Below are 81,694 nucleotides of genomic sequence, written 5' to 3'. Positions count from 1 at the left end.
AGCAACTATGACGGCACCCTCAGCGAACCGGGAGTGCTGCCGGCTCGCATCCCGAACTTGCTCATAAATGGGGCCAGCGGCATTGCAGTGGGCATGGCCACCAATATCCCGCCGCACAACCTTACCGAAGTATGCCAGGCGCTCATCCATCTCATTGACAACGACGAAGCAGACACTGCCGAGATCATGTCTCATATTAAGGGACCTGATTTTCCCACTGGCGGTCAGATCATTCTGGCAGCGGATGAACTGGTGGAGATCTATCGGCGCGGCAAAGGGGGCATAAAAGTACGTGGTCAATTCGAGGTAGAGACTCTGAAGCGGGGCAGAAAACAGCTGATAATAACTTCCATCCCCTACTCGGTGAACAAGGCCAAACTGGTAGAGAAAATTGCGGCTCTCATCGCCAGCCGACGCCTGCCCATGGTGGTGGATGTCAAAGATGAGAGTACTGAGAATGTTCGCATTGTCCTGGAATTGAAAAACGGCAGGGCAGATCCTGCCAAAGTGATGGCATATCTTTTCAAGCACACTGAAATGGAAATCAATTACCCCCTGAACTTCACCTGCCTCACTCCTGGGGCTGTGCCGGAGCGCTTGTCGATCAAAGAAATCCTCAATCACTACCTTGATTTTCGCAAAGAGGTGGTGGTCAGAAAGCTGCGATTCGAACAGGCCAATCTGGAGAAGCGCATCCACATTCTTCATGGGTTCAGCCGCATATTCGTTGACCTGGATGCAGCCATTGCCATCATCCGGGTGGCAAGAGACCGCGCCGAGGCCCATGAGAATCTCAAGGCGCGCTTTGACCTGGATGACGAGCAGGCAAAGGCCATCTTGGAACTGCGTCTCCATTCTCTGGTGCGGCTGGAGATCAGCAAGATCGAGGAGGAACTGCGACAACGAGAAAAGAGGCTGCGCCAGATCAAAGCTATTCTGGGCAGCGGCGTAAAGATCTGGCAGGCGGTGCGCCGGGAGATAACAGCAATCAAGAAAATCTATGGCGATGCGCGCCGCACTGCGGTCATAGCCTCTGCAGCCGAATACACTTACGACAAAGAAGATTTTGTGGTGCACGAAGATGTCTTTGTGGTGGTGACCCGCAACGGTTGGCTCAAGCGAGTAAAGACCTTCGATGTGCGAACGCAACTCCTCAAGGAAGGGGACGAGATCCTGGCAGTAATAGGCACCAATACCAGCAACACGGTGGCCTTTTTTTCCAATTTTGGCCAGGTATATGTGAGCCGGGTCTATGATCTGCACGTCTCAGGGAAGGGCTATGGGGATCCCATCCAGACTGTCTTCACTTTTCAAGACCAGGAAAGACTGGTGGCTGCTCTTCCTGGAGAGGTGAACGGCCCTGCAGCCGCAGCAACAGCACTGCAGGAAAAGAGACCTGTGACTGCAGACCAGTACGGTCAGCTCACCTTTCTTGCCGACAACCTGGAGAATAAAGCGGCCGCCAGGGAACAGAGCGCCCATCAATGCCTGGTGGTCACCCGACAGGGCAGAGGCTTCAGATTCGACCGCAGCAGTCTGAAGGAAACAACCACTCGAAAAGGACGCTCTTATGCCCGGCTGGCTCCAGGAGATGAGGTCCTGGGGGTGTGCCCGCTGAATGGCTCCCTACTGGCTCTGGCCACCAGCCGCAGGCTTCTCATCATCCGGATGGCAGAGGTTAAGGCACTGGCCGGGGTGGGAAGAGGAGTGCGCTTGATGCAGCCGGAGCCTCCCGGGATACTCTTTTTTTGTCCAATGAATGCAGATGACGTCTTGCTGGTGGAAAATTCCAAGGGCACAGTAAGGGAACTGCAGGCGGCCCAACTGCCTATCCACAAGAGAGGCGCCAAAGGAAAGCTTGTTCGGGGAGGCATCGTCCGAATCAGTCTCAAGTCAGAGGAAGCAACTGGCAACCACTAGCCGGTGCCACAGCGGACAACAGCAGCCCGTGTTCTGGCAGTCAGGCGACAAGCCGTCTGCGGAGACGAAATGGCAGACAGTTATACAGGCAGGGACATTCAGGTTCTCAAAGGATTGGCGCCGGTACGCCTCCGACCAGGGATGTTCATCGGCAACACCTCCAGCACCGGCCTGCATCATCTGTTTACCGAGGCCCTGGACAATGCGGTGGATGAAGCCTTGAACGGCTATTGCACCAGAATCCACATCACCATAGGTACAGACAACACTATCACGGTAACCGACAACGGTCGTGGCATTCCAGTAGACAAACACCCTCAATCCCGCAAGAATACTCTAGAGACTATCATGACTTCCCTCCACTCCGGAGGCAAGTTCTCCACCAAGAGCTACAAGGTTTCTGGAGGTCTCCATGGCGTTGGCATATCGGTGGTCAACGCCCTCAGTGAGTTCATGCGGGTGATTTCCCGAAGAGATGGCACCATATGGCAGCAGGAATTCTCAAGAGGAAAACGCAAGAGCAAGCTGTTGAATCTGGGGCCCACCAAAGAGCGGGGCACCACCATCATGTTTCGCCCGGATCCTGATATCTTCAAAGACATCAGGTTTGACCCGCATATCATAAAAGAACAGGCTAAAGCCAAGGCCTTTCTCACCCGAGGGCTGGCCGTAATCGTGGAGGACCAGGTCGGAGACAGCACCGAACGCTTCTTCTTCGAAGAGGGCATCAAAAACTACCTCAGTGACCTGGTGGCCAACAAAGAAATCATTACAGAGGAGCCATTTTATATCAACTACGAAAATGATCTGCGCTTGGAGCTGGCCCTGTGGTGGACCATGTCCTCAGAGCGAACCATCTATTCCTATGCCAATTCTGTCTATACCAGTGGCGGAGGCTCCCACGAAAACGGCTTTCGCCATGGCATCGTCCGGGCGCTGCGAGAGTACATGGCCCGCAAGAACAGTCTGGCCAGAAAAGTAAAGACAGTAACTGCCGAAGATGTGCGCGAGGGGCTGGTGGCGGTATTGTCCGTGTTCGTTTCTGGGAATCTAGAGTTTCAGGGGCAGACCAAGGAACGCCTCAACTCGGATATTCAACCCCAGGTAGAATCTGTGGTAAAGGATGCCTTCGAGAACTATCTTTTTCACAATGGTTCGGCGGCTGAAGCCATAGTGGACAGGGTGCTGCTGGCAGCCCAGGCCCGGGAAGCCTCCCGACAGGCCCGCAAGAGCGTCCGACGAAAGCGCAGCAGCAAACGTCTCACCCTTCCTGGCAAGCTGGCAGACTGCACCTCCAATCGCCTGGAGGAAAACGAGCTCTTCATTGTCGAGGGAGATTCAGCAGGAGGTTCGAGCAAGCAGGCCAGGGATCGCCGTTTTCAGGCAGTGTTGCCCTTGCGCGGCAAGATTCTCAACGTGGAGCAGGCCAGTGCCGAGCGCATCAGGAAGAATCGGGAGATCCAGGATCTCATCCAGTGCATCGGCACCGGCGCTGGCAACCAGTTTGACTACCGAGGGCTGCGTTACGGCAAAATTTTTATCAACTGCGACGCCGACGTGGACGGCTTTCACATCTCTACCCTGCTGCTCACCTTTTTCTTCAGGTACATGCCCGAACTCATAGAAAAAGGCCATATCTTTCTCGCCCAACCCCCTCTCTACCGCATTCAGGCCAGAGACGGCAAGAAGCGCTCGGTGCACTATGTCTACCTGGAGGAAGAAAAGGAGGAGCTGCTGGCAAAACTGTCTGCCAGGAAGGTCTCAATTCAACGATTCAAAGGCCTGGGCGAAATGAACGCTGCCGAGCTCAAAGAAACAACCATGGACCCACAAAAGAGGAGAGCTCTGCAAGTAACCATAGAGGATGCTGAGAGAACCAACGAGACCTTTGAAACTCTCATGGGTCGGGAACCGGCCAAACGCTATGCCTTTATTCAGGAAAACGCCACCTTTGTTCGCGACATAGACGCCTAGGCAGGACTTCGCCCTCTTTGCTCACTCTCTTGCCAGCAGAGCCACCACCTCGATGTGCGCCGTGTGCGGAAAGAGGTCCACTGGCTGAATGTGATGCAGGCGGTATTGCTCCTGGAGAAGCTTCAGGTCGCGAGCCAGGGTAGCAGGATTGCAGGAGACGTAGACGATACGCGGCGGGCCCAGCTCCAGGAGACCCCTGACAACCTTGGGGTGCATGCCGGCTCGTGGAGGGTCGGTCACCACCACCTCGGGCACTGAGGAATGGCCAGACCAGGTGGCGGTCTGCTGAAACAGGGCTCGCATATCTCCCACCACAAATTCACAGTTCGTCAAATTGTTGAGTCTGGCGTTGGCGCAAGCATCGACAACCGCTTGCGGCACTATCTCGAAACCAACTACTTTTCCAGCTCTCGAGGCCAGGTGCAGGGTGAGGGCACCGGTGCCGCAGTAGAGATCCCAGACCTCTTCTACGCCGCTCAGACCAGCAGCCTCCAGCACCTCTTGCACCAGGATTTCTGCACCCGAGGTATTGGTTTGAAAGAAAGCTCCGGGTGAAATGCGAAAACAGAGGCTGCCAAGTCTTTCCTCCAGGTAGCCGGGGCCGCACAGCACCAGCCGACTGTCAGCGCTGGCTATTTGCGCCTTTTTGGCGCTCACACCGTGAACTATTGTGGCCACGGCAGGCAGGCGGCGCTGCAGCATGGCAGCGAGTTGGGCTAGCAGCTTCGGGCCACTTCGATGGGGCGCTGTGATGATCTCAACCATCATAGTGTCGCTGTATCTACTGTGCCGCACCACCAGGAATCGCCAGAACCCTGTGTGGTCGCGGCTGTTGTAGGGTGGCAGCCCCGATGTCCGGGCGAATTGCCGCACCACAGCCAGAATTTCAGCAGTGTCGGCATGTTGCAGGTGGCATTCTTCCAGGTCCAGCACCCTGTTGAAGCGCCCCCGCACATGGAGGCCAAGGGCAAAATTGCGGGGCTTGGGCAAATGTTCCAGCTTGAGCTCTCCAGGTTCGAGCCACCGCTCGTCTCCAAAAGAAAACTCCATTTTGTTGCGATAATAGTAGACCTGGGGAGAAGGTCTTACCGGGCGAACCAAATGCTCTGCAAGGCCTCCAATATGGGCGAGACAGTCGAAGACCAGCTGCCGCTTGATATCCAGCTGTCTAGCATAAGGAACATTTTGCCAGAGGCAACCGCCGCAAGAACCAAAATGACTGCACCGGGGCAAAATAGCATAATCGGACTCTTCCAGGACCGACAGTACTCTGGCCTCGGCATAGGCCTTCTTCTTGCGGATGATTCTGGCTAGAACGCGCTGGCCGGGAATAGCATGCTGCACAAAAACCACAAAGCCATTCAGGCGAGCCACCCCTTTGCCCCCAAAAGAAGCCTTTTCGATAAGCAGCTCGACATCCGCCCCTTTCTTCAGTACCACCATAACAGCCTCTGCAAGTCTACAATCCACCAGAATGAGCAACAATAACCATACCTCCAACAGAAGATACTGGCAAGCAAGGACCTGTCCAGGCCTCGAAGAATCAGGCAGTCGCCGTGGCCAAAGGCAGCAAAGCAAGGCACATTGTGGCCACATCCTTTGTCAACTGCCGAGGTAGATGAACTTTGCCTGCCGTAAGCTACTCGGGGGAAAAAGGGTTTGCCTTTCTTGCGGCAACAGGGTATATTTTAATTAATTAGATGTACCGTTCCACCTCACATCATTTTATAGGGATGGTCAACATTAGACAGAACAAAGCCATCTCCCCAACCTCACGCCCCCCAGTGTGCCAAATAGCTGTGCGTGCCCAATTTGTGTGGTCCTTGGAGTCCAACCTTATCCGGAGCCTTGGATCCCTTTCGCAAGGAGGCCTTCATGACAGCACCCAGAGATAGCCGTTGTCGCTTTAGGGAGTGTTACAATTGTAAACACAGACTTGACAGGAATGATAGCGGTGAGTCAAATCACAGGTGTGCTCTCGCCTTAGACGGCACTATCAGAGTGTCTGAATGTGGTGGCTTGAGATATTACCGGCCGACAACCAAGGCCCAGCGTAGAGAACAACGGCAGCGACTCATGAGTCTGCTGGTGGGCCAGGCCTGAAGCCGCTTGCCTCCGTTTCCCAGTCAGACATGCCATAGCCGCCAGTGGCATGAAGACAATTGCCCACTTCCTGCCGAGAGGCTCGCGGGGGGCTGAATGCATGCAGATTGCTGGCGACCGCAGGAGCACTATTGCCTGGCAACTAGTCTTCTTGCTGGTTTTCGGCAAACTCACTCCTTATCTTCTCCAGGTCTTCAGGAGTTGTGCTTTCGTCCAGGTTCATGAGATCTCCCTCTACAGATTGAATCACTCCCTCTTCGAACATCCTAACCCAAAACATGGCACTTTCCCGGTTAGGCTGGCGAACGTGGATTCCTCCGGTGAGCTCCTCAGACACTGAAGCGGATTCTCCTGGATCCTGGACAAAGACGTCGCCTCCGAAAATCTTGCGCAGGTGCTGCAGGGCCCTGCGGCCAGTGCCCTTTCTCTTTTCACCGAGAACTTCCAGATGGAACAGGGTGAGTTGTTTGATGCCGCGCTCATCCAACCACAAACTGAGTCTGCCCTGAAATTCACCTGGCTTTTCAAAGTGAAGAACTTCCATGGGACCATAGCCCTTGAGAATGGTCAGCAGCTCTTTGATGCTCCGCTCCCTGTCGGCACCGGACCAAATGATATTTTTCCAGACGACCTGCGCCACCATCGAACCTCTCGTCTCAGATTGGGGCAAATGAAGCATAGGCGGAAAAACGGCGGACTTCGAGATAATAATAACTTTCACGTGAAGGCATCATAAACGATATTCAGCCAAATTGGAATAGGAAATATTATCACTGGCTGCATCTGCAATCTCTCCGGCACCTACTTCACCGTAGACCCTTCCTTCTGCAGCTGCCAAAAAACACTGCTTTTGCTGCAAAGACTTTCCGCTTGACAGGCTCTTTCAGCAATAAATATTATCCGGAGGGAATCCATGCTGCTCCCTTGGATCGGCAGCTTGTGCTGGCCTTACTTGCAAGACTAGCGGCCCTGAGAAAGGATGTTCTCCTCAGCAGCATGCCGCCTGCAGGTAGACGGTGCCCCTGCCGCCATAGCGAGGGGTAGCCTCAGCAGAAGCTGCAAGAAACTCGTTCAGGAGGCTGACAAGTCCATGGCAGAACAAATCTTGTTGGTGGAAGACAGAGCCGCTGTCCGTATCCTGACCCTCAATCGGCCGCAGGTGCGCAATGCGCTCAATTTGCAGCTGCTCGTTCAGCTTGAAAAGGCAGTGCACGAGACTTTCTTTTCGGATAATATACGAGTGCTGTTGATTACCGGCGCCGGCAGCAAGGCCTTTTGCGCCGGTGCAGATCTTAAGGAGCGTGCCTCCATGACCGAGAGCCAGGTGAGACGCTTCCTTTTCACCATCCGCAAGCTCTTGCAGGCTGTGGAAGAATTGCCGATTCCTGTGATTGCCGCCATAAATGGCACAGCCCTGGGAGGTGGAACAGAACTGGCGCTAGCCTGCGACCTGCGGCTGGCAGCGGCCAGTGCCACTCTGGGTCTCACAGAGACCCGCCTGGCCATCATTCCTGGAGCCGGCGGCACCCAGAGGCTGCCGCGCCTGGTGGGCGTGGCAGCTGCCAAAGAACTTATTTTCACTGGCAAAGTAATATCAGCTCGGGAAGCATACTCTTTGGGGCTTCTCAACCGGGTGGTTGAGCAGGAGTCACTCATGCAGACATGTTTAGAGCTGGCTGAAGAGATGTGCCAGGCTGGCCCTATTGCGCTGGCGCAGGCCAAGTTTGCCATCAACAAGGGGATGTCTGTCGACCTGCACAGCGGCCTGGCCATAGAAGCAAGCGCTTATGAGCGATGCATTCCCACTGAAGACCGCCTGGAAGGGCTGGCGGCTTTTGCAGAAAAGCGGCAACCGATCTACAGGGGAAGGTAGCTGGCAAATTATTGTCAACGACAAGGTCCCCTAGGTGAGACAAACAAATGCAAGAAAATAGAGAGCACTGGCTCAAACAGGAGGAGCTGCTAGAGGAGCGCGTTCAGCAAGCGATCAATCCTGGCGGCCAGCAGGCAATAGCCCGGCTGGCCAAGCAGGGCAAGCAGCCAGTAAGAGAGCTCATCAACGCCCTCATAGATCCCGGCAGTGAGTTTTTTGAGCTCAGTATTGTGGCAGGCTTTGGCATGAATTACCCCGGCGGCATCACAGACGTACCCTGCGGCGGCCTGGTTACCGGTCTGGGCAAGATTCACGGCAACTGGACCATGGTGATTGCCAATGACAGCAGGGTGAAAGCCGGCACTTATTTTCCCATCACTCTGAAAAAACATATGCGGGCCCAAGCCATTGCTGAGCAATGCGGCCTCAATTGTGTCTACATTGCTGATTCAGGTGGAGCCTTCCTGCCAATGCAGGCAGAAGTATTCCCTGATGACGGCCACTTTGGCTCCATGTTCTACAACATGGCGAGGATGTCGGCCCAGGGTCTGAAGCAGATAACACTCAGTACTGGTGGCAATACTGCCGGAGGGGCGTACATCGTCTTTATGGCAGACGAAGCAGTGATGCTCGAAGGTCTGGCCTATTCTTTCCTCGGCGGGCCGCCGCTGGTCAAAGCAGCCATCGGCCAGGAGATCGACGCCGAAGCTCTGGGTGGCGCCAGAATCCACACACAGGTCTCCGGCGGAGCCGATCACTGCTGCAAGAATCAGCTCGAAGGTATCTCTCGGGTAAGAGAGATATTGGCACTGGAACCGCCTCAGAAGCTGTACATGGCCAGGAGGGAAGAAATCCCGCCGGCGGTTGCCGAAGAGACCATCTACCAGCTCATGCCCACGGGCGTACATCAGGCGGTAAATGTGCGGCGTTTCATCGATTGCATTGTGGACGGCGGCAGCTTTGTGGAATACAAGCGAACATACGCTCCTGGCCGCGGCGATAACATTGTCACCGGGAAAAGCTGCATCAAAGGCATCCCGGTGGGCATTGTGGCAGCCAACAGTTCAGGAATCATATTTGTGGAAGCTGCCCGCAAGGCTACCGAGTTCATCATTCGCTGCGCTGTGGAAAAGATCTCCCTGCTTTTCATCCAGAATTCTCCCGGCTATATGGTGGGCTCTGAAGCGGAGCATGGAGGCATCGGCAAGTACGGCGCCGACATGGTGCGCGCTGTGTCCAATGCCAGGGTGCCCAGGATCCAGCTGGTGATAGGACCTGACAATGGCGCTGCCAATTATGGCATGTGTGGCCGAGCCTACAGACCCCATTTTCTCTTCTCAACCATGAGGGCCAGGACTTCGGTGATGTCAGGACGCTCTGCCGCCGAGGTTCTCTTGAGTCTGGAAAGAAGAAAACGACGGGCGCGAGGCCGGGAGATGACCGAGGCAGAAGCTGCCACTTTTCAGGCGGAGCTGCTGGCCAAGTACGAGATGGAGGCCCACCCATTTTACTGTGGGGCCAGACTCTTCAATGACCGTATACTTCGCTTCAAAGAAATCAGGTCGGCTCTGGCCCTGGCATTCGAGGTAAGTCTGCTCAAACCGATTCCGGAAAGCAGCTTCGGCAACTTCCGCTTTTGAGCAGTTCTGCCAGCTTCTGCCGGCCTGCTGGGTCTATCTGAACCATATCGAGTCGCCGGGGTGGGCAAGCTTGCTCCCCGACAGGACATGGGCTGCCAGACCTCGGCCCAGGCAGCCATTGGCACATGTCCATGGGTGTCTGCCCCTGTCTAGTGTATAGAACAGTTCATCAACTGAGGCCAAGGAGTGACAATGAACCTCCACTATCCGAAAAAGGTAACCTTAGGAGACATTACGGTACGCGACGGCCTGCAGCATGAGGAAAAGTTCATCCCCACCAGGGCCAAGCTGTGGCTTGCTGAACAGCTCATTCTTGCCGGCTTCAAGCGGATTGAAGTGACCAACTTTGGCAATCCAAAGAGAATGCCGCAATTTGCCGACGCAGACGAGCTCCTGCAGCTCCTCAGCAGCAGCAAGATCGTGGCTGATCGTTTGCAGGACGTGGAGATTACCGCCATCACCATACGTGAGCGTGCCGTTGAGCGAGCCATCGAGTGCCGGCGGCAGGGTTACGGTCCGGATCGGATCCTTTTTATGGTTTCCACCAGTGAGTCACATCACAAGGTCAATTCAGGACTTTCCCTGGAGGACTACTGGAGGATGGCCGAGCAGTACACCGCCAAGGCGCACGACAACGGCATGAAGGTATGCGGCACTGTGAGCACCATCTGGGGCTGTCCCATAGAAGGTCCCACAGACATGCGAAAGGCCCTGGATTTTACCAAGAGGTGGCTGGCAATTGGCGCAGACGACATAGAACATGCAGACCATGACGGTTCCGCCCCGCCAAACAGGGTCTACGACTATTTCAGCATGGTGCTGGATGCAATACCAGATCCCACCCTGCACGTGGCCCACTTCCACGTCACCAGGGGCTGGGGCTTGGCCAATGTGCTTGCCGCCCTGCAGGCGGGAGTGACGCACTTTGAAGGGACCCTGGGAGGAACCGGTGGTCAGCCCGCCAATTTTGTTGATGGTGTGCCTGTTGCCGGCACCGGCGCCTATTACACCAAAGATCCGAAAATTACCGGCCTGGTGTCTACGGAAGACATGGTGGTCATGATGGATGAGATGGGAATCGACACCGGCATAGACGTTGATCACCTGCTTGTCATAGGCCGGACCCTGGAGAAGATTCTCGGTCGGCAGCTGCGCTCAGAGTGTGTCCACACCGGGAGGATCCCCAAAGAACCCACAGGAATTCTCGATCATTGAGCAGCGCTGCCAGCCGCTCGGCCTTGCCCGCAGCAGCGCACCTCCCCGCGGCAGGGCCGAGCCCGCAGTTCAGGTGGTTTCAGCAAAGAGCACTGCAATGATGCGGGTGGGTGTGCTGCGGTGGCATTTGACCAGGTGGGGAGTGGAGGAATGATAATAAATGGAATCTCCTGGATAGAGCACATCGCGATGTTCACCGATGATCACTTCCATTTCCCCTTCCAGCACATAGAGAAACTCTTCTCCTTCATGCACCGATCCCGGGAGTTCCTCCTCGGTGGGGGCCAGTGTCACCAGGAAAGGCTCCATACTGCGGTCGCTCATCCCGGGGGTCAGAGAAAGATAGGAGTAGCCGTACCTGTCTTGTTGCTGAGCGGCCCGTCTGCTCACTGGCTTGCCTTCATGTTTGCGAGTGATGACAAAGGATTTCGGTTCACCATCAGTGAGCAGCTGCCCCATTTTCATGTGCATGGCTCTGGCCAATTTGACCAGAGTACCCAGAGGCGGTGCTATGGCATCTGCTTCCACATCCTGGAGAACTTTTTCTGCAAGACCGGTTCTGCGGCTCACCTCGGCAAGAGAAAGGCCCCTGAGATGCCGAAGCTTCCTGATCCGCTCCCCAATGCCTGTTGGTTCTTCTGGCTCGGGGGCATAGGCAGAAGTCTTGCTGATTCCCTCGAGGAATTCCTGTTCGTGCGGCTCCTGAGGATAGGAGGAGTGCGGTTTCTTGCCCTCATCAGAAGGAGGTCTCATGCCTGCTTTACCCATGAATGTGCTCCACCAGGCCAGAGGTTTTCATCAAATGAACACTTGGACAGCCGACGAACAGCTGCGGCAGATCACTAATGATAACGCGTTTAGCGTGTCGTTTGCAAAGGAAAAGTCGAAAGCGGGGATGGCCTGCCGTGGGATGGCACCGGCAAGATCTCCCCGGAAACCCTTCTGCTGCCGCAAAATTTCCATGGCTCTGACACCATTTTCCCCGGACAACAGTCTTGCTGTTGTTCATCCAGGCTTTTTGCCTGCAGATGATCTCAGGAGTTGACATGGACTTCACCGTCTCCACAGAACATGAAATCTTGCGAAGCACAGTCCGCAGCTTTGCTGAACGAGAAATACGCCCCAGGGCAATGGAGCTCGATGCCCGAGAAGAGTTTTCCGTAGAATTGACCCGGGCTATGGGTGAACTGGGGCTCTTCGGCATGGTTGTCCCGGAAACTTACGGCGGACAGGGTCTCGACTACCTGGGCTACATTATCGCCACCGAAGAGCTGGCCCGAGTTGACGGCTCGCAGGCAGCCACCGTGGCAGCTGCCAACTCTCTGGGCATCGGCCCCATTTATGAATTCGGCACTGAAGAGCAGAAGCGCAAATATCTCCCCAAGCTCTGCAGTGGCGAAGCCCTGTGGGGCTTCGGTCTCACGGAAGCAAATGCCGGCTCTGACGCTGGCAATACCCAAACCACTGCAGTTCTGGACGGCGACCACTGGGTGATCAACGGCAGCAAAATTTTTATCACCAATGCCTCCAGTGAGATTTCCCTCGGCACCACAATACTGGCGAAAACTGGTCTCAGGGAGGACGGCAAGAAAGAATTGAGCTGCATCCTGGTGGAGAATGGCACTGCCGGCTACGAAGCCCGAGAAATGAAGGGCAAGATGGTCTGGCGCGCCTCCAATACCAGCGAACTCTATTTCGACGACTGTCGAGTCCCCAGAGAAAATCTCCTGGGCAAGCAGGGAGAAGGCTTTCACCAGATGCTGCAGACTCTGGACCGCGGCAGGCTGGCTATCGCTGCCATGGGCCTCGGCGGCGCCCAGGGTTGCTACGAACGGTCCTTGAAGTATGCCAAAGAACGTATCCAGTTCAACCGCCCCATTGCCCAGTTTCAGGTAAACGCCTTCAAACTCGCTGATATGGCCACCGAGATCGAACTGGCCAGACTCCTTCTCTACAAAGCATGCTGGCTCAAGGACAGGGGCAAACCCTTCACCAGAGAGGCAGCCATGGCCAAACTGTTCTGTTCGGAGGTGATGGGCCGCTGCGCCAATCACGCCGTGCAGCTGCACGGCGGCTACGGCCTCATGAAGGACTTCGAGGTGGAACGCTTCTATCGGGACCAGAAGCTGCTGGAAATTGGCGAGGGCACCTCGGAGATTATGCGCCTGGTGATCGCCAGGCTGATTGGTGCTCTCTAGGCCGGCAAAACTCCTCAACCGCCCAGATATGCCTTTTTTACCTCGGGATCCGCCAGCAAGGAAGCCGAATCCCCCTGCATCACTAAGCGGCCGTTTTCCAGGACATACCCCCTGCGAGCAAACTGCAGGGCGAGTTGGGCGTTTTGCTCCACAAGAAGAATGGTGGTGCCGTCCTCCTGGTTGATTTCCTTGAGCGCTTCAAAGACGTGCAGCATCAGTAAAGGTGCCAGGCCCATGGACGGCTCGTCCAATAACATTACGTTGCGGCCGCTCATGAAAGCCCTGCCTATGGCCAGCATCTGCTGTTCGCCGCCGCTCAAGGTGCCGGCCTTTTGCAGCCTTCTCTCCTCCAACCGTGGAAAGATGGCAAAGACTCTCTCGAGATCTTGAAGTATTCGACGAGCGCCGTCTTTCCGGGAAAAAGTGGCCAGTTTGAGGTTTTCCAACACCGTCAGGTTGTCGAATACTCGTCTTCCTTCGGGCACATGAGAGATGCCAAACTTGCTCACCACTTTGTCGGCAGGGTGTTTCAACAGGTCTTCCCCGTTGTAGGTCAGCTTGCTGCCAGGCTCAACAGGAACCAGCCGCGATATTGCCCGCAGCGTGGTGCTCTTGCCGGCACCATTGGCGCCAATAATACAGACGATCTCCCCTTCTTGCAGGTCAAAATCTATGCCGTGCAGAGCCCGAATATTTCCATATGAGACCCGGAGGTTTTCGACCAGCAACATTACAAAACCATCTCCTTGCCCAGGTATGCTTCTATCACTTTGGGATTATTTTGAATTTCTTCAGGCTCACCCTCAGCGATCACTTCGCCGAACACCAGGGTCTGAATGATCTCGCAGAGTTCCATAACCATCTTGAGCCGATGCTCAATGAGAAAAATTGCCACTCCCAGCTCGTGATGTATGCGGCGAATGATTTCCATCATCTGGATGAGCTCTTCCGGATTCATGCCCGCTGTAGGTTCATCGAGAAAAAGAATCCGCGGTTCAATGGCCAGGGCCCTGGCCATTTCCACCCGCCGCTGATCACCATACGGCAGGTTGAGCACCCGCTGGTTGGCATGCTGGCTCACTCCCACTAGCTCAAGGAGGCTGTAAGCCTTTTCTTCAATTTCTGCCTCCTCCTGCTGTCTTCTGGCAGTGCCCAGAAAAGCACCCACAAGTCCATAGGAGATCTTCGAATATCTGGCCATTTTCACGTGCTCGAGCACTGTCATGTGCCGCCACAGCCTGAGGTTCTGAAAGGTCCTGCCTAGACCCATGGCGGCAATCTGATAGGGTTTGAGTCCCACGATTGATTTGCCGTCCAGGAGGATCTCTCCTTGAGTTGGTGTGTAAATGCCAGTGACCAGGTTGAAAATAGTGGTCTTGCCCGCACCGTTGGGACCGATGAGACCTCTGATTTGGCCCGGCTCCAGCTTGAGATGGTAGTTGTTCACCGCCCGCAGTCCGCCAAAGTCGTGGCTCATTTCTTTTATCTCAAGAAGTGCCATGTTACCATCTTCTACTTGGTGCTGCACCGGCTTCCTTCGAACCAGTGAAGGATCCGTCTGCCGCCATCTTTTTCTATTCCTTCCCCTTCGGCCGAATCAAGCCCTTTACATCGAACTCCGTGAAGGCGATCAACCCCGTTGGTCGAAAAATCATCACCAGGATGAGCAGCAGTGGAATGATGATCCATTTGAAAAGCTCCAGAGGCCGCAGAGCCTCACTGAGCATACTCAAACTGACGGCGCCGACCACAGAGCCATAGACCGAGTTGAGTCCACCAAAATAAACCATTGCCAGCACTTCTGCCAGCTTTTGAATGCCAAAGGTGCTGGGATTTACATAGCGCAGCACATGGGCAAAAAGGCCGCCTGCAATGCCGGCCCAAAATGCCGCAAAGAGGAAGGCCACTACTTTGGTCCTCCTGGTGTTCACGGTCATGGCGTCGGCTGCCATCTCATCGTCGCGCACGGCGTTCAGGGCTTTTCCTACGGTGGAACGAACAAAATTGTTGATGATCCAGACACAGAGAACAGTCCAGATGAACACGGTAGGTAGATTGACATAGTTTGGCTGGCTGCTCAAGCCGCGCGGGCCGCCCACAATTTCCAGGTTCTCGATCATGCTCTTGACAATGAACATGAAGGCAAGGGAGATGATTGCCAGATAGTCGCCGCGCGTTCGAAAAGAAGGCACCGCAATGGCCAGGGCACCCAGGGCAGCCACCAGTCCTCCCAAAATAAGTGCCAGGGGGAAAAGAAAAGGGCCCAAACTGGCGGGCAGTAAGGCCGTACCGAAGATCTTGTCGTTGGCAAAAAATAACAGAGTGAATACAGAGGCGGTATAGGCGCCCAGGGCAAGAAAGCCGGGATGCGAACAGGAAAACTCTCCCATGTAGCCGTTGATTACGTTGAGGCTCAGGGTCACCATCACAGCGATCATAGTCAATTTGACAGTCAGGAGGCGGTAGGCGCTGATTCCTGACCAGATATGAAGGATGGCATACATCAGAACCAGGTGAACGATCACGGCCACAGAGGGAGACAATCTGTAGAGGTAGCCGGCGATCTTGTTCCACCAAGGAGCAGCCATCCTGGCGACAATTGCCAGCGGCAGCAAATAGATGCACAGCACATATGCCAGGGTTCCAGGCACCAGCAGCGGCTTCTTGAGCACTATCATGCAGCCAAAAAGAACAGGGATCTTGGGAAGCCCCAACAAGTCCACAAGTTGGCTGCCAAGAAACTGCTCTGCCAGCACAGCGGTCAGGGCCCCAAAAAGCCAACCCAACAGGGGCACCTGGGCAAAAAACGCCAGAAGTTTACCTTTCGATGATGTTGTTTCTAAAGGAGAACCAGCAATCTTCTCTTTCACTGTCAATTTCCTGCAACCATCAGCCCCACCATCACCTCAGCCAACCTCAAGAGTAAATTCTGTTGCCGCCAACAGCTGAGATTTCCCTAAAGCCTCAACCTGGCACTGTATGGCTCTCCAAAGAAGCCGTGTGGCCTGAAGGTCAGAATCAGCAATATTATGGAATAGGCAATGAAATCTCGCAGAGTCGAGGGAAAGATCATGGCTACGAAAATCTCTATAAAACCGAGCAAAAAGCCTGCAAGCGTTGCTCCGAGAATGGAGCCCCTTCCTCCTAGAATAGCAGCCACAAAGGCCTTCCAACCAAAAACGATGCCCATATATGGATCCAGCACTGGATAGGCAACTCCAAAGAGTATCCCAGCCGCAGCAGCAAGAGCAGATCCAATGGCAAAGGTCAAGCGAGCAATGGTGTTGATTGGCACTCCCAGCAGAGGCACCACCACATAGTCGAAGGCCATAGCCCTCATGGCCATGCCCCACTTGCTCTTGCGCACGAACTGATGCAGGGCAAACATGAGAGCAATGGAAACCACGACGATCATGATCTTCTTGTTGGTTACGAACACGCCCCCAATGTCATAAGTGGTGGATTGGATCAAGGTTGGAAACCTCACTCTTCTCGCCCCGAGAAGCGCCAGGTTGCCCGTCTCCAGAATAATGCCGATCATCAGACCAGTAATAGCGGCAGAGGCTCGCGGCGCATCACGCAGGGGCCTGTACCCCACCCTTTCCACGATCATCCCCACAAAAGAGGTAAGAAACATGGAAATGATAATGGTGAGCACCAGGATCAACCAGCTGGGAAGAACGATTCCTCCCAGCGCGGTGAGAGCCAACAGGCCAGAGGCTATACCGAAACCTATGTAGGCGCCCACCATAAAGATGTCGCCATGAGCGAAGTTAAAGAGCATGAGAACACCATAGACCATGGAATAGCCCAGGGCAATGAGGGCATAAAAGCTGCCCCACTGCAAAGCATTTATCAAATTTTGCAAAAAGAATCCCATGCCGATCTACTCCGGTTTGTATGCTTGAGGCAGCCGCAGAGCCAAGAGGAAGGACTTTATTGGGCTATTTGGTTGAAAATTAGAAGTTATTCTCTTGGCTGCAGCTCTACCCATAAGTATTTCCCCCAAACCGTTCTGTGGCAATGTCTTTGGGAAAACAAAACAACGGGGCCAGGGCATGAAGCGCCCTGGCCCGTGCCACCTGCAGGAGGTGTGTTCTCAGGGTAGGTGGAGATGGCGAACTGGAAAATAGCCGTCGCCCTCACCTCACCTTACGGGCAAACTGATTTGTAAAACTCGTATTCTCCCTTGTCGCTGATCTTCACAATCACGGCACACTTGATCGGATCGCCGTCTTCGGTAAAAGTCATCTTGCCGGTAATGCCGTCGAACTCTTTGATCTTTGCCAGAGCATCACGCACACACAGGCGATCCTTCTCGATGTTGCCTGTAATTTTGCCGCACGATTGGATCGCCTGCTGGACGATGCGCAGTGAATCCCAGGTCAGGGCAGCCACGTCATCTGGAACATAGCCGTATTTTTTCTTGTACCGATCAATAAAGGCTTTGGTTGCCCCGGTAGCCCCGGCTGCCGCGTAGTGGGTGCTGAAGAACAGACCGTAGCAGTCTTTGCCGCACAGCTTGACCGTCTCGGCAGAACCCCAACTGTCGCTGCCAACGATCGGCTTGTTCCAGCCGAGTTCGTGAGCCTGCTGCACAATGAGAGCCACCTCGTTGTAATATTGCGGTACGAACAGCACCTGGGCACCCGAGCGAATAATCTTGGTGAGCTGTGAACTGAAGTCTGCATCTTTGGTGGTGAAGCTTTCGAAAGCCACCACTGAACCTGGCCCGTGGATTTTCTCCCACGCCTGTTTGAAAAACTCGGCCAGACCTTTCGGGTAATCGCTGGCCACATCATAGAGCACCGCCGCTTTACTGAAACCAAATTCTTTGGTGATAAAATTGGCCAACACCGGTCCCTGGAAAGGATCGAGAAAGCAGCCACGAAACACGTACGGTCGATTTTTGGTGGTATCCGGATTGGTGGACCACGGACTGATCATAGGCGTCTTGTAGTTGTTGGCCACATCACCGGCAGGCACCGCCTGTTTGGAGGCCTGCGGCCCAACGATTGCCAGCACTTCGTCTTCGGTGATCATCTTGGTGTTCGCCTTCACCGCAGACTCGGCCTTGGATTCATTATCCTCGATAACCAGTTCCACCGGGTACTTCTTGCCGCCCACCTCCAGGCCACCTGCGGCTTTGATATCCTCCAGCCACATTTGAGCTGCGTACTTGGTTCCTTCGCCAACTTTAGGGATGTCTCCGGTCAAAGGTGCGTTGATTCCAATTTTGATAAGCTTTTGCTTTGCCCATACCGAGGGCGACACAATGAGTGCCACGGCCAGCAACGTCACAACAATTATAGAACTCTTTTTCATTCCTCTCCTCCCTTTTGATTGGGTGACAACCTGCTTTCTGGGTACGCATATTGATTTGGCTGGGAAACAAATAAATCAATTCTTTAGCACACCAGTTGCTCTTTTTCAATGATTAATTGCGAGGCCAGTTATGTCCCAACTGGAGTTCTTTGCATGAAGATGACTGGCTGTCAGTGGACTGCGCTGCTTGTGGACTGTAGTAGTTCCTCGTTGAGGACGCTGGCGAAACCGCTTTGCTTCGCCCGGACAAAGACGTTTGCAGTACCAACGGCGTGCTCAATAAGACGGCTGGTATTGTATCCCGGCACTCCGGTGAGCAGACGTCGCAAGGGGTTCGCTTGATACAAAGTGGGAACGCGCTGCAACGGTCTGGGCATCTTTCTCTGCCTGCTGCGCAGTATCAACTCGCAGGCAAACTTCAACTCAGCCACCACCTGCTCGAGGGCATGGTAGTGAAAAGCCGGGTTCTGGTAACGCGCTGCCAGCTGTTTGACTGCCTGCCACTGCAGCAGTCGCGCCCAGCCATGCCGCCGCCAGACCAGGCTCTCGCTCGCCTGCCTATCGGCATAGAGGTGATGAGCGTACTCATGGGCAAGATAGGATTGCAACTGGACTCTGGGCAGCTGGTCGATGACAATAGCTGAGCGGCCTCTAGCATCTCTCACATAGCCGCACTGGTGTTCGATATTGATGCGGGTGCGTTTGTGGATCAAAAGGGGAACGGCGAGCAAGAAGAAAATGGCGCCGCGGACAAGCCAGTAGGCAGAGGAGGAATCTGCCACTCTGGCTGTCAGAAAAAAAAGCAGCATAGAGAGGGGAACGAACAGCAAAAAAAGGATCATCGTCCGACCCCATAATCTACTGAGCCGCCGAGTAAGCACCAGGCGTGGCTTCACTGTTTGAGCTGGTTGCCAATGGAGGAGCTCATGGCAGATCTCCATAGCCTCTGCCAGAAGAGCTTCTGCTTCCTGCTGTCGCAGTATGCGCGGTCCAAAGTCTCTAGCTGTCAGTTGGTCGAGGGCCGTTGCCTTGCGCAGCAGCAGCTCCAGCAGCTCCTGCAAGAACTCTTCTGCGAAAAAATCCTCTGGGAGAGCAAATGCTGCCATAGAAACCGCTCTTTCAACGCAGCTCGAAGGTGCGAAAAAAACTTTCTTCACTGACCATATTCTGCTAAAAGTGTCAAGCTATGAAACATTATCGCCTACCATTTCCCTTCACGGCAATTGTAGGCCAGGAGCGCATGAAGCAAGCCCTGGTTCTCAGTCTGATCTATCCAGAGATCGGCGGCGTGCTTATCCGCGGCGAGCGCGGCACCGGCAAATCCACCGCAGTGCGGGCCCTGGCAAGTCTTCTGCCTCCTGTTCCGGTGGTGGCCGACTGCCTGTTCCGCTGTCATCCCAAAGATCCCAGTTTGATGTGCCAACGATGCCTGGAACGCTACCAACGGCACGAGAGCATGCCCACTGCTCAGGAACGGATGAAAGTGGTGGATCTCCCTCTGGGTGCCACCGAGGAAATGGTCCTGGGAACACTGGATATCGAGCAGGCAGTGCGTCAGGGAGAGAAGGCCTTTCAGCCTGGTCTGCTCGCCAGAGCTCACAGAGGATTTCTCTACGTGGATGAGGTCAACCTCCTGCCTGATCATCTGGTTGACATACTTCTGGATGTGGCAGCCATGGGGGTAAACGTGGTGGAAAGGGAAGGAATCTCTTACAGCCATCCCAGCAAATTCATCCTGGTGGGTACTATGAATCCGGATGAAGGGGAATTGCGGCCCCAGTTGCAGGACCGCTTCTCTCTGTGTGCCGAGGTGACAGGCATCGACGACGAGAACCTGCGGTGTGAAGTGGTGGCGAGGTGCCTCAGCTTTGAACGTGCCCCGCAAGCCTTCTATTCACAATGGCGCCAAAAAGAACAGGCCCTGGTAAATCACATCCTTGAAGCCAAAGAAAGAGTGGCCCGCGTGGAGCTCTCCAGCAAATCCCTCGCTGCTATCAGCCGTCTGGCCGTGATGGCAGGCACGGACGGTCACCGGGCCGACATTGCCATGGCCAAGACAGCTACAGCCCTGGCCGCCTATGCAGGCCTGAACGAGGTCACCCTGCGGGAGGTGGCCACAGCTGCCCAGCTCGTGTTGCCGCACCGGTTGCGCATAGATCCCGCTGATGAACAGTCGCCTCTCGAAAAAATCGACCAGGTCCTGGAAAAGGTAATCGAAGTTGAGGAGAGCACCCTGGAGAAGCCCCAGGCCTCTGTGCGGTTAAAAAAAAACTCCCAGGCAGAGGCTCATTGACCCTTGACTGGGGCAGACGCTTCGATATTGGCCCGCCTCTAGTGGTCAAGAGCCAGAGCAGAGCGAGGCGGCAGGAGAAGCGGCTGCCCCGGGGTCGCAGACCGCGCCAGGCGGCCATCACCGCCGGCGGCCGCTATATCAAGAGCAGGCTTCCACTGGGAAGGCCGCAAAGCATTGCCCTGGACGCCAGCCTGCGAGCTGCTGCCGGGCGCCAGTGCAGCCGTCAGACTCGCAGGCTCATACGGATCGCCACCCAGGACATTCGAGAAAAGGTGCGGCTGCAGGCCACAGCTGCCACCATACTCTTTCTGGTGGACGCCAGCGGCTCTATGGGAGCCAACCGGAGGATGACCTTCACCAAAGGCATTGTCTTCTCTCTGCTCACCGATGCCTACCACAAGAGGGACCAGGTGGCGCTGCTCGCCTTCAGGGCTGCCCAGACCGAGCTCATTCTCCCCTTTACCAGAAGTCCACTGGTGGCCAGAAAGCACCTGCGCAAGCTCTCTGTCGGCGGCAAGACGCCTCTAGGTCTCGGCCTCAAAGAGGCTGTGGTCCTTCTTCGACGCCAGCAGCGGAAAAATGCCCAACTGCGGCCCGTTCTGGTGGTGGTTTCCGACGGCAGAGGTAATGTGGCCCTCGAATACAGCGACCCGTACGACGAAGCCATGCACTATGCTTCTGTGGTAAAGTCAGCAGGAATCGAGAGCATTTTCGTGGACACCGAGGAAGATCCCTGTAGCTTTGGCTATGGCCCCCAGCTGGCCCGCGCCATGGGGGCCAGCTATATATCCGCAGAGAAGATACGGTTGCACGGGGTGATCGAACTGCCCTTATGAAGCCTCTGGGTTGGCAGCCTGGCGACAATAGCAGAGCAACTTGTTGTTCAAAAATATTTTATCTTAAAATTCCAGATGCTTGGGAGTTCGAGGAAAGGGGATGACATCACGGATGTTGCTCACCCCGGTGACCATCATGAGAAATCTTTCGAAGCCGAGTCCAAAGCCGGAGTGGGGTACAGAGCCGAAACGCCGCAGGTCTAGATACCACCAGTAATCCTCAGGATTCATACCATTTTCCACTAGACGTCTTCGCAGCACTTCATAGCGCTCCTCGCGCTGGCTGCCGCCGATCAACTCTCCCACCCTGGGTACCAGCAGATCCATGGCGGCCACGGTTCGCTGATCGTCATTGAGCCGCATATAGAAGGGCTTGATTTCCTTTGGATAGTTGTAGACGATCACAGGCTTGCCAAAATGTTTCTCGCAGAGATATCTTTCGTGCTCGGTCTGGAGATCCGCTTCGAATTCCACAGGAAAGTCAAACTCTTTGCCTGAACCTTGCAAAACCTGGATCGCTTCCGAGTAGGAAATTCTCGCATAGGATTCTTCCACAATAACCTGCAAGGCTGTCCGGAGATTCTTGTCCACGAATCTCATGAACAGCTCCAGGTCCTCCTGGCAGTGCTCCATGATGTGAGTAGTCAAATACTTGACCAGTTCTTCCGCCAGATCCATGTTGTCATTTAGATCAGCGAAGGCCATCTCCGGCTCGATCATCCAGAACTCGGCCGCATGGCGAGGGGTGTTGGAATTCTCCGCCCGAAAAGTGGGACCGAAAGTGTAGACATTTCCCAGAGAGCAGGCAAATACTTCTGCCTCTAACTGCCCGGAAACCGTGAGACTCGCCTCTTTGCCAAAAAAATCTTCAGCAAAGGGATTCTCTCCTGCAGGCAGGGAGTGGGCCAGAGGCGGTAGAGTGGTTACTCTAAAGAGTTCTCCGGCTCCTTCGCAGTCAGAGCCGGTAATGATAGGTGAGTGGAGCAAAAAGAATCCACGCTCTCTGAAAAACTGGTGTACGGCAAACGAACACTCCGAACGGATGCGAAACAGGGCCCCGTACTTGTTAGTCCTCGGTCGGAGATGAGCAATCGTCCGGAGAAACTCATCTGTGTGGCGCTTTTTCTGCAACGGATAACTCTGCTGCTCAGATGCGCCTATCAGCTTGAGATCATCGGCTTGCAACTCCCACCTCTGGCCCTTGCCAGGCGAGTCCACGAGAGAGCCCGCCACTTCTACGGCGGCGCCGGTATTGACTCGTTTGAGGATCTGGTAGGCCGGAATCGCTGCATCCACAATCACCTGGATATTTTTCAGACAGGAGCCGTCATTTACATCCAGAAATGAAAAGCCCTTGGCGTCTCTTCTGCTGCGAACCCATCCTTTGATCAGGATGCTCTCCAAAGGAATATCAGAGTGAATAGCCTCCACAACCCTTATTCTTCTCATCAGGACCTCTCCTCACAAGGAGGTGTCTGCCTCCTGTTGCAAAACTCCTGCACATTTCTCAGGCAGGGCATTCCAGGCAGGCAGCAGCGACCGCTTTTCCTGCCAGGCTGTCCCAGCAAAATAAACCATAGATTGCCTCTGAAGTAAATCCGCTACAGAGCAGATAAGTCATATAATCGGATAGTATACTACCTGCTGTCCTTTGAGAAACAGGAGCGCCAGCACGAGGCTGAGGCGGTTGCTCCAAACAACTGGTTGACATAGTTGAGGAAAGATGCCAAGCTAAAGGGGAGTTGCCTATTGCTTCTGGCAAGTGACCCCTAAGCCTGTGCAAGGCTCGGGGTCTTTTTGTCGACCTGAAAAGGCAGGACAGGCAGCTTCGTTTGCACTGGGGCTGTCCTGGCAGTGAACGATTGCAGAGCAGCAGTCCTGTGAATGCTCGCAGGGTTGGCTGGCAGGGCGCTGCATCTGGTCAGCGACAAGCGACACAAAAAAAGGAGGAGATTTGGCAAAGCCCAGTCCACACAGCTTCAAGAAGCGACAGAAAGAAATCAAACGAAAGTTGAAAGCGCAGAAAAAGATGGAACGGCGGCTGAACAGGAAGAGAGGCGCAGGCAGTGCAGAGGAGTTGGACGCTGGCAAAGAACCAGCGGCTGAAGCAAAAGAATAGCGTGGCAACTGTTGCATCGATTCATGACAACAACAGCCGGGGCAGACTGATTTTCTCTTTAGCCCGTTGGGAGATGTTCAGCTGCCTGTTGAGTTGTGTGGCCTTAGCCGGCCGCGGTTGTTTTGCTGACGGCGAACCTGGCGCAACATCCTGGCATCTCTGAGCAGCAGTCTTGGGAAGGAAAAGGAGAAAGAATGGCTGTGGCAAGAATAGGGGATAAAGTAAGGGTGCATTTCACTGGATCCTTGGAAGATGGGACCGTATTCGGTTCTACTGTGGGAGAAGAGCCTTTTGAATTTATCATAGGACAAAAGAGCGTTCTCCCAGGTTTTGAAGAGGCTGTAGTGGGCATGATCGAAGGGGACACAAAGACAATCACTCTATCGCCGAAAGAGGCCTACGGAGACTACAGGAAGGACCTTCTGTTCATATTCGAAAGATCCGAATTTCCCGCAGACCTGGATTTAGAGTTGGGAAAGAGACTGCAAGTACGGTTGCGCGACGGCACCACTGCTCTTGTCGTCGTGAAAAACATTACTGAAGACAACATAGTTCTTGATGCCAACGACCCTCTTGCCGGGCAAAGTATCACTTTCAAGATCACTCTCATGAAAATACTATAAATATTTTGCTGTCAGCCCATGTCCGGTCACGAGCTCAGAAGTAGCTTGCCTTGCTTCTGGATCTGAAAACGCCATGGGTATCTGTCACAGAGTTCTCAGACCCAGAAAGTTTTGAACTGCAGGAAATGAGCACCAGTACATCAACAGAGGGTTTACACAAGTTTGAGTGGGAAGCGCTTGAGGTATGGAGCAAGCCCACATTTTCTCAGCCTCAAGATCATACCGTATACAGATAAAGTTCTTTTCTAGACATTGAGTGCACTCACTAAGCTAACGCTAAGAAATTACCCTGCAGGGTGGTAACGCTTGATTGCTTCTGCTCCGGATAGAACCCTGAGAGCGCCTTCGGCCAGAGCAAGCATCTCATTCTCTCCAGGATACACTTTAACCGGCGCGATGAACTCGACCCGTCCGCTAATCCATTCCACCAGCATTCTAGAGTTGGCCAGACCACCAGTCAACACGACTGCATCCACATCGCCGTCCAGCACCGTGCTCATGCCACCGACATCTTTGGCAACTTGATATGCCACTGCTCGCAGCAACAATTGCGCCCGCTCATCTCCCTGGCTGATCATTTCTTCTATTTTGCTGAGATCATTCGTCCCCAGATATCCAAGCAAACCACCTGCAGATGTGAGACGCCTACGCAATTCTGTTAGGTTAAATTTCTCTGTCTCTAGAAGCCGAAGGAGCTCCAGAGTTGGAAGGCTCCCAGCCCGTTCCGGGGTCATCGGACCTTCCCCGAGACCGATCGTGCTGTCTATGACCCTGCCATTCTGATGAGCACCGATGCTGATGCCGCCACCTAGGTGGGCCACGACCATGTTGCTCTCTTCATAAGGAATCCCAATTTCGTCTGCAGCCTTTCTCGCCGCAGCCTTCTGGTTGAGGGCGTGAAACGCGCTCTTTCTCTCAATCTCCGGAATGCCGGAGATCCTGGCGAGAGGATGATATTCGTCAGTGCTGGGGCTGTCCACAATCACGGCCCGGGTGCCGGCCTGCTTTGCCAAATCGTAGGCGATGAGCGGTCCCAGGTTGGTGGGATGCCGGCCGTATTTCCCGGAGCGCAGGTCCTCACACATCCTTACATCAATGAGATACACCCCGGAGGAAACCGGTGCGGTAAGACCGCCGCGACTTACGACCAAGTCCAGATGATCAAACAGTACCCGGTTTTTCAACAAGAATTTTTCAATGCATTCCTTGCGTAAGACAAGCTGCTCCATATAGTGAGAGAGAGAGCCTAGTTGCTGAGGGGTGTGGGCAATGGTCTCCTGGATCTTCAAGTGATCCTTGTCAAAAAAGGCAAGTTTGGTGCTCGTAGAGCCAATATTCAATAGCAAAATCTTATAGAAGCAGGTCATGGTCGCCCTCCAGCCGAGGTGCCATTAATACCGCAATAGCAAGTTCAATTACCCTGGCAGCAGAACGCTGAAAATCCAGATCTAAGACCACGGGCGAGCGGGTACCAAGGAGTACACCTGCCATTGGAAAGCCTCCAAACAGGAGCAAAAACTGCATAAAACTATAGGCAGATTCAATATCGGGCAGCAGGAATGCATCGAATTGACCTGTATTAGGATGGCTCACTCCTTTGCGGTGGGCGGCTTCTGTGGAGACAGCACAATCTATGTCCAAAGGCCCCTCGACCATGGCCTCTCCCAGTTGGCCACGCTCGGACATCTTTGCCAAGATGGCCGCATCCAGGGTGGAAGGAATCGCAGGATTTACCAATTCCAGCGCCGAAAGAACCGCAAGTTTCGGTCGCTTAATATCCAGAACATGGGCAAAATTGACAAGATTCTTGATGATACCAATCTTTTGCTCAAGTGTTGGGAAGTCATTGATAAGGGTGTCGGTTACCAGGCTAAGACGGCCAGCCTGGAGAGAGTCAAATACAGAGACAAAGCTGAGAGTTGCCGCGGTGCCCAGACCGTTCTCCGGGTCTTTCACGATGTGCAGGAAATCGCCCAGGGGCTTCGCCCCCTGAATCAAGATATCTGCCTCCCCCTGGCGCACCATCCTGACGGCCTGCCATAGCGAATCATCAGTACTCGGATCGTAAGTGCCTTCTTGGACATGACCAGGGTTTCTCTCCGCAAGTCCTCCACGAGGATCATTATCAACAATTATAGAATGAATAAGGCCAAGATCAGTTGCCCGGGAGAGTGCTGCCGACATGTCACTGCCCGGCGCGGGGGCGACCACGGCTCTCTTTCTTCCCCTTGTTTTCGCCTGATGCAGGATATCCTCAAAGCTTTTCACTGGTACCGCCTCGGAGCCAATGAGAGATCAAGACGCCAAATTCGATCTCTCCTTTGATGGAATCATAGGTGTCAGACCTGGATGGCAGCAGCAGCGGACCTGAAGCCCCCAGCATGACCGATCGTCTGGTGAGCTTTATGATGTAGTCCATCTTTACCAGAATGTTCCCAGCCTCCAGGTTCGGAACCAGAAAAATGTCCGGGAATTGGGGTTGCTCTACCCCGTTCTGATAATCGAAATCAGCTTTTGCTTTAAGAGAAAGATCGAAAAGGGAAAAATCTGAGACTACGCGGCAGCCCTCAAGCATACCTTTTCGCACCGCCTGTCTGATTTTCTCGGCGTCACTTCTGGAGGACAGGTCCATGCTCATACCCCTGTGAGCAGATAAAAGGAGAACTGTGGGACGGCTGTAGCCAAGCAAGTGCATCAGGGAGACAGCATTTCGAACGATCTCAATCTTGTCATCAAGATCGGGCTTGATGTTGACGCCCGGATCAGTGATGGCAATCAATCTGTTCAGCCCTGGCATCTCCCACAGAGTGACTACGCTGAACCGTTTCCTAGTGGTGGCCCTAGCCTGATTCTTGATCACGGCTTTGAATATATGTGAGGTGGGTATCTGCCCCTTCAGGAAAAAATCGGCCCTACCATCATCCAAAAATCCTACCCCAATGTCTGCCATGTCTTGCGGATCGTCTTCGTCAATGACCAAGAAATCCCGAATGTTGAATCCGGATTTTTCAGAAGTTTCATAAATAGTTTTCTGACTGCCAATGAATGTGGGAATGACTGTTCCTTCGTTACAGGCATCGCGTAGTGCCAGCATGACCTGATGATTTCGAGGAGATACCACTGCTACCACCTTTGGCGGTAAGCCAGATATTAGAGGTTTAACCTCCGCAAAACTTCTAAGCATTTCCATGCCCATCCTCAAGTCATCCTCCCCATGTGGGAGGGACATTTCAAAAAAGAGGTTTCTCCACCCGGTAAATCAGAACCGGACAGTCCGCGACCAGGGTGATGCCTTCGATTTCATAGCTGGCAGCACAGGCTGTGAGACTGACTTCCCTTGCCACTGCTCGACATGCTTGAAAATCGCCACTCTGAATCTTTCGTCCATCGACCTATATTCCTCTCATCACCAGAACTGATCCATAGTATCCCTATACATCGCTCCCAATATCCAGTGTCAAGCAAAATTCATCCATGATGGCCCAGAGGGAGACAAAGATTGACAATCTCAGTGGGAAAGGAAGAGGAATTTCGAGCAAATAGACGTTTGAAGCAACCGCTCTCATTTGACTGCCTCTGAGGTCTCCAGGCTGAGCAGCTTGGGGCCCTGTTTCAGGATGAACTCACCGGATGCCGTCTCCCAAATCCAGCCCGAAAGCCCATAGCCGCCAACCGCCTTGGAAACAAACGCCCCTACCCATGACTCCGAGCGAGGCTGATTGACGGCCACAGTGCCAAAGAGGCCGAAGGTTATCTCCTCCACCGGATGACAATAAGGCTCGCCCACAAGTTCATCTGCCAGAGGCCTTGCTTCGCCACCGCCGTAGACAGCAGCCCGCAGGCCGTAGCGGTTGTCCCGGGCCAACTGCAAGGCTTGCTCTACTGTGTCAAAAGAACTGATGAATGAAACCGGGCCAAAGGTCTCCTCCTGCATGCCCAGCATCTCCTGAGTTGCACCCACCACCACAGTGGGATAGACAAGATTGCCTTCAATCTTGCCGCCCAGAGCGATTCTAGCCCCCCGAGCCACCGCATCCTGCAATTGAGCCTTGATGGCGGTGATCGCCCTTTCACTCGCCACCGGTCCCATCTGAGTAGCGGGATCTGCGGGGTCTCCCAGTTTTATGGTACGGCTGTAATGGAGAAACATCTCCAAGAATTCATCATGGATGGACTGCTCCAGGTAGACTCGCTCAGGAGCCGTGCAGGTCTGCCCGGCATAGAGGTACTTTGACAGGGCCAGCTCCCTGGCGGCAGCGTCCAGGTCTGCACCGGCAAGGACAATGAAGGGATCTTTACCTGGTCCTTCGAAGACGAATTTCTTGCCATAGGATTTCACCTGCTGCAGATACTGCCAGGCGTGGACATCGGAGCCAAATAGGCAGATTGCCGGAATATTTGGGGCGGTAATAGCCCTTTGCAAAAAGGTTCTGCCCTCAGCGTAGTCGAACTGGATGACATCGCCAAAGATGGGCTGATAGAGAGATTCGGTAAACCGGGCGATCTCGGAATCCCTGGAAGCGAACTTGACACGCAGCCGATTGCCCACCAGGTAGATAGAAACAATGGCGGTGTTGAGCCAGGCGCTGCCGTTATATGGCAGCACCAGGGCCACCTCCTCCTCCGGTCCACAAAGGGGCTGCCGGTCCGCAAACACGTCTGCCATGTCATCAAAGCCCCGCAGGCGGCTGAGTACGGTGTCAACTTCCATGTTGCATTCACGCCGAGTAAAACCGGTGTCCTTGATGGCAATAGAGATGAGATCTTCCCGCTTTGCTTGCAACACTTTCATAAGACGGTGGACTTGCTCCAGCCGCCTGTCAATCTCTTCCATGGCTATTTTCCCCCTTTGCTGATCCTGCCGGGATACCCGGGGCGGCATGTGGTCTTTCAGCTCTCCTTTATCACGAATCCAAGGGCTCTGAACTTCATGGAGCCATGCTATCTTTCACAAATTCTGTCGATTTATCGGCAGACGGCTTCAGAGATTTCCAACCGCCGCCGAGGGCCTTGTAGAGACGTACGAGGTTTGCAGTCACAGCAGCGTCGCTCTGGGCCAGTTGATCCTGCAAGATGAGGAGCGAGCGCTGGGCGTCCAGCACATTATTGAAATCCACTAGACCAGCCTGGTACTGGTCCTGGGCCAGCAGAGCGGCCCGCTTAGCTGCAGTCGCAGCCCTGACGAGGGACTCTCTTCGATGCTGTTCCTTGGCATAGGCTACCAGCACGTTTTCTATTTCCTCCTGGGCCCTGAGGACCGTGGCTTCGTATTGAATCAGGGCCTGCTCCTGGCGGGCGGTATGCACTTTGATGTTCTGGCGGATGGCGCCGGCATCAAAGACGTTCCAGGAGACGGCTGGCCCGAAGGTCCAGGTCCGGCTGCCGTATTCAAAAAAATCGTCGCTGGATATGGACTCGAGTCCGATGGTGCCGAAGAGGCGGAATCTTGGATAGAGATCCGCGGTGGCCACCCCGATTTCAGCGGTCCTGGCCGCCACCAACCGTTCGGCTCTCCGGATGTCGGGCCGGTGGCGCAGGGTGTCAGCTGGAATTCCGACAACCACAGTTGGCGGCAATACCGGGATAGGTCGTTTTGCGGCCAGTTCTCGATGAAGTGTGCCGGGCTGCTCCCCCAGCAGCACCGCCAATCGATTTTTGGCCGCTTCCAGCCCCGTCTCCAGCGCCGGTATTTGCGAACGCGATGCCTCTAGAATTCGGAGAGATTCTTGCACGGCAAGTTCGTCGATAAGCCCTGCCTGGTAGCGCGACTTATTGAGATCATAGCTTTCTTGCTGAGTCTTGGTATTGGCTTCGGTCACCGCCAAGCGAGCCTGGAATGCTCTCACCTCCACATAGTTCAGGGCCACTTCAGCCAGCAGGCTGACCAGGACGTCGTGCAGATCCTCTTGGGCGGCTTGCAGGTTCGCTTCGGCCGCTTCCACCGACCGACGAACGCCGCCAAATACATCCAATTCCCAGCTGGCGTCAAAGCCGGCGGAATAGAGTTTGTTCTCAAGCCCTGGGGCACTTTTGCTGCCGGCCCGGTCCGTTCCTGTGCCGTTGCTTTCGCTCCTGCGTTGCCCCGTTCCCGGTCCACTATTTTCACTGTTGCGGTGATCTGTGATGGAGCCGACTGCGTCCACAGTAGGGAAAAGATTAGCCTTGCTGATGCCGCGGAGGGCGCGGGCTTCCCTGATTCGGGCCCTTGCCTCTTTCAGATCAAGATTGCCCTCGACAGCGCGTTTCTCAAGGCTGGAAAGCTGCGGATCATGGAGAGTCGTCCACCAATGCGCCAGAGTTTGGGGATTCAGCTGTTCGGCCGTCAAACCACCCTGGAGTTCGGCATGCCATTTTGCCGGTGCCTCAGGCTCCACAGGAACATAATCGGGGCCGACCGCCGCGCATCCAGGTAGAGTCACAACCATCAGTGTGCCCAGCAAAATGGCCCGTAGACAGCACCACCTATTCTGTGCACGACCTTTCCCGATGAAGTTGATCGTTTTCATAGTTGTCTCGCTCTGGAACATCATCAATATCTGAACGGGAAACCTCAGTTTGCTGCTTCCTTGCGGCGCCGTATACGCCAGGCGTGTCCTTTTTCACGAAATGATTGAAAGGCGAAGTATAGCGGTGGTATGAGGAAAATACCGACCAAGGTGGCCATCAGCATGCCAGAAAATACTGTGGTGCCGATGTGCCGGCGACTATTGGCACCGGCACCAGTAGCAATAAGCATTGGCGTCACCCCCAGAATGAAGGTAAAGGCTGTCATCAACACAGGTCGGAAACGAATCCGTGCCCCTTCCACCGCAGCCTTTTCTACGGACAGACCTTCTTGACGGCGGTCCCTGGAAAACTCCACTATAAGGATCGCATTTTTGCTGGCCAGGCCCACCAGCAGCACCAGACCGATCTGGGCGTAGATGCTGAGGCTCAGCCCTGCAACCCACAACCCGATAAGAGCCCCCAGGGTAGCAACCGGGATATAGACAATGATGGGTAGAGGGATGGTCCAGCTCTCATATTGCCCCACCAGGAAAAGGTAACCAAAAAGCAAAGCCAGACCGAAAAGGAACGAGACTTTCCCTCCCGCCTTGCGCTCCTGAAAGGACATGGAGGACCAGTCATAGCCGTATCCTTGTGGTAAGGTCTTTGCAGCCAACCGCTCCATGGCTGCCATGGCATTCCCCGAACTGAAGCCAGGGGCAGCATTGCCATTGATCTGGACACTGGCGAACTGGTTATAGCGCTTTACAATCTGGGGGGCCAGCACAGTCGACAGAGAGAGCAGGCTCCTCATAGGCACCATGTTGCCGTCGTTGCTGCGTACATAGAGAAGAGCTATGTCTTCTTCAGAATCACGGTGCAGCGCATCGGCCTGCACCTTGACCTGATAGACACGCTTATAGAGATTAAAGTCATTCACATACCGCGAGCCAAGCTGGGCCTGCAGGGTGGAGAAGACCCTGCTGACTGGAACTTTGAGATATTCAGCTCTGGTGCGGTCAAGATTGACGAAAAGCTGAGGGGTATTTGCCGTATAGGTGCTGAAAACCCCCATGAGTACCGGATCCTGATTGGCAGCAATGACCAGTGCCCGGGTTGTGGCGGCAATTTCCATTGGGCTCTGATCCTCCAGAGCTTGCAGTCGGAAGTCAAAGCCGCCTGTTGTGCCGAGGCCCAGGATCGCTGGAGGAGTGAAGGCAAATATGTTGGCCGAGAATATGGCAGCCACTTTTCTCTGTGCCTGCCCCATGATGGCACCAAGCTGCAAGTCGGGCCGAGTGCGTTTATCCCAGGGGGCAAGAATGCCGATGCCAAACCCCACATTGTCGGCATTGCCGCTCAGCAGGCTGAAGCCGCTTACGCCAATGACATTATCAACTCCTTTGATGCTCTGGAGTTCTCTGGTGACCAGCTGCAAAACCTCGCTGGTGCGGGCAAGTGAAGCGGCCTCCGGCAGTTGAACGTTCACAAAGAAGTATCCCTGGTCCTCTTTGGGCAGAAAACTGGTGGGACGGCTTGTGAACAGAAAATAGCTGCTAGCGAAGATGCCAGTCAGAAGCAGCAGCACGACCAGCAGTCTCCTGATCAGCCAGCTGGTCCCTGTCACATATCCCCTGCGCGAAGCGGCAAGTGCGCGGTTGAACCATGCCAGTGGTCCTCGCCGAATGGCCCGGGGCGGCCTCAGCAAGGTAGCACAGAGCGCAGGACTCAGGGTCAGAGCATTTATGGCTGAAATGACCACCGAGGTGCAGATGGTCACGGCAAACTGCCTGTAGAGTTGGCCGCTGATGCCGGGCATGAATCCCACCGGCACAAAGACAGCCAGCAATACAAGGGTAGTAGCGATAATGGGTCCGATCACCTGGCCCATAGCCTTGATAGCCGCCGCCTTGGCATCTAGATCTTCCTCCTGCATGACCCGATGGACGTTCTCCACCACCACGATGGCGTCGTCCACTACCAGGCCGATGGCCATGATCAGGGCGAACAGGGAAACGGTGTTGGCGTTGTAGCCCAGGGCCAGCAACACTCCGAAGGTGCCTATCAGTGAAACCGGTACAGTTACAGTCGGTATCAGGCTGGCCCGCCAGTCCTGCAAGAAAATGAATATCACCGCCACCACCAGCACAAAGGTCAAAACCAGTGTAAATTCTATCTCGTGGATGGCGGCGGAGACATACTTGGTAGTGTCGAGTATGATCCGATATTCCACATCACTTGGCTGTCGTTGTGCCAGACGATCGAGCTCGCTTCTCACTTCCTTCATGGTGTCCAGAGCATTGGCTCCCGGGGATCGGTAGAGTGCCAACGCCACAGTGGGACCGCCATTGAGGATGGAGCGGTGGCCATAGGTTCTTGCCCCCAACTCCACCCTGGCAATATCGCCGAGGCGCAATAGGCCCCCTCGAGCATTGGTACGCACCACAATATTTTCGAAATCTCGCACATCCTCAAGACGTCCCCTTGTCCGTAAAGTGTACTGGACCTGCTGGCTGTCCGCCACCGGCTCTGAGCCCACAGATCCAACAGCCGCCTGGATATTCTGCTGCCGGATGGCGGTGGTAACATCATCAGCGGTGAGGCCCAGCGCGGTCAAACGGTCCGGGTCCATCCAGATCCGCATGCTGTATTCCAATTCTCCGAAAATAAAGGCATCGCTGACGCCCTTCAAACGCACCAGAGTGTCCTTGATGTTTTTGCTCACGTAATTGCTCAAGAAAAGTCTGTCCCGACTGCTCTTGGGCGAGTAAAAACAGACCACTGCCATCATGCTGGCAGAACGTTTGCGGACATCTATCCCCTGATCAACCACCTCCTTGGGTAATTTGGAAGTTGCCAACTGTACCCTGTTCTGCAGATTGACCTGGTCAATGTCAGGATCTGTACCCACCGCGAAAGTGACGCTCAGCTCATATCGGCCGTCGTTGGAAGCGGTGGAGGACATATAAAGCATATTGTCGACGCCGTTCACCTCTTTCTCAATGGGTGCGGCTACAGTGTCCGCCACCACCTGGGCATTGGCCCCCGGATAGATTGCCGTCACCCGAATTACCGGCGGGGTGATCTCTGGATACTGGGCCACGGGAATGTTGAACAGGGCGATCAGGCCGGCCAGGGTGATGATGATCGAGACCACCATGGCCAAACGTGGCCGCTCTATAAAGATCTGTGAAAACATGTATTACCTCTCCTGTCCTTTGCCAGTGATTGTAGTTTTCACTATCTGGCCGGGACGGACCTTCTGCACTCCCTGGACGATGACCTTGTCTTCAGGCGCCAGGCCTGATTCGATGGCCCACATGGCGCCGACAACAGGCCCGGTCTTGACCCGACGCTGGAGCACCCGGTTGCTGCCATCTACAACCAGCACGTAGCGTCCTTGACGATCTTCCTGTATGGCAGACTGTGGTACCACTGGCAGCATTCGTGGTTTGCTCCGGCTGACCAGAACGGTAACGTATTGTCCTGGCAGCAGTAAATTGTCATGATTCTCGAATACCGCCCACACAGCTATGGTTCCAGTGCCTTTATCTACCTCGTTGTCCACGAAGTCCAGGCGCCCAGGAGGCTCATATAATTCGCCGTTCGGCAGTCTGATGCGGGGCACCAGAATTGGTTTCTTGCTACGCGGGGAAGAATCTTTAAGGGCCATTTGGATGGCTGCCACTTCATTTTCGCTGACGGAATAGACCACCCGGATGGGATCCATCTGGACAATTCGGGCCAGTGGTCCAGAAGCCTGATTCACCAGATTGCCCCTGGTGTAAGCAGTACGGCCGAGACGGCCGCTGATGGGTGCCTTGATGGTAGTGTAGCCGAGGTCCAGCAGAGAACGAGTCAATGTGGCCCGGGCTTCGGCAAGCTGTGCCTGCGCCCGGAGCTCAGCGGCCACGGCGTCGTCCATGTCGGTTGCCCGGATGCTTTCTGGTCGCGCCGCCCGCAACCGCTTCAGATGCCGGGAGGCCCGGTCGAGCTCTGCTTCAGCCTGGGCCACCCTGGCCTTGTCGGCGGCAACCCTGGCTTGGTAAGGCGCCTGTTCGATAAGGTAAAGGAGACCTCCGGCGTGGACGAAATCGCCTTCTCTGAAGTTGACTTGTTCCAGAAAACCCTCCACCCGCGCTCGCAGGTCCACCGCCTGGATAGCCTCCACATGTCCTACATATTCCGCCGGAGGGTTGACATCTTGCAGCGTGACGCGAACAATCCTCACCAACGGCGGTGGTCCACCTCCTGGACCTGGAGGTGCAGCGGCAAGACCACTCGAAAAGATCGTCGACAAAAAAATAACCAGCAGTAGCAACACATATACTTTGAGGCGGCCGCTTTTCGCCACCCTATGATACAGATATCTCCAACAGGCAACCCCTGCCGCGAAAGTCGACGGCGTGCACATTGAGCGAACATAGTATTTCATTTCTTATTCGACTCCTGTGAATTTAATTCAGATGCAAGGACGAAATTTATTTGACAATTTCAAATGGATATTTAAAATATAAATTAACTGCGAATCTAAAGGTTTTCCCCATTAATGTCAAGCAAGGATTTGAAATTATCATTTTATTTTCTTGAGACCGGCATCTCTGAACAATGCGACAAGGAGATCCTTTATGGCCGTACGAGAGGATGGCAAGGAAACACGCAAGCGACTTCTGGAGGCCGGCTGTCAGGTGTTTGCTGAAAAGGGCTACCAGGGCGCCAGGGTGGCCGACATCTGCCGGCAGGCCGGGGCCAACGTGGCTGCCGTCAACTATCACTTTGGCGACAAGGCTGCTCTGTACAGCCAGGCCTGGATTCATGCCTTTAAAAAGAGCGGCGGACCTGTATTGCCTGATTCTGGTAGCTCTTCTCCAGAGGAGCAACTGCGAATCTACATTCATTCCCTCATACAATACTTCACAGACCAGAGCGCTGAGGGGGAGTTCACTCGCCTATATCTTATGGAATTGGCCAATCCCACCGGACTAATACAGGACATTTGGCACGAGCTGATCGAACCTCGGCGACGGGTACTGCTGGGGATCATCCGCAAGATTATGGGGACTAAAGTGAGTGATGAAATGGTGTTGTTCTGCGAAATGAGTATTATCAATCAGTGCCGCACCCTTCATACCATCAGGCGCAGCGATCTGGAGTATTTACTAGGTCAGCCCCTTTCTACTGATTTGATCAAGCGTTTTGCCGACCACGTCAGTCGATTTTCTCTCGCGGGGATCAAGGCGGTTGGGAAATATCCGGACTAATCAAAGACTGATTACGCCAAGCGAGGTATGATGAGAGTACTCCTCATATCGGCAAATACTGAAAAGATCAACATGCCCATCTTACCCCTAGGGCTGGCCTGCGTGGCAGCGGCTACACGGTTGGCTGGACACCAGGTAGCCTTTGTTGACCTCATGCCCGAAGAGTATACCTACGGAGTCCTCGAGGAGGCCGCAGAAAACTTCAAGCCAGAGGTGGTCGGCGTCTCGGTGAGAAACATTGACGACCAGAACATGGCAGCCCCGCAATTTCTGCTGGAACAGGTAAGAGAAGTCATCAACAAATGCCGCAGCTTGACTGACGCCCCAATCGTGCTGGGCGGTGCCGGCTATAGCATCTACCCCCAGGAAGCCCTGGCCTACCTGGGTGCTGATATGGGAATTCAGGGAGAAGGAGAAATAGCCTTTCCCATCTTGGTGGAAAAATTGCAAAGAGGACAGGATGTTAACGGCACTCCCGGACTCTATCTTCCCGGCGGCGTCCTGCAGACGAAGAGGCGGTACTGCAAGGATCTGGATGCCCTCCCCTCTCCCCAGGATCACCTCTGGTCCGCTTCATCTTCCTACCTTGAAGATCAGGACTTCTGGCTGCCCTTGCAGACCAGACGGGGTTGTCCTTTGAACTGCAGCTATTGTTCAACACCTACTATAGAGGGCAAGATCATTCGGAAGCGCTCGCCAGAGAGGGTGGTCGAGGAAATCTCTGAACTGGTCGCCACGGGCTTCAAACGCTTCCATTTTGTGGACAATACTTTCAACCTGCCCTACTCCTATGCTGCAGACCTTTGCGGCAGGTTGGCGGCGGCAGAGCTGGACATTGCTTGGCGAGGAATCGTCTATCCATGGAAGGTGGATGAAGAGCTGGTGAAGTGGATGGCGCGAGCCGGGTGCAAGGAGGTTGCCCTAGGCTTTGAAAGTGGCAGCGAAAGAATCCTGCGGGCCATGAACAAGCGGTTCACGCTTGATGATGTCCGCACAATCTCAGGGATCCTCGGGGCGTACGGGATCTATCGCCTGGGTTTTCTCCTGCTGGGTCATCCGGGAGAAACGAGACGGACTGCCGAAGAAAGTCTAGTCTTCGCTGATTCTCTCAATCTCGAGTTGATAAAGGTGACCTGCGGCATTCGAATTTATCCCTACACTTCGCTGGCAAGAGCTGCACTTGCAGAAGGGATGCTCGCTGCAGATGATGATCTGCTCCAGCCACGATTCTATCTCGTCAAAGGACTGGAGCAGTGGTTACCCGAAACCGTCCGCACCTGGATGGATGAGCGGCCACACTGGGTAAGCTGAAACGTCAGCTGTCACCTGTACTGGCTGCAGGCGCTCGGGCAGAAAATCCCGCCTGCCTCCGTGTTGCAGTGTTCCATATCCAGGCTAAAAAGTGAAAAACACCTTCTGCAGCACCTTGGGAGTATAGCCGGCCATGTCCAGATACATGGTGATGCCGCCCATAAAGAAAGGCCAGCCGGCCCCGAGCAGCATGGCCAGATCAACATCCCTGCTGTCTGTGACCACGCCCTCCTGGAGGATCAGATCGATCTCCCTGGTGAGATTGACGAGAACGCGCTCGATAATCTCTTCCCGGCGAAACTCTTTGTCACCCTTTTTCTGCCATAAAGCCTCAACTGTTGCATCCACTCGGCGATTCGGCGGCTCGCCTTGATAGATACCTTTCTTGTTTGCCTCCACCAGCCGCTGCAGGTTGGTATTCATTGGAAAGCGTTGCGGGCCGAAGGCCTGATTCAAGGTGCCCAGCACGTGGAGCGCCACTGCCGGACCCACCAGGCCCAGGAGCTCGAAGGGAGCCATGGGCAGCCCAAGGCTCAGCATGGCCTCATCCACCTGTTCAAAGCCGGCCCCCTCATCAACAAGCTCCAGGCAATCGACCATCATCTTGGTCAACAGGCGATTTACCAGAAATGCCGGAGAATCTTTTACCAGGATGCCGTTCTTTTTCAGTTTCCTGGCAGCAGCAAAACTGGTGGCCACAGCAGCGTCACTGGTGTGCTGACCCCGGATGATTTCCACCAGCGGCAAGATTGCCACAGGATTAAAAAAATGAAAACCCACTACCCGGTCACCGTACTTCAGATCAGAGGCCATCTCGGAAACGGACAGGCTGGAGGTATTGGAGGCCAGAATGCAGCTCTCTGACACCACCTTTTCGGCCTCAGCAAAGACCTGCTTTTTTACCTGCATATCTTCGAATACCGCCTCGATGACAAAGTCGCAGTCCGCGAAGCTGTCCCACTCCAGGGTGCCCTGGACGAGAGATCCGAGGTAACGAGCCTTGGCCTGTGTCAATTTACCTTTTTCTACCAGCTTGCCCAGTTCATCGTGAACATACTTCAGCCCCTTGTCTACGAATTCCTGTTTGATGTCTTTCATCACCACTGGCACTCCATAGCGCTGGATGAAAAGCAGAGCGAGTTGGGAGGCCATGAGGCCGGCGCCCACAATGCCCACCTTGGTTATCTTTTGCGGCGGGACCTCGGGTACACCCTCGGGACGTTTGGCGCGCCGCTGGACCAGATCGAAGGAATAGATCGAGGCCTTGCACTGCCTGCTCTTGATCAGATCTCCCAGAGCCTTGTCTTCCTCGGCAAATCCCTGCTCCACATCCCAGGAAAAGGCGCCCTCCAACAATTCCAGGGCCCGGTACGGGGCAACAGCAGCTCCATGGACTTTGCTGTCCACAAATTTCTTGGCCTCGGTCAGCAGCGCCTTGAGATTAGCAGAACTGACCTGGGCGCGCTCCACCTTTTCCCTGCCGGAGATGATCCCCTCCAGGAAGAGGAGGGATTCGTCCAGGAATTCAGCAGAGTCGAACAACCGGTCAGCAAGACCCATCTCGAAGGCCGCCGGACCGCTGATGAAACGATTCTGCTTCAAGGGATTGTAGATGATGATTTCCAGCGCCTTTTCCAGGCCAATCAGGCGGGGGGTGAGAGTGCAGCCACCCCAACCCGGAACCAATCCCAGGAAACACTCAGGAAAGCCAATAGGAAAGGCTGTCTTGGCAACAGTGCGATAGTCGCAGTAGAGAGAAATCTCCAGACCACCACCCAGGGCGGCACCATTTATGGCAGCCACAGTGGGATAGGGCAGATCCATTAACCGTTTGAAAGAGGCGTGACCGAAACGACCGATGTCTCTTCCCTGCTCGAAGGTATTGATGAAGGGAATCTCTGTGAGGTCAGCACCGGCAGCAAAAATATAGGGCTTGCCTGTGAGGAGCAGTCCTTTGACCTCCGGTTCTTTGACAATTACATCCAGCGCTTCGTTCAGAGACTCCAGAGCCTGCTGACCGAAGGTGGTTGGCTTCTTGTAATCAGCCCCGTTGTCCATAGTAAGAAGAGCAATCTTTCCCACTCTGGACGAATAAAACCTTGGATAGAATCTGGTCACGACTTTGGCCATGATCTCTTCTCCTCTTGCAAAAGAAAGGAGTGGGCTCTGTTGATCACCCACCAGCAAAGGTTTTCATTGTTGGGAAGCTGTAAGGACCTCATTTCTTTTTCCTTTTGGAGGCGGCCTTTTTCCGCCGTGGTTTGGCGCCGTTGTGCTGCAAATTTTCCCAGACAACCGCACCTCCCTGCCCCAGGCCCACACACATGGTGGTGAGACCATATTTTACCCCGGGCTGTTCGGCAAATTCGTGCATGAGGTGAATCATCAATCTCGGCCCGGAAGAGGCCAGGGGATGGCCCAGGGCAATTGCTCCGCCCCAAGGATTGACGCGAGGTTCGTCTGGAATTTTCAGGCCAAATTCTTTCATAAAGACAAGGCACTGCACAGCAAAGGCCTCGTTCAATTCAATAATGCCCAGGTCATCCATAGTAAGTCCGGTTATCTGCAGGATCTTATGGGTGGCAGGTATTGGTCCAAGACCCATCAGTTCAGGCTTCACCCCGGCATAGGTAAAGGCAACCATCTTCATCTTTGGCTCGATGCCGAGTTCTTTTGCCTTGTCTGCAGCCATGAGCAGCACCCCACAGGCGCCGTCATTGAGACCAGAAGAATTGCCGGCCGTCACTTTTCCCAGGGGGCGAAAGGGAGTACGCAGCTCCCGCAGCGCCTCGAGGGTGGTATCCGGACGGGGCTGCTGATCTCGATCCGCCACCAGCCAACCTTCGGTGGTATAGACCGTCATGGGCACAATGGTCCTGCTGATCTTGCCCTGTTCATACGCCTTTGCCGTCTTCTGCTGGGACAGTACAGCATATTCATCAGCCATCTCTTTGGTGATCTCTGGGAAGAGATCGTGGAGATTCTCGGCAGTCTTTCCCATGACCAGAGCATCCTCGGAGACCAGCCGATCAACGAGGAAACGAGGGTTGGGATCTGCAGTAGCTCCCATGGGATGATGGCCCATGTGCTCCACCCCTCCGGCAATGACAATGTCGAAGGCACCGAGAGCAATTTCAGAGGCGGCAGTAGTAACCGCCGTCATGCCGCCGGCGCACATTCGATCAACCGAGGCCCCGGCGCACTTTTCAGAAAGTCCAGCCAGCAGGGCTGCAGATCTGCCCAGGGTGAGGCCCTGGTCTTTTTCTTGGGTGGTGGCTCCCCAGATGTTCTCTTCCACCATATCCGGGGTAACCTGTGGATTGCGGCGCAAGAGCTCCCGAATGACCTTGACCACCATATCGTCGGCGCGTGTATGCCAGAAAAATCCCTGCTCTCCAGCCCTGCCGAAAGCGGTGCGAATTCCGTCAACGAGCACTACATCCCGTGCCTTCATACTTATCACTCCTTTCGGCTAAAAAATTCTTGCTGCCAATTCTGTCCATGAATTGTCCATACCAATTATTTTTCACTGCCGGCCCTGAAGCTCAGGCGAGAGCCAGAGACTCCTCCGGAATGTCCAGGGCTGCGCGCTGGCCGCTCATAATCGCTCTCGCCTTGCCTTGCGCCAGAGAAAGGACATTGGTTACAAAAAACTCGGCCGAAGCGATCTTGCCCCGGTAGAAGGCTGCACTCCGATTGGAGGCAAGCAGCTTTTTCTTGCCTTCCTCATCAATAGCATCTGCATCCTCATAGATCTCAGCAAGACGCCGATGGGCAATGAGTGCCTGCCAGAGAAGCATGAACCCCACTGCCACATCCCCGAACAGCTCAAGGTAAGGAGAAGCGTAGAGGAGAGTTTCCAGATAGTCTTCTGTCATGCCCTTGAGACCGAAATACTTGGTAACCTGGATGAGCTGATTTCGTGCAGCTTCGAAAGTTGCCACCAGTTCCCGCAACTCAAAGTTCCTCTTTGCCCAGACCAGAAAATCTTCGGTCTCAGCTATCAGTCTTTTGAACAAGGCTCCTCTTTTCAGGGCCAGTTTCCTGCCCACCAGATCGAGGGCCTGGATGCCGTTGGTGCCCTCGTAAATGGAGGCAATCTTGCAGTCCCGCAAGTGCTGCTCAACCGGATATTCCTTGCAGTAGCCATAGCCGCCAAACACCTGAATGGCAGTCTCACAGACCCTGAAGCCCATGTCACTGCCGTAGGCCTTGCACACAGGGATGAGTATGTCGAGAAAATCCTGATACTTCTCCCTTTCCTCGGCATCTTCGCTGCAGCGGATCATGTCCTGGCAAAAACCGGCATAGTAAATGAGAGCCCGCAGGCCTTCGCTAACCGATTTCATGAACATGAGCATGCGGCGCACATCGGGATGCTCGATTATGGGGACTTTTGGCGCCGTCGGGTCCTTGATGCGGCTCGCCGGCGGGCCCTGTATTCTCTCTTTGGCAAAGCGCAGCGCCTGCATATAGGCTGCGCTGGCATGGCCCAGACCCTGCATACCTACAAACAACCGCGCTTCGTTCATCATATGGAACATGATCCGCATTCCCCGGTGCTCTTCTCCCACCAGGTAGCCGATGCAGTTGTCGTTCTCACCAAAATTGAGCACACAGGTAGGTGAGCCGTGGATGCCCAGTTTATCTTCAATGCCGGCACAGGCCACATCGTTGTCCACCAGACTACCTCCCTCGGGACGCAGTTTGGGAACTATGAAAATCGATATGCCTCTAGTTCCCGGCGGCGCTCCTTCGATGCGGGCCAGCACCAGATGCACTATGTTTTCAGTGAGATCGTGCTCACCACAGGAAATAAATATTTTGGTTCCCGTAATGCGATAGGTGCCATCTTCGTTCCTGACGGCCTTGGTGCGCAGGGCTCCCACGTCGCTGCCAGCCTGAGGTTCCGTAAGGCACATGGTGCCGCACCACTCGCCGCTGTACATCTTGTCCATATAGGTGCGCTTCTGTTCCTCGGTGCCAAAGATTTCCAGCAGTCTGGCAGCACCGTGGGTCAGCCCCGGAAACATAATGAGCGACCAGTTCGAGGCAGCAAAGGCCTCGATGACCGCCAGACCAAGGGCAACAGGAAAACCCTGGCCCCCTGACTCCAGACTTTCATTGATGGCAAGCCAGCCACCCTGGCGGTACACCTGATAGGCGTGGTGGTAGCATTCCGGCACCTTCACTCTGCCCTCCTCCCAGAGGCACCCTTGTAGGTCACCTTGACGATTGGCAGGCTCCAGTTCGTTCTCCGCTAGCTTCCAGGCCTGCTCCAACACCATATCGAACATGTCTCTGGAATACTCGCCGTACAGAGGCGTCTTGGTGAGCTGCTCAATATCAAGCTGTTCATAGAGTACAAACTTGACGTCTCTTTCATCCACAAGAACCGCCATGATTTTCTCCTTCCGCTGTACCGGATGTTTGCCGAAAAATCGCGGCCGTGCCGCGGCTCTGGCCGCACGCCCAGAGGACTTTGCGCTACTGCCTGGCCGTTACGCCGAAGGCTCGGCCAGTCCATTAATGAAAAGATCGGCTAGCGGCATGGCCATGCGAACCAGATCAAAACTGCTGCCAGCAAGCAGCCAGGAGGTGACTGTCTCGTCAAGGGCGCCAAATAGAGCTCTCTTTACCACACCCAGGTAGAGATCCTGGCGAAACAGCCCCTGCTGCTGGCCTTCTTCGATAATTTCGCCAATGAGATCGAAGTAGGGCTTCAAGTCAACCTTCGGGTAAGCGCTCATAAAGTGTCTGCTCTGGCGCAATTCCAGCTGCAAGACAGCTGCCAGTTCGGGATACTGCTGCATAGCGGTCAGGTGCAGCTCGATGAGCTTTCTCAACTTGATCTCTGCGTTGGCACCCTGCTGGAGCTCCCGGCCGAACTCAGAGATAAATAGCTGCACCCTTTCCGCAAAAATGCTGATGAGAAGCTCTTCCTTGCTCTTGAAATAGAGATAAATGGTGCCGGTTGCCACCCCCGCCTCCCGGGCCACATCCGCCATTCTCGACTGATGATAGCCTGCTCGGGCAAAGGCGCGAATGGCTGCCTCCAGAATGAGCTGGCGTTTGTCATTGGCTTGGCGCGCCTGCTGCATGGGATCTCTTTTGCTGTCGGGATAGAGACTTTGCTGCCTGGCCATCAAGGAACATCTCATATATCTGCAGGTGACTCCCAGCCTGATGCTGGCTGAAACCTTATCACCTTACTGAACCAACATTCATTATCTGAACTATATAATTACAGAAAAAAATTGTCAACATGAATTTTGAAAAAGCTATGATTTTAGTAAAATATACCAAGCTGAAGATACCAGTCAACAAACGTCCTCCCCAAATGGGTACTGAATTATTATTCATTAACCTCCAGTGGAGATGTCACCCTTTTGCTCGGCTGTTCCTCGAAACACTTGCACGGCAGTGCAAAAGGGTCTAAAATTCGAGCCGTTCACAATCGGCATTGTTGGGAGTGGACGCAATGAGCAATGATCTCAGCCATCTCGGCTCGGGCAAGACCGAATATCGCTACACCGTGGACCACACGCTGCTGGAGACCTTTGCCAATCCCCATCCCAAGTCTGACTATCGGGTCACTTTCAGCACCCGGGAGCTGACCAGCCTCTGTCCAATCACAGGTCAGCCCGACTTCTATCAGATCACCATTTGCTATACTCCTGACCTTTTCTGTCTCGAGTCCAAGTCCTTGAAGCTTTATCTGTTCAGCTTCCGCCAGAGCGGCATGTTCGCTGAAGAGATGACCAATCGCATTCTCAACGACCTTGTCAAGGTGTGTCGTCCCCGCTGGATGCGGGTGGTGAGTATTATGAATCCCAGGGGCGGAATCGAGCTCAAGGTCGAGGTGGAATACAGGGAAGAAAAGCGTGGCCAACCAGAATCGACTTGACAGCTACCTCATCGTCTGCGGTTGTATTTTTTCAGGCTGCCTGGTGCTTGCCGCGGTACTCGCCAGCAAGATCATCTCCCTGGGACCGATCAGCGTGCCAGCTGGAGTGCTCACCTACTGTGTCACATTCATGATCACAGATGTGGTGGGCGAAATTTGGGGCAAAGAGAGGGCGCAAGCAATTGTCATGGGCGGTTTTGTCACCCTGGTAGTCGCCTTTGCCTTCACCAGTGTGACCATCATCTGGCCTGCTGCCCCGTTCTGGCCTCATCAGGAGGCCTACAGGACCATTCTGGGAAGCAGCGCCAGAATAATGGTGGCAAGCCTTGCAGCCTACCTGCTCAGCCAGTACCACGATGTCTGGGCCTTCGCCTTGTGGAAAAAGATAACGGGTGCGCGCTATCTCTGGTTGAGAAACAATGCCTCTACCATTGTCTCCCAACTGCTCGACAGCGTGGTGTTCATCACAATTGCCTTTTACGGCAGTATGCCTCTGAAACCTCTCATTTTCGGGCAGTGGTTGATAAAGGTGCTCATAGCCATTTTGGACACCCCCTTCATTTACCTGGGGGTCCATTTGTTGAAGCGTTTATCACTGGCGAACAGCAGGGGCTGGTCATCGTGAGGATCATTTTCTGCTTGCGCTCTCGGCAATCTATAGCATAATGCAACCTTTCGGGTATGCCTGTCTGTACCTCGAGAAGGCGGCCGAGGCGACAGGGGTAATTACCAGACTTTAGCAAGTGTGACCAGGAGGTTAGCTGACAATGAAAATTCTTATCTCAGACAGTATTGCTGCCACAGGCGTTGATTTGCTGCGCAGCGTGCCCGATTTTGAGGTGGCATTCCAGCCAGATCTTTCGCCGCAGGAGCTCAAAGAGGCAATTGCTGACGCTGATGCCCTCATCATCAGGAGTGCAACCAAGGTAACTGCAGATCTCATTGAGGCAGCGCCTCGACTGAGAGTAATTGGCCGCGCTGGCATTGGCCTGGACAATGTGGACATAATGGCTGCCAGCAGACGCGGCATAGTGGTGATGAACAACCCCGAGGGCAATATCATCACCACTGCCGAACATACCATTGCCATGCTCATGGCACTCTCCAGGAACATTTACCTGGCCACCAATTCCATGAAAGCCGGCAAGTGGGACAAGAAAAAATTCACTGGCATTGAAGTCTACCACAAGACTCTCGGCATAATCGGTATCGGGAGAATAGGGCGCATTGTAGCGGATCGGGCCATTGGCCTGGCCATGAATGTAATCGCCTATGATCCTCATCTCGAACCGGAAAGCATAGCCAGATTGGGGGTTGAACCGGTATCTCTGGAAGAATTGTTCGCCAGGTCTGACTACATCACTGTGCACACTCCGCTCACCAGACAGACCAGAGGACTGCTAGATCGTACGGCCTTCAGCAAGATGAAGGACGGGGTGATGATTATCAATTGCGCCAGAGGTCATATTGTCAACGAGAAGGACCTCTATGATGCCATAGTTTCCGGAAAAGTGGCTGGCGCAGCCCTGGACGTTTACGAGAAAGAACCTCCAGGCGACAATCCACTGCTCAAATTGGACCAGGTCATCTGTACGCCTCACCTGGGAGCTTCAACAGGCGAAGCCCAGGAAAACGTTGCCGTGGGAATCGCCCAGCAGATCAAAGAGTTCCTGCTCACTGGAGCTATCCGCAACGCCGTCAATGTACCGCAGCTTACCTGTGAATTGCTGAGCAACATCTGTCACTACCTCACCCTGGCAGAAAGGCTGGGAAGCTTTCTCGGCCAGGTGACCCAGGGGGCAATGCAGGAAGTGACCATCGAATACAAGGGGACGGTAGCCGAACTGGACACTGCGCCAATAACCCTGGCAGTTCTCAAGGGGCTGCTGGAGCCGATTCTTCAGCACGAAGTGAACTATGTCAATGCTCCGGTGCTTGCCAAAGAACGCGGCATCGTAGTGAAAGATACAACCAGCAAGGATGCAGAGGACTATCTCAATCTTATCACTGTACGAGTAAAGACCACAGCGGAGGAGACGCAGGTCTCGGGGACCCTTTTCGGCAAGAAGGAGCCGCGGCTGGTGCGCTTCAACACCACCAGGTTGGAAGCCGACATTCACGGCAATCTGGTCTTGATCTACAATCGTGATGTTCCAGGCACTTTCGGCAGCATCGGTACCTGCATGGGCAAGCACAACATCAATATCTCCATGTGGAAGGCCGGCCAGATTATCGAGACAGGTGAAAATGTTCTCCTCCTCAGGGTGGACAGTCCGGTGGAGGAAAAAGCCATGGAGGATTTGATAGAGCTGCCGAATGTCAATTCAGTGCAGCTGTTGTCTATCAATTGAGTTCAGTGTCTCCTGGAAAAGAGAGGAACAGAAACCAGTGCTGACGGTGATCACAGGTCCATTTCTATGAGTACGCCAACCAAAACCCTTCTCCCCCTGGAGAACATGCCGGTGGCCACCCTGCGCTCCCTGCACACCATCTTGTTCGACCTGGATGATACCTTTACCTCCCAGGGCAAGATACCTTCCTCCTCATTCGAGGCACTCTGGGAATTGAAGGAATCAGGTCTCAGGCTCGTTGTCGTCACTGGCAGGCCTGCTGGCTGGTGCGATCATATTGCTCGGATGTGGCCGGTTGACGGCGTAATTGGTGAAAACGGCGCCTTTTACTTCTGGTTTGATGAAAAAGAGAGGAAGCTGAAAAAGCGTTTTTTGGACAGCCACTCAGTTCGCGCTGAAAAGCGGCAACGCCTCGAGGCCATACGGGATGAAATTCTCATAACTGTACCTGGCTGTAGTGTAGCCAGCGACCAGCGCTACCGCGAAGCTGACCTGGCAATCGACTACTGTGAAGATGTGCCACCCCTGAATGATAGAGCTGTCAGGAAAATCTGCCATATCTTTGCCAGCCATGGAGCCACCTGCAAAGTTTCCTCTATCCACGTCAATGGCTGGTTCGGCGCTTACAACAAATTGGACATGGCCAGGCTGTTCATTGCAGAGCGCCTGGGCATGGATCTGGATGAAACGAGAGAGCGCTTCGTCTACTGCGGCGATTCCCTCAATGATGAGCCGATGTTTGCCTACTTCCCCATCAGCGTGGCGGTGCAAAACGTCATGCGTTTCATAGGCCAGATGCAGTCACTGCCAACCTACCTTACCTCTCAAAAGGGAGGCGAGGGATTTGCCGAGTTTGCCCGCCACCTTCTTTCCCGGCGAAACTCCTGACTGCAGCTGCTGCAACTGGGTTGTCCAAGGCATGAATGCCCTGGAATTCGGTTGGCAGTTCACTGACCATGGGCCAAAGTATTTGGGCAGTGGAGCATCAATACAAAATCATACACTTCTGTGGATTCAAGAAAAGGTAGAGTTCTTGGCCTTCTTCATATGGCAGGTGGTGGGAGACCTGCACTCTTATCATGTTGCCGTTGACGCTGACAAAGAAGTAGAGAAAGTTTCCCAGATAGGCCTTGTGGACGATAGTGCCCTTGAAGAGGTTGTCATTGGCCTGGGGGGGGTCAGAGAAGACTTCCACATCTTCTGGCCGTATTGAAGCATACACGGTCTGTCCGGGGCTGGCCGCTGCAGTGCCCGAAGTCCTGCACAGCAGGTGATCACTGAAACCTGTGCGCACTTGGACCACATCTGAGTCCTGCTCAACCCGAACTATCTCTCCGGAAATAAAGTTCATGGTCCCGATAAAATCGGCTACGAATTTGTTGGCTGGCCTTTCATATATCTCCTCCGCTGTGCCCACTTGCACCACGTTCCCGGCTTCCATCACCGCAATTCGATCAGAGATCACCATGGCCTCCGCCTGATCGTGGGTGACATATACTGATGTAATTCCCATACGTCTCACCAGGCTTTTGATTTCAAATCGCAATTCTTCTCTGAGCTTGGCATCCAGGTTACTGAGTGGCTCATCCAGGAGCAGAACCTTCGGATTGCTCACCAGAGCGCGCGCCAGCGCCACTCGTTGTTGCTGTCCCCCGCTCAACTGTGAAGGATATCTTTCTTCCAGACCCGCCAAACCCACCAGTTCCAATACCTGTTGTGCCCTTTTTTGGATCTCCTTCCTGGGAAGCTTCTGTAACTTCAAACCGTAGATGACATTTTTGTACACTTTCATATGGGGCCAGACAGCATAATTCTGAAACACCATGCCAATGCCCCTTTTCGCCGGCGGCACAAATCCTGGCGACAGCATAGATTTGCCGTCAATAATTATGTCCCCTTCTTCCGGTCTCTCCAGGCCCGCTATGCAGCGTAAAGTAGTGGTCTTCCCACATCCGCTGGGTCCCAGAAGTGTTAACATCTCCCCCTTGTTCACCTCGAGATGAATGTGATTTACTGCCACCACGTTCTTGAAACGTTTAAACAAGTTCTTTATTTCAATAAATGCCATTGACTGGTTCTCCTTGGTTAAGTGGGGCAGTTCCGCCGTTCTCCTTACGCCCCCCCTGGGCCCCAGGCAGCTTTGAGTATGCCGCCGGCTATTCTCGATATGATCAACAGCAAGATGAAGGCAATCACAATCATCAAAAAGGCCATGGCAGCAGCAATGCCGAACTCCATACCGCGGTGCCAGTTGAGAAAGATACCTATGGGCAGGGTCTCCCATCCCCCACGATAGAGAAATATGGCGGTTGAGATTTCCTGAAATGCCATGATGAAAAACATCACCACTCCAACGAGCACTCCCTTCACCAGGAGGGGCAGTGATATATTGAGAAAGGTTCTGAGCTTCCCCGCACCTGATACTTCCGAGGCCTCTTCGAGTGACACGTCTAACTGCAAGTAGGAAGAGTGGGCCATCCGTAGAAAGTATGGCAGCCTCCTGGCAAACAAGGCCAGAGGCATGATGATCCAATACTGGGCCAGAGGAATATCTTGCCAGAATGCCAGCAGGTAACTCACCCCGACCGCAATCCCTGGGAAAGCCAGCATCAGAGTAATTACAAAATCGAGGGCGTCTCTGCCGGGAACGCGGGTGCGGACGATGAGATAGGCAGCCGGCAGCCCGAAGGCGACTCCAAAAATCAGGGCTACCCCACTGAAAAGGAAAGAGTTCTTGATCAAGAGCGGGGTTTCCAGAAGAATTACCCTGAAATTTTCCAGGGTCCAGTAGGTGGGTAGGGGCTCGAGGACCCATCTTCGAGAAAAAGCGGCCAGCCCCAGCACGACAGGGATAAGCAGTACCAGAGCAGCGATAAAACACATATACAGGTAGGCTGCCGATTTCAACAAAGGGCCCGGCTCGATTACTCTACCCTCCGAAGTGGTCCCCTTTGAGAGACCAGTATACTTTTTCCTTTCCACCCAATAGCGGGCGAGCAGAAAGATGCCGATGCACACTGTGGAAGAAATCACCACTGCCACGATCCCCATATACTTGCGATGCATATCAGTAAAATGATAGGCGATGTTGATGTAAGCAACCGAGGGAAGATAGTCTACCTGACCCAGAATCAACGGCGTGAGCCAGTCTGTGAAAGGCCAGAGGAAGACGATGACTGCACCCGCGAGATAACTCGGCGTGCACAAAGGCAGAGTGACGGTGAGAAATCTCTTGAAGCCGCTCGCCCCCTCGACCTCGGCAGCTTCCTCGAAGGAAGGGTCTATGTTGGTGAAGCCGGCGGAAAGACTCAGGACGATAAATGGAAGCATGTGCAAGGATTGAACAAACACCAACCCATGAAGGCCGTAAATGAAATTTATAGGTGCCTTGAGCAGGCCGCTGTCCGTAAGCAGCAGATTAAGAGTTCCATATCTGCCGAAAAAAATGATGAAGGCAAAAACACCAGCGTAGGCAGGCAAAACAATGGGCAGCAGAATGAGGGCGGTGAACACCGTTTTGCCCCGCTGTCTGTACCTAGCCAGGATGTAGGAGAGGGGTATTCCGAACAAGGTGGTTGTGGCCAGCACCAGGGTGCTCAATAGAAGGGTATTGGCAAAGGTCTTGAGATAATAAGAGTCACGAAAAAATTTAAGGTAGTTAGTTATGCCCCAGCTATTAGTCTCGGCAATCTTGAAACTTTCTACTATCAGGAATGACAAAGGATAAATTACCAGGAAGGCAATAACCAGCCACAGGAGTGCTGCCAGAAAGAAATTGCCGCGAGACATCTCACCTCCTTTACATTAGCTGGGAGCTTCGATGCGTGACTCCCTGGACACAATGTGTGGGTAATTCAGTAGAGGCGCAGCACAACCGCTCGCCCCGGGTTCAGGTGCATTTGTTGTCAATCTCATCATCCCTGAAAAGCAGGGGTTTTGACAAGGGGTAGGAAAATTGAGAACGCTACTGCGTCCCCCTCCCCAGTGAAGATCCTGAGATCTTAGCAAAGGAGAGGGGGATCCTAAAGCTAATAATGCAAGATGGGTTAGAAACATTTTCGGCAAACTTAGAGCCCACCTGCTATCACGGCGCTACCAGCAGTGAGCGTGCTTTTGAAGCAGCCAACCGCGCCGCCGCATAGTTTCCGTCCATCTCAAAAAACTTTCTGGCTTCTTTTATTTTCGCCTCAGCCTTTGTCACGTTCATGTTCTGCTCTTTCGCAGCTTTAATCTCTCCCTCCACCTCTTCTATGAGAAACAGGCTGCTTTTTAACTCACCCCACTTTCTGTAGATATTGTATTCATAAAATTTATTGACTTCGTCCCACCTTTTGGTGGCAAGATCCAAGTCGTACTCAATGAAGCCGACTTTCAGATCCCAAAAATTATCAACTCCCAGCGCCTTCTTGGCATGTTTGGCCATGGTGACGCCTTCTTTTTCCCACTGAGAGAAGCTAATATCCGTCCTCGCTGCAAAGTAGCCACCCTCAAGCACGTATTTCTGTCCCTCCATGCTGAACAGCCAGTCTAGGAAGATCTTGCCGATTTTTTCGTGGGGTGCATTTTTCAGCAGAGCCACTGCCTCGGGAACCAGGATCGTTTTGTCAGGAAGCAAATCACGCACAGGATAACCGTCCCGACGCGCAACCATCGCATTCATTTGCGGCTGCGCCACGCCTATGGGGATTTCGCCTCGACTAACTATATGGGTAGTATCTGTGCTGCCCGTAGAAAAGCGGGGCAACTGCGCCGCCAGCAACCTGAGATACTTCCAGCCCTCCTTTTCACCGAATGTCTGCAAAATGATCTCTGTGGTTTCATGCATTGTACCCGAGGCATAGGGCAGGGTGTGTACCACATTACCTCTGTAGATGGGGTTGATCAGTTCCTTCCAGGTCTTGGGTGGCGGGAGCCTTAGCTTTTTCAGCACCTTTTCGTTATACAGATTGGTAACGATCCAGGGCGCGAAACAGGTCCAGTAATCAGCTTTATCTTTTACCTTCATGCCGTGCCATTCAGCGGGGACTTTGTCCCAGCCCTTTGGTCTGTAAGGAACGATCAGTTTTTCTTGCTTCAAAACTTCGTGCGCAGGAGCGCCTGCCCCCAGGAAGACATCGGCATCCGGTTTGCCTCCCCAGGCTCTCACTTTGTCCAAACACACGGGCCAGCCACCCGGCCGGATGAAGGTTATCTCCACATCTTTGCCATAAGTTTTTTGGTAGTACTGTTTGAACCCCTTGGTCAAACTCTCTGATAACTCCTTGTACACGGGTCCGACCCAACCCAGTTTGTCCGCAGCTTCTGCCTGCATCGAAAAGATTGGCAGAAGCACCAGCGCAGTCGCAACGACTGCAAGGAGTGTTGTCGTCAAGATTCTCTTTCTCATTTCAGCCTCCTTTCTCATGGTTTTGCCGAGTAAAGAAACTACCTTCCATTCTATTGCCGATCACCCCCTTCTTTCTGCCATTTGCTGGTGCTTATGTGTATGGTTCTTGGTGGGCCACGACATAGCGCTTTTGTCTTCGTCACATCACTATTCTCGAGGCATCCACGAAATAACTCTTTTTCATCTCGGGCTGCTGTGGGTGAGGTCAAAAGAAGTTGATGACTGTAAAATAGCAGAACTGAGGTTTTGCGGTCAATGGAATTTGCAAGCAGCAAATGACGTACTGCTCCAGAGACCGTTTGCAGAGCTAAAAATTGCATCCACAGAATCTGGCCCCATGGTTCACTCTCGACAACCGCCTGTGATAATAACGCACCTCCAGTGAAGCCAGTCCCGCCATTGGAACTTCACGACCATATTCACTTTGAGCTATTCTTGAGCAGTGAAACTGGGTTATGATAAGCTGGCATGCCGTTGGAGAGTGCTGTAAGTTTAATGTTTGCTGTATATGACAGGCTCCAGGGAATTATCGGGCTATTTTGCAAAAGCGAAATTGTTGAAGGCTGCAGCATCATATAGACAGCCTTCGACAGATCAACTGTGTCGCTGTCGTCAAGGTGCCTTCCGAACAAGTTACCTGACCACAGGCAAATCTCTCCGGAGAAAAGGAACGGTTAGAGTGGAAACACAAGTTCTCATTATCGGTGCTGGAGTAACAGGGGCTGGCTTGTCCCGCGACCTGGCGCTGCGGGGAGTCGCCAATCTGGTGGTGGAACAGGCAGATATAAATGCCGGGGCATCAGGGGCCAATCATGGACTTCTTCACAGCGGCGCCCGCTATGTGTCAAATGATCCTGTTTCGGCCCGTCAGTGTAAAGACGAGTCTCGCCTGCTCAAACGACTGGCACCCGAGTGCATAGAGGATACTGGCGGCCTGTTTGTAGCAATCGCTGGTGACGATGAAAATTATCTGGCAGAGTTCCCCGGGTTATGCGCCGAGCAGGGCATTCGGATCCGAGAACTTCAGCCGCAGGAAGCCTTGGACCTCGAACCATCGCTAACAAAAGACATTATTGCGGCATATCTTGTTAAGGATGCTGCCATCAATCCATTTCGCCTGACTCTGGAAAACCTTGATCAAGCAGAAGCACTCGGTGCTCGCCTGCTGCGGCACACCAGAGTCGTACGATTTGAGCTCCGCGGCGGGCGGATCAGCCGCGTGCTTCTCCGCCAGAGGGGAGTAGAGCACGATGTTGCCGTCAAAGCCGAACAGGTCATAAATGCTACCGGCGCCTGGGCAAAGAATATAGCGGCTCTGGCTGGCCTGGACCTTCCTCTAGTGTGTTCCAAAGGCACACTGCTGGTAAGTCAACCTCGTATCACCAGGCGAGTCATCAACAGACTCAGACCTCCTGCTGATGGAGACATTGTAACGCCAGCAGGAACAGTCTCCCTCATTGGCACAACTTCGGTAAGACTGGCCGAACCGGAACCCTGTGATCCTACAATAAATGAGGTGGACTTCCTGGTGAGCGAGGCAGCCAGGATCATTCCCAGTCTGGCGGAGGCCCGCTACATCAGAGCCTTTGCAGGTGTACGGCCTCTGCTCTTTCAAGGGGAGGCAGCCGAAAAAGACCGCCAACTCAGCCGGGGTTTCTTGGTCCTGGACCATGCCGCAGAAGGGGTGAACAATTTTGTCACGGTCACAGGGGGAAAACTCACCACTTTTCGTTTGATGGCTGAAAAGACTGCCGATCTTGTCTGCGAGCGGCTGGGTGTATCTGCTCCGTGCATCACCAAGAAGGTTCCTCTTCAACCCAGAAAAGCGAGACAGTGGACCGAGGCGGGCAAGCCAGCGCGAAAATGGCTGCAGGGGGGCGACTCAAACGACCTGCTGCTCTGTGAGTGTGAGATGGTTCCCAGGAGTGCCGTGGACCAGATTCTGGCAGATCTGGTTGCGCAGGGAGTTCCCTTTGACCTGAGTGATATAGCTCTGCGAAGCAGGGTGGGCAAAGGAAGTTGCCAGGGAGCTTTTTGCGGCTTGCGCCTGGCTGCCTACCTCAGCGAAAAAAAGGTAGCGGATTTCCGCAGCACGGAATTGCTCAGTAGATTTCTCGAGGAACGCTGGCATGGTTTGCGGCCGGTTCTCTGGGGAACTCAACTGGCTCAGGAAGAGCTCCAGGAAGCACTCCACTGTGGCCTTTTTGGACTGGAACTGGAGTCTCCTTGAGCTGAAGTCAGGCCCCTATTATTTGCTGCTGTACCCAAAGCTATGTCTGAAAAATATGACCTGGTAATAATTGGCGGCGGCCTTGCTGGCATGGCTGCAGCCTTCTTTGCCTCGCAAAGAAAGCTGCAAACAGCAGTGGTAGCCTCCACAGCGGGTGGCCTGCTGTTTGCCAGTGGGGTCCTCGACTTGCTCGGCATTCATCCCATAGGCGAACAACGCTGCTGGACCAATCCCTGGCAGGGAATCGCTGCCCTGCGGCGAGACTGTCCCAAACACCCGTATGCCCTCGTGGCCGACAGTGATCTGGCAGCAAGTTGGCAGGAATTTCTGCAGTTCCTGGCCCAAGGTGGCCTCCACTACCAGGGCCGCACAAATCACAATGTCACCCTGATCACCGGCTTCGGTACTCTGAAGACCACCTTCAGGGTGCCTCGGACCATGTGGCCTGGTGTGCTCGGGCTGCTGGAGAAAAAGGACGCCCTGATTGTCGATTTCAAAGGCATGAAGGAGTTCAGGGCCTCGCAGATAGTAGAAAACGCCAGGCCTGTCTGGCCCTCGCTGCGGGCGGTAACCCTGAGTTTCCCCTTCGGCTTTCCGGGTGCGGAACGCCACAATGTTGCCATGGCGCAGGCGCTTCAATCTCCAGAAGTCCTGACAAGACTGGCATCGTCGATCCGTCCACTGGTTGGCCAGGCAGAACTGATTGGCGTGCCTTCGATTGTGGGTCTCCAGCGCGCTGAAAAACTGCTCGCTGAACTTGCAGAGCAAGTGGGAGTTCCTTTTTTCGAGATTCCCGCCATGCCGCCTTCAGTGCCGGGGCTTCGTCTCAAAGAGACCCTGGAGGGTCGGCTCACGAGCCGCGGCGTTCGCTTTCTTACAGGCAGACGCGCTGTGGCAGTGCAGACCAGGCAGAGGCATTGCCAGAGTGTCATAGTGCGAGGCGAACATTATGAAAAGGTTTTGACAACCAGGGGAGTCTTGCTGGCAAGCGGCCGCTTTCTCGGCGGAGGGCTGCGGGCTGAAAGAGGGCGGCTCTGTGAAGCCATTCTAGGCCTGCCCGTTTATCAACCGCAAACACGGGAACAATGGCACCGACAGCGGTTTCTGGACCCCAGAGGTCATCCTATAAATCAGGCAGGCCTGGCAGTAGACCGCTTCATGCGACCAATCGGCTGCGACGGACACTGCGCTTATGAAAATCTCTTTGCAGTTGGCTCCCTGCTTGCCCATCAGGATTGGATGAGAATGAAATGTGGCGCAGGACTTGCCCTGGCCACGGCATACGCTGCTGTCACTTCGTTTATCGACAGTCAATGAAGTATTATGTTCTAGGTGCAGGGGCGCCCTGTCATCTGTTGAACACGGAGGTTGTCTTTTAACACCAATCATACATGGAGGCAATCATGAACAAATTGCTAGTAATTGTTGCAGTGGGCATGTTTCTAGTGGCAGCTATGGCAGCGGCCGGTGCTGCGGTCAAGGCAGGGGGCAGTCAGCCGCAAGCAATTTTTGAAGCCAAATGCTCTCAATGTCATGATCTCAACAGGACATTGTCTAAACGCAAGAGTGCAGCGGGCTGGCAGGAAACGGTCTCTCGCATGCAACACCACTCGGGAGGCAGCATTACTGATGCTGAGGCCGAGCTCATCATCAAATACCTTACTGAAATTCGAGGCAGTTAGGATCGGCTGACTTATTTTGACCGAGTTTGCCGCTGGCCCTCAAATGCAATAAACCGCAAACACTGGGAGCAACCATGAGTTATCAGGACGTCTTGGTGGACAAAGAGGGGCCAATTGCCACCCTGACCATGAATAGGGCAGCAAAACGAAATGCCCTTTGTCTCAATCTTCTGGAGGAGATGCGCCATGCCCTGGAGGACCTTGCCCGCCAACGCCAAGTCAGGGTAATTGTCCTTGCCGGCAAAGGGCCGGTCTTTTCTGCTGGCCATGACCTCGGCGAACTTATGCCAAGCTCCATTCTGGAGTATCGCCGAATCTTTGCCGCCTGTATGAACATGATGCTTCTCCTCCACCAGGTGCCCCAGCCCGTTATTGCCAAGGTGCATGGCGTAGCCACTGCTGCTGGCTGTCAACTGGTCGCCGCTTGCGATCTTGCTGTTGCCTCCGCTGATGCCCGCTTCGCCACCCCGGGGGTAAAGATAGGTTTCTTTTGTACCACGCCGATGGTGCCCTTGAGCCGCGCCATAGGACGTAAGAGATCATTGGAAATGCTGTTTACCGGCGAGTTTATTTCTGCCGAACAAGCACTGCAATTCGGCTTGCTCAACCGCGTTGTGGAGCCTTCGCAGCTGGACGCTGCGGTCCTCGAGCTGGCCGAACAGATATGCCAGTTCAGTCGTACAGTAATTGCCATGGGCAAAGAGGCATTTTACAGGCAAATAGAAATGACGGAGCAGCTAGCCTACGCCTATGCCAGTGAAGTAATAGCAGCCAATGGCACCATGCCAGTAGCCCGGGAGGGAATGGCAGCCTTTCTAGAAAAGCGCCAACCAGTGTGGCCCGAGTAGCATGGCAGAGAAAGGAAAGAGAAGACATCCCGGCGTTGCAACTAGTCACTGAACCTGCAAAGGCGAAAGGGGGAACCATGTATTTGCCAAAACCATATCAGCAATTCAAGAGTCAATATCCGGAAGTAGCCAGACTTTATGAGGAGCTCGGGGTTAGCTGCCAGTCAGCTGGTCCTCTGGAAGGCAAGGTGCGCTACCTGGTGAACCTTGGGGTGGCTGTTGGCGCCGGCTCGCCAGGAGCAGTCAAGTCTCATGCTCGCAAGGCACTGGAGCAAGGCGCTACAAGAGAGGAGATCTATCATGCCCTCTTGTTGGCACTTACGACCGTAGGCTTCCCTGCCATGATTGCCGCCATTGGCTGGGTGGAAGAAGTGTTTGCCGCAAGTAGTTCTTGACGGTAATCTGCTGAAGGAGTTTCAGCTGCAGTGGCATATCTTTATCTTTGTGGCACGAGGGGCGCAGCCATCCGTGGCCAGGATATCATGTGGTGGAACAATTCGGAGAGATAAAATCGTTCAGTACTGCCGAGTTGCAAATAGTAGCGCAGGCAGTCGAGATTGCAGAAGATGTAACTGCCAACTATTTCAAGATTTCCACCAGCCAGTGGAAACATGTGCGCTACGATATTCGCACCCTGGCTGATCTCAGATTTGAAGAGATAGTCAAAGGGGCTTTCGCCCAGATTACTCGATACAGCCGTTATCCCATCAGTCAGCCTCGCACTGGCAGGCAGTACGACTATTTCAAGATCTGTTTGCAAGACCACAACATGATAGCTGCTGCCGAGAGGGATGAGAAACTCCATCTATTGCCCCTGGCTGTGTATGTGGTTACCCACGAACTGGTCCACGTGGTTCGCTTCTGTAAATTCCTGCAGAGGTTCGATACGGGACCCGAGGAGCGCCAGAAGGAAGAGGCCAGGGTCCATGCAATTACCTCAGCAGCCTTGAGTCCATTGAGGTTGTCCCACCTTGACTATGTGTTGGCAGCGTACCGCAACTATGCCCACATGGAGGAATTCAGGGACCTGAGGAATCCATCTTGACAAAATGAATATTTGCTTTATATTTTAGCCGAACTTGTCGATCCTATAAGTATGGCAATCACACAGTAGGTGGGAGGTGAGTCTGCGTGCCTATCTATGAATATGAATGCACCAATTGCGGCAGGATTACAGAGGCGTTACAAAAGTTTTCCGACTCCCCTTTGACTGACTGCCCTCATTGCCATGGAAAGATGCACAAGCTCGTTTCACTGAGCACTTTCCATCTCAAAGGCACGGGCTGGTATGTCACTGATTATGCCGGCAAAAATGCAGGAAATCGCGCCAGCAAAGAAAGCAGCAGCCAAGAGTCTGCAGGGAGCTCAACTACTGCAAAGGCTAACAAAGAGACAAAAACAGACAACTGATCTGCCCTTGAGCTGACACGTGCTCGAGGAGTTGAACAGCATTTCACCGAAGAGGCCTTTTGAGGCCTTTTTTCTTTTGCCGGTTTGCAGCCCCCACTGCAGCAGATGTTCTTCGACTCCACTTGCCAGTGGGCTGGAAAAAGACAAAGATATATCACCCGGGCTCCGGCCGTGTCTGAACCTGGCCTTTGCCATACCCGCCTCAGCCTCTCTCGAGACATTCCCATGTTTGTGGCATGAAGAGATTTTTTGAAAATTGACTGAAGAGACAATCGCCCAGATAGAGCCCGCAACCAACAATTTCCTCTTGCAGACGGACAATCACATAGCCGGGACTTACCGGAAATTTCTGGGGCAACTTCCTGTTGGCCCACAATTCCTGCAATTCCTCCGCTGTCAAAGTGATCACATTCCTGCTGGCGTAAGCGCCAAAGAGCTGCAGAGCTGCTGAGGTGGGCTTGAGACGGTCTGCCACCCTCCTGAGAAAGAGGAGGCCAACAGATTCTATCCGTAGTGTGCTCAGCATCTTCAAAGGCACATCTGCGGCGAGTAGCCAGACAGACGCACCTTTTTGCCAGAGTGAGTAGTGCTCGAAAATAACTGGGGACATGCCAAAGCGCTGCCAGAGAAATTCGAGCAGCTGCTCCCTGTCAGCACCTTGGAGCAATCTTGGCCATGAAGAATCCCACACTGTCGACCTGGTGCGGATAGAATCGCCAGCACTCTTTGAGGGAAGTTTCATAGTTTAGCGCTCGCCAGCAAGATAGACCCGGCGCATGAGGCACAGCTAGCCGTATGGGTAGAATAACAGCCGGCCTGTTTTCCAGAAGAAACTGGACCACACTTTCATTTTCATCAGGGTTGTAGGTGCAGGTTGAATATAGCAAAATTCCTTGCGGCTTGAGAAGATCGAAGGCTCGCACAAGCAGCTGTTTCTGCAGCGAGGGCAACCTGGAAATCCTCCTCTGCCTTCTGGGGAGCTTGCCAGTCGATGTCAGCCGTAGCGAGCCCTCCGCGGAACACGGCACATCCACCAGTATTCGGTCGAACTTGCAGCGGCCGGGAAAGTGCTGCCCACCATATCGGGTGGTGATGGTATTGGCGACCCCAAGTCTTTTCAGATTCGACCTCAGAGCAACGAGACGGGCGGTGCTCTTGTCATTGGCCACGATAAGGCCACGGTTTCCCATGAGCTGGGCAAGAAGAGTGGTCTTGCTGCCCGGCGAGGCGCACAGGTCGAGCACCACATGACCTGCAGCAGCTTCCAAGACAACGGCTGCCAGCGCCGAAGTGTAGGTCTGGCTGTGGATATGACCAAGGGCAAACTCGAAAAGGTGGCCAGGCTGCTCAACTCCAGCAGCCTTGAAGAGAAAAGCCAACTCTGCCACAGGCTCCAACAAGACTCCCCGTTGCTCCAGTCTGGACCTGGCTGCTCCAACAGTAGTCTTTAGAGTATTGATGCGAAGATAGAGCGGCAGAGGTTGACAGACCCGGCGGCAAAAGGCCGCATAGTCGGGAATAATTCCCTGGTAGGCAGCAAAGAGCTCAGCCACCTTGTTGACAATTTCAGGTTGCAGGCAATTCATGCCACTGTAAAGCTCAGCTTTCTCTGGTGCTCGTCATGTTCCGCCAGTCACAACAACCCTGCTGTTTTGTGGCCTCCACCCTGGTGTGCTTCCTATAACTTCAGGGCCCGGGCCTAGGACGAATCAGGAGGATCATCTCTAGAAAAATCAGCTGGCGTTTGCGGCTGTCGCAAACGGTTGATCATGCGCACCGCTGCTCCAACTAGGAGTACTGCACTGATCAGGATGATGAAACTTGAGGCAAAAAAGGTGAGAATAAACTCGTGAGGCTGCTCGAGACGAAAGGCGGCTCGGCACAACTCTATGCCAAAAAAGAGAAAAAAGAGGGAAAGCAGCGCGCTTGCACTGCGCAATAGCCACCAGACAAGAGTTTTCACCTTGACACACTCTTTATACTGCCACCCCTGCAGACATACCTATTTGGTTGCGGCGTAAGGGTAAGATGAAGAAAAAGGAGTTGCCGTACTTTTGAGGATCGACCCCCACCTCTCCTCCATGGATCTCAATAATGTGCCGGACAAAATGAAGTCCGTGCCCGCTGCCCACCTCGAGATCACTGCCCGGCCGCCGATACCCTTCATCAAAAAGTCTGGCCACCTCGGCGGCTGGTATGGGCTTTCCCGTGGTAAACACACTAAACTTTATACCATCAACCCCTCTGCCAAAGTAATCTTTCAGAATCCTCTTGCCGTACGAGACAAATTTGACGCGCGAACCATAGTTGTCGACAATTTCTTGAGTGTATTTGGCTGCGTTGGAAAAAAAGTTGTCATAGACTTGGGCCAATAACCCTTTGTCCACCACCAGTTCAAGCAATTCATCGGGGACATCCTCTAAGCGATTGTCAATTTTGATATTCTTCTGTTCGAGACGGTGACGATATCGCGCAAGTATTGGTTCAATAATTTCAGTTTTAAAGTTACATCTCTGTTTACGGAGCACATAAGTGCCTCGACGAAAGTGCTCTCTTCTCAGCAGTGTTTCGAGGTAGAGACTGGTATGCTCGTAGTGTCTTTCCATTTCTTTAGCTGCATCTAGTAAAGCTTCAGTATTATCTCCGATTGAATTATAAATGTCTCTTAATTTTGCGCACGTTTTATTATCTATTTCTGGGCAAAATGACACTAATTCGTGTACTTTTTCTTTAATCCTACGATTTTCGTCAATACATTTCTGTAATTTTTTCAGGAACAGCCGATAGTAAATATTGGGAGAAATAACATTATGTTCAATATCAGCTACCAGTTGATTTATAAATTTTATGTGGTGCAGGTTCTGATGAATAAGCTGCTTCTGGTGCAGATTGTAGCCTATGCGATTGGTGAACTTTTCTAGAAAAAATCTTTCCTGGTCGCTGATTTTATCGCTGGGGAAAAGTTCGAACATCCCTATAATCTGCTTGAATTGCTGTATCGGCAGCAGATCACTCAGCGCTTTGTTTCCCCGGATGGGAATAACATAGGATTCCCCAATGAAATATGGTTCATTGTGAATCTTGATTTCAGGGGCATCTGGCTTACACGCATCATCCAGGCCCTTGATGCTGGAGCAGACAATCCGCAAAGTGTCGTTTTCGTCATCTACCAGGTATAGCCGTGAATCTACCCCGAAAAATTCTTTGGGGACCAGGGTGCACACCAGATACAAGTTGTCCAGAGAGGTATATTCTTGCGCCAGGTCAAAAAAAGTGGCAAAGGCCTCTTCCTGGAGCCGCTTGAAATTGTAGTTTGTATAATTCTCTTTCTTTTTCCTGATCTTTTCCCGGACATTTTCCAGTTGACTCTGAACCATGAGTACCCCTATAAGCCTCTATTTAATGCGGCTGGCAGTGCTCGGCAGCACCGGCATGTCCGTGCAGCTCAGTGGCGCCTGGCTGCTCCCTCCTGTGGTCAGCAAATATTATATATATCTTATAAGGTCCGCAGCCTCCAATGCAAGGGCCTTCAGCATTTTCCCATTTCTTGAAGCCAAAAGGGCAACTCTTGTGGCAGGGGAAGGCAAACAGTGGCAACTGGAATGCGCCTCATAAAATGTGCTGATGAAAGCTAAAGAAGCTGGCGTGCAGGTGAGTGGCGGGGATCCTGGCTGGCTGGCGATTGGCTGACCTGAAAGCTTGTCAGTGCGTCGAGTCAGGAATTGGCAAAGTGACAACGAGAACAGGCGGCGATGTGGAGCCGTTTCTCAGCACCATATGGCCACCGTGTTCAGCGATTATCTGCTGCGCTAGGGACAGTGCAACGCTGTCGTTGGCAAAGGTGGCCTCCCGATAGAATGGGAAGAACAGTTGGCTCTCTGTTGCAGGAGCCGAGTTCCAACCTGAGCTCTGTATCTCGATCACTGCCTCGAGCTTGTCTTTGAAGGTGGCAATACATAGATCGCCGCTGCTCTGAGTAGTTCTCAGCATACGGTGAATAACGGAGCTCAAGGCTTGCTCCATGAGATGGGGATCTATCCTCAGCAGCGGCACCTCGCGACTCAACCGCAGCCGCATGCTGATGCCCCTGTGCTGCAACTCCTGCTGGAAGCAGTCCAGTACAGTGGTGACAACCTCATTGATATCACTCATCACAGGTCTCAAGCGTATCTGTTTGAGATTATCTAGAACTCTATTGACGGTGTCTTCCAGGCGAGCTACTTCCTTTAATATTATTTCCAAATGATGGCGGTTCTTGTCATCTGCCGTCATCCGCCTGTAGAGCAAGCGGGCAAAGCCGCCTATCGAAGTGAGCGGGTTGCGAATCTCGTGGGCCACGCTGAGGGAGAGCTCGTTGAGAAGTTTGATCTTTTCTGCCAGAGCCAGCTGTTCTTCCAGGTGCTTCCTAGCGGTAATGTCGTACACAAAACCATCGATATACTGGAGACTGCCGTTGTCAGAAACTGGCAGGCAGTGGTTTATAATGTGACGGGTGGTGCTGTCGCGATGAATTGCCCGATACTCGAGGGTAAAAGGGCCACCCTCCTCGAGATGCCGCTGCCGGCGGCGGCAGACGCGACCTCTGTCCTCGGGATGAATGTGGTGGTCCCAGAAGGAAAAGTCGTTTATGATTTCTTGATGGCTGCAACCGAATATATGCTGGCAATAGGGGCTGATGTAGAGAGTTTGCAGCTTGCTGTCCAGGGTATAGGTAACCACTGGGCCGTTTTCCAATAATCGCCGGTACCTCTCTATTTGTTGTGCACCAGCAAAGTCAGCAAGGGCGGTTGAGCAGTGAGGAGAAGAACGCATCAAACACATCCCCGCGCCGTATTCATCTACCGGGTGTGCCCTGCCTTGGCAAGCCCGTTGGTCTCACCTAAACAATACCCACAGCTGTCTGCCATTGCGGCCTTTTCAGGCTGTTCACTCCACAGATCCATTCCGAGGGCTGTGGCGCCATTTTATGGCGGTCTCGCAATGTCAGCCTGGGCAATCTGCCGGCGAAAAATTCTAGGCACGCAGTCTAAAAGATTTTTGCCAAATTCTCAACAACAAAATGAAGGCATTTGAAAAAAATCCTTTTTCTTTTTCTCACTGGACGAATGAGTACAGTCTGTTTAAGATTCTGCAATAGACTCCAGGCAGGCAGTGGTGGCAATCATATGGCGCTGGGCACCTGGGCGGGGGCAGTCCCCACCAATGAGCATGCCATGATGACCAGCAGCATAGCAGAGCGGAGACCGCCCGCTGACTTTGACAAAGGGTTGCAGAGGGATGCTGGCCAGCGAGAGGAGCCCCATGAAATCCATAAGAATTACAGGCACCGGATCCTACTTGCCAAAAGCCGTTCTGACTAATTTTGACCTCGAAGGCATGGTGGAGACCTCCGATGAGTGGATTCGAAAGCGTACAGGTATTAAGGAGAGAAGAGTGGCCTCTACTGAGCAAAGCAGCTCTGATCTAGCAAGAGAAGCTGCCCTGCAGGCTTTGTCGCAGGCGGGCAGAAGGGCAGCTGACCTGGATCTTATTGTCATGGCAACCATAACTCCTGATACCTGTTGTCCGTCGGGGGCAAATTGGCTGGAAAGCAAGATCAAGGCTGCCAAGGCAGTTTCCTTCGACGTGACAGCAGCGTGTTGCGGTTTCATTTTTGCACTGTCTGTAGCCGAACAATATCTCAAGAATGGCACCTATCATACGGCTCTGGTGGTTGCCGCCGAGGTAATGAGCCGCACGGTCAATTGGCAGGATCGCAGTTCATGCATCCTCTGGGGAGACGGTGCTGGCGCCGCAGTACTTGAAAGCGAGGTCAACAATGGCGCTGAAATCATCTCCACAATTCTCCATACAGACGGCTCAGGCGGGGCAAATCTCCTCATGCCCGGCGGCGGATCTAAGACTACTCCCATCAGCCATGAAAGTGTGGACCAGGGTCTCCACTATCTGCGACTGCTAGATGCTCCCTCGACATTCAAAGTGGCGGTGGCACACTTCACACAGGCCTGCGAGGAAGCCGTGGAGAGAAACGGCCTCAGCCTCGAAGAGATCTCCCTCATCATACCCCATCAGGCAAACCTGCGAATTATGCAGGCCATGGCAAAAAAACTGAAAATCCCTATGGAGAAGATCTTTGTCAATATCGACAGGTACGGCAACATGTCCTCGGCCAGCATGGCGGTTGCCCTGGATGAGGCGGTGCGCCAGGGACAGATCAGCAAGGGCGATTATGTGCTGCTCTGCGGCTTTGGTGGAGGACTCACCTGGGGCAGTTGTCTGCTGCGCTGGTGAGAGAAGCTTCGTCAAATGGGTTATGGCCGGCCGCCGCAAGCCCTAGAGGCGCTCGACCGGAGGCCTCAGATTGGCTGGAATTATGCAGATAATATCTTACAGGGTATTGAACTATTTGCGAGAACACTCTCGAGAGCAGCAGAGAGGCCTGGCCGAAGTTTACGCCTTGCTGCCTAGAACGCGGTGCAAGCGGCGAACTTTGTGCTGTTCTTTGCTTCCAGAGGTGAGCCTGGTGGAGGCCCTGAAAGTGCTGCAACGGCTCGAGCAATTGGCACCTCCGCGCAGAAGAGATATCTGCCGGAAGATCTATCGCTATTTTTTCATGAATCCTCTCGAAGTCACCAGCTGCCCCTTTCTGGAAGAGGTGGAATGCGTCATTTATGAAGACAGGTTTTTTGGCTGCCGCTCCTACGGCCTGTGGTCTCAACAATGCTATCAGCAGCAGCTGGCGAGTGACAGACAAGCCAAATCCCTTTTGCGCCACCAGTGGCATTCTCTGGGAGTTTCACTGCCTAGACAGGTCATTGACTTTCAGCTGCCATACTGTACCAATGTAGAAACAGAGGGAGGCGCTGTGGTGGAAGACGAAATGCTGCTCCAGACAGCTGAACTGGTAGGTGCACTTTCCTGCCAGCTCAATCCATGGCACCAGGTGTTCAGAAACAGCTACTTTGCCGACTTCAGTTTTCTCTGCACCTCCCTGGTCATGGGTTTCGCAGAGGCTGTACAGCAGAAGCTTCTTCTGGTACAGCAGGTCGTGGCCACTGGAGACAGGTCTGGGGTTGCCCGCCTGGTCAACACTCTACCTGACCTCTGGATAGACGAGGCGGCTATTTCTTGAGATATCTCGACTGGATTGAGGCCCTGCACGGCCCACAAGCAGAACTTTCAGCGTACGGGGCAGAGCCAATGGCCAAAGTGCCTGCCATAGATCTCAGCGACTGCAGCTATTGTGGCGGCTGCATCTCGGTGTGTCCCGAAGTATTTCATCTACACGAGTGTGCTGGCTACATAGAGGTTGTGCAGCTGGCAGAATACCCGGAAGAGAAGGTTCAGGAAGCAATCAACATCTGCCCGGAAGACTGCATATGCTGGCAAGAAAAATAGGCTGCTCCGCCCATTATGGCCTGATCATAGTCACTCTTGCCTTGACAGGAAACTGGCAGTAGGTCAAAATAGCTGCCTTTTGACCTGGATTAATACCAGGTTCTGGCTCTGGCAGCTCGAGGACATCATGGTCTCAGATACATCGGAGGTTCATTGCCCACAAGCCGCTAGTGCCATGGTGAAGCAGAATGACAGCCAGGCAACCGGTGCGCTGCCCAGTGGATGCTCATATTGCGCCTGCCTTGCTGCTGCTTATAAAATTCGAGCTGCTGGGCATCTGCTCGAGCCCACTATAGATCAGTGAGGGATAAAGCAATGGCCGTTCAACTCAATCATCTGGACTACTATCGGTTACCCTGGAACTATGCCGATAATGGCATTTCCTGGCTGGAGCCGACCACATTGTGCAATCTGCGTTGCGAGGGCTGCTACCGGGATACGGGCAGCCATGGCCACAAGACGCTGGCAGAAGTGCGTGCCGATCTCGAAGTATTCAGGAGCCTCAGGAAGAGCGACTGTATGAGCATTGCAGGAGGAGATCCTCTGGTCTATCCTCACATTGTGGAGCTGGTAAGAATGGTAAGAGACATGGGCTGGAAGCCCATTGTCAATACCAATGGTCTGGCACTCAATGAGAGCCTGTTAAAGGAGCTCAAAGAGGCGGGCGTCTTTGGCTTTACTTTCCATATCGATACCAGCCAGAGACGGCCAGATACGGCAGCCACCACAGAGACGGAACTCAATGATCTGCGGCTGCACTATGCCCGGATGTTAGCCCGGGTGGGAGGACTTGCCTGTTCATTCAATGCCACGGTGTCAGAAAATACGGTGCATGAAGTCCCGAGCATGGTGTCCTGGGCGGAACAACATGCGGATATCGTCCAGACTATAGTGTTTATTCTCTATCGATCACCGGAATTTGCCGTGGATTTTGACTTCTATGCTCACGGCAAGAAAATTCCTCTCGAAGCAACTTACAAGGAAACCGCCTGGGGCGGCGCCAGACCTCTAAAGGCAGCAGATGTAGTTGAAAAAATCAGGGAGGCAGATCCCCTCTACAGCCCGTGCGCCTATTTGAACGGCACGGCAAACCCCAATTCCTTCAAGTGGCTTCTTGCCAACAGAATAGTTCTCAATGGCGAGACACTGGGCTACGTCTCACCCAGATTCATCGAATTGGTCCAGACAATGAACCATCTGTTCACCGGCAGATACCTCTCCTATGCCAGGCCAAAGAGTATGTCTCATGGAAAGCTGGCCGCAATTGTAGGCGGTTTGCTCGACAAGCAAATGAGAGACAGTATGCACAGGGTGTTGGCAAAAATGCTTGGCAATCCCCTGAACTTCTGGCGTACTGCCTATGTGCAGAGCATGGACATGTGCGACGGCTGTCCAGACATCACGGTGCACGATGGTAAATTGGTGTGGAGCTGCCGCTTGGAAGAGATGAACAACTACGGCACCTTTGTCAATACCGTGCCAAAGACCGGCAAATAGCCTGATCGCAAAATTGCTTACCTGGATGGAAAGGTGAGGGCTCTCTGGGAAGCGGGCCACCTACCGGTCGAGGCTCCTTGTGCCGGCCTTGTTGGCAGGTGCCAGCAGCAGCCTTTTGAGTCCTGCTCTCTGAGACCCCCTGGTGGTGCACAGTATCGTGTGGCCTTGGCGGGCGCAGATCTCCGCCTGCTGGCGCACCCTAACGAAAAGCTTTGCGACGATAGAGGCGCCAGGAAAGAACTGCCGCCGCCAGCAGGGGATGCTGCTGCAGCCTCCGGGAGACTTCCACCTTCACTCCGGAATGCCTCTCAATCTTCCACAAGACGTATTCGAGTCCATCCTCAAATGTAAACGCTGCTTTCAATAGCCGCAGTACAGAGAGAATCTTCCCCTGAAAAGTTCGCAGAATCCAGGCAAGTCGATTCCGACGCTGCATCCAGGGCGGCACCAGGGCGGCATAGTCGACAGTGGTGTTCGTGTTTCTCGCTTCCACGGCGTAAGGCAGTGAGCTCAACACGATATGGGTAATTGTCTCATAGTAGTCCGGAGCACAATCATACAGCCGTCCTAGACTCTGCGGTTTCTCTGCCCGCAGCTCCGCCCCATAACTCAGGGACAGTCCCCAAACCCACAGTTGCCTCGCAGTGAAGTGTTGGCCCATCTGTGGCACTACCCGATTAATGAAGGTAACCACAGCCTGTGCCTGGGCAGCATGGATCTCTGCCATGACCTCTTGATTCTTGCTGTAGAGGATGGCTGCAGGCTGGGCAAACCTGCCCCATATATAGGAGTGAAACCAGGCAAATGAGGTGCCGCGCCGGAAATCTTCCAGGGAGAGAACGCCGTATTTGGCTCGAACTACTCCTCTTTCCGTACATGCCTGCATATAGAAGACGTTCGGAGGAAGCAGCCTGTTCAGCGTGGCTTGCAGCCAGCTCCCATAGGCGCTGTAGTAGTCATCAACCAGGACGTACAGGTCGACAATACTGTCTGTTTCGTCGCCAGTACGCAGAGAAGAGCCGTAAAAAAGAATTGCCTGAACAGTTGCACCATAGCGCTCGAGCAGCTTGCTGGCAAGAACAGCAGTCCCAGGTGGAACCTCTCGAAGAGAATGTCCTTCGATGACAGAGACAAGTTGACCAGTGATTGCCGTATTCATAACTGCAGGAAAAACACCTGGCCGCCCTCTTTAATGACTATAGATCTGCGGCTGCAAGCCGGTTGATAAAGTTCGCCATCAACGGTAAACCCTCCGGCGAAACATAATTCTATCTCATGGACATTGTGGCTGAAATAGCCGCAATCTGCCCTGCCATACCGGCCTTTCCTGCCCCGAATGATTGCTGGCAGGGCAGAGGCAAGGTGACGGTACTGGGAGGCAACAGCAGTATAGTGAAGCGGCGCCTTTTCCTCGCCCCAGAAGGGCCGCATGCCCAAAAACAGCCGTTCCAGCGTGGTTACCAGCAGAAAGACGTAATCTTGCTCCGTGGCAGGGCCTCTGTCGAGCCGCAAGCGCATGGGTTCCGCAGCCAGATAATTTCTGCCTCTGCTGGCAAGTGCCAAGAGAAAGCGAACCAGCGTCAGGCTGGGAGCAATCTCGCCATGAAGTCCCAGCCGATATACCTGCCGGTGACAAAACAAGATGCCCTGGTATATGGAGGCTGCGCCAAAGATGAAGCCATATAGAGGTGATCTCTTGCCTGTACCATCCAGCCGCATGACCGTCCGCTGGATGAGCTCGGCATGGCCAGCCCTGGTATTGGCCCAGTTGAGAAGTACTTTCAGGGCCCGATCACGTGAACCTCTCAAACCCACGTCTCTGGCAATGATGCTGTCGGTACCCGCACGCAAAACTGCCAGGAGAGGAAAGTGGTCAAACAATTGCTGGTTGAAAAGCGCGGTCAGAACCGCCTGGATGGTGCCGTCTCCACCATTGATGGCCACCATGTCCACCTGTTCTCGAGACAACTCGGCCAGGGCAGCAGCAATGCCAACAGGCGAGTGTGCTGTCCGGTGAACAGCATGCGGACATTCTGCCAGAATTCGCTGTACCTTTTCTAGCCCCCCGCTGTTGCCCCCACTGAGAGGATTACTGAGAACTCCCACCCTCAGTGGCCCTTTTGCCAGCTGCGGAGAGACAGCAGCTTCAACTGGCGCGGCCAAAGTTGCGACCCTGTCTACAGCGTCGATCGTCCCGGGTCTATTCGTCACGTTGTCAACCTTGCAGGCATACCGGTTCGCATCACTGAGATGCCAGCGGCAACTGCCTCTGATGCGGTCCGCCCTCGGCATGAAAATGCCCTCTGTGGCCCTGGGTCGGCATAGCCATTTTGAAAGCACGGATAGCCAAACAGTGGCAGCTATTGTATAGTGCCACCATGGCTTCTGTAAAGCACCTGCAGTCAAGCAAGTCCATGTATTGCAACTCAGCAGATGCCTCTGTGGCGGACCAGCACGCTTTTGTGCTGGCACATCTCTCTGATCCTCACCTGTCTTCACCTGAAGGGCTGCATCTCAAACAACTGTTGAACAAGCGGCTGCTGGGCTACTTGAGCTGGTGGCGACGCAGACGTTTTGAACACAGACGAGAGGTGCTTCTGGCCATGCGCCAGGATCTCCAGATGATCAGACCAGACCATGTGGCAATTACCGGAGACCTGACCAATCTGGCTCTACCGCATGAATTCGAGCAGGCCAGACAGTGGCTCTGCTCACTGGGAGCACCCGCAGATGTCACTGTTGTTCCCGGCAACCACGACTGTTACGTCTCCACTGCCTGGCCACAGAGTCTTGCCTGTTGGCAGGAGTATATGGTCTCTGATGCCGCAGCAACCCCCAGCAGGCAGAACAACAACGAGGCTGGTGATGAATTTTTCCCCAGCCTCCGCCTGCGAGGCAGCGTCGCTTTGATTGGAGTTTCCACGGCGTGCCCGAGTCGTCCCTTTCTGGCCACCGGTAGTGTTGGGGGCAGGCAGCTGGCAAGATTGAAAGATATTTTGCAGGACACTGGCAAGGCTGGTTTATTTAGAATAGTCTTGATTCATCACCCACCTCTGCAGCATCTGGTGGGCTGGCGCAAGCGACTCACGGACGGGGCGGCCCTGCTTGGCGTGCTCTGCCAAGGAGGAGCCGAACTGCTCCTGCATGGCCATGTTCACCGTACGGTAGCTACCTCCATAGAGACAGATGTGGGTGAACTGCCAGTCGTCGGCGTTTCTTCGGCTTCTGCAGTCAGCAACAAACCCAGGCGACAGGCAGAATACCATGTAATTTACCTCAGACAATTACCAGCCGGTTGGCAAGTGAAAGTTTCCAGCCGAAGCTACCGCCCGGATACAGGACGCTTCTCCAGCGCCGGCGAAAGGTGTTTCCATATCTGCCGCCTGTAGTGTTGCCGCAGCGGCCCTTGTTGGTGAAGCAGTGGATATTTTCTGCGCAGATTTTCCCCCGGCAGGATAAGATATAAAGAGTTTGCCCTTGTTCATGAGCGGCCGGCGACAATCCTCTGCACTAGCTGCCAATCACTGGGAGTATCCACATCGATTGCCGCCTCTGGGAAGGGCAGCAGCACTATTCCTGCTCTGAGACCAAACTTCCGGGAAACCCTGCTGAGCGCTTCTTGTGAGGTGAGTTTTCCCAGGGCAAATCGGAGCAGGGTCAGCGGGCCAAAACTACTCACAAGATGTAGGGGCTTCTTCCGTTTCTTTTCCACGGTCTTCCAATGAGAGGCTGCCCTGCGGCCGACACCAGTAAGAAAGGCAAAGAGATTGCAGCCGCAATAGGCCCCATCCTGCAGCCTGATGGCCGTTCTCTTTGTCTCAGGATAGGCTGCCTGGACCTCATGGTGTGCGGCTACACCGGCAACCACATCACACCCAGATCTGCGTGCTTCAGTACAGAAGTGGTCCACCATATGAGAGTTCAACAGGGCGTGGTCGGAGGTGGTGACCAGCACGGGAAGATCATCAGACAGCGTGGCCAGCACATGGTGCGTGCTCGTACTCGGCGTCTCCCGGTTGGCAATCCATCTCACCTCTCCTGAGGAGACCAGGGTTGACAACTCTCTGTCTCTGGCAATGGTCTCTCGAGGTGGGCCGCACAAAATTATCTGCCGCACCTCCCGCGCAGCCCGCAGGGCATCGACAACATGCAGCACCATTGCCCTGTCGCCTATGGGCGTCAAGGACTTGCAACATACGCCAGCAGCCCTGGCCACAGGATCGTCTGCCCCACGGTCGGCCGCGAGTACCACTGCCGTAAACCGTGAACAAGCCATGGCCCCTGTGTCTGTCTTCCTGCTCATGGTCTCATGATCTCCATGCCAGATTGTTGTGGCAGTCTTTCTTTGGCCAGGTACAGGCGGCAAACTTTGCCGCCAATATCATGTGGAACTGTACGGCGTCAAGGCAGTGATGGAGGTGTCATCCGAGAGCCTGGCAATAGCGACATCAATCTATCTCTTTTCCATAAATACGGTACCTCTTGTACACCGTACCTCCCAATGCCTCGATCACGCTGCGCGTATTGGTATTATCCTCCAGAATCCAGGACAGTTCCACCTCTTTTATGCCCCGCCGCAAACCCACTGTTCTGACAGCATCTATAACCAGCAAAGCTAGTGCCCCTCCCAACAAACTCTTGTGGTACCTGCGACGCACCCCCATGAGAGCAACACGTGCGGTTACTGGGGGACGCCTTTTTAAACGATACAACAATTTGAGCCAGCCCCATGGCAGGAGTTTGCCGTTCAGATCATAGATGATTTCATTAAAATTTGGAAATCCCACAATCATGGCGGCAGGGGAGCCGTCCACTTCGGCAATTTGTACGAAATCATCGTACACCAGAAACCGCAGCAGCTGTCCCAGGTGATTGAACTCCTCCTCAGTAAATGGCACAAAACCCCAGTTTTGCGACCAGGCGTCTTCAAATATGTCCTGGATGATGCGTAGATCTCGATGGAAATTGGCTCTATCCAATTTCCTGATCTGCACCCGTTTTGCCGCTCTGTTCATGACGGCCCGCATGGAGGAAGACATCTGGAAGTCAATGCCGATGCGGTAAGCCAACAAATCTTTCACTCCCTGGTAGCCTTGCTCCTCAATTCTAACCGCATAGTAAGGTTTCGCATGCCCCATCATTATCGAAGGGGGCAGATGGAAGCCACTTACCAGCAGGCCACATTCCTGGTTTATGGAAAGATTGAACGGACCAAGCACACGATGCATCCCCTGTTCTCGCAGCCACCGTGCCGCGGTGTCCAGCAGATTCTGGAAAAGTTCCTCCCGGTCCTCTGCCTCCAGCAGGCCAAAAAACCCGGTGGCATCTCCGTAGCGCTCCTGGTACAGGTGGTCAACCTGAGCGCTGATGCGGCCCACCGGCCTGTCACCCGAGTAGGCCAGCCAGGAACAGTATCTAGCATGGTCAAAATAGGGATTCTTTGGAGAGAGTTGCTGCCGCCGTTCCAGCAGCAGAGGAGGGATCCAGGCAGGATCATCTGCATAGATGCTCCAGGGCAGTCTGATGAACTGCTGTTGCTGACGGCGGTTCTCTACTGGCACAATTCTCATGCGAACACCTCTTGTCGACGCGGCGGGCACCGACGTTCGATGCCTCCTGGTATGGTCGGTGAGACCGTGGCAAAAACTACATAGTCAAAGTCCTTATTGTGCGTTTTTCCCCACAGTTTAGAAAGACTCCAGTGCTGGCTCCCTGGCGAGATCTGGAAACAAAATTCCCTTGTTTAGATGCTTTTATGCCAATTACTCCTTTATTTCAAGCACGTGACCGACATGGCCCTGACTGCCGACATTTGCCCTGGCGGTCCTTACTTGTGCTAGGCATATTTATTGCTTATCTTTAGGCGTCTACTTGCATAAAAATATTGCGAAGACGAGGGTGAGCATAAACCAAAGTGAAAAATGGGTAGAGGAAATTTTTCTTGAGCGTGCGTTTCAAGGTTTGGGCCGGTGGTAATCTTTTGAGACCTATCGCAAGTACCTGCTTGCATTAACAGGCGAGCATTCAGAAAAGAATGAAGCTCACCCTACCAGGCAAAAAAAGCAGAACCAGGCTTGCTTGTGAAAGAGATGAGGATTCCTCTTCAGCAAGCAAGATGAGTTGTAGTGTATATATGTTCTGGCATACCGAGCCCCTGCTGACTGGCGAGCGCACCCAGTTTCCTTTAGATATATACCAAAGACACTACCTTATTGCAGGCAGCCAAGAGAAGAGATAGTTATGTGCATCTACATGGAGGTCTCAGGTGTCTATCTTTGTGCACCGCAAGAAGGACCTCCCTGAGAGTGAATGAAAGAAAGCTGCTCCGCAGGAGGCAGTTTTTCACCCAGCAAAGGATATCGACAAAGAATACCTTGCTGTGGTCAACCAATTAGGTGGAATCAAGTTACAGTCACCTCGTCCTTCGAGGGCGAAATTTGACATTCTCCAACAGATCATGTAGAAACGACATGTGTTATTGCAGAAAATATAAGAGACGCCCAAGTCTAACAGGAAACTATTATAAAGAAAACAGCGGCTTACTACATAATCGTTTTGTTCGAGCCTTCAGATTGTCAAGGAAAAGAGGGTTGCAGTGAACAGGGAGGCAGACAGTACTATGAAGGCTACGCCAACTGGAAATAAGCTACCCTTGAGAGTCGCGGATTTCTCCACATTGGCCGAGGCGCTTGACTATGCAGCTCAGGGTGAAACCGGCTGTAATTTTTATACCGGCGCAGGAAAACTGCAGAGCGTTCTCCCCTACGCCAAGCTTCGGCAAGAGGCCAGGCTTGTGGCTTTACAGCTTCTCAGCCTCGATTTGCCTCGCGGGGCGCGAGTGTCACTGGTGGCAGATACTGCTCCAGAATTCCTGGTGTTCTTTTTCGCCTGCCAGTATGCAGGCCTGGTACCAGTGCCGCTTCCCGCTGCCATCCACCTGGGGGGCCACAAGGCCTTTGTCTCTCGATTGCGGCGATTGCTGCAGATCTCAAAATCATCTGTGGCCATGGCACCGTCAGGATTCCTTCCCTTTTTGTCAGAAGCTGCCAACGGGCTGGATCTGAAATTTTATGGTAGTCCCGCCGAATTCAGCGTGCTGCCGAAGGCCGACAAGGAACTGCAGCCGCTGCAGGCTACTGAAATCGCCTATCTGCAGTATACTTCCGGAAGCACGCGCTTTCCACGAGGTGTGATGATCACCCAAAAGGCGCTCATGAGCAATCTGAGCGGCATCACCAAGTATGGCCTCCAGGTGCGGCCGGGTGATCGGGCGGTGTCCTGGCTGCCATATTATCATGATATGGGTCTGGTAGGCCTTGTGTTGGGACCGGTGGCCTGCCAGTTGAGCGTCGATTATTTGAGTACCCGCGATTTTGCCATGCGCCCGAGGCAGTGGCTAACGCTTATAAGTAATAACCGGGGCACTATTTCTTTCAGCCCTCCCTTCGGCTACGAGCTTTGCGGACGGCGACTGCGCCAAAGGGATACGGAGGAATTGGATCTAAATTGCTGGCGAGTCGCCGGTGTAGGAGCCGAGACAATTCGTTCTGAACCCCTTGAACAGTTTGCTGCGGCTCTTCAGCCTTGCGGTTTCAACAGCAATGCTTTTGTTGCCTGCTACGGCATGGCAGAGTGTTCCCTGGCCGTGACCTTCGCACCACTCAGCCAGGGACTGCAGGTTGATTGTGTGGATGGCGATCACCTGTCCGAAACCGGCGTAGCTTTGCCTGTTGCCGGCAACAACGAGGAGCGGGGCATCCGTACCAACACTTACGTCAACTGTGGCTGTGCCCTGCCCGGATTCCAGGTTGAAATCCGCGACGATCTGGGCCGACCTCTGCCGGAACGGCACTGCGGCACAATTTTTGTGCGAGGACCAAGCGTCATGGCCGGCTATTTCGACGATCCCCGGGCAACGGCAGAAGTGTTGTCACCAGAGGGCTGGTTGAACACCGGCGATATCGGCTACAGCAGTCAGGACAGCATTATTATCACGGGCAGGGCAAAGGATCTGATCATTATCAATGGCCGCAATATCTGGCCGCAGGATCTGGAATATCTGGCCGAAAAACAGCCGGAACTCCGCACAGGAGATGCTTCAGCTTTTTCAGTGCCAGGCTCTAATGGCGAGGAAGAAGCAGTTCTGGTAATTCAATGTCGCCAGACAGACCCTGGCAAACGTAATGAACTGGTAGACCGCTTGCGAGGATTGATCAGAACCGAGCTGGGTATAGAATGCTTTATTGAATTAGTGCCCCCTCACACATTGCCCCGCACCTCCTCGGGCAAGTTGTCTAGGTCGGGAGCCCGGCAGGACTTTTTGAGAAGGGTGCCGCGAGAACAATTTCTGGGTTCCCAGCCGGCAGCATTTTATGCTGCTGATAGCAAGCGTGCAGTGTAACCAAGGTTACCGGCAACGGTTTTATGACCCGTATTGTGGCATTAACGGGGGGCACGGGTTTTATTGGCAGGGCGATTGCCCGCCGATTGCAGGCCGAAGGGTACCGAGTGAAAGCCCTGCTCCGCTCATCCTTTTCGGCCAGCCCTCTTGCAGGCTATTCCATTGAATTCGTCCCCGGCGATCTCTCTGATACCGATAGCTTGTGCCGCCTGGTAGAGGGAGCAGATTTCGTAGTCCATTGTGCCGGAGTGATTCGAGGGGCCTGGAAGACAGATTTCGAGCGGGTAAACGTTGAGGGCGTGGCGCGGCTGGTGCAGGCTGTGACAAGGCAGCACCCGGTGCCGCGTTTTTTGTTGATATCTTCTTTGGCTGCCAGAGAGCCTCAGCTGTCCATGTATGCCGCCAGTAAACGCCAGGGTGAGATCATGGTGGAACAGCTGGCAGGGGAAATGGCCTGGACGGCATTTCGGCCTCCAGCCGTATACGGTCCGGAAGATCGGGAACTGTTGCCTCTTTTTCGTTTGATGGCCAGGGGCATTGCTCCTGTTCTGGGGCCGCCCGAAGCTCGCTTTTCTTTGCTCTTTGTGGAAGACCTTGCTGAGGCAGTCCTGCACTGGTTGAGGAGCAGCAAAAGTGTGGCAGCTGCAATTGAACTGCATGACGGCAAGACCAGCGGCTATACCTGGCAGGAAGTAGTGGACACTGTCGGCCGCTTGTGCCACAGGAGGATCCGTTGCTTCTCAGTGCCGGAGCCACTGCTTCGAACAGCTGCTCTGGTCAACTTGTCTATGGCGCGGCTCCTGGGATACGCCCCCATGTTGACCCCAGACAAAGTACGTGAGTTGTGCCATTTGAATTGGGTGTGTAAGGATGATGCTTGCAGCCGAATGTACGGTTGGCAACCACAGGTCACCCTGGAGGAAGGTCTGCGGCGAACCTTCGAACATGGCAACAGATGGATGTGTTCCTCTTGAGTCCGTGCTAGAATATTTTGGATAGCAGCATCTGCACTGCTGCCCGGAATATGCCGAGGAAGTGGAGGATCCCCATGTATAGCTACCAAGATATACGTGAGCAACTGTGTGAAATACTGCAGCCCTTTGTCAAAGACGGGCGCACCCTCACGGAAGAGACTGATCTCATTGACGATCTTGGCCTGGATTCCCTGCAGGTCATGAAGCTGCTCGTCCAGGTGGAAGACAGATTTGACATATCTATACCTCTCAATATCCTTCCCACAGTACGCACAGTGAAAGATTTTGCCCTGCAACTGCAGGAAATAATCAAGGAAGGAGCGTAATGGCTATCTTTGACAAGTTCAGACCACTTGCCGAGGGCAGAAAGGCGCTGGCCGACAGTGGCGTAGACTCCATCAATGTCACCATGTCGCAGGTGCTGTCGCCGACCGAAGCCATTGTCAATGGACGCCGTACCATTCTGGTGGGAACCAACAACTATCTGGGCCTCACTTTTGATCCCGACTGCATCGAGGCGGCCTGCAGGGCGGTCCGCGAAGAAGGCACAGGGACCACGGGATCGCGAATGGCCAACGGCACCTTTCATGGACACGTTGCTCTCGAGCACGAACTCGCTGACTTCTTTGGCTGTCACGGTGCTATAGTCTTCTCTACCGGTTATGTGGCCAATCTGGGGATGCTCTCGGCGCTGGCAGGACCTGGAGACGTCATTTTGCTCGACGCCGACTGTCACGCCAGTATTTATGACGGCTGCCGCCTGAGCGGTGCAGAGATTATTCGCTTTCGACACAACAATCCGGCGGACCTGGCCAAGAGGCTGCGACGTCTGGGATCCCGAACAGAAAACAGCCTGATCCTGGTGGAAGGCATTTACAGCATGCTGGGGGACCGGGCACCTCTCAAAGAGATAGCCCAGGTGAAGAGCGACTACGGTGCTTATCTTCTGGTAGACGAGGCGCATTCCGTGGGCGTATTGGGCGAGCACGGCAGGGGCCTGGCGGAAGAGGCTGGCGTGGAAGATCAAGTGGACTTCATAGTAGGCACCTTTAGCAAGAGTCTGGGCGCCATCGGGGGATATTGCGTCAGCAACCATCCAGAACTGGAGTTGGTCCGTTATGCCAGCCGGCCATATATTTTCACTGCTTCGCCCTCTCCCTCCATCGTGGCTTCTACCCGTACAGCTTTGAAGATTCTGCGCAGCCAACCGGAGCTGCGTCATCGCTTGTGGGACAATGCCCACTATCTGTACCAGAGTCTCAAAGAGATGGATTTCCTTCTCGGCCCAGAAGTAAGTCCAATTATTGCAGTGCGGCTTGCCAGGACAGAAGAGGCGCTTTTCCTCTGGAGTGGGCTGCTGGAGCGCGGAGTGTATGTGAACCTGGTGCTGCCCCCAGCTACACCTGATGGCAATGCCCTGCTCAGGTGCAGCGTCAGCGCCGGTCACACTCGGCAGCAGGTGGAGCATATCAGCCAGGCCTTTGCTTCTCTGCGCGAATCTATCAGGAGTGAAACAGATAGCAATTAAAAGGCATAGACATGAAACTTTCTATCATAAGTATCTCGAAACTCGAGACGAGGGAGGTTGCAGATGAGAGAATTGACCATAGATGGCAAACACATCGTTGATGACGGCGACTGCTTCGTCATTGCAGAAATTGGCCACAACCATCAGGGAAACCTGGAGACGGCGAAAGAAATGTTCAAGGTGGCCAAGGAATGCGGCGCTGATGCAGTCAAACTGCAGAAACGCGACAACCGCAAACTCTACACCCAGGCAATGTATGACAAACCATACGATCACGAAAACAGCTTTGGTCTTACCTACGGTGAACACAGAGAGGCTCTGGAATTCGGCTGGTATGAATACAAGACCTTGCAGGAATATGCCAACGAGCTCGGCATAATCATGTTCGCCACGGCATTTGACTTTCCCAGTGCTGACTTTCTGGCCAAACTGGATGTGCCGGCCTTCAAGATAGCCTCCGGTGACCTGAAAAACATACCGCTACTCACCTACATAGCCAAATTCCAGAAACCCATGATTGTCAGCACTGGCGGTGGGACCATGGAGGATGTCCATCGAGCCTACGACGCCATCATGCCCATTAACAAACAACTCTGTCTGCTGCAGTGCACCTCCGGCTATCCAGCGGCATTCGAAGAACTCAACCTGCGGGTAATCAGCACCTATCGTGAAAGATTTCCGGATATCATCATAGGACTGTCGTCGCATGACAACGGCATTGCTATGGCGGTAGCCGGTTACATGCTGGGAGCCAGAGTAATCGAGAAACACTTCACCTTGAATCACACCTGGAAGGGAACCGACCATGCCTTTTCCCTGGAGCCCATCGGCTTCAGAAAGATGGTGCGCGACCTGCGGCGCCTCAGAGTCGCCATGGGTGACGGCATCAAGAAGGTGTACGACAGCGAAGTGAATCCCATGATAAAAATGGGCAAGAAGCTGGTGGCCTCCCGTGATCTGCCGGCAGGCTATGCCATTCGTGCCGAAGATATTGCCATCAAGTCTCCCGGCGACGGTCTGGCCCCCTATGAATTGGATAAAGTTGTTGGTCGAGTGACCAGACGGGCTCTCAAGGCAGACGAGGACATCACTCTAGAAGTGTTGAATGGCTCGGAAAGTTGGGCGGAGGCGGCATCTTGAGTGATATCTTCAGTCTGGAGGGTGAAGTTGCCATTGTCACCGGGGCACTGGGAAAGCTGGGCCCCATATGGACAGAGACCTTGCTCGATGCGGGGGCACGAGTGTGCGGCCTGGACAGGCCGGCTCAGGAGATCTGTGAAAACTTCGCCCAACTGGCAGAAAGGTTTGGCAGCAGCCGGCTACAGCTTCTCGAAGCTGATGTGAGGGACAGGGGGGCTCTGGAGGAAGCTGTGCAGAGATGTCTGGAGCTCTTTGGCACTCCCTCCATATTGGTAAATAACGCGGGCATAGATCAACCGCCAGGCAGTTCCTCTAGAGGTTATCTGCTGGAAGACATCCCCCTGGACATAAACCGCCAGATCTTCGAGGTAAACAGTCTCGGCCTGTTTCAGGTTACCCAGGTTGTGGGCCGCTACATGGTGGCGGCCCGGCGCGGTTCCATTGTGAACATCGGTTCGCTCTACGCCAGCGTTGCCCCGGACAGCAGGTTCTACGATCACCTTGACTGCGAGCCGCCTTTCTTGAAGCCGCCGGCATATGGCGCTTCAAAGGCTGCTGTGGTTAATTTTAGCCGCTATCTGGCAACCCTGTGGGCCCCATACGGCGTCCGCGTCAATGTGCTCTCTCCCGGCGGGGTGCTGGGAGATCAGGACGCTGACTTCAAACGCAAGTTCTGTGAGCGGGTGCCTCTCGGCAGAATGGCCACAGCTGAGGATCTTCGGGGACCCCTCCTCTTCCTGGCCTCGAGGGCTTCATCATACGTAACAGGCACAGAGCTTCTGGTGGATGGAGGTTTCACCGCTTGGTAACATAGGAAAGAACGAGGCACAGATGAAGCAGGCACAGATTCCTGACACAGTTCTCAATTGGATAGACGGCCAAGAGTGTGAGGCTGCAGCTGGGGAAACCTTTGCCAAGTTATCCCCTGTCAATGGGCAACAATTGGGCAGGGTAGTGCGCTCCAGGAAGGAGGACGTGCGCAGGGCCGTGCTGGCGGCGCAGGCAGCGCAGCCAGCGTGGGGTTCTCTTACACCTGTACAACGCGGCGATCTGCTGTACGACATTGCCCAGCTCATGCGGCAGCATCAACATGAGATCGCCGCCATCGTAGCAGCGGAAACCGGCATGTCCCTGCAGGCTGCCCTCGGTGAAACTGGGGGTGCCATTGCCCAGGGTGAGTTCATGGCCGGCGAAGGAAGAAGGCTCTATGGCCGCACCACCACCAGTGCAGTGCCGGACAAATATGCCATGACCATTCGGCAGCCTCTAGGGGTGGCAGGTCTCATAATTGCAGCCAACACCCCTATTGCCAATGTGGCCTGGAAGGTGTTCCCCGCCCTGATCTGCGGCAACAGCGCTGTGCTCAAGGCAGCGGAGGACACCCCTGCTACTGCCTGGTTTTTCGGCAGACTTGCCCATGAGGCAGGGTTGCCCCCGGGAGTTCTCAATATTGTCCAGGGCTACGGCGAGGAAGCAGGCGCCCCTCTGGTTGCTGATCCTGAGGTGGCGCTCATAAGTTTCACCGGCTCCACTGAGGTTGGCCGCCAGATTGCCGCAATAGCCGGCCGAAGACTGGCCAAGGTTTCACTGGAACTCGGCGGCAAGAATCCCCTGATTGTCTGTGACGATGCTGATCTGGACAACGCAGCCAAATGGGTGCTGCTCTCTGCTTTCAGCAATGCAGGGCAGCGCTGTGCAGCCGGCAGTCGTATCATCATCTTCGAGACGATCTACGAGCAGTTTCGCCATATGCTCGTGGAACGGACGGCAAGACTCAAGGTGGGGCCCACGGACGAGGATGACTTTGGTCCGGTCATCAATGAAGAACAGCTGCACAACATGCTTGCTGCAGTGGACCGAGCAGTCCAGAATGGAGCCACCGTCATCACCGGCGGGCACAGATTGACCGATCCTGCCCATGTGAACGGCTTTTACATGGCACCAACCCTGATAGAAGATGTCGATCCTCACGACGAGATTTCCACAACAGAACTGTTCGGCCCCATCACCTGCCTGTACCGGGCCAAGGACTTTGAGCATGCTCTGGCCATGGCAAACGATTCACCCTACGGTCTCACTGCCTGCATCCACACCAGGAGTTTTCACCGCGCCATTGAATTTACCCAGAAAATTCAAGCAGGTGTGGCAGTGGTCAATGCGGGAACCTATGGCAGCGAACCACATATGCCCTTCGGCGGTCTGCGGCAGTCAGGCAATGGTTGGCGAGAGCCGGGCACTGAGGCTCTTGACGTCTACTCGGAACTCAAAGACGTCTACCTCAATGTCGATCCGGCAATGTTATGAGCTGGTTATGCAGGATGCCTGGCTGGCTGCTACTTTATCGAGCAGTTTGTAAAGGTGCGCTGTTGTGGCAATACCATTCAGCCTCCACTGCTGGCAGGTCAGGTTCGAAGCGTCTCGTCCACAAGAACATTCGCCCCCTGTTGGGCCATCCTCTCATTGCCTACACCATTGCAGCCGCTCTGCACAGCGGCATCTTTGCTGCCGTCGTTGTCTCCACCGATTCAGAGCAATATGCAGATATCGCCAGACACTATGGCGCAGAGGTACCCTTCCTGCGTCCGGCTGCTCTGGCTCAAGATCTGTCGCCTGATATCGAATGGGTCCAGTATACCCTGGAGCAGTTCAGGCAACAAGAGCGGCAATACGACTGTTTCAGCATACTGCGGCCCACAAGCCCATTTCGGCTGCCGCAGACCATTCAGCGGGCCTGGCAGGAGTTTCTCGAGGAAGAAGGGGTTGAT

At 53.9% G+C, this 81,694-nt stretch carries 70 protein-coding genes; 37 read left to right on the top strand and 33 right to left on the bottom strand.

Annotated features, from left to right (window positions below; translation table 11 throughout):
• Together JRI89_03580 and JRI89_03575 are read left to right on the top strand one after the other, a co-directional pair.
• On the top strand, window positions 1–1,920 hold a 1,920-nt coding region (locus tag JRI89_03580; GenBank protein ID MBW2070315.1), incomplete at its 5' end, for a DNA topoisomerase.
• A 69-nt stretch (window positions 1,921–1,989) separates the two neighbouring features.
• The gene (locus JRI89_03575; GenBank protein ID MBW2070314.1) at window positions 1,990–3,894 is read left to right on the top strand and encodes a type IIA DNA topoisomerase subunit B; all 1,905 of its coding nucleotides are present in this window, start codon (window positions 1,990–1,992) and stop codon (window positions 3,892–3,894) included.
• A gap of 21 nt (window positions 3,895–3,915) precedes the next feature.
• On the opposite strand, the gene rlmD is transcribed toward JRI89_03575, so the two are convergent.
• Entirely contained in the window at window positions 3,916–5,337 is a 1,422-nt protein-coding gene (gene rlmD / locus JRI89_03570; protein ID MBW2070313.1) for a 23S rRNA (uracil(1939)-C(5))-methyltransferase RlmD, read from the bottom strand.
• Window positions 5,338–5,769: 432 nt separating this feature from the next.
• On the opposite strand from rlmD, the gene JRI89_03565 reads away from it, so the two are divergent.
• A complete protein-coding gene (locus tag JRI89_03565) occupies window positions 5,770–5,997 on the top strand; it encodes a hypothetical protein (GenBank protein MBW2070312.1) in 228 nt (75 codons plus the stop codon).
• A 142-nt stretch (window positions 5,998–6,139) separates the two neighbouring features.
• Here JRI89_03565 and JRI89_03560 read toward each other — a convergent pair whose 3' ends face one another.
• Window positions 6,140–6,640 (bottom strand): hypothetical protein, encoded by a 501-nt coding sequence (locus tag JRI89_03560; protein ID MBW2070311.1) that lies wholly within the window; start codon window positions 6,638–6,640, stop codon window positions 6,140–6,142.
• A gap of 447 nt (window positions 6,641–7,087) precedes the next feature.
• On the opposite strand from JRI89_03560, the gene JRI89_03555 reads away from it, so the two are divergent.
• From JRI89_03555 to JRI89_03545, 3 genes are all read left to right on the top strand, one after another.
• Window positions 7,088–7,870: an enoyl-CoA hydratase/isomerase family protein gene (locus tag JRI89_03555; protein ID MBW2070310.1), complete on the top strand. Its 783-nt coding sequence runs from the start codon at window positions 7,088–7,090 to the stop codon at window positions 7,868–7,870.
• A gap of 47 nt (window positions 7,871–7,917) precedes the next feature.
• The gene (locus tag JRI89_03550) at window positions 7,918–9,510 is read left to right on the top strand and encodes a propionyl-CoA carboxylase (GenBank protein ID MBW2070309.1); all 1,593 of its coding nucleotides are present in this window, start codon (window positions 7,918–7,920) and stop codon (window positions 9,508–9,510) included.
• A gap of 192 nt (window positions 9,511–9,702) precedes the next feature.
• The gene (locus tag JRI89_03545; GenBank protein ID MBW2070308.1) at window positions 9,703–10,725 is read left to right on the top strand and encodes a pyruvate carboxyltransferase; all 1,023 of its coding nucleotides are present in this window, start codon (window positions 9,703–9,705) and stop codon (window positions 10,723–10,725) included.
• Window positions 10,726–10,794: 69 nt separating this feature from the next.
• On the opposite strand, the gene JRI89_03540 is transcribed toward JRI89_03545, so the two are convergent.
• Window positions 10,795–11,493, bottom strand: coding sequence for a helix-turn-helix transcriptional regulator (locus JRI89_03540; GenBank protein ID MBW2070307.1), 699 nt, complete (start codon window positions 11,491–11,493; stop codon window positions 10,795–10,797).
• 278 nt (window positions 11,494–11,771) lie between these two features.
• On the opposite strand from JRI89_03540, the gene JRI89_03535 reads away from it, so the two are divergent.
• Window positions 11,772–12,923 carry an acyl-CoA dehydrogenase family protein gene (locus tag JRI89_03535; GenBank protein MBW2070306.1) on the top strand — a complete coding sequence of 384 codons (1,152 nt, stop codon included), beginning with the start codon at window positions 11,772–11,774 and terminating at the stop codon, window positions 12,921–12,923.
• 14 nt (window positions 12,924–12,937) lie between these two features.
• Here the strand turns inward: JRI89_03535 and JRI89_03530 are convergent, their stop codons facing one another.
• The 6 genes from JRI89_03530 to JRI89_03505 all read right to left on the bottom strand — a co-directional run bounded on the left by JRI89_03530 (window position 12,938) and on the right by JRI89_03505 (window position 19,354).
• The gene (locus JRI89_03530) at window positions 12,938–13,654 is read right to left on the bottom strand and encodes an ABC transporter ATP-binding protein (GenBank protein MBW2070305.1); all 717 of its coding nucleotides are present in this window, start codon (window positions 13,652–13,654) and stop codon (window positions 12,938–12,940) included.
• Entirely contained in the window at window positions 13,654–14,424 is a 771-nt protein-coding gene (locus JRI89_03525) for an ABC transporter ATP-binding protein (protein ID MBW2070304.1), read from the bottom strand. Before JRI89_03525 ends, JRI89_03530 begins: the two co-directional genes overlap by 1 nt.
• 73 nt (window positions 14,425–14,497) lie before the next feature.
• Window positions 14,498–15,781 (bottom strand): branched-chain amino acid ABC transporter permease, encoded by a 1,284-nt coding sequence (locus JRI89_03520; protein MBW2070303.1) that lies wholly within the window; start codon window positions 15,779–15,781, stop codon window positions 14,498–14,500.
• A 98-nt stretch (window positions 15,782–15,879) separates the two neighbouring features.
• On the bottom strand, window positions 15,880–16,803 hold the full coding sequence (locus tag JRI89_03515; protein MBW2070302.1) for a branched-chain amino acid ABC transporter permease: 924 nt from the start codon (window positions 16,801–16,803) through the stop codon (window positions 15,880–15,882).
• A 272-nt stretch (window positions 16,804–17,075) separates the two neighbouring features.
• Complete coding sequence (locus JRI89_03510) at window positions 17,076–18,248, bottom strand: ABC transporter substrate-binding protein (GenBank protein MBW2070301.1); 1,173 nt, start codon at window positions 18,246–18,248, stop codon at window positions 17,076–17,078.
• A 170-nt stretch (window positions 18,249–18,418) separates the two neighbouring features.
• Window positions 18,419–19,354 (bottom strand): hypothetical protein, encoded by a 936-nt coding sequence (locus tag JRI89_03505; GenBank protein MBW2070300.1) that lies wholly within the window; start codon window positions 19,352–19,354, stop codon window positions 18,419–18,421.
• An 80-nt stretch (window positions 19,355–19,434) separates the two neighbouring features.
• On the opposite strand from JRI89_03505, the gene JRI89_03500 reads away from it, so the two are divergent.
• Complete coding sequence (locus tag JRI89_03500; protein ID MBW2070299.1) at window positions 19,435–20,541, top strand: ATP-binding protein; 1,107 nt, start codon at window positions 19,435–19,437, stop codon at window positions 20,539–20,541.
• The gene (locus JRI89_03495; protein ID MBW2070298.1) at window positions 20,538–21,377 is read left to right on the top strand and encodes a VWA domain-containing protein; all 840 of its coding nucleotides are present in this window, start codon (window positions 20,538–20,540) and stop codon (window positions 21,375–21,377) included. Before JRI89_03500 ends, JRI89_03495 begins: the two co-directional genes overlap by 4 nt.
• Window positions 21,378–21,440: 63 nt before the next feature.
• On the opposite strand, the gene asnS is transcribed toward JRI89_03495, so the two are convergent.
• The gene (gene asnS, locus JRI89_03490; GenBank protein ID MBW2070297.1) at window positions 21,441–22,826 is read right to left on the bottom strand and encodes an asparagine--tRNA ligase; all 1,386 of its coding nucleotides are present in this window, start codon (window positions 22,824–22,826) and stop codon (window positions 21,441–21,443) included.
• Between the two features lie 505 nt (window positions 22,827–23,331).
• Between asnS and JRI89_03485 the strand changes: the two genes are divergently transcribed.
• Window positions 23,332–23,496: a hypothetical protein gene (locus JRI89_03485; protein ID MBW2070296.1), complete on the top strand. Its 165-nt coding sequence runs from the start codon at window positions 23,332–23,334 to the stop codon at window positions 23,494–23,496.
• Window positions 23,497–23,690: 194 nt separating this feature from the next.
• A complete protein-coding gene (locus JRI89_03480) occupies window positions 23,691–24,119 on the top strand; it encodes an FKBP-type peptidyl-prolyl cis-trans isomerase (protein ID MBW2070295.1) in 429 nt (142 codons plus the stop codon).
• A 284-nt stretch (window positions 24,120–24,403) separates the two neighbouring features.
• Here JRI89_03480 and buk read toward each other — a convergent pair whose 3' ends face one another.
• The 7 genes from buk to JRI89_03445 all read right to left on the bottom strand — a co-directional run bounded on the left by buk (window position 24,404) and on the right by JRI89_03445 (window position 34,839).
• Window positions 24,404–25,486, bottom strand: coding sequence for a butyrate kinase (buk, locus tag JRI89_03475; GenBank protein MBW2070294.1), 1,083 nt, complete (start codon window positions 25,484–25,486; stop codon window positions 24,404–24,406).
• Window positions 25,470–26,387 (bottom strand): phosphate butyryltransferase, encoded by a 918-nt coding sequence (locus JRI89_03470; protein ID MBW2070293.1) that lies wholly within the window; start codon window positions 26,385–26,387, stop codon window positions 25,470–25,472. Before JRI89_03470 ends, buk begins: the two co-directional genes overlap by 17 nt.
• Window positions 26,374–27,303 carry a hypothetical protein gene (locus JRI89_03465; protein ID MBW2070292.1) on the bottom strand — a complete coding sequence of 310 codons (930 nt, stop codon included), beginning with the start codon at window positions 27,301–27,303 and terminating at the stop codon, window positions 26,374–26,376. The genes JRI89_03470 and JRI89_03465 overlap by 14 nt, the downstream gene beginning before the upstream one ends.
• Before the next feature lie 378 nt (window positions 27,304–27,681).
• On the bottom strand, window positions 27,682–29,001 hold the full coding sequence (locus JRI89_03460; GenBank protein MBW2070291.1) for an aldehyde dehydrogenase family protein: 1,320 nt from the start codon (window positions 28,999–29,001) through the stop codon (window positions 27,682–27,684).
• A gap of 46 nt (window positions 29,002–29,047) precedes the next feature.
• Window positions 29,048–30,625 (bottom strand): efflux transporter outer membrane subunit, encoded by a 1,578-nt coding sequence (locus JRI89_03455; GenBank protein MBW2070290.1) that lies wholly within the window; start codon window positions 30,623–30,625, stop codon window positions 29,048–29,050.
• A 44-nt stretch (window positions 30,626–30,669) separates the two neighbouring features.
• The gene (locus JRI89_03450; GenBank protein ID MBW2070289.1) at window positions 30,670–33,804 is read right to left on the bottom strand and encodes a multidrug efflux RND transporter permease subunit; all 3,135 of its coding nucleotides are present in this window, start codon (window positions 33,802–33,804) and stop codon (window positions 30,670–30,672) included.
• 3 nt (window positions 33,805–33,807) lie between these two features.
• The gene (locus JRI89_03445; protein MBW2070288.1) at window positions 33,808–34,839 is read right to left on the bottom strand and encodes an efflux RND transporter periplasmic adaptor subunit; all 1,032 of its coding nucleotides are present in this window, start codon (window positions 34,837–34,839) and stop codon (window positions 33,808–33,810) included.
• Between the two features lie 394 nt (window positions 34,840–35,233).
• On the opposite strand from JRI89_03445, the gene JRI89_03440 reads away from it, so the two are divergent.
• Window positions 35,234–35,866, top strand: coding sequence for a CerR family C-terminal domain-containing protein (locus tag JRI89_03440; GenBank protein ID MBW2070287.1), 633 nt, complete (start codon window positions 35,234–35,236; stop codon window positions 35,864–35,866).
• A gap of 30 nt (window positions 35,867–35,896) precedes the next feature.
• Window positions 35,897–37,177, top strand: coding sequence for a radical SAM protein (locus JRI89_03435; GenBank protein MBW2070286.1), 1,281 nt, complete (start codon window positions 35,897–35,899; stop codon window positions 37,175–37,177).
• Between the two features lie 84 nt (window positions 37,178–37,261).
• Here the strand turns inward: JRI89_03435 and JRI89_03430 are convergent, their stop codons facing one another.
• The 4 genes from JRI89_03430 to JRI89_03415 all read right to left on the bottom strand — a co-directional run bounded on the left by JRI89_03430 (window position 37,262) and on the right by JRI89_03415 (window position 43,323).
• Window positions 37,262–39,307, bottom strand: a complete 2,046-nt coding sequence (locus tag JRI89_03430) for an enoyl-CoA hydratase/isomerase family protein (GenBank protein MBW2070285.1) — start codon at window positions 39,305–39,307, stop codon at window positions 37,262–37,264.
• An 88-nt stretch (window positions 39,308–39,395) separates the two neighbouring features.
• A complete protein-coding gene (locus JRI89_03425; protein ID MBW2070284.1) occupies window positions 39,396–40,631 on the bottom strand; it encodes a thiolase family protein in 1,236 nt (411 codons plus the stop codon).
• 91 nt (window positions 40,632–40,722) lie between these two features.
• Entirely contained in the window at window positions 40,723–42,582 is a 1,860-nt protein-coding gene (locus JRI89_03420) for an acyl-CoA dehydrogenase (GenBank protein ID MBW2070283.1), read from the bottom strand.
• 96 nt (window positions 42,583–42,678) lie between these two features.
• A complete protein-coding gene (locus tag JRI89_03415; protein MBW2070282.1) occupies window positions 42,679–43,323 on the bottom strand; it encodes a TetR/AcrR family transcriptional regulator in 645 nt (214 codons plus the stop codon).
• A gap of 335 nt (window positions 43,324–43,658) precedes the next feature.
• Between JRI89_03415 and queF the strand changes: the two genes are divergently transcribed.
• The 4 genes from queF (at window position 43,659) to JRI89_03395 (ending at window position 47,323) form a co-directional block, all read left to right on the top strand.
• Window positions 43,659–44,084, top strand: coding sequence for an NADPH-dependent 7-cyano-7-deazaguanine reductase QueF (queF, locus tag JRI89_03410; GenBank protein ID MBW2070281.1), 426 nt, complete (start codon window positions 43,659–43,661; stop codon window positions 44,082–44,084).
• The gene (locus JRI89_03405) at window positions 44,062–44,709 is read left to right on the top strand and encodes a queuosine precursor transporter (protein ID MBW2070280.1); all 648 of its coding nucleotides are present in this window, start codon (window positions 44,062–44,064) and stop codon (window positions 44,707–44,709) included. Before queF ends, JRI89_03405 begins: the two co-directional genes overlap by 23 nt.
• A gap of 142 nt (window positions 44,710–44,851) precedes the next feature.
• The gene (locus JRI89_03400) at window positions 44,852–46,435 is read left to right on the top strand and encodes a phosphoglycerate dehydrogenase (GenBank protein MBW2070279.1); all 1,584 of its coding nucleotides are present in this window, start codon (window positions 44,852–44,854) and stop codon (window positions 46,433–46,435) included.
• 105 nt (window positions 46,436–46,540) lie between these two features.
• Window positions 46,541–47,323: an HAD family phosphatase gene (locus JRI89_03395; protein ID MBW2070278.1), complete on the top strand. Its 783-nt coding sequence runs from the start codon at window positions 46,541–46,543 to the stop codon at window positions 47,321–47,323.
• A gap of 97 nt (window positions 47,324–47,420) precedes the next feature.
• Here JRI89_03395 and JRI89_03390 read toward each other — a convergent pair whose 3' ends face one another.
• The 3 genes from JRI89_03390 to JRI89_03380 form a co-directional block, all read right to left on the bottom strand.
• Complete coding sequence (locus JRI89_03390) at window positions 47,421–48,503, bottom strand: ABC transporter ATP-binding protein (GenBank protein ID MBW2070277.1); 1,083 nt, start codon at window positions 48,501–48,503, stop codon at window positions 47,421–47,423.
• A gap of 44 nt (window positions 48,504–48,547) precedes the next feature.
• Complete coding sequence (locus tag JRI89_03385; protein MBW2070276.1) at window positions 48,548–50,224, bottom strand: iron ABC transporter permease; 1,677 nt, start codon at window positions 50,222–50,224, stop codon at window positions 48,548–48,550.
• Between the two features lie 295 nt (window positions 50,225–50,519).
• A complete protein-coding gene (locus JRI89_03380) occupies window positions 50,520–51,821 on the bottom strand; it encodes an extracellular solute-binding protein (protein MBW2070275.1) in 1,302 nt (433 codons plus the stop codon).
• Window positions 51,822–52,329: 508 nt separating this feature from the next.
• Here JRI89_03380 and glpA point away from each other — a divergent pair.
• The 7 genes from glpA to JRI89_03345 all read left to right on the top strand — a co-directional run bounded on the left by glpA (window position 52,330) and on the right by JRI89_03345 (window position 57,991).
• Entirely contained in the window at window positions 52,330–54,051 is a 1,722-nt protein-coding gene (gene glpA, locus JRI89_03375) for an anaerobic glycerol-3-phosphate dehydrogenase subunit A (protein ID MBW2070274.1), read from the top strand.
• A 42-nt stretch (window positions 54,052–54,093) separates the two neighbouring features.
• On the top strand, window positions 54,094–55,368 hold the full coding sequence (gene glpB / locus JRI89_03370; protein ID MBW2070273.1) for a glycerol-3-phosphate dehydrogenase subunit GlpB: 1,275 nt from the start codon (window positions 54,094–54,096) through the stop codon (window positions 55,366–55,368).
• Between the two features lie 86 nt (window positions 55,369–55,454).
• Window positions 55,455–55,733, top strand: a complete 279-nt coding sequence (locus JRI89_03365; protein MBW2070272.1) for a hypothetical protein — start codon at window positions 55,455–55,457, stop codon at window positions 55,731–55,733.
• Window positions 55,734–55,807: 74 nt separating this feature from the next.
• Entirely contained in the window at window positions 55,808–56,581 is a 774-nt protein-coding gene (locus JRI89_03360; GenBank protein MBW2070271.1) for an enoyl-CoA hydratase, read from the top strand.
• A 77-nt stretch (window positions 56,582–56,658) separates the two neighbouring features.
• Window positions 56,659–56,976, top strand: a complete 318-nt coding sequence (locus JRI89_03355; protein MBW2070270.1) for a carboxymuconolactone decarboxylase family protein — start codon at window positions 56,659–56,661, stop codon at window positions 56,974–56,976.
• A 92-nt stretch (window positions 56,977–57,068) separates the two neighbouring features.
• The gene (locus JRI89_03350) at window positions 57,069–57,626 is read left to right on the top strand and encodes a hypothetical protein (GenBank protein ID MBW2070269.1); all 558 of its coding nucleotides are present in this window, start codon (window positions 57,069–57,071) and stop codon (window positions 57,624–57,626) included.
• Window positions 57,627–57,712: 86 nt separating this feature from the next.
• A complete protein-coding gene (locus JRI89_03345; GenBank protein MBW2070268.1) occupies window positions 57,713–57,991 on the top strand; it encodes a zinc ribbon domain-containing protein in 279 nt (92 codons plus the stop codon).
• A 202-nt stretch (window positions 57,992–58,193) separates the two neighbouring features.
• Here the strand turns inward: JRI89_03345 and JRI89_03340 are convergent, their stop codons facing one another.
• From JRI89_03340 to JRI89_03320, 5 genes are all read right to left on the bottom strand, one after another.
• Window positions 58,194–58,466, bottom strand: a complete 273-nt coding sequence (locus JRI89_03340) for a hypothetical protein (GenBank protein ID MBW2070267.1) — start codon at window positions 58,464–58,466, stop codon at window positions 58,194–58,196.
• A 175-nt stretch (window positions 58,467–58,641) separates the two neighbouring features.
• Complete coding sequence (locus tag JRI89_03335) at window positions 58,642–59,577, bottom strand: RsmB/NOP family class I SAM-dependent RNA methyltransferase (GenBank protein ID MBW2070266.1); 936 nt, start codon at window positions 59,575–59,577, stop codon at window positions 58,642–58,644.
• A gap of 113 nt (window positions 59,578–59,690) precedes the next feature.
• Window positions 59,691–59,954: a hypothetical protein gene (locus tag JRI89_03330; protein ID MBW2070265.1), complete on the bottom strand. Its 264-nt coding sequence runs from the start codon at window positions 59,952–59,954 to the stop codon at window positions 59,691–59,693.
• Window positions 59,955–59,967: 13 nt separating this feature from the next.
• Window positions 59,968–61,368 (bottom strand): HAMP domain-containing histidine kinase, encoded by a 1,401-nt coding sequence (locus tag JRI89_03325; GenBank protein ID MBW2070264.1) that lies wholly within the window; start codon window positions 61,366–61,368, stop codon window positions 59,968–59,970.
• Between the two features lie 325 nt (window positions 61,369–61,693).
• Entirely contained in the window at window positions 61,694–62,803 is a 1,110-nt protein-coding gene (locus JRI89_03320) for a PAS domain-containing protein (protein MBW2070263.1), read from the bottom strand.
• A 489-nt stretch (window positions 62,804–63,292) separates the two neighbouring features.
• On the opposite strand from JRI89_03320, the gene JRI89_03315 reads away from it, so the two are divergent.
• From JRI89_03315 to JRI89_03300, 4 genes are all read left to right on the top strand, one after another.
• Window positions 63,293–64,282 carry a ketoacyl-ACP synthase III gene (locus JRI89_03315; GenBank protein MBW2070262.1) on the top strand — a complete coding sequence of 330 codons (990 nt, stop codon included), beginning with the start codon at window positions 63,293–63,295 and terminating at the stop codon, window positions 64,280–64,282.
• Window positions 64,283–64,352: 70 nt separating this feature from the next.
• The gene (locus tag JRI89_03310) at window positions 64,353–65,123 is read left to right on the top strand and encodes a hypothetical protein (protein MBW2070261.1); all 771 of its coding nucleotides are present in this window, start codon (window positions 64,353–64,355) and stop codon (window positions 65,121–65,123) included.
• Window positions 65,124–65,191: 68 nt separating this feature from the next.
• Entirely contained in the window at window positions 65,192–65,389 is a 198-nt protein-coding gene (locus JRI89_03305; GenBank protein MBW2070260.1) for a ferredoxin, read from the top strand.
• 315 nt (window positions 65,390–65,704) lie between these two features.
• Window positions 65,705–66,886, top strand: a complete 1,182-nt coding sequence (locus tag JRI89_03300; protein ID MBW2070259.1) for a radical SAM protein — start codon at window positions 65,705–65,707, stop codon at window positions 66,884–66,886.
• Between the two features lie 199 nt (window positions 66,887–67,085).
• On the opposite strand, the gene JRI89_03295 is transcribed toward JRI89_03300, so the two are convergent.
• Both JRI89_03295 and JRI89_03290 read right to left on the bottom strand, forming a co-directional pair.
• Window positions 67,086–68,045 carry a hypothetical protein gene (locus JRI89_03295; GenBank protein ID MBW2070258.1) on the bottom strand — a complete coding sequence of 320 codons (960 nt, stop codon included), beginning with the start codon at window positions 68,043–68,045 and terminating at the stop codon, window positions 67,086–67,088.
• Window positions 68,042–69,178 (bottom strand): acylglycerol kinase family protein, encoded by a 1,137-nt coding sequence (locus JRI89_03290; protein MBW2070257.1) that lies wholly within the window; start codon window positions 69,176–69,178, stop codon window positions 68,042–68,044. The genes JRI89_03295 and JRI89_03290 overlap by 4 nt, the downstream gene beginning before the upstream one ends.
• A gap of 149 nt (window positions 69,179–69,327) precedes the next feature.
• Here JRI89_03290 and JRI89_03285 point away from each other — a divergent pair, with 149 nt between their 5' ends.
• The gene (locus tag JRI89_03285; protein MBW2070256.1) at window positions 69,328–70,275 is read left to right on the top strand and encodes a metallophosphoesterase; all 948 of its coding nucleotides are present in this window, start codon (window positions 69,328–69,330) and stop codon (window positions 70,273–70,275) included.
• Between the two features lie 92 nt (window positions 70,276–70,367).
• Here the strand turns inward: JRI89_03285 and JRI89_03280 are convergent, their stop codons facing one another.
• On the bottom strand, window positions 70,368–71,162 hold the full coding sequence (locus JRI89_03280; protein ID MBW2070255.1) for a nucleotidyltransferase family protein: 795 nt from the start codon (window positions 71,160–71,162) through the stop codon (window positions 70,368–70,370).
• A gap of 172 nt (window positions 71,163–71,334) precedes the next feature.
• Entirely contained in the window at window positions 71,335–72,456 is a 1,122-nt protein-coding gene (locus JRI89_03275) for an N-acetyltransferase (GenBank protein MBW2070254.1), read from the bottom strand.
• Window positions 72,457–73,505: 1,049 nt separating this feature from the next.
• Here JRI89_03275 and JRI89_03270 point away from each other — a divergent pair.
• The 8 genes from JRI89_03270 to JRI89_03235 all read left to right on the top strand — a co-directional run.
• The gene (locus JRI89_03270; protein ID MBW2070253.1) at window positions 73,506–75,287 is read left to right on the top strand and encodes a fatty acyl-AMP ligase; all 1,782 of its coding nucleotides are present in this window, start codon (window positions 73,506–73,508) and stop codon (window positions 75,285–75,287) included.
• A 23-nt stretch (window positions 75,288–75,310) separates the two neighbouring features.
• Window positions 75,311–76,261, top strand: a complete 951-nt coding sequence (locus tag JRI89_03265; protein ID MBW2070252.1) for an SDR family NAD(P)-dependent oxidoreductase — start codon at window positions 75,311–75,313, stop codon at window positions 76,259–76,261.
• Between the two features lie 74 nt (window positions 76,262–76,335).
• Window positions 76,336–76,587 carry an acyl carrier protein gene (locus JRI89_03260; protein MBW2070251.1) on the top strand — a complete coding sequence of 84 codons (252 nt, stop codon included), beginning with the start codon at window positions 76,336–76,338 and terminating at the stop codon, window positions 76,585–76,587.
• Window positions 76,587–77,789, top strand: a complete 1,203-nt coding sequence (locus JRI89_03255) for an aminotransferase class I/II-fold pyridoxal phosphate-dependent enzyme (protein MBW2070250.1) — start codon at window positions 76,587–76,589, stop codon at window positions 77,787–77,789. The genes JRI89_03260 and JRI89_03255 overlap by 1 nt, the downstream gene beginning before the upstream one ends.
• Before the next feature lie 63 nt (window positions 77,790–77,852).
• Entirely contained in the window at window positions 77,853–78,929 is a 1,077-nt protein-coding gene (locus JRI89_03250; protein MBW2070249.1) for an N-acetylneuraminate synthase family protein, read from the top strand.
• Window positions 78,926–79,738, top strand: a complete 813-nt coding sequence (locus tag JRI89_03245) for an SDR family oxidoreductase (protein ID MBW2070248.1) — start codon at window positions 78,926–78,928, stop codon at window positions 79,736–79,738. The genes JRI89_03250 and JRI89_03245 overlap by 4 nt, the downstream gene beginning before the upstream one ends.
• 22 nt (window positions 79,739–79,760) lie before the next feature.
• Complete coding sequence (locus tag JRI89_03240; GenBank protein MBW2070247.1) at window positions 79,761–81,233, top strand: aldehyde dehydrogenase; 1,473 nt, start codon at window positions 79,761–79,763, stop codon at window positions 81,231–81,233.
• A 14-nt stretch (window positions 81,234–81,247) separates the two neighbouring features.
• Window positions 81,248–81,694: acylneuraminate cytidylyltransferase family protein (locus tag JRI89_03235; protein MBW2070246.1), on the top strand; the 447-nt coding region annotated here is incomplete at its 3' end.

The sequence above is a fragment of the Deltaproteobacteria bacterium genome (assembly GCA_019309045.1).
GTDB lineage: Bacteria > Desulfobacterota > Syntrophobacteria > BM002 > BM002 > JAFDGZ01.
Note: the sequence above shows the minus strand (reverse complement) of the source record. Positions and strands in the feature narration are given on the sequence as shown.

Coding starts and splice junctions, on each gene's coding strand:
- JRI89_03460 (MBW2070291.1), bottom strand. CDS start 29,001: ATGCCGCCCCGGGTATCCCGGCAGGATCAGCAAAGGGGGAAAATAGCC.
- asnS (MBW2070297.1), bottom strand. CDS start 22,826: ATGAGAAGAATAAGGGTTGTGGAGGCTATTCACTCTGATATTCCTTTG.
- JRI89_03425 (MBW2070284.1), bottom strand. CDS start 40,631: ATGAAGGCACGGGATGTAGTGCTCGTTGACGGAATTCGCACCGCTTTC.
- JRI89_03535 (MBW2070306.1), top strand. CDS start 11,772: ATGGACTTCACCGTCTCCACAGAACATGAAATCTTGCGAAGCACAGTC.
- JRI89_03240 (MBW2070247.1), top strand. CDS start 79,761: ATGAAGCAGGCACAGATTCCTGACACAGTTCTCAATTGGATAGACGGC.
- JRI89_03325 (MBW2070264.1), bottom strand. CDS start 61,368: ATGGTTCAGAGTCAACTGGAAAATGTCCGGGAAAAGATCAGGAAAAAG.
- JRI89_03545 (MBW2070308.1), top strand. CDS start 9,703: ATGAACCTCCACTATCCGAAAAAGGTAACCTTAGGAGACATTACGGTA.
- JRI89_03260 (MBW2070251.1), top strand. CDS start 76,336: ATGTATAGCTACCAAGATATACGTGAGCAACTGTGTGAAATACTGCAG.
- JRI89_03335 (MBW2070266.1), bottom strand. CDS start 59,577: ATGAATTGCCTGCAACCTGAAATTGTCAACAAGGTGGCTGAGCTCTTT.
- JRI89_03305 (MBW2070260.1), top strand. CDS start 65,192: ATGGCCAAAGTGCCTGCCATAGATCTCAGCGACTGCAGCTATTGTGGC.
- JRI89_03295 (MBW2070258.1), bottom strand. CDS start 68,045: ATGAATACGGCAATCACTGGTCAACTTGTCTCTGTCATCGAAGGACAT.
- JRI89_03280 (MBW2070255.1), bottom strand. CDS start 71,162: ATGGCTTGTTCACGGTTTACGGCAGTGGTACTCGCGGCCGACCGTGGG.
- JRI89_03290 (MBW2070257.1), bottom strand. CDS start 69,178: ATGCCGAGGGCGGACCGCATCAGAGGCAGTTGCCGCTGGCATCTCAGT.
- JRI89_03550 (MBW2070309.1), top strand. CDS start 7,918: ATGCAAGAAAATAGAGAGCACTGGCTCAAACAGGAGGAGCTGCTAGAG.
- JRI89_03255 (MBW2070250.1), top strand. CDS start 76,587: ATGGCTATCTTTGACAAGTTCAGACCACTTGCCGAGGGCAGAAAGGCG.
- JRI89_03300 (MBW2070259.1), top strand. CDS start 65,705: ATGGCCGTTCAACTCAATCATCTGGACTACTATCGGTTACCCTGGAAC.
- JRI89_03575 (MBW2070314.1), top strand. CDS start 1,990: ATGGCAGACAGTTATACAGGCAGGGACATTCAGGTTCTCAAAGGATTG.
- JRI89_03560 (MBW2070311.1), bottom strand. CDS start 6,640: ATGGTGGCGCAGGTCGTCTGGAAAAATATCATTTGGTCCGGTGCCGAC.
- JRI89_03360 (MBW2070271.1), top strand. CDS start 55,808: ATGAGTTATCAGGACGTCTTGGTGGACAAAGAGGGGCCAATTGCCACC.
- glpA (MBW2070274.1), top strand. CDS start 52,330: ATGACAGGCTCCAGGGAATTATCGGGCTATTTTGCAAAAGCGAAATTG.
- JRI89_03435 (MBW2070286.1), top strand. CDS start 35,897: ATGAGAGTACTCCTCATATCGGCAAATACTGAAAAGATCAACATGCCC.
- JRI89_03380 (MBW2070275.1), bottom strand. CDS start 51,821: ATGAGAAAGAGAATCTTGACGACAACACTCCTTGCAGTCGTTGCGACT.
- JRI89_03455 (MBW2070290.1), bottom strand. CDS start 30,625: ATGAAAACGATCAACTTCATCGGGAAAGGTCGTGCACAGAATAGGTGG.
- JRI89_03565 (MBW2070312.1), top strand. CDS start 5,770: ATGACAGCACCCAGAGATAGCCGTTGTCGCTTTAGGGAGTGTTACAAT.
- JRI89_03440 (MBW2070287.1), top strand. CDS start 35,234: ATGGCCGTACGAGAGGATGGCAAGGAAACACGCAAGCGACTTCTGGAG.
- JRI89_03430 (MBW2070285.1), bottom strand. CDS start 39,307: ATGGCCAAAGTCGTGACCAGATTCTATCCAAGGTTTTATTCGTCCAGA.
- JRI89_03450 (MBW2070289.1), bottom strand. CDS start 33,804: ATGTTTTCACAGATCTTTATAGAGCGGCCACGTTTGGCCATGGTGGTC.
- JRI89_03465 (MBW2070292.1), bottom strand. CDS start 27,303: ATGCTTAGAAGTTTTGCGGAGGTTAAACCTCTAATATCTGGCTTACCG.
- JRI89_03415 (MBW2070282.1), bottom strand. CDS start 43,323: ATGGCCAGGCAGCAAAGTCTCTATCCCGACAGCAAAAGAGATCCCATG.
- JRI89_03480 (MBW2070295.1), top strand. CDS start 23,691: ATGGCTGTGGCAAGAATAGGGGATAAAGTAAGGGTGCATTTCACTGGA.
- JRI89_03395 (MBW2070278.1), top strand. CDS start 46,541: ATGCCGGTGGCCACCCTGCGCTCCCTGCACACCATCTTGTTCGACCTG.
- buk (MBW2070294.1), bottom strand. CDS start 25,486: ATGACCTGCTTCTATAAGATTTTGCTATTGAATATTGGCTCTACGAGC.
- JRI89_03275 (MBW2070254.1), bottom strand. CDS start 72,456: ATGAGAATTGTGCCAGTAGAGAACCGCCGTCAGCAACAGCAGTTCATC.
- rlmD (MBW2070313.1), bottom strand. CDS start 5,337: ATGGTGGTACTGAAGAAAGGGGCGGATGTCGAGCTGCTTATCGAAAAG.
- JRI89_03365 (MBW2070272.1), top strand. CDS start 55,455: ATGAACAAATTGCTAGTAATTGTTGCAGTGGGCATGTTTCTAGTGGCA.
- queF (MBW2070281.1), top strand. CDS start 43,659: ATGAGCAATGATCTCAGCCATCTCGGCTCGGGCAAGACCGAATATCGC.
- JRI89_03270 (MBW2070253.1), top strand. CDS start 73,506: ATGAAGGCTACGCCAACTGGAAATAAGCTACCCTTGAGAGTCGCGGAT.
- JRI89_03505 (MBW2070300.1), bottom strand. CDS start 19,354: ATGGCAGCATTTGCTCTCCCAGAGGATTTTTTCGCAGAAGAGTTCTTG.
- JRI89_03385 (MBW2070276.1), bottom strand. CDS start 50,224: ATGTCTCGCGGCAATTTCTTTCTGGCAGCACTCCTGTGGCTGGTTATT.
- JRI89_03525 (MBW2070304.1), bottom strand. CDS start 14,424: ATGGCACTTCTTGAGATAAAAGAAATGAGCCACGACTTTGGCGGACTG.
- JRI89_03540 (MBW2070307.1), bottom strand. CDS start 11,493: ATGGGTAAAGCAGGCATGAGACCTCCTTCTGATGAGGGCAAGAAACCG.
- JRI89_03555 (MBW2070310.1), top strand. CDS start 7,088: ATGGCAGAACAAATCTTGTTGGTGGAAGACAGAGCCGCTGTCCGTATC.
- glpB (MBW2070273.1), top strand. CDS start 54,094: ATGTCTGAAAAATATGACCTGGTAATAATTGGCGGCGGCCTTGCTGGC.
- JRI89_03355 (MBW2070270.1), top strand. CDS start 56,659: ATGTATTTGCCAAAACCATATCAGCAATTCAAGAGTCAATATCCGGAA.
- JRI89_03500 (MBW2070299.1), top strand. CDS start 19,435: ATGAAACATTATCGCCTACCATTTCCCTTCACGGCAATTGTAGGCCAG.
- JRI89_03265 (MBW2070252.1), top strand. CDS start 75,311: ATGACCCGTATTGTGGCATTAACGGGGGGCACGGGTTTTATTGGCAGG.
- JRI89_03400 (MBW2070279.1), top strand. CDS start 44,852: ATGAAAATTCTTATCTCAGACAGTATTGCTGCCACAGGCGTTGATTTG.
- JRI89_03315 (MBW2070262.1), top strand. CDS start 63,293: ATGAAATCCATAAGAATTACAGGCACCGGATCCTACTTGCCAAAAGCC.
- JRI89_03510 (MBW2070301.1), bottom strand. CDS start 18,248: ATGAAAAAGAGTTCTATAATTGTTGTGACGTTGCTGGCCGTGGCACTC.
- JRI89_03250 (MBW2070249.1), top strand. CDS start 77,853: ATGAGAGAATTGACCATAGATGGCAAACACATCGTTGATGACGGCGAC.
- JRI89_03320 (MBW2070263.1), bottom strand. CDS start 62,803: ATGCGTTCTTCTCCTCACTGCTCAACCGCCCTTGCTGACTTTGCTGGT.
- JRI89_03390 (MBW2070277.1), bottom strand. CDS start 48,503: ATGGCATTTATTGAAATAAAGAACTTGTTTAAACGTTTCAAGAACGTG.
- JRI89_03530 (MBW2070305.1), bottom strand. CDS start 13,654: ATGTTGCTGGTCGAAAACCTCCGGGTCTCATATGGAAATATTCGGGCT.
- JRI89_03515 (MBW2070302.1), bottom strand. CDS start 16,803: ATGGGATTCTTTTTGCAAAATTTGATAAATGCTTTGCAGTGGGGCAGC.